The following is a 92,251-nucleotide window of genomic DNA, read 5'->3' on the forward strand; positions in this document are numbered from 1 at the left end:
CGTGCCGGCCGGGACGTACACCGTCCAGGTGATCGCCCAGGGCACGGCCCAGACGCAGACGCAGAACTACACGCTGACCGTGTCCCGGCCCGGTGACCCGGACGCGTTCTCCGTCCGGCTCGACCCGGAGGCGGGCACCGCGACGGCCGGGGGCACCGCGGCCACCACCGTGAACACGGCGACGACCGGCGGGCAGCCCCAGCAGGTCACGCTGTCGGCGGCCAAGCTGCCGAACGGCGTCACCGCGGCCTTCGACCCGGCCACGATCCAGTCGGGCCAGTCGTCCAGGCTGACCTTCACGGTGGCCGCGACGGCGAAGAACGGCACGTACCCGATCACCGTGACGGCCGCCGGCACGGCCCAGACGCAGACGGCGAGCTACGCGCTCACGGTCACCGGCGGCACGCCGGCGGGCGACTTCACCGTCGCCGCCGACCCGTCGTCGGCCACCGTCACGGCGGGCGCGACGGCGACCACCACGCTGAGCACGCAGGTCACCACCGGGCGGCCGATCCCGCTCACGCTGGCGGCCGACGGCGTGCCGCCGGGCGCGACCGTGACCTTCAGCCCGTCGTCCATCAGCTCGGGCGAGTCGTCCACGGTGACGGTGACCACGTCGTCGAGCACGCCGGCGCAGACGTACACGATCACCCTCAACGCGAACGGCTCCGCCAGCCACGGCACGTCGTTCTCGCTGACGGTGAACGGCGGCGGCGGCGGTGACACCTGGCAGGAATGGCACTCCTACAACGCCGGCGACGAGGTCACCTACCAGGGTGTCCGCTACCGCTGCGTGATCGCCCACACCTCGCAGCCGGACTGGACGCCCGACGTCGTCCCGGCTCTGTGGCAGCGGATCGGATGACGGTCCGCCCGGCGCCCCACGTACCCGGGGGGTGACTGAGGGCCGGAGCGGAGGGGGTCCCACCGGACCCCCTCCGTTCTGGTTTCCGGACGCTCCGGCACTGTTTGATCAAGTTCAGGCCCCTTCAGTAGGGTGGGCGCCCCGTTCCCCTGTTCCGGGTGGAGTGCCCGTGCGCCGCTACCGTTTCGGCCTGGTCGCGATGCCCCTCGCGGTGGCCTACGTGGTCCTCGTCGGCGGCCTCGGGGTCTTCGCGCTGGTCACCGGCGAGGTGTCCCTGCTCTGGTTCGCCGTCGCCGGCTGGTGGGGGCCGAGCCCGGACGTCTCCTCGTGGCTGGCGCCGCTGCTGGTGCTGGTCGGTTGATCGCCCTGCCGATCGTCCAGGGGGCGATGGTCTGGCTGTTCTCCCGGGCGGTGGGCGGCGCTCTTCCGGCCTGGGCGCGGTGGCTCATGCTCGCCCTGGGAGCGGCGGGCGTGCTCGCCGGCCTCGGTCTCACCCTCTCCCAGGCCCTGCTGTTCCAGCCTGGCATGATCTTCTTCGACGTCGCCCTGCTGCACGGCGTGCCGGGGATGGCGTGGCTGGCGCTGCTGCTGACGGCCCAGGCGCGGGATCCGCGCTGGAGCCGGACGACCGTGGCGTTGGGCGTCCTGTCGCTGGCCACGTCGTTCGTCCAGCCGGCGTCGTTCGCGTCCTCCGACGCCGTGCCGCTCGCGGTGCTGACCTTCTGGGGGCTCCGCGCGCTCGGCGTCGTCGGCCTGGCGTGGCAGGCGCGCTCGGCGCACGAGCTGGCCGGGTTGCCCGCGTCGCCGTTCGGGCCCCGGCGTCCGCCCGCGCGGATCCCGGCCCGGCCGTGGTGGCTGGTCGCACCGGCGGTGGTGCTGCCGCTGGTCCCGGCGGCCGTCAACCTCGCGGGCGGGATGCCGTTCTGGATCGGCCCCAGGGGCGCGGTCGAGCAGGTGGTCGCCGAGGGCGCCGTCAGCGTGCCGGCGGCGCTGGCGTGGCTGGGGTTCGACCTGCTCGCGGGGGTGGGCGGGGTCGCGCTGCTCGTGCTGGTGGCCGTCCTGCGCGGCACCGTCCGCCCGGTGCGGGCGACCGTGGCGGCGCTGACGGTGGTTCAGCGCCGCCTTCCTCGCCTCCGCCGTCGTCCTGACGCTGCTGGACGGACGAGTTGACGGCCGGGCGTAACTTTCACCGCGGTTCCTGCGTCGAACACCACATGAGACGCTTCACCACCGCCACGCTCGTGGCCGGGCTGCTGCTGGCGGGCGGGGCCGCGCCGGCGCTGGCCGGCGAGTCCGCCCCCGTCCGCCGCTGCTCGGCCGCCCAGCTCCAGGTGCGCCTGGGCGCGATCGACGCCGGCGCGGGCAACAGGAACGCGCCGCTGGTGTTCACCAACGGCTCACGCACTCCCTGCACCCTGTACGGCCACCCCGGTCTGATCATGATCGACAAGCAGGGCGACACCCTGCGCACCCGCGTCCGCCGCACCGCCGGCCCCAAGCACCGGGTGACGGTCAAGCCGGGCGGCAGCGCCCGCGCCACGCTGCACTGGACGGCCGTCGAGACCGGCGCCGAGACCGCCTGCCCGGCCCCCGCCCGCCTGCTGGTCATCCCGCCCGACGAACAGTCGTACCTGAACGTGCCCTTCGACGCCGGCCAGGTGTGCGACGCCGGACGGCTCGACGTCACCCCGCTGGCCTGACGCCCGCACGGGGGCCGGTCAGCGCAGCAGCCAGTTGACGACGACCGTGAGGACGGCCGACAGCAGCAGCGAGATCAGGATCATCGCCAGGCAGCCCGGCCAGCCGCCCAGCGGTCGCACTTCCCAGTTCCCGAACCTCATGCCCGGCCCCTACCCGGGGCGGCCGGGGTCGTACCGGGGCCTGGGCAGGGGTCAGAGGCCGGCGACGAAGTCGAGGGCGACCGTCCAGGCGCGCTCGGCGGCCGGGGCGTCGTAGTCGGGCAGGCCGGGGTCGGTGAACAGGTGGCCGACCCCCGGGTAGCGGAAGACCTCGACGTCGGCCCGCGCCCGGCGCATCTGGAGGTACCAGGCGTTGAGCCAGTCGACCGGCTCGTAGAAGTCGGGGTCGGCGACGTGCAGCTGCACCGGCAGGTCGTCGGCGGCGGCGCCCTCGGCCATGTCGGAGGTGCCGTGCATGAGCAGCAGCCCCTGGGCGCGCTCGTCGCCCAGCGCGAGGTTCTGCGCGATGGCCGCGCCGAGGGAGAAACCGGCGTAGACCAGGCCGTCGCCGGACAGCGGGGCCGCCGCCGTGATGGCCCGCTTCAGCAGCTCCTCGCTGCCGATCTCCTCCTTGATCGCGATGCCCTCCTCGGGCGTGTCGACGACGCGGCCGTCGTAGAGGTCGGGGACGTGCACCTCGTGCCCCGCCCCCCGGAGCCTGTCGGCGGCCTGGTGGACGGCGGGCCGCAGGCCGTACATCGAGTGCAGGAGGAGAATCCGCGCCATACGCGCAGCTTAGCGGCCCTGGGCGAGCAGGCCCGGCCCCGGTGGCGGCGGGTCAGCCGTGGTCGGCGGGCAGGTCGTGGGCGGTGAACATGTCGATCAGCAGGCGGACGGGCAGCCCGGCCTCGGTCGGGTAGCGGAACTGCCGGTCGAGGTCGAGGCTGTAGCGGTTGCGCCGGCCGATCCGCTCGCGGGTCAGGTAGCCGGCCTGGTAGAGGTCGGAGACGATGTTCTGGACCGTGCGTTCGGTGACGCCGATGCGGGCGGCGATGTCGCGCAGCCGGGCGTCGGGGTCACGGGCGATCTCCACCAGCACGCGGGCGTGATGGGTCAGGAACGTCCACGTCGCCGGATGGTCTTCAGGGTCGGGCACAGCCTCTGACGCTTTCTGCCTGGACGTCCCGGATCCGCGGGGCGGACGGAAATGCTTACCTGAAGATCTTATGACGAAAGCTCTTTCCTGCAACCCTCTTCGCCCCTAACCTTGGGTCGTGGGGCGGCTCCGACGCCGTCCCGACCGGCCAGGCCCACTTGGGGAACAACAGATGTCCGCCACCCAGACGTACCTCGCCGTCGCGCCGAGCGCCGCCACCAGGCCGCCATGTCAGTGCTCAGCATGAACTGCCGGCCGGTTCCGGCCGGCGCGCTGGTCACGGTTTCCGGTGAGCTCGACGCCACCAACGCCGAAAGCCTGGAGTCCGCCATCCGCGACGCCCATCGCCCCGGCCGGTCCGTGATCCTCGACCTGGGCGAGCTGACCTTCATGGACAGCAGCGGCCTGCACGTGCTGCTGCGGGCGCACGACGACGTCCACGACGCGGGCGGGAGCCTGCGCCTGGCCGCCGTACGCGACATCCCGGCCCGCATCCTGCAGATCACCGGGGTGTGGGACACGCTGCACATCCACGCCTGCGTGGAGGAGGCCGTCGGCGCGGCCGCGGACGCCCGGCCTGACCGGCTGCCGGATGATGTGGAGCGCTTGTGATGCACCTGGCCAGCAGCTACCTGCCGGGGATCACCGTGATCACGGTGGCCGGCGAGGTCGACGCCACCGCCTCCGGCCACCTGGAGACCTACCTCGACCAGGTGCGCCGCAGCCTGGACGAGCACCTGATCATCGACGCCCACCGGCTGACGTTCCTCGACAGCTCCGGCCTGTCCGTGCTGCTCGCCGCCGCCACGCTGGCCCGCGCGCACGGCGTCGACGTGCACCTGGCCGGCCTCCACCCCACGGTGTCCCGGCTGCTGGAGATCACCGGCACCGTCGAGCTCGTGACGATCCACGACCGCCTCTCCCAGGCCGTCACCGCGGTGGAGGCGCTCCGGGACGCGGGGCCCGGCGAGCCGGACGAGCCCGGCGAGCCCTCCGAGGCCGTCTGACCGTCGCGTGGCCGCCGGTCGTCATCGACGGCCGCCGAAGACGGGTGCTGCCCCACCACCTGCTCGACGACATTCGCCGTCGCTAGCAGGAAGTGCACTCGGTGTCCAGGCCCAGCCGGCCGTGCCCTCCCCTCCAGGTGGACGGCGGCTTCGTTCATGTGCATGAGTGCCGAAATCATCTCCGGTACGGAGTTTTTGCGCGCTGCGCCTCCCTAGCGTGGCGGTCATGAATCACGCACTTCTCCGACGGGGTCTGGCCGCCGCGGTGACGGTCGGCCTCCTGCTCACCGGACCCGCCGTACAGGCCAGGTCGAAGCCCGTCACCGTGACCCTGCCGCAGCCGACGGGCCCACGCGAGATCGGCACTGTCACACTGCACCTGCGTGACGGCTCCAGGGCCGACCCGTGGATCAAGGCCCATGACCGGCGTGAGCTGATGGTCAGCCTGTGGTACCCCACGCGCCGTCCGGACGGCCACCCCGCCGCACCCTGGCTGCCACCTCGCGCCGCCGAGGCCTTCTACCGCGGCAACGGCCTGTCGCCCGCGGCTGTCGGCCTGCCCCTGACCCATGGCCGCGAAGGGGCCCGCGTGGCCGGCCGGGGGCTGCCCGTCGTCCTGTTCTCGCCCGGCAACGGCGCCGACCGTTCCATGAACACCACCACGGTCGAGGAACTGGCCAGCTGGGGCTACATGGTGGTCACCATCGACCATCCGGGCGACGCCGGCGAGGTGGAGTTCCCCGACGGCACGGTCACCGGCCGCGCGCTGAAGCCGGTCCCGGTGAGCCGGCTGGCGGAGAAGGCAGAAGAGATCAAGGTGCGGGTGGCAGACGCGCGCTTCGTGCTGGACCGGCTCAGGGAGCTGAACAAGGGGCAGAACCCCGACGCTGAACGCCGGACGCTGCCGGAGGGGCTGCGGGGCGCGTTCGACCTGGGCAGGGTCGGGATGTTCGGCCATTCCGCCGGAGGAGCGACGGCCGCCGCGACGATGCTGGCGGACCGGCGGATCAAGGCGGTGCTGAACCTGGACGGACCCGCCCTCGGCAAGGTGGCCGCCAAGGGGTTGGCCAAGCCGTACATGCTCATGGAGGCCGAGATCTTCGACAAGCCCATCCGGGGGCAGAAGGCCTTCTGGTCCCGGCTGAAGGGCTGGCGGCTGCACGTGCGGACCAACGGCGCCAAGCACAATTCCTATACCGACCTGCCAGTGGTGTACGAGCAGGCGGCCGCGGCGATGGGCCTGTCGAAGGAGCAGTTGCGAGCGGTGAACGGGACGCTTTCTGCGGCGCGTTCCGTGGCCGTCACCCGCGCCTACACCAGGGCCTTCTTCGATCTGCATCTTCGACGCGAAGGCACCCTGCTCGGCAAGCCGTCCTCACGGTTCCCCGAGGTGCAGATGATCGCCCGCTGAGTTCCCTGGCCTGACCTCGTGACGTCCGAGCCGGCGCTGCCGCCGGCCGGAACCCCGCCATGAGCCCTGGGCACGGGCTTGACCCCGAGGAGCGGTCGGCATAGCTTGATCAAGCAAAAGTGATCGATCACTCTTGGCCCCTCTCCGCGCGGCGTCGTGGCGCGGCCGGCGGGAGACCGGGAGCGGCGGTCCGGCCACGCACCGGCCATGCACTTCCCCGGCGGCGGCCACGCTCCGCCCGCCGCCGCCCTCCGTCCCCAGCAGAAGGACCCGCCCATGCCCGACACCACGCTCGCCATCCGCGAAGAGGACGACGCCCTGGCCATCATCGCCGGAGCCGTGCGGATCGCCCGGTACGTCCACCAGCCGGACGCTCCCGACGCCGAGTCACCCAAGCCCTACCTCCACCCCATCCGCAGCCTGTCCGGCGCGCCCATGTCGGTCTACCGACCGCACGACCACCGCTGGCACAAGGGCCTGCAGATGACCTGGGCGCACCTGTCGGGGCAGAACTTCTGGGGCGGCCCGACCTTCTCGGCGGAGCGGGACTACCACTGGCAGGACAACCACGGCCACATCAACCACCTCGCCTTCACCGACGTCACCTCCGACGGCAAGCGGGTCGTGGTCGAGGAGAGCCTGCACTGGCTCTCGGCCCGGGGCGAGCACTGGATCACCGAGCGGCGCCGCCAGGTCTTCCACGGCGTGGACCGCGCGCGCGGCCTCTGGGCCCTGGACTTCACCACGTCGCTGCACAACGTCCGCGGCGCCACGCTCGACTTCGGCAGCCCCACCACGCACGGCCGGCCGATGGCCGGGTACGCGGGCTACTTCTGGCGCGGCCCCAGGTCCTGGACCGGTGGCACGATCATCGGGGCCGGTGGTCTGGGCGGCGAGGAGATGATGGGCGTCGAGGCGCCATGGCTGGCCGTGGTCGGGCAGCACGACGGGATCGACGGCGGCGGGACCGTGCTGGCCGTCGCCGGGCACTCCAGCGCGCCGGCGCCGATCAAGTGGTTCGTCCGCAGCGAGGCGTTCGCCGTGATCAGCCCCTCCCCCTCCTTCGACGAGGAGATCGCTCTGGCCGACGGCGACACCCTCGAACTCGCGCACCGTTACGTCTTCATCGACCACATGTGCGACCGGGCCGAGCTCGACGAACTCGGCACGGAGTTCGCGCTGTGACCCCGCTGTTCCCCGGCGGCACCTCGGTCAGTGATCTGGCGGTCTACGACTGGGAGTGCGCCGACGGTGTGCACGGCGGCACGCCGCACCTGCACACGGTCTCGACCGAGGCGTACGTCGTGACCGCCGGCCGCGGGGAGGTGCACACCCTCAGCGCCGCCGGCTTCGCCCGCGACCGGCTCGAAGCGGGCACGGTCCTGTGGTTCTCGCCCGGGACGATTCACCGCCTGGTCAACGAGGACGGGCTCCGGCTGCTGGTGATCATGCAGAACGCGGGCCTGCCCGAGGCCGGGGACGCCGTGCTCACCTTCCCCGCCGACGTCCTGCGCGACCGCGACGCCTATCTCGCCGCGGCGACGCTGCCGGTGGGTTGTTCGGAGGACGAACGGGCGGCGGCCGCGCGGGCCCGCAGGGACCTGGCGGTCACCGGGTTCCGGCGGCTGGTGGCGGACGCCGAGGAGCGCGGCGGGCAGGCGCTGGCGGACTTCCATCGGCTGGCGGCGGCGATCGTGCGTCCCCGGGTGGCGTCCTGGAAGGAGTTGTGGGACGAGACCGTCGCCGCCGAGACCGAGCGCACGGCGTCACAGCTCGACGCGATCGCTGGTGGTGATCCCGCCCATCTCGGGCAGGCCGCCGTGGTGCGGACCACGCCCGCGCCGGGCCCTCGCGCCTTCGGCATGTGCGGCCGGCTGCGCACGTGGGCGCCACTCCCCTGATCGGGCGGCCGGCGGGTCCTGCGGCTGGCTCGGCGCCGGCGTGCGGGCCGGTGCTCAGGCGGGCGCCGGACCGGCCGTCTCGCGGACGATGACCCGGTTGATCGACCGGTCGGGCGGAGGCGGCGCGGGCTCGCCGCGCACCGCCGCGATGAGCCGGGCCATCGCCTCCCGCCCCTGCACCTCCCTGTCCACCGCAACGGTGGACAGGGAGGGGGTGGCGAACCGTCCCAGTTCCTCGTCGTCCCAGCCGAACACGCTGACGTCGCCCGGGATCCGCCAGCCCCGTGACAGCGCCGCGCGTACGGCCCCCATCGCCACGTGGTCGTTCACGGCCACGATGGCGGTCACGCCACAGCCGTCGGGCAGACCGCGAACGGCGTCGTAGCCGGACCGGGAGCTCCAGTCACCGAGCGCGACGCCGTACGAGACGAGCCCGCGGCGCGCGATCGTCTGCTCGAAGACGAGCTTGCGGTTGCGGGCCGAGGCCCAGCTCTGCGCGCCCGCGATGTGGAAGAAGACCCGATGGCCGAGCGAGGCGAGATAGTCGATGATCTCCTCGACCGGGGAGGCGTCCGCCAGCTCGTTCGTCCCGCGCAGGTGGTCGTCGTAGTCGCCCGTGACGACGACGGGCACCGGCGAGGCGGCCGGGTCGATCTCCAGCGGCGTCAGCGACAGGACGCCCTCGACCTGCCCGGAGCCGGCCAGCTCCAGCACCCGCTCCGCCCTGGCCGACGGATCTCCCTCGACACTGAGCACCTCCAGCTGGAAGCCCTCGGCGTGCGCCGCGGCCGCGGCGGCGCGGAGCATGCGCGCCGGCCACAGGTAGTCGGAGGCGGGCAGGGTGACCGCCAGCCGGTTCGTGTGCCGCGTGCGCATGGAACGCGCGACGAGGTTCGGCCGGTAGTTGAGCTCCTGCACGACCAGCTCGATCCTGGCGCGGGTCGCCGGTCGCAGGGTCTCGTTCTTCCTGAAGTACCGGGAGACCGTCTGGTGCGACACGCCCGCGCGCCGGGCCACCTCGTGGATCGTGAGGCGCGGCGTCTCAGCCTCGTCCAAGGGCCCCCTCTCCTCGCGCTGCGCGTCACAGCCTAGCCGGTCGCCCGCGCGCCGCACGACGACGAAGTGATCGATCACCTCGCCGTCGCCCCGGCCCTCGTGGAGCCCTCAGGAGCCGGACGACCCCTGGAGGCCGCTGGTGAGTCGTACGGGGAAGTGCCGGCCGGTGTCCTTGCTGTGGCCGATGCCGGACGACCACTCCAGATAGCCCTTCCTGCCGGGGCCGTCGTCGTCGTTGACCAGCAGGGACAGCGCGAACACCCCGGCCGGAGGTCCGTTGAGCCCCAGGCTCTGCCAGGGCAGGACGACGTCGTAGGCGGTGGTGACGCCGGTCCTGGTCACCGCGAGCCGTTCCGTCGGGGTCGGGCCGGTGATCGCGATGCCGAAGGCGGCGAAGGTGTAGGCGGCCGGCCCGCCGGGCGTCAGCGCCAGGCCGATCTCGGTGCGTTCGGTGGAGGCGCCGGGGAGCGCGGGCGACAGGGAGAGCTGGATGGAGTCGCCGTTGTACAGGTTGCCCGCCGGGTTCTTCTGGGTGAACACGTCGTCCTGGACCATGGCCTGGAGGCGCAGCCCCGTCGCCGTCTGCGTGATCCGGACGGGGCCGCCGAGGTCGGCGGCACCGCCCCAGGCGGCGGTGTAGCGGAACCAGGTCGCGTCGGCCGCCAGGTCGATCGGCGCAACCGTGGTGGCCGTGTCGGGCTCGATCGGTCCCGCGCCGACGGACTGCCGCAGCTGGAGCGCCGGACGGCCGCGCAGCCTGACGGACACGTCGAGGTAGCCCTGCTCCCACACGCGCAGCGACGGGAGCGGGACGGCGTGCGAGACCTGCTTGCCGGGCTGCAGCGTGGTGGTGTCGTCGATCGTGCCCGACTCCTTGCCGAGCGTCCAGGTGATGCCGTCGAGCGTCACGGGGGTCCTGCGGGAGGTGTTGGACAGGGAGACGGACGCCTGCGCCCGGTAGCCGCCGTCGCGGACGAGGTCGACCCCGATGGCGGCGACCACGGGGGTGGTGACCCTGATCGTCGGCGTCGCGAGTCGTGCCACCTTCTCGTTCCCGGTCGTGGCCCAGCCGGTGACCCAGCTCGCCTTGCCGCCCGCGGGAGCGGGGAGGTCGAAGACGGTCTCGGCGGTGCCGCAGCCCTTGACCTTGACGTCGTGGCGCCGCCCGTCCAGGGTGATCGTCACCTTGGCGGGGACGGCGCGGCAGTTGCGGCCGGTGCGGTCGACGACCGCGCGCACCTCGATGCCCTCGCCGTCGGCGACGGTCGGCGACGTCTTCAGCGTGATCGCGGGCGCGGGGTCGAGGACGAGGGAGTCGACCTGGCCCCTGACGTAGACCGGGTGCTCGGTCAGGGTCACCTGGACGGCCCCGGCGTGCGGGCTCAGGCTGGCGGGCACGCCGTACTGGTCGGTGAGGGTGAGCGGCTGGGCGGTGCGCAGCGTCACGGTCCGCGGGCCGTCCGACGCCCACATGACGCGGACGAGGTCGCCCGCGGCGCTCCTGAAGGGGAAGGAGTACGTGGTCGCGTCCAGCGTGTCCCGCTCGGTGATCGTGCGTCCGGCGAGTTCGGCCGCCATCACCGCCTGCGCGACCGCGGCCGGCTTGGGCTCGGCGGCGTAGCGGGCCGTCGCGCGCCGGACCTCGAAGACGCCGAAGTTGTGCTCCTGGTTGTTCGGATCGGTTCCGTCGTCGCGGGCGTCGTACCAGTAGAGGCGGTCGGCGCCGCCGGCCAGGGAGAGCACCGCCGAGCGCACCAGGTAGTCGGCCTGCATGGCGTCGGTCGTGCCGCCCGCGGTGTGGGTCGGCCAGCCGTACTCGGTCAGCCACAGCGGGAGCGAGCGGCCGGCGGCGGCGTCGATGGCCTGGCTCAGCGACGCCATCTGCGTGTCCATGCCTTCGGGCGGCGTGGGGTGGCGGTAGGGGTGGACGGACACCGCGTCCAGCGCCTGCGCACCGCCCTGTTCGAGCACCTGGCGCACGTAGTCGGCCGAGGCGCCGGAGATCGCCGGGCCCACGAGCCGGGCTCCTTGCGGCTTGGCGTCGGCGGCGGCCTGGAGGAGCTGCGCGTAACAGGCGGGGGTCCGGCCGCACAGGCCGTCGTTGAAGTTGATGTTGAACTCGTTGTAGACCTCGGTCGCCCGGGTGTAGCTCGCGAAGTGCTGGTTGACGGCGGCCGTGAAGCGTCCGTAGGCGGCCAGTCCCTCGGGCGAGCTGGGCGTGCGGTTGCCGTCGTAGAGCGGGTTGCGGTAGGCCGAGATCGGCAGCGGCTCGATCCCGGCGGCGTGCAGGGCGGCGAATCCGGCGTCGTAGCGGTCGAAGGTGTAGACGCCCGCCTGCTTCTCGACCGCCGACCAGCCCACGTCGTTGCGTGAGTGGGTGTAGCCGATGCGCGCGATGCCGTCGATGAGCTCCTGCTCGTACCCGTGCAGGCCGACCCCGAACGGCGAGCCGGCCGCTTCGGCGGGCATCGGCGGCACGATGCCGAAGCTCGTGCTCAGCGTCCCGGAGGTGAAGGTGTAGAAGCCGTTGGGCAGCGAGGCCAGGTCCACGACGCTGTTCCCGCCGGTGAAGGCGGCCGTGCCGCTCGCGACCTGCGCCCCCCGGGCGTCCTGTACGGCCCAGGGGGCGGGGGCCGGGTTCTGGGCGTCGGTGAACAGTTCCAGGGCGGCCTTGCCGGGATCGAAGAGCAGGGAGTCGTTCATGACCCCGAAGTAGGTGGAGTGTTCCTCGAAGCCGGGGTTGGCCAGCAGGTTCCGGCCGCTGCCGTCCTCGGTCATGGTCAGGTCGTCCAGCCGTACGCCGGGGGTCACGTCCTGGGAGACGATGCGCAGGGAGAAGCTGGTCTGGGTGGCCGGGGTGGTGTAGGTCCAGGAGACCTGGCGCCAGTCGTAGGCGCCCATCGGGAAGTTGAAGCGCTGGGTGCTGTCCGGGCTCAGCACCGCCTGCAGCGCGGCCGCCTTCGACAGCCCTTCCGAGGCCACCCAGGCGGTGAACCGGTAGAGCGTGCCCGGCTTGACCGGCACGGTCTGGGCGAGCTGCCCGTAGGTGTTCGGGCTGCTCGGCGTCTGGTTGACGATGCGCACCGCCGACCCGGTGTGGCCCTGCGCGGTGGCGGTGAAGGCGACCTCGGCCGAGCCGCTCCTGCTGATGGCCCACGGGTCGAAGGTGTTGGAGTACGGGAGTTTCGGGGCGGCTAACGCGGTGGTGACGAGGAGGAGCGCTGACAGTGTTTTCATCGGGTCACCCCTTGACGGCGCCGGCGCGGCCGGCGCTTCGTAGGAACTGCTTCTGGAACAGCAGGAAGAAGACCAGCGGGAGGATCACGGCGATGAACATGGCGGCGATGAGCGTGCTGGTCTCCGCGGTGGCCGAGATCTTGTAGAGGACGACGGACAGCGGCTGCAGATCGGGCGAGGGCAGCACGAGGAGCGGCCACAGGAACTCCTTCCAGGCCGACACCAGCGTGAGCAGCGAGACGACGGCGATGATCGGCCGCGACATCGGCAGCACGATGCGCCGGAACACCTCGAAGGAGTTGGCGCCGTCGACCTTGGCCGCCTCGAAGACCTCCTTCGGCAGCTCGGCGAAGAAGTTCTTCACCAGCAGCACGTTGAAGGCGTGCGCGGCGGCGGGCAGCCACACGGCCCAGTAGCTGTCGATCAGGTTGGCCCCGACGCCCGGCACGTCGATCACGGTCAGGTACAGCGACACCAGGGAGACGACTCCCGGGATGAACAGGGTGGCCATCACCGCGGCCGAGACGACCCCGGCGTACCTCGGCCGCAGGATGGCGAGGGAGTAGCCACCGGTCAGAGCGACCAGCAGGCCGAAGAACCAGTTGCCGGCCGCGATCCAGACCGTGTTGGCCAGGGCCCGGCCGATGTCCATGCCGTTCCACGCCCTGGCCAGGTTGTCCCACCGGATGCCGCTCGGCCACCAGCCGAACGGGTCGCGCAGGATGTCCTGCGAGGTCGACACCGCCGACTTGGCCAGCCAGAGGATCGGCCCGGCCGCGACGATCGCGAGGCAGGCGAGCACGGCCACGATCAGCCCGGTGAACACCACGCGGGTCGCCGGCCTGCGCCGCTCGCCGCTGGACAGGATGCCACGCTCGTTCACGAGTGCTTCCACCCCCTCGTCGCGCGCAGGTACACCGCCGACAGGGCGGTGAGGAAGACGGCGAGCATCAGGCTCAGCGCCGTCGCCTTGCCGAAGTCGCCGGCGACGAAGGCGTACTTGAAGATCAGCATGAGCAGCGTGACCGTGCTGTTGTCCGGCCCGCCGCCGGTCATGACGTAGGGCTCGGTGAACACCTGGAAGGTGCCGATGACCTGGAGGATCAGCATGAGCAGGATGACCGGGCGCAGCTGGGGCAGCGTGATGTGCCACACCCGGCGCAGCACCCCGGCGCCGTCGAGCTCGGCCGCCTCGTAGAGCTCGGGCGGCACCGACATCAGCGCGGCGACGTAGATGATCGTCGTCGTGCCGAAGCCCGCCCAGGTCGCCTGGACGACGATGCTGGGCATCGCCGTCTCGGCGCTCTGCAGCCAGGGGAACGGTCCCAGCCCGGCCCAGCCTGCCACGGTGTTGAGCAGGCCGTGCTCGCTCGGGTCGTACAGCTGCTTCCACAGCAGCACCGCCACGACCGGCGGGATGATGATCGGCACGTAGACGAGCACGCTGGCGATCGTCCGCGTCCGGCGCAGCTCCCCGATGAACACGGCGAGCAGCACCGGCACAGGGAAGCCGACGACCAGGGCCAGCGCGGTGAACCAGACGGTGTTCCAGGCGGCGGTGGCGAGCAGCGGGTCGGCGAGCACCCTGCTGAAGTTGCGCAGCCCGACCCAGGTGGGGTCGGTGACCAGGTTGGTGCGCTGGAAGCTGAGGACCAGGCTGCGCAGGATCGGCCACCACGAGAACAGCCCGAACACGATGAGCATGGGCGCGGTGAACAGGAGTTTCCCGAGGCCGCCGCGCTGGGTCCACCTACTGAGCGGCGGCATCGATCAGCGCCTGCGCGTCCGTCCGGGCCTGGGTGAGCGCCGCAGGGATGTCGGCGTCCTGCTTGGTGAGGACCTGCTGGGTGACGGCGTCGAGGAGCGCGTAGGTCTCCTGCGCGGCCACGGGCGGCTCGCCGAGGATGGGCAGTCTGCCCAGGCTGTCGAAGTAGGCCCGGTAGTTGTCTCGCTTGACGTTGACGTAGCCGGAGACCCAGGTCAGGTAGCGGTCGTAGATCTCCGGCGAGAACAGCGGCACCTCGGGCGCGCCCACGGGCAGGCCGCCCGCCTTGGAGGTCTCGGCCCACTCGACGGCGGCCTGCTGGTCGAGGAAGCGGTTCAGGTACCGGAACTTCACCCACTCCAGGGCGGCGGCCGCCTCGCTCGGGGCGGCCTTGGGGCTGACGACGGCGATGTCGCCGCCGCCCAGCGTGCCGATGCCGGCGGCCGACTGCGGGAGCGGCGCGATGCCCAGGTCGTCGCCGGGCATGTCGCGGTTGCCGACGAGGTCGCGGTAGAGGTCGGCGCCGAGGACGGTCTGCCCGATCCGCCCGGCGGCGATGGAGTTGCGCATGTCGTCCTGGCTCAGCAGGAAGTTCTTGCCCGCGGCCTGGTCGGTCCACCGGACGTCGTGCAGGAACGTCAGCGCGTCCTGCACGCCGGCCGCGTCGATCGTGGACGTGACGGTGTCGCCCTGGCGCTGCTGGATCATGCTGCCGTTGGCGTAGGCCATCGTGGTGAGGATCCAGCCGCCGGAGTTGGTCGTCGTCGCGATCGTGAAGCCGGCCGCGTCGCTCGACCTGCTGATCGCCTTGGCGTTGGCGCGCACCTCGTCCCAGGTCTTCGGCGGGGTGTCGGGGTCGAGGCCCGCCTTCTCGTACAGCGCCCGGTTGTAGATGAAGGCCATCGTGTACGCGGCCGAGACGACGCCGAAGGTGTGGCCCTCCGCGTTCTGCGTCTGCTTGGCGACGGCCGGGTTGAGCCTGGAGAGCACCGCGTCGCCCTTGACCAGGTCGGTGATGTCGCGTACCTGGCCGTTGAGGGCGAGCTGCTGGATGTTGGTGTACGGCACCTGCATCGTGGTGGGCATCGAGCCGCCGGCGACGAGGGCGGCGAACGTCTGCGGGTCGAACTTGGTCTCCTCGCCCACCACCGTGATGTTCGGGTGGAGCTTCTGGAAGGCCGTGACCTGCTTGGTGAACAGAGCGAGATTGTCGGCGTTGTCCTTGGTGGGCATGTTGCCGACGTGGATCGTCACCTTGGCGTCCGGGTCCGTCCCGGCGTCGGGACGTCCGGACGAACACGCGGTGAGAGCTATGATTCCGGTCATCGCGATACCGGCGAGCCGCCAGTTTTTGTGATAAAGCATGACGAATCCCTCTTTGCGGGCATGGTGGCGATCGAGCTCGGCGGTGTCGTGACCGCTGGGGGCTCACGCGGGCAGCAGTGGCGTGCCGGCGGATTTGGTGGCGATGGTCAACCGGTTGACCATCGCCATGGTCGTGCTGATCCTGGTACTTTGTCAAGAGTCCGGAGAAACGTGGACGTCACCTGTTGTCACCGGGAGGACAGGAACTGATGGCGCGCAAGGCCGCTACCCTCGCGGACGTCGCCGCGGCCGCCGGCGTCTCGGTGTCGCTGGTGTCGAAGGTGCTCAACAACACCGGACGCGCCTCCGAGGAGACCCGCAGGCGCATCCACGACGCCGTGGAACGCCTCGACTTCCGGGCCAACGCCCTGGCCAAGTCCTTCGCCAGAGGGCGGAGCGAGCTGGTCGGGATCATCATCGAGGACGCCTCGGAGATCTTCAGCAGCATGGTGCTGCGCGGCGCGGAACGCAGGCTGGCCGCGGCCGGGCTGGCCACGCTCGTGTGCGACGCCGCCGAGAGCGACCAGCGGCGTGCCCAGTTCGTCCGGGCGCTCGAAGCCCGTCACGTCGACGCCGTGCTGGTCATCGGGTCGGGGCCGTCGGGCCTCTACCCGTCCGTCTCCGACCGGCTGTCATGCCCCGTCGCCTACGCCTTCTGCGAGTCCGACGACCCGGCCGACGTCTCGTTCCTGCCCGACGACCACGGCGCGGGGCGGATCGCCGCCGAGCACCTGCTGTCGCTCGGCAGGACGAAGATCGCGCACATCGGCGAGGGCAGCGAGCGGGGCGCCGAGCTGCGCACGCGCGGGTTCGTGGAGACCCTGGCCGCCGCCGGGCACGCGGTGGAGCCCATCGTCGGCGACTGGTCCAAGGCGTGGGGCCTGCAGGCCGTCAACCGGCTGATCGAGGCGGGCACCGAGGTCGACGCCATCTTCTGCGCCAACGACTTCATCGCCTACGGCGCCTACGTCGGCCTGCGCGCCCACGGCCTGCGGATCCCGGAGGACGTGGCGCTGGTCGGCCACGACCACTTCTCGATGGATCCGCCGCAGCGCAGGTCGGGGTTCCTGACGACCATCGACCCCAACCTGCCCGCGCTCGGCGACGCGGCGGCGCGGCACCTGATCGCGCCGGGCACGGCGGCCGACTTCGCGCCGAAGCTCGTCGTCGGCCGCACCACCGCGGGCGGTCAGGCCGCCGGCGACCTCGCCACCCTGCTGGAGTTCATCGACCAGCTGCTGTGAAGCGCAGCGTGACCAGCTGGAACGGGCGCAGCGTCAGCGACACGGCCCCCGGCTCGAACCGCGCGTCCGCGGGCGGCTCGACGTCGCGTTCGACCAGGTCCACGAAGCGGGCGTCCCCGACTCCCTCGACGCGCACGGGCGCCCTGGTCCCCTCCGACTCGTACAGGCGCACGATCACGTCGCCGCTGCGGTCCTCGGCGAGCTTGACCGCCTCCACGATCACGGCCGGGTGCGAGACCCGCACCAGCGGCTCGACCTCCCGCCCCCCGCGCACGGCACGCGCCGGCACGTTCGCGCGGTACCCCTCGGCGACGGCCTCGCGGATGCCGGCGTTCGGCCTGATCGAGTAGGCGATCGTGTGCCTGCCCAGGTCGGATCCGGGATCGGGGAACATCGGCCCGCGCAGCATGGACAGGCCGACGGTCGTGGTCGTGCCGCCGTCCTGGCGGGTGTCGCGCACCACGTCGTGGCCGTACGTCGACTCGTTGGCGATGGCCACGCCGTACCCGGGCTCGCCGACGTGGATCCAGCGGTGCGCGCACACCTCGAAGCGGGCGGCGTCCCAGGAGGTGTTGGTGTGCGTGGGCCGGTACACGTGTCCGAACTGGGTCTCGGCGGCGAACCTGTCGGCGTGCACGTCCAGCGGAAAGACGAGCTTGAGCAAGGCGTGGCGCTCGTGCCAGTCCACCTCGGCGACCAGGTCGAGCGCGGCCGATCCCGGGCGCAGCCGCAGCGTCTGCCTGATCGTCGAGTCGCCGAAGCGGCGGGTCACGACGACCTCCCCGTCGCCGGTCTCCAGGCTCTCGACCTCGTCGACGTCGCGGGCGACGCGCCGGTAGTGCTCGTCGATGTCCCAGGCGTCCCACTCGTTGGGGATGTCGCGGTGCAGCACCAGGCGATGGCCGGCCGCGCCCGGCGCGATCGCCTCGCGGCCGGTCCCGGCGTCGCGCAGCGACACCAGGTGACCCCGGCGGTCGATCACCGCCCGCACGAGCCCGTTGTCGAGCACGAACCCGGCGTCCTCCGCGGTGAGTGAGACCCCCGCCGGGTGCGTGGCGCGCTCGCGGATGCCGAGCCCGTCCGTGGCGAGCTCCAGGTCGCCGTCGCCGACGAGGGCGCGTACGCTTTCGTCGATCACCCGGTCCAGCCGCTCCAGCAGGTCGGCGTTGTTCTGCTCGACCTCGTCGTGCACCCAGGCGATCGAGGTGCCGGGCAGCACGTCGTGGAACTGCTGCAGCAGCACGGTGTGCCAGCTGTCGGTCAGCTCGTCGTAGGGGTAGGCGGCGCCCTCGCGGACGGCGGCGGTCGCGGCCCACAGCTCGGCCTCGCGCAGCAGGTGCTCGTTGCGGCGGTTGCCCTGCTTGGTCAGGTGCTGGCTGGTCAGGGTCCCGCGGTGCAGTTCGAGATAGAGCTCGCCCGACCACACCGGCGGGTTCTCGTACTCGGCCTCGGCGCGTTCGAAGAAGGCCTGGGGCGAGTCGATCGTCACCGCCGGCGAGCCTTCCAGTGACCTGAGCCGCTCGGCGGCGGCGAGCATCTCGCGGGTCGGGCCGCCGCCGCCGTCGCCCCAGCCGAACGGCACGAGCGAGGTCCCGGCCACGCCCTTCTCCTTGTAGCTGCGCGCGGCGTGGGCGAGCTCGGCGCCGGACAGCTCGGAGATGTAGGTGTCGGCGGGCGGGAAGTGGGTGAAGATCCGGGTGCCGTCGATGCCCTCCCACAGGAAGGTGCTGTGCGGGATCTGGTTGACCTGGTTCCAGGAGATCTTCTGGGTGAGGAACCAGCGGCTGCCCGAGGCGGCGATGATCTGCGGCAGCGCGGCCGAGTAGCCGAAGGTGTCCGGCACCCAGGCCTCCAGCGTGTCCACGCCGAACTCCTTCAGGAAGAACTGCTTGCCGTACAGGAACTGGCGGGCCAGCGACTCGCCGCCGGGCATGTTGATGTCGGGTTCGACCCACATGCCGCCGACCGGGATGAACTGCCCGGCGGCCACCTTCTTCCTGATGCGCTCGAACAGCGCCGGGTAGTGCTGCTTCACCCAGGCCAGCTGCTGGGCGGAGGAGCAGGCGAAGCGGTACTCGGGGTGCTCGTCCATGAGGGTCACCGCGCTGGCGAACGTGCGCGCGCACTTGCGGATCGTCTCGCGCACCGGCCACAGCCAGGCCGTGTCGATGTGGGCGTGCCCGACGGCGACGATCCGGTGGCTGCTGGCCGCGGCGGGGCTGGCCAGCACGTCGGCCAGCGCCGCGCGTCCCGCCGCCGCGGTCGCCGACACGGCGGCGGGGTCGACGGCGTCGAGCATCCGCTCCAGCGCCCGCAGGATCTCCCACCGGCGCGCCGAGTCGGGGCTCAGCTCGCGCATCAGCCCGTCCAGCGTCCAGATGTCCTGCGCCAGCTCCCACACCCCGATGTCCAGCAGCGCCACGTCGAACGCTCTGGCGGTGTACAACGGCCCGCCGCCCGCCGTCGCCCGGTCGCCCAGCGTCGTCGGCTCGTAGGTGTTCTCGCCGGCGAGCTCCGGGTTCGCCGCCGCCTCGACGTACAGGTCGACGTACGGCTCGGCCGGGTCCCACGGCAGGTGGGAGCTGCGCGGCGCCACGGCCTTGATGAGCGTGCCGTCGGGCAGGTAGCCGAGCCCTTCGGCCTGGAACCCGGGACGCGGCCCGGAGAAGCCCAGGTCGACGACGATCTCCAGCCGGGTGCCGGGGGGAATCTCCTCCGGCGTCCGGCCGGTCACGTGGAACCAGGTCGTGCCCCACGGGTCGCCCCACCGGTGCGGCAGCGTGACCGGCTGGTAGCCGGCCGCGAACGCCGCCTGGGCGGGCACCGGCTCGCCGGGCACGTTCCACGCCTCCACGGTGAGGGGCCGTCGTTCCCGGTAGAGGGCGCCGGGCAGGAACTGCTGGACGAAACGCGCCAGCCGTCCCTCGACGATCAAACGGTTGTCATGCACGATGCACTCTCTCCAAAGTCAGGTTTCGAAGACCCGCACGGCGACGATCATGGCTCGCTCGTCGCCGTTGGTCGCCGTGACGACGACCCGCAGGGCGCCCGCCCGCGTGGCGGGGTCAAGCACGTGGACCCGGCGGCGCATGCGGTTGCCGGTGACGGACACGGCCGTCTCCCAGCCGCCCGTACGCGCCACCTCGATCCGGTAGTCCTTCACCAGTTCCGGCATGACGAGGTACGGCGTGCGATGGTGATGCAGGTTGACCAGGTCCTCGTCGACGTCGTCGTTGAAGATCAGCTCCACCCGGCCGATCGCCCGCTCCCCGCTCCAGCGCAGCTCGACGTGCTGCTCGCCGCCGCCTTCGGAGACCCACAGGTTCGGCCCGTCGTAGGGCCTGGCGAGCCCGCCCGCGACCTGCTCGGGCCGGTAGGCCGCGGTCGCGGGCTCGACCTCGAACCGCGGCGTGCGCCTGCGCAGCTCGAAGGCCGACCACGCGTTGCTCTGCGGCTTGCCGGTGTCGAGCGCCGGTTCCCTGCTGAGCAGCCCGAGGACGCCGTACGGCGGGCGGTCCGCGCCGACCAGGACGGCGAGGTCGGCGTTCCGCCGGACGACCACGACCACCTCGCCCCCGTCGAAGGGCACGTCGTCGAAGCGGGCCTCCAGCCGGCCGCGCCCGGCCTCCACCCGGACCTCGCGCCGGGCGAGCGGTTCCACGGGGATGTGGTTCAGCCCGCCGCCCGTGCCCCACAGCTCGACCGTCGCGGTGGTGGCGCGGGCGGCGTCGACGCCGATCCGCACGACGTCGATCCGCGGGTCGGCGGGCAGCAGCAGCCCGAAGTCGGCCTCGCCGATCGGGAGCGGTTCCGGCTCGCCGCCTCCGTCGCCCGCCAGGCGGGTGAGCGTGGACGACGCCGTCACCGTGGCCTTGAGCGCCAGGTCGGACGGGTCCTGCCAGGGCACGCCCAGCAGGGAGGCGTCCTGCCGCAGGAGCATCGACTGCAACTCGCCCAGGTGCGAGGTCGCGATCTCGCGCGGCGTCACGCCCCTGCGCACGGCGAGCGCGGCCCCCGCGCCCGCGGCCTCCCCCACGACGGCGCAGGTGGCCATCACGCGGGTGCTGCCGAAGGCGACGTGGCTGGCCGAGATGTCGCGGCCCGCCAGCATCAGGTTGCGGACGTTGGCGGAGTACAGGCAGCGGAACGGGATGTCGTACAGGCCGGGGCCGAACAGGTGCTTGGAGGGGCTGTCGGCGGCGTAGATGCCGCCCGGCGGGTGCAGGTCGATGGACCAGCCGCCGAAGCCGACCGAGTCGGGGAAGCGGGTCTGGCCGACGATGTCCTGCTGGGTCAGGACGTGGTCGCCGAGGAAGCGGCGGTACTCGCGCTTGCCCGGCAGGCTGCCCACCCACTCCAGCGTCAGGTTGTCGGCGTCGAAGCGGCCGGAGTTCTTGATGTGGTGCCAGATGCCGAAGACGATGCCCCACAGCTCGTCGCGGATGCGCTCGTTGTCGGCGACCGCGTCGAGCTCGCCGCCCCACTCGATCCACCAGTAGTCGCAGCCGTTCATGCCGGGGTCGATGTGGCGGCGCAGCGGCAGGTCGAACGCCTCGACGTCCTTGGTGATGCCCGGCGGGACGAAACGGACCGGGCGGCCGGTGTCCTTGGTGTAGAAGAGGATCGTGCTGCCGAGCATGTTGTCGTCGGCGACGTCGGGGGCCCAATCCTCGCCGTACACGCTGCGGTCCTCCCGGCCGGTGGCGAACCTGGCGCCGGCGAGCAGGCCGACCAGGCCGTCCCCCGTGCAGTCGAGGAAGATCGGCGACTCGAACGTGATCAGCTTCTCCGAGCCGGACTGCCAGCCGGTGACCGAGCGGATCACCCGGTCCTCCTCCTCGCCGTCCGCCTCGACCTCGCGGACCTCGGTGTTGAGGAAGAGGGTGATGTTCGGCTCGGCGCGCACCAGGTCGAGGACGACGTGGTCCCACAGGATCGGGTTGCCCTCCGGGTTGCGCCACTGGTTCTCCGCGAACAGCTCGCCCATCAGGCCGGTCTCGCGGGCGAACTTCTGCGCGCCGTGCGCGGTGGCGCCCACCACCCACACCCGGATCTCGCTGCTGGAGTTGCCGCCCAGCACTCCCCTGTTGTTGATCAGGGCCACTTTCGCGCCGTTGCGGGCGGCGCTCACGGCGGCCGTGACACCGGCCAGGCCGCCGCCGACCACGGTGACATCGGCGGTGTGTGCGATCTGCATCATGATTGCCGACTTTCTTGGTCGAATCGAGCAACGCGGATCTACAATATTTCCGACGTCTTGAATAAGTCAACGACGGGTTGGCTAAGGTAGGCGCAGAGCGCGACGACGGCGAGGGGAACGGGGACCAGTGGCAGCAGCCAGGCGGGAGTCGACCACGGTCGGGAAGGCAGCCAGGCGCGAGGGCGGGCCGCCGGCCCGATCCTCGGGGCTCCGGCGCGGCTCCAATCTCGAACACGTCGCGGACTTCAACGACTCGGTCGTCCTCGACGCGATCAGGCGGGCGCGGACCGGGAGCTCGCGCGCGGAGCTGGTCGTCGAGACGGGCCTGGCCGCGCAGACCGTGTCGGACGTCTGCCAGCGGCTGCTCGACCAGGGGCTCATCGCGGAGACCGGCACGTCCACGACCGGGTTCGGCCGGCCGCGCCGCACCCTTGAGCTGGTGCCTGCCAGCCGCTACGCGCTCGGCGTGCACATCGACCCGGCCACGATCACGTACGTGCTGCTCGACCTCGGCGGCAACCTTGTGGCCCACTTCAGCAGGCAGACCGCCAGCCCCCAGGACGCCGACGCCATCATGACCGGCATGGCCGCGGCCCTCGACGTCCTGCTCGCCGGATCCGGCGTCGAGCGCGACCGGGTGCTCGGCCTCGGCATCGCGGCGCCCGGCCCCCTCGACATCGCGGGCGGGGCCATGGTCGACCCGCCGCACCTGCCCGGCTGGCACCGCGTCGAGCTCGTCGACCGGCTGCACCGGGCGACCGGGCTGCCCATCGTGCTCGACAAGGACGTCACCGCCGCCGCGGTGGCCGAGCGCTGGGCCGGCGGCGCGACGGGCAACAGCGACTTCGTCTTCCTCTACCTGGGCACCGGCGTCGGGGTGGGGCTGGTCAGCGGCGACATCGTGATACGCGGCCGGTCCAGCAACGCCGGCGACATCGGGCACCTGATCGTCGACGCCGACGGGCCGCCCTGCGAATGCGGGCAGCGCGGCTGCCTGGGCACCGCGTGCTCGCCGCTGTTCCTCATCCAGGAGGCCGTCGCGGCGGGCGTCCTGCCCGCCACGCCGGAGGACGGTCAGCTCGTCCAGGCGGTCAGGCGGCTCGGCGCGCTGTGCCGGGCGGCCGACGACGGCGACGCGCGGGCGGTGGAGATCCTGCGCCGGTCCGGGCGGCGGCTCGCCCGCGCGATCCTCACCATCGGCAACCTGCTCGACACCGAGCTCGTGGTGTGCGGCGGGCCCGCGTGGGCGCCGGCCGCACACCACTACCTGCCGCTGCTCAGGTCGGCGGTGACCGAGCGGTTCGTGATGCGGGAGATCCACGACCTCGGCGTCATGGGGACCGCGCTGGGCGCCGACGTGGCCGCGATCGGCGCCGCCTGCCTGATCCTCGACGAACGCTTCTCGGCCCGCCCCTAGGTCCGCTCGGGAAGCAGGCGGGCCACGAAGCCGCCGCCCGGGGGCATGGCGGGCACCCGGAACGCCTCGCCCGCCGCGACGTCGGAGACCGCCACCGCGTCGCGGTCCGCGCCGTCGCCGACCAGGCGCCAGGTGCCGCTCAGCGGCCCGAGGCGCCCGAGGCCGAGGGTGGCCGCCGGGCGCGCGACCGGGCCGTTGATGCCCGCCAGCCACCAGGTCCCTCCCGTACGGCGGGCCAGCACGACGTGGTCGCCCGGCTCTCCCGCCAGCCCGACCGTGTCGTCCCAGGCGGCCGGCACGGCCCGCAGCACCTCGCGCACCTCCGCCGGCTGCGCCCGGTAGGACTCGGGCGAGTCCGCGAAGTGCAGCAGCCCCGACTCGTAGACCACCGCGAGCGCCAGCTCGTGGGCTGCCGTGGTCCTGCGGGGCCGCAGCGCGTCGCCGAAGGTCACCGGCGTGTAGTCCATCGGGCCGATCACGTTGCGGGTGAACGGCAGCACGGTGTTGTGCCACACGGCCTCCTCCGCGAACGCCGGCCCGAACAGGTACCACTCGGCCCCGCGTACGGCCTCCAGCGTCATCAGGTGCGGCCACGTCCGCTCCCAGCCGCGCGGGATGGTGCTGCCGTGGAAGTTGACCATCAGCCCGGCCTCGGCCGCGTCCCGCAGGATGCCGAGGTAGTGCGCGATCCCGGCCTGCTTGTCGGAGTGGAAGAAGTCGACCTTGATCCCGGCGATCCCCCAGCCCGCGATCCTGGCCAGCTCCGCCCGCCGCGTCTCGGGCAGGTGCATGAGGTCGCGCGGCCCCTCGGTCGAGTCGTTGTTCGGCCCGGCGGAGTTGTACCAGAGGAACAGGCGCACGTCCCGTTCCGCGGCGTAGCGGACCAGGTCGCGGATCTCCTGCTCGGTGTGGACGGTCCAGTTCGCGTCGACGAGCGAGTACTCCCAGCCCATCTCGCCCGCCAGGTCCACGAAGCGCCGCAGCGCGGCCAGGTCGCGCGGGCTGGCGTTTTCCGACCACCAGCTCCACGACACGCGTCCCGGCCTGATCCACGAGGTGTCGGTGATCGCGGCGGGCTCGGCCAGGTGCCACACGGTCGTGGACCCGATCAGCCCGGCCGCGGTGTCCGCGATCGCGACGAACCGCCACGGGAGCGTCCACGGCAACGCCGAGGTGGCCAGGACGTCGCCGTGCCCGAGGCCCTCGTCCGGGTCGGGGCCCAGCACGCCGTACTCCCGGCCGGCCGGGACGGGGGCCAGCCGGGTGCCGTGGAAGGTCTCGTCCAGCCCGGCCTCGGAGACGAGCAGCCACTGCCCGTTCACCTCGAACGTGGCCGGCAGGTCGTAGGAGCGCGCGCCGGTCGGGGTGCCGATGGGCACGCCGTTGGTGTAGAGGTTCTCGTGGGCGGGTCCGCCGCCGTCGGAGGGCGAGGTCGGCTGCGCCCAGGCCCGCCCTTCCGCCGCGAACGCGAAGGTCGTCAGCTCCCTGGTGACCGTGGCCGTGCCGGAGCTCTCGGGGAAGCGGTAGCGGAACGCGACGGCGTCGTCCAGGACGCGGAGGTCGAGGTCGAGGCGCGCGCCGTTGCGTCCGCGCACCGACAGCGTCGCCGCCGTGGACCGCTCGCGCAGCACGGCGCGCTTGCCGTGCGCCGCGGCGTGACCGTCCTCCCGCACCTCGGCCACGGGTTCGGCGACCAGCGTGAGCCCGTCGTGGAACGACGCGTCCCGCCGCTCGACGCCGAGCCTGGACCGCCGCAGGAGTACGACGCCGCGCCGCCGCACGTCGTAGAAGAGCCGGCCCCGGTCGTCCAGTGAGACGTCGAGCTCGACCGCGCCCTCGGGCGACTTCACGGTCCACAACACGTTGGGTTTCCTTCAGTCCGATGGGTGGAATGAAAAGCGGCATTACCGCAGGGTCAGGAGGCGCGGCGTCAGCGGGGCCAGCTCCGTCCGCGACCGGTCGAGCCGTTCCCCGGTGAGCAGGTCCTGGAGCTCGCGCGGCCCGCGGCCGTGGAGCCTGATCGTCACCACTTCCGGCCGCTTGCCGTAGTTCGTCACGCCGACCAGCCAGCGCCTGCCGTCGTGCACCGGCCGCCACTCGACGTCGGCGGGCGTGCCGCCGGACGTCCGCTCCAGCGTCACCACGTCGAGCCGGAGCCGCCGTGCCAGGCCGAGGACGGCGGCCCCGATGCCGGCCGGGCCGTCGGCCTGCAGGAGGGTCGCCTTCCTGAGCACCTGCGCGCGCTCACCGGCCGGAAGGGCCTGGTTCCGCTCGTCGCGCGTCAGGGCGTCGGCGCCCGCGACGACGAGCCGGGACTTGCCGGCCAGGTCCCGCAGCCCTGGCAGGCAGGCGGACGGCAGATGCGTCACCCCGGGTGCGATCACCGTCCTCACCCCCTCGGCGGCCTGCCGCCCGGACAGGCCGGACTCGGTGACGAAGTGCACGGGGATCCCGTTCATGGTCAGGGCCTTGTACACCTCGCGCACCGCGGCCAGGTGCTGCGCGGAGTACACCGACGAGGTGCGCGAGTACAGGATGCCGACCCCGGCCCCGGCGCCCTGCAGCAGGGCCACCTCGGCGGCGAACCGGTTCAGGTCCAGGCTGGTCCGGCCCGCCGCGGCGATCACGTCCGGCCGGTGCAGCATGCTGCCCGCCAGCGTGGACGCCGCCTCGGTGGTCCGCGCCCACACCCAGAAGGCGGTGGCGGAACGGCCGTGCAGGGCGCCCTGCCACAGGTCCGCCGCGACGTGCGCCGCCTCCACCTTCGAGTACGACGTGCTGCGGTCGGGGATCACGTGGTCCTCGGAGTCGAACACCGGGGTCCGCGCGATGCCGGCCTGGAGGTCGTAGAACGCGAACTTGCCCAGGAAGCCGTCGGCGCCCTGTCCCGGGTAGTTCGACGCGTCGTTGCCCGACAGCTGGGAGAAGGTGGCCCACTGCTCGGGATCGGGGCCCCACAGCAGGTAGTTGCGGTCCTTCAGGGTGCTGCCCACCATCTTGGAGTGCACCGGGACGTCCGGGGCGATGTCGTGGACCACCTCGGCCATCCACGCGTGCCACGCGGCGAACGCCCTGGTGTTGAAGGTGATCCAGTCGTGACACCGCACGGTCGGCTCGACCGCCCGCACGCCGGGGGCGGGCACCTCTTCGAAGGTCCGGTGGACGGTGCCGTACACCTTGTTGAGCTCGGCGATGTCGCGGTACTCCGCGGTGAGGAAGCGCGCCCAGCCGAGCCTGGTCGACGGGCTCGCCGTGTCGACGTAGCGGGGCTCGTTGCTGAGGATCAGGCTGTGCAGCGCCGGCGACTTCGCGATCCTGGGGACGATCGCACGCAGGAACGCCTCGATCACCTCCCGCGCCAGCGGGTGGTGGACGTCGTATCCCTCGGCCAGCTTGAGCTCGGGGTGCCTGACCGTCAGGAAGGCCGGGAAGTACTGCGGCGCCAGCAGCAGGCTCAGGGCGACGTTCGCCTCGGCCGCCGCCGCGAGCCAGCGGACCGGGCCCCGGTCGATCTCGTACGGCGACACCGCGTACTCGCCGCTCGCCGCGACCGTCACCGCTTCGTCGAACCCGCCGTTGCCCGCGATGTTCTCCGGACCCGCCCCGTCGGCGCGCGTGATGGTCAGGTCGTCGATCCACAGCGCCCCGACCTGGCCCTCGCAGATGATCGAGAAGCGGTAGGACGACACGTTGCCGGGGGTGAGGGTGAACTCGACCTGCTGCCAGTCGTAGCTGCCCTCCGGCGGGTAGTAGCGGGTGGCCCAGGTGGCGGTGGGGATCGACACCGCGCGAAGGGTGACGTCCTGCCCCTTGATCCACGCGCGGACCCGGTAGGCGGCCCCCGGCTCCACGGTCAGCAGCTGGGAGAACTGGCGGTAGTTGTTCGGCCTTCTCGGACCGGCGAACGACACGCGCAGGGACGCGGCGGAGCCGTGGGAGACCGACGCGTCGCGGGCGAAGGTCACCGCGGCGTCGCCGACGCCCGTCGTGCCCCAGCCCGGGATCGCGTCCGGCGGGACGATCGCGCTCTGCGGCCCCATCTCCAGGGCGCAGGCGTTGAAGCCGAGATCGGCCAGCCTGGGGATGTCGGCGACCACCTCGGCCCATCCCATCGGGCCGCTGAACACGACCGGGCGGCCCTTCCTGGTCGTCGTGCCGTCGGAGACCGTGCCGGTGAACATCCAGTCGTCGCGGCCGATCGGCCCGGTGACGTAGCGCGGCACCCGCGTCCCCTGGTCCTTCCCGGCGGCCAGGGATCGCAGGCGGGTGAGAAGGTGGTCGGCCATCGCCGTCATGGTGACCGTGTTGTAGGTGGCGCGCCACCTCTGACCTGCCGTGACGTCGTCACGGGTGTAGCCGGTGAACTTCTCCAAGGTGGTCGCGTCGACGCGTTCGTAGGAGGTGGGGATACCCCGCTCCTCGCACTGTGCCAGCAGGTCCCCGGCCGTCCTGACGGATGCGGCGATCCCGGCGAGGTCCCGCGCGATCGCCTCCGCCGACATCGTGACCCGGCCGGTCGCCGCCAGATCGGTGGTCGCGCCGCCGGTCAGGTCCTGCACCGAGGCGGTGATCGCGAGCTCGCCCGCGGTCGTCGCGGTGATCGGGATCGTGAGCCGCAGGGTGGTGCGAGCCGGGATCGTCGCGGGGGTCGCGGCGCCGTCCGGGCCGGTCACCTCGACGCGGCGGTCGGCGTCGTCCCAGTTCAGGACGTAGATCGCCGCCTCGATCGTGGACCCCGCCTCGACCTCGTCCTCGTCGAGGGTGATCCAGGCCTGGCACGCGCCCGACTCGGGCAGGGCCGACAGCCGCACGAACTCCTGCGCGGACTTGCCGGTGGCGATGCCGGGACGCCACTGGATCCAGCCCCGCCGGTGCACGCCGTCGTTGTCGTTGACGATCGCGTTGAACAGCACCGAGCCGCCGGGAGCCGGGGCGTCGACGCCGGTCGAGGCCCACGGGAACGCCGCCAGGTAGTGCGTCTTCGTCCCCTCGCGCCGGGCGGTCAGGGTGACGTCGCCGACCGGCGAGGTGACCGGGCCGTCGCTGAACCGGTAGACCTCGGGGCCGCCGTCGAGCAGCGCGAGGCCGTACTCCGGGCCGTATCCGCCGCCGCTGTCGCCGAAGGCGATCTGGAGCCCGTCGCCCTGCCACTGGTTGGTGCCGCCGATCGGGTGGTGGACGTCGTCGGTCACCGTCGCGGCGACGTACAGCCGTTCGGCGTCGTAGCCGAGCGCGAGGTCGGCCGACAGATCGTCCGCGCCGGCCCATCCCGTGATGGACACCTGGTCGTCGCGGCTCGGCAGGCGGGCGCCGAACGCGCCGCCGAGGTCCCCCGCCGCGGCGAGCCTCACGAGCGGGAGGTGCGCGCCCCGTCCGAGCAGCGCCGTCAGCTGTTCGCGGGTCAGCAGGGCGGAGCGCGGGTCGGCGGCCGCCCACTGGGCGGTGACGGCGGGGAGCACGGCGGCGGTGGCGGAGACGCCGACGCCGCGCAGGAATGTACGGCGGGAGATTGTCACAAGGAGACCTCGAGATAGCAGGTGCGGATGCTGGAAGCGGCGTTGCAGGAGGCGGCGGCCGACCCCGGCGCGTCGGCCAGCGGCACGGTGACCGTGTCGCCGGTGAGGGTCAGTGGCGTGCGCTGACCGGTCAGGTCCACGCGGGCCGCGACGGCCGTGGGCGGCGGCGAGGCCAGGGTGAAGGTCACGTGCGTGCCCGCCCAACCGGCCGGGGTGTGGACGGCGATCACGATCCTGCTGCCGCCGACCAGGAACCCTTCGACGGAACCGGAGGCCCAGTCCCGGGCCGTCGTGAGCCCGGCGTCGTTGGTGTGGGTGTCGTAGGTCTCGGGCACCACGCCGTCGAAGAGGTCGGCGACGGTGCCGAGGCAGACGCCGTGGGAGGTCGGCGTCCCGTCGGCCTTGCGCAGGTAGCGGCCGGCGTCGGCGGCGGACGCCGAGGCGGGCGCCTGCCAGGCGTACCAGAGCAGCTTGAAGCCGTCCGGCCGCTGCGCGAGGCCGCGCGTGATCGCCCAGTGCAGCAGTCCCGGGTATACCAGGGCGGCCGCCGCGGGGCTGGCCGAGTAGCCGATCTCGGTCTGCCAGATCGGCAGCGACGTCCCCAGCGCGGCGACGCACGCGACCCGCAGCGACTCCAGGTCGGACGGCTTGTAGTAGTGCACGTCGAGCACGTCGATGCTGGACCAGGCGCCTGTCTCGGTCAGCAGGGCGGTGAAGCGGGCGATCGCCGCCACCGACGGCCAGCCGCCGTAGACGACCTTGCCGCCGTGGCCGCGGATCACCGCCGAAGCGGGCTTGTGGATCTGGTCGACGTACTCGTACGGGCTGCCGTACCAGAACCCCGCCGACCAGTACGCCTCGTTCCACACCTGGAAGTACTCGACCCCGTAGGTGCCGCGCAGGATCCCCACGACATGGTCGACGAACGCGCTCCACCTCGCCGGGTCCGCCGGCGGCGTCCTGTCCTTGGGCAGCACGACGACCTCGTCCTGGAGGATTTCGCCGGTGCTGATCCGGGTCCTGGTCACCCGGCGTGACCAGCCCGAGCCGGTGTTCGCCTGGGCGGCTCCGACCTCGTACCGCACGTCCCAGTGCGTCCAGCCGTACGCCGTCGTCCGGGCGGCCCACGGGGCGGAGTAGGCCAGGACCGGGAGCAGGGTGACGCCGTTCAGCGCGGCGGCGGCGAACCGGGCGCCGAAGGCGTGGACGGCGGTGTCGTCGTACGTCCCCTGGGCCGGTTCGACGGCGGCCCACAGGACGTCGGCGCGATCCCACGACATCCCGGCCAGGGCGCCGATGCCGGGACCGGCCCCGGCGGCGTGGTTGGTGCCGAGCAGCGCCCCCAGCGGCACTGGCGTCGCGGCGGCGTTCGCCGGCCCGGGGAGCCCGAGCACGGCGGCGGCCGTGCCGAGACCCGCGCCCGCGAGGACGGCACGGCGGGAGAGGGCACGAGGAACGTCGGGCGGATCGGCTGCGGTCACGGGTTCTCCTTCGCGAACGGCGACTAAATCCATACCCCGGATTAAGTGGAGACTAGAGATCCGGACCACCTCCCGTCAACGGACGCGTACGAGTGACGTGTACGCCTTCAAGTTGACGCGTTAACACGTTAGGATCACCGCCATGAGCGGCATCCTGCTGATGACCTTCGACGACTTCTTCGTCCCCGAATGGAGCGCGGTGCGCGGCCTGTTCAGGGAGTACGGCGCGCGGGTGACGTTCTTCGTCAGCGAGCCGTACAGGATCGACGACGACGGCTGGAAACGGCTGCGCGAGCTGGCGGACGACGGGCACACCGTGGGGGCGCACGGCTACCGGCACCTGTGGGCGCCCGACCGGATCGCGGCCCTCGGCGGCGACGGCTACCTGGCCGAGGACGTCACCCCGTGCCTGGCGGCGCTGCGCGCGCACGGGTTCGAGGCCGCCTGCTTCGCCTATCCGGTGAGCCGCCGCGACGAACGATCGGACGCGGTGCTGGGCGGGGTGTTCCCCCGGTTGCGCGGCGGCGCCCGGCATCCGGCCGAGGGCGGCCTGGACACCGTGGACGAGATCTTCACCCCGGTCGCCGAGCTCGCCGGGCGCCGCGTGCTGATCGGGGCCGGGATCGACACGGGCAAGCTGTTCAAGCCCGCCGGGGTCGACGACGCCTCGGTGCGTTCGGCCCTGGTGCGCGCGGCCGGGCGGCAGGAGGCGGTGACGTTCTACGCGCACGCGGTCGCCGACTCGCACGAGTGCAACCACGTGTCACCGGCGCGGCTGGAGACGGTGCTGGCCCAGGCCGCCGAGCTGGGACTCGACGTCCTGGGCTTCGACGACCTGGACCGGTCCGCTCAGACGAGCTGGGCGGAGCGGAACAGCGCTGGGTTCTTCGGCGCGCTGCCGACGCCGCTCCCCCATTCGAGGTAACCGTCGCGGGCGTCGCCGCCCGTTCCGCCGTCGGCGTCGTTGACGAGGAACGAGATCCCGATCACGCCGGTCGGCGGCTTGGCGTAGCCGAGCGACGCCCACGGCACGGCCAGCCGGTACGTGGTGGTCTTGGCCGTCTCGTCCCTGGTGATGGCGACGTCGGCGCCCGGGGTCGGCCCGGCCGGGCCGGTCCAGGTGTAGGCGGCGGGCCCCGACGGCAGCAGGGCCGCGCCGATCTCGACGCGGTCGCCGGTGAGCTCGCCCGGGAAGGCCGAGTACAGGCTGAACTGCACGGAGTCGACCTGCCAGGTCAGCGACGGGTCGGTGCGGGCGGCGTTGTGCACGTCGTCCTTGATGACCGCGTCCAGGATCAGCGCGTCCGGGCTGTGCGTGAACCGGATGGTCCCGGACAGGTCGTCGGGGCCGGTCCGGGTGCCGCCGCGCAGGCCCACCCAGCGGCCGAGGCCGTTCAGGTCGATCGGGTCCAGGGTGGTCGCCCCGGCCTTCTCGATCGGGCTGAAGCTGAGCGACCCGGTGTCGCTCGCGTTCCCGGCCGTGACCGCGTAGCTGTAGTTCACGTACGGCAGGGCGTCCGGCACCGGCACCTCCACCGAGGCCGAGCCCAGCGCGGGCACCTCGGCCGGATCGGCGACCACCCCGCGCCACGAGCCCACCTGCCAGCCGACTGAGCGCAGCTTGACCGGCGTGGACGGGCTGTTGTTGGTCACGGTGACCCGGAGCTTCCTCCCGTCGACGACCGGCCGCCCGTTGACCGTGTACGGCCTGACCACCTGGGTTCCCGAGCGCAGCCGGGCGATGGGGCCGAAGTCGTCGGCGGCCGTCACGGTGACCGGCCTGCGGCCGGTCACCGGAGTGGCGGGCAGCTCCAGCGTGACCGACGTCTTCCTGCCCTTGCGGGTGACCAGGTCGGCCTTGACGCCGCCGGCGGCCACGGCCAGCCTGCCCGGCAGCTTCGCGCCGCCGGTGCGGTCGGCGGTGACGGTCACGGCCAGCTTCTCGCCGGTGACCGACTGCCCGGGGGCGCTGACCGACAGCGGCGAGGCGCCGGCCTTGACCGAGGAGACGGGGCCGGAGACGAAGACGGGGCTGCCGTCCAGGTCGAGCCGCACCTTGCCGGCCTGCGGCCGGAGCGTGCTGACCGCGCCGAACTGGTCGGTCAGCGTGACGTCGCCGAGCGCGGAGAGCGTGACCGAGCGGGGCTGGACGGCCCACAGCAGCCGGGTGCCGCCGCTGATCGGGTAGGAGTGGACGTCGGCGTCGCCGGTGTCCTGGCGGGCGCCGAGCGTACGGCCGGCGAGCTTGCGGATCAGCACGGCCTGCGAGATCGCGGCCGGCTTGGGCGAGGGGGCGGCGACGCCGGAGACCGGGCGGCGGAACAGGCCGAAGCGGTGCTCGCGCTCGCCGGCGTTGTCGCCGTCGTCGATGAGGTCGTACCAGAAGTACTTGTCCGCGCCCGCGCTCCTGGCCAGCGTCTGCGCCCTGATCAGGTAGTCGGCCTGCTGGGCCTCGGTGGAGCCGGCGGTGTGGGTGGGCCAGCCGTTCTCGCTGATCCAGATCGGCATGTTCTTCCTGGCCTTGACCTTCGCCACGAGCTGCGGGAACTCGGTCGTCATCACGGTCCGCTCGGGCGGCGTGCCGGCCCCGGCGTCGGCGTAGCCGTAGAAGTTGACGCTCAGCGTGTCGAGGTAGTCCAGGCCGCCGAGGGCGAGGAACTGGTCGTGCCAGGCGAGCTGGGTGCCGGCCGAGGTCGGGCCGACCACGTTGGCCGCGGGCACCGCCTGGTGGATGGCCGGGTAGAGGGCCTTGACGACGTCGAGGTAGCACTGCGGGGTGATGCCGCAGGCGCCGTCGTTGAAGCCGGTGGAGTTGTACTCGTTGTAGACCGAGACGTCCTTGGTGAAGGAGGCGTAGTTGGCCGTCACGGCCGCGCCGAAGCGGCCGAACGCGGCCAGGCCGGCGGGGGTGCTGGGCGTCTTGCCGCCGTCGTACAGCGGGTTGCGGTAGCCGAGGATGGGCATCGTGGTGATGCCGTTCTCATGCGCCTTGCGCAGGCCGGTGTCGAGGGCGCCGGTGAAGTCGTAGACGCCCGCCTGCTTCTCGATGCCCGACCAGTTGGCGTCGGAGCGCACCTCGGTCCACCCGATCTGCGCGGCCGTCCTGAGCAGCTGTTCCTCGATGCCCGGCTGCCAGCCGTAGTGGATGGCGGCGGCGAAGTACGGATCCTTCGTGGCGAACGGGGTGACGACCCCGAACGAGGTGGAACGGGTGGTGACCCCGGTCGAGACGGTCAGCCGGTAGTAACCCGGGCCGAGATCGGAAATGTCGATCTTCGTGGTGCCCCCGGTCACCGCCCGCGTGCCCGACCGCAGCGGGACGCCGCTCGGGTCGCCGATCGTCCACTCGACCTGGTCGGCCGCCGCGGCGACGTCGATCGTGTTCGTCCCCTGGGTGAAGACCAGCGACGGGTTGGTGATCGTGAGCTGCGACGGGTCGGTGAAGTGCACCTCGACCCTGCTGAAGCAGACGGCGGGCATCGAGGCGGCGTCGGCCTTGACGTTGAGCCGGAAGTCGGCGCCGTTGGCCCGGTTCTTGAAGTTGATGTCGCTGAGCCCGATGACCGAGCTCTTCCACGTGCCGGCGCCGGTCAGCGCCACGTTGGCGCTGCCGGTGAAGGCGCCGGCCTTGCCGTCGTAGTGCACGTCGAGGCCGACCGGTCCGGCGTCGAAGTAGCGGACCACGACCCAGGCGCGGGTCGCCCCGGCGGGGATCGCGGCGTCGGCCACGTCCACGTAGACGTAGCGGTTGTACGGCGTGCCGGACATCTGCCAGCACGACTCGCCGCCGCGCTCGCTGACGGCGTGGGCCGGGTCCTTGTCGCCGTCGCCCGGCCACGCCTTGACGACGCCGGTGTAGACGGGGTCGGCGCCGAGCACGGCCGTGGCCGCCGCCGCGGCGCTCGCGCTCTGCGCGGGCAGGGCCGTGAGCAGGGCCGTCAGCAGCCCAGACGCCAGGGTGGCCGCGCAGGCGGCGGCCACCCTCCTTGAGGTGATCTTCATCAGCGGGATTCTCCTTGCCGTCCGTAGCGCTCTCCGGCCGCGCGGGCGAAGTCCTCGCCCGCCGCGCCGAGGTCGGCGATCACCTGCTCGTGGGAGCGGCCCGCCGCCTGCGCGGCGGGGATGACGGTGCCGCACTCGTTGGCGTCCATGAAGGCCGCCGCTTCCAGCAGCCCGTCCTCGTCCTCGGCCGGGATCGCCAGGAACCCGTGCTGGTCGGCGTGCACGAGCTGCCCCGGCTCGACGACCTGCCCGAACACCTCGACCGGCACGCCCCAGCGCACCGGGCGGACATGGGCGTGCCCGACGCACAGCCGCCTGGCGAGGGCCTTGAACCCGGCGCCGGTCATCTCGTCCAGGTCACGGATCGCGCCGTCGGTGATGGTGCCGACGCAGCCCAGCGCGCGGTGCGCGCCGCTGTTGACCTCGCCCCAGAACGAGCCGACGGTCCTGGGCTTGTCGAGGTCCTGGACGACGACGATCTTCGGCCCGTCGACCGAGGCCACGTAGCGCCGGTAGTCGTCCCACACGTCAGCGGGGTGCTCCGGGTTGCCCGGCTCGATGACGACGGTGACCGCCCGGCCGACCATGGGGCCCATCTGGGGCATGAAGTCGCGCGATTCCTCCTGGTGGAAGGCGATGTCGCGCTGGGTGATCTGTTCCCAGCCGTTGTAGACGGTGGGGGTGTTCCAGCGTTTCAGCCGATGCATGCCACTCCTAGGTGACGCTCGTGATCGGGCCCCGCGCGAAGACCGGTGCGGGTCCCGGCGGGCAGGGTGAGGTGCGGGGCAAGGGGGTTTCGGCTACTGCCCGATGAAGCGGGCGGGGCGGAAGAGGGCGGGGTTCTTCGTCCCGGCGATGCCGGAACCCCATTCGATCCAGCCCTCGCGGCCGGTCCCGTCGTTGTCGTTGGCGACGACGGACAGGCTGAACAGGCCGTCCTGCGGGGTGAGGGGGGCGAGTGCCGCCCAGGGCAGCGACAACTCGTAGACGGTCTCCTCGGCCGTCTCGTCCCGGGTGACGGCGACCTTGGCCTCGGGTTCCGGTCCGTCGCCGAGCCAGCGGTGGAACTGCGGGCCGTGGGCGGTCAGCGCGAGGCCGAGCTCGGACCAGGTGCGCGTCTCGCCGGGCAGTCCGGCGGCGACGGCGAACTGCAGGCAGTCGCCCTGCCAGATGTCGGCTCCGGTGCTGGTCTGGGTGTGGACGTCGTCGTGGATCCTGGCGCTGAGGTAGAAGCGGTCGGCGTCCCAGGTGACGTGGAGGGTGCCGCTGAGGTCGTCCGGCCCGCCGTACGAGGGGATCTTGACGGTGCCGTCGGCGAGGTCGACGGCCGGGCGGCCGGTCAGGTCGTCGGGCACGCCGTCGACGGTGATCGTGGCGCGGCCGGCCCGGTTGAGCGCGCCGTCGGCGACGCGGGCCACCCGGCCGGTGACGCCGACGCCCGCGACGGCGTCCAGCCGCAGCTCGTACGGCCCGGCGGGCAGGTCGGCCAGCGGAAGGCGCTCGGTGCGCGAGCCGCCCGCGGGCACGGTCCCGGCGATCGGCAGCGTGCCGGTGCGAGCGCCGAAGGTCCAGCCCAGGTCGCCGGGGGCGAGTTCCCTGGCCGACAGGTTGCGCACGGTGATCGCCAGGTCGTCCGGCAGCACGTGCCTGGCGCTGATCGCGAACGGCTGCGTCACCTCGACCCGCGAGCCGAGCCTGGCGACCGGCCTCCCGTGGATCTTCAGGCGGCCGACCAGGTCGAGCGGGCCGGTGCGGGTCACTGCGGGCAGCGACACCGGGATCTCGGCCCTGCGCCCGCCGCGCACCGACACCGGCACCTCGACGTCGCCGACGGCGAAGCTGCCGCGTACGGCGGGGCCGCGCGTGGCGTCCACGGCCAGCTTCAGCTCGATCCCCTCGCCGACCACGGCGCCGCCGCCGGTGACCGTGTAGCGGGCGGCGTCCTCCAGCACGGCGTCACCGCGCACGTAGATCGGGTCGCTAGACAGCGAGAGCGTGACGCGGCCGGCGAGCGGGCGCAGCACCTCGCTCGCGCCGGCCAGGTCTGTGACGGTGAGCGGGGCGTCGGTGCGCAGCGAGACGGTCGCGGGCTTGGCCGACCACAGGACGCGCAGGTCGTGGCCGTCCTTACGGAAGAGCTGGCGGCCCTCGGCCTCCTGCCTGACATGGGCGGCCCCGGTGAGCTGCCTGGTCATGGCGGCGTAGGCGACGTAGCCGGGTTTGGGCGTCCACCGGCCGGAGGCGTCGGCGGTGTTGCGCACCAGGCCGAAGTTGTCCTCGTTGAGCGCCGGGTCGGTGCCGTCGTTCATGAAGTCGTACCAGAAGAACCGCTGCACGCCCTTGGCCAGCGCCGTCACGTGGGCGCGGACCACGTAGGCGGCCTGGACGGCCTCGGTGACGCCGCGCGCGTCGGTGTGGGTGGGCCAGCCCTGCTCGGTGATCCAGATGGGCTTGGACCGGCCGTTGTTGTACTTCCTGACCAGCGCGTCGAGGTCGTCGATGCTCTTGGCGGCCGACTCGGGCGTGCCCGGATAGACGTAGGGGTGGATGGAGACGGCATCGAGGTACTTCAGGGCGCCGAGCTTGAACAGCTCCTCCAGCCAGGCGAGCGGCACGCCGGCGGAGGCCGGGCCGACGACCGTGACCTGCGGGTGGTCGGCCTTGACCTTTTCGTAGGTGGCCTTCAGCAGCGGGAAGTAGTAGTCGGCGCGCGAGTCGGCCGGGCCGTTGCCGCGGTCGCCGAAGCCGATGTTGAACTCGTTGTAGACCTCGATCCACGGCAGGTCGTACCTGCCGATCAACGCCGAGGCGTACGCGGCGTAGGCGGCGCGGCCCGCGTCGGTGTACGGCGTGGCGTTCCCGTCGTGGTGGGGGTTGGTGTAGGCGGCGATCGGCAGCCAGCGCATGCCCTCGGCGTCGAGCGTGGCGTGCAGCGGGTCGTAGCGCCCGTACTCGTAGACGCCCTCGGTCTTCTCGATCGACTCCCAGAACGCGTCGTCGCGCACGGTGCGCACCCCGGCCTTGGCGCCCAGTTCCAGCAGGTCGCCGCCGGGAGCGCCCCAGTCTGCCCGGGTGAAGTGCCCGGCCACGCCGAACGGGGAGTCGCCCGTCGCGGTGAAGGGCGTGAGCACGGCGAACGCGGTCTCCTTGGTGGCGATCGCCGTCCCGGCCGCGGTCGCGGTCACGCTGAGCCGGTAGTGCCCCGGCCTGGCGACCGGTACGGCCAGCGTCCCGGGAGTTCCGCCGCCCGCGGCCACCTGGACGCCGGACAGGTCGCGTACGGTCCAGGTCAGCGCGTCGCCCCGGCTCGTCACGTCGAACGAGGGCTGGGTGGGCTGCACGAACACGTTGCCCACGGCCCGCTGCCCCAGGGCGAGGTCGGGGGCGGGCGCGGTGATCGTGACCCCGTCGAGCCTGAGCTGCCCGGTGCGCTCGACGAGGAACGCCACCCGCTTGGCCGGCCCGTGCCAGACGCCGTCGCCGGCCCCGCCGAAGTGCTGGTAGGACTGCCCGGCGGTGAAGGAGGTGACGGTGAGCCGCTGCCAGCCGCCGCCCGCGGCCAGCGGCAGCCGCTGCTGGTGGGTCTGCCCGGTGCTGTCCACCAGGCGGAGCGTCACCGTGGGCAGTGCGGGCGAGCGCGCCCAGAGCGACAGCGCATTGAGGTCGGCGGCCGTGGCGTACCCGGCCTCGACGTACTTGCCGCCGGCGGTGAGGTCGGCGGTCAGCAGGGCCGAGCGCGCTCCGGTCCTCGCGTCGGCCGCGTCGCTGGTGAGGGCGCCCTTGGCGCCGGGGAACTCCGGGCCGAGCCCCAGGGCCCAGCCCTGCGTGCCGTACTCGAAGTCGCCGACGACCTGGTCGATGTCGGTGGCCGCGTGGGACGGCACGGCCAGGAACGGGACGATCAGCAGGGAGGTGATGACGCTACGTAACCAGAGATGGATGCGGGATCTCATGGGGGGTGGATCCTCTCCGTTCGTCAGAACCGGTACAGGTGCTCCGCCTCGAAGCCGAGGACTCGGCGGGCCTTGGTCACGTCGATCGGCACGGCCCGGCCGGGCAGGGCCGCGCGCAGCGGGGAGCGGGGCAGGAAGTGATGGACGAGTTCCTCGGTGGGCAGCGGGACGATGGTGTCGGGGGCGGCCACGAACAGCACGTGGGAGCCGTCGATCGGCCGGGTGACGCCGAGCCAGCAGGCGGTGGCCGCGTCCCGGGAGTCCAGGTAGGCCCACAGGTCGGCGACTCCCCTGGCCGGCTCGGCGGCGAACTCGGCGGCCCGCTCGGGCAGCCGGTCCTCGGGGCCGCCGACGAACGGGAAGCGCAGCGCCACCACCGTCATGCCGTGCAGCCGGTGGATCATGCGCGCGGTGGACTCGTCGGCCTCCTTCGACAGCGCGTACGGGTCGGCGGCCAGCAGCGGGTGCGCCTCGTCGACGGGCAGGTAGGCCGGTTCCAGGCGGTGCGGGGAGAACGGCATGCCGAGCACGCTGAGGCTGCTGGCGATGACCGCGCGGCGCACCCCGGCCCGGCCCGCCTCGTCGAGCACCGCGAACGTGGCGCCGGTGTTGTTGAGGTAGACCTCCTGCGGGGGGTTGTCGTTGGGGCTGGGGATGGCCGCCAGATGGATCACGGCGTCGACGCCGTCCAGCGCCCGCCGTACGACCTCGGGGTCGCCCGCGTCGCCCACGACGACGCGGTCGGCCTTGAGGTCGCCCGGATCCTCCAGGACCAGCGCGGTCACCGGCACGTCCTCGGCCGCGCAGCGCGCGAGGACGGCCCGGCCGATCAGCCCGGCGGCGCCGGTGACGAGCACTCTGCTGAGCATCAACCCTTGACCCCCGTGAACCCCACGCCGCGCACGATGTACTTCTGGAAGACGATGAAGACGAGCACGGGCGGCATCAACGCCATGAACATGCCGGCGATGACCATGTTCTCCTCGGCGAACTCCGCCAGCCTGGGCAGCGCCACCGAGATCGGGTGCAGCTCGCCGTCGGAGATGGCCACCATGGGCCACAGGAAGTCCTTCCAGGCGCCCATGATCGTCAGCAGGGACGTCACGGCCAGGATGGGCTTCGACATGGGCAGCACGATGTACCAGAACATCCGCCACGGTCCGGCGCCGTCGACCTGGGCCGCGCCGAACAGCTCGCGCGGGATCCCGTCGAAGAAACGTTTCATCAGCAGGACGGTGAAGGCGTGCGCGGCGTGCGGCAGCCACACCGCCCACGTGGTGTCGGCGATGCCCACGTCGAGCACCGTCAGGTAGAGCGCGACGAGCGACACGCTGCCCGGCAGGAACAGCGTCGCCAGGATCGCGCCGTAGACGTACTTGCCGTAGCGCGGCCGGAGCACCGACAGCGCGTACGCGCCCATGACCGACACGACGATCTGCGCCAGCCACGACCCTCCGGCCAGGACGACCGTGTTGAGCATGAAGTGGCCGATGCGCAGCCTGCTCCAGGCCTCGGCGAGCAGCGACCAGTCGGGGGCGGCCGGGTAGAGGCGCAGCGGGTCGGTGAGCAGTTCCCGCGTCGGGGAGATCGCCCCCTTGACCGTCCACAGGATCGGGCCGAGCCCGGCGACGAGCACGCCGAGGAAGACGGCGAACTGGGTCGAGCCGAGCACCGCGCGTACGCCGCGCTTCTTGCGGTCGGAATCGGAGATGAGTCCGCTCATGTCGTGCTCCAAGCCTTCGTCATGCGCAGGTACACCGCCGACAGCAGGCCGAGCACGACCGCCAGCAGCACCGACAGAGCGCCGGCCATGCCGTAGTCGCCGTAGACGAAGGCGTACCGGTAGATGAGCAGCAGGACGGTCACCGTCGCGTCCTCGGGGCCGCCGTCGGTCATGACGAACGGCTCGGTGAAGACCTGGAAGGTGCCGATGACCTGCAGCAGCAGCATGAGCAGCAGCACGCCGCGCAACTGGGGCAGCGTGATGTGCCACACGCGCCGCCGGATCGACGCGCCGTCGCTCTCGGCCGCCTCGTACAGCTCCCTGGGGACGCTGGTCAGCGCCGCGATGTAGATCAGCACGGTGCCGCCCGCGCCCGCCCAGGTGGCCTCCAGCACCAGCGAGGGCATCGCCCACTGCGTGTCCTGCAGCCACGGGAACGGGCCCAGGCCGACGAGTCCGAGAAGGCCGTTGAGCAGGCCGTAGTCGCTGTTGTAGAAGAACTTCCACATCATGATCGCCACGACCGGCGGCACCGCCACCGGCAGGTAGACCAGCACGCGGAACAGGCCGCCGCCCTTGCGCAGCTCCGACATGACCACCGCGAGGAAGACCGGCACGGGAAAGCCGAGGATCAGGGCGAGGACGGTGAACCAGAGCGTGTTCAGCGCTGCCTTGCCGAGCAGCGGATCGGCGAACAGGTTGGCGAAGTTCTGCCAGCCGACCCAGCTCGCCGCCTCGACCAGGTTGGTGCGCTGGAAGGCGAGCATGGCGCTCTGCAGGATCGGCCACCAGGAGAACACCGCGAACACGAGCACCAGCGGCGCGAGGAACAACACCGAGGCCACCGCGTAGGGGTGCCGGGCCCGGCGCCGCCGGGGCGGGCGCGGCGTGGTGACCGCCGCGTCCGCCTGCTCGGCCAGCGCCGTCACTGCTGCGACCTGTCCAGGATCGGCTTCACCTTCTCGACGGCCTTGGTGATCTCTGCCGCCGGGTCGGCGTCCTGGCGGGTCAGCACCGCCTGGACGACCGTGTCGAGCGCGGCGTAGAGCTCCTGGCCGGCGACGGGCGGCTCGGAGATGAACTCCTGCGCCTTCACGCCCTCGTTGTAGGTGGCGAAGTGCTCCCAGTCGACGTTGGAGACGGCCTTCTCCGCGGCCATCACCGGGTCGGAGACCGCGGGGGCGAAGAACGGCAGCTGCGGCACGGCGGCCACGAGACCGTCGGCCTTCTTCTTCTCGGCCCGCTCGGTGGCCAGGGCCGGGTCGTACTTGGGCCGCAGGTAGACGGCGTCGATCCACTTGACCGCCGCCCGGCGCTGCTCGGGAGTGGCCTTCGGGCTGACGACGGCGACCGTGCCGCCCAGCAGCGTGCCCTTGCCCGACCCGGACGGCAGCGTGGTCTGGCCGTACACCTCGGGCTTGCCGTTGAACTTGGCGACGTAACTGCCGTAGAGGTTGGGCGCGCCCATCATCATCGCGACCTTGCCGGCGGCGAAGTCACGCAGCAGGTCGTCCTGGTCGCGCAGGTGCTGGGTGCCCATCGAGCGGTCGTCCCAGCGCATCGCCTTGAGGAGGGCGAGGGCCTGCCTGGTGGGGGCGTCGTCGAAGGCGGGGACGACCTTGCCGCCCTCCTCCCTCTCCATCCGGCCGCCGTAGGAGTAGGTCATGGTCGTGAGCATCCAGCCGCCGGTGTTGGCGGTGGCGTGCATGCCGAAGCCGGGCACCCCGGTCCTGTCGCTGATCGTCTTGGCGGCGGCCCGCACCTCGTCCCAGGTGGCCGGGGGCTTGTCGGGATCGAGCCCGGCCTTGGTGAACAGTTCACGGTTGTAGACGAGGCCGGCGGCGTACGCCTCGGTGGGCAGGCCGTAGATCTTGCCGTCCGGGGTGCTGCTCGGGGCCAGGATGCGCTTGTCGAAGTCGGACTTGGCGAGCAGCTTCAGGTCCGCGGTGAGGTCGGCGACCTGGCCGCGCCTGATCATGGCCTGCGGGTCGGTCAGCGGGACGCGGAAGACCGTCTCCAGCCGGCCCGCGGCCAGGCGCGCCGCGAACGTCTTGACGTCGTACTGCGTCTCGGTCGGCTTGACCTTGATGGTCGGGTTGGCCTTCTCGAACTCGGCGACCTGGGCCAGGAAGTTCTTCTGGCTCTCCGGCTGGGTGCTGGGCGGCATGCCGGAGACGGTGATCTCGGTCTTGCCGCCGGACGTGCCGTCCTGCCCGCCGCCGCACGCCGCGACCGCGGCCAGGAGCAGCAGACCCGCGGCTCCTCTAGCCATGTACGTGTTCATCGGGACTCCAAGTTCATGCCGGGGGGCGAGTCGAGTCGAACGCTATATATGACGCGTTAACGTGTAAAGCACGGGATGGTAACGCGCGCGAAATGCAACGAGTTAACGCGTCAACTAGGGTGCCTCTATGCCGCCGTCGGGGCGGCGGACCCGCGCGGCCCACCGCTCGTGCAGGTGCGTGACCGGCGGGTACGCGGCGGCCAGCTTCTCGTCCAGCTCGATGCCCCAGCCGGGCAGGTCGGCGGGACGCAGGTGACCTCGGACGGGATTGAGCGTGCCGGGGAACACCTCGCACACGCTGTCGGGGTAGACGTGCCCCTCCTGGATGCCGAACGCGGGCGTGGTGACGTCGAGCGCCAGGTTCGCCGCCACGCCGACGGGCGAGACGTCGCCCGGGGAGTGCCAGGCCGTGCGCACCCCGGTCAGCTCGCAGAGCGCGGCCAGCTTGCGCGCCGGGGTCAGCCCGCCGATGGCCGAGACGTGGCAGCGCAGCAGGTCGACGCCGCCGCCCAGGATGAGCCTGGCCGCGTCGGGCACCGAGACGAGCAGCTCGCCGACCGCGATGGGCGCGGGCGAGGCCGCCCGCACCTCGGGCAGCCGGTCGTAGTGCTCGGGCGCGACCACGTCCTCCAGGAAGAACAGCCGGTACGGCTCCAGCGACCTGGCCAGCAGGATCGCCTCCTTCGGGGTGAGCCGGCTGTGCACGTCGTGCAGCAGCTCGACGTCCTCGCCCAGGACCTCGCGGGCCCGGTCGAACAGGGCGGGGGTGGTGCGCAGGTAGTGCCTGACGTCCCAGCCGTCGGGATGCGGCGCGTCCGGGTAGGCGTTCGCCCTGCCGGGCGCGCCGTAGCCGCCCAGCCCCGGTTGCCCGGTCTGCAGCCTGACGTGGCGATATCCGGCGGCCATGAGCCGCTGGGCGTGCTCCAGCGTGCCCTCGACGGTGGCGCCCTCGGCGTGCAGGTAGACGGGCGCCGCCGCGCGCACCCGGCCGCCGAGCAGCTCGTACACGGGCATGCCGGCGCGCTTGCCCGCGATGTCCCACAGCGCCATGTCGACGCCGGACAGCGCGTTGTTCAGCACCGGTCCGCCGCGCCAGTAGGACGACAGGTGGATCATGCGGGTGATGTCCTCGATGTCGGCCGGATGGCGGCCGATCAGCATCGGGCCCACGTGCTCGTCCACGGTCGCGGCGACGGCGTGGAAGCGCTGGGTGAAGGTGGCGCAGCCGAGGCCGTGCAGGCCGTCGTCGGAGGTGTCGATCCTGACCACGACCAGCGGGATGCCCTCGGGCGCCGTGACGACGGCACGCACGCGCGTGATCGTCAGCCCGTCCCTGGACGTCCAGGGGGCCTGGGTTTCCTGCATGCGGGGACGCGCCTTTCAGAAGCGGGTGGGACGGGCGGGCACGGCGACCTCCAGGCCGCCCCACGACCAGCGGACCTCCTCCTCCCCCACGGCGCTGAGCAGCGCCTGCGCGGCGGGTTCCGCGCCTTCCGCGAGCAGTTCCACGGCGAACCCGGCGCGCAGGACCGCGTGGTGGAAGTCGACCGGCCGGCGCGGCCCGCTGTAGAGCACCGCCTCGACGGCGACCTCGTCCTCGCCGGTCGTCAGGGCCCAGGTGGCGGGCTCGCCGAGGAAGGCGGCCGCGCCCGTGTGCACGACCGCCCGGCGCCTTCCGGCGGCGAGCTCGAAGACGCCGTCGCCCAGCTCGCGGCCCCGCACGCCCCGGCCGCGCAGCGTGACGCGCAGCCGCAGGTCGCCCACGTCGAAGACGCTGCCTTCTGGCTTGTCCAGGTTCGGATGGAAGTCGCCGGAGTCGTAGGTGAGCCACCATCCGGCCAGCGCCCTGGGCCCGTCCTGCGCCTGACGGCACCACGCGGCGGTCAGGTCGTGGCCGTTGTGCATGATCCGGGCGCGCAGCACCACGGCCGGGTCCTCGGGCGTGCGCCAGTAGCCGAGCAGCGGCCTGCGCTGCACCGGCGAACTCCTCGTTGACCGTGCCCAGCGTGGCGTCCTCGCTGAGCCAGGTGGTGCCGGTGGTCTGGCCGTCGAAGACGGTCCTGACCTGCACCTCGGGCTCGGGCAGCCGGGCGAAGCGCCCGGCCAGACGCGGCGGGCAGGGCAGCGTGGGCACCAAGCGCGGGGTGTCGTCACGGATCCCGACGCCGGGGCGCGGCTCGATCGGCGCTCCCGTCTGTGCGGCGAGATAACACGTCAACTCCTCGCTGAGCCAGTCGGTGTACGCGCGGGCGTGCGGCCCGGCGAGCTGCCCGGTGCCCGGATGGAAGCGCTCGGCGAGCGCCGCCCAGACGCGTTCCCGCATGACCTCGATCTGCTCCAGGAACCCCTGGTCGCGGACCACCACGTGGGCGCGTTCGCAGATCTCCAGCAGGAATGGGCTGTAGGCGGGCGAGTTGTACTCGGCGAAGGCGTCGCGTTCCAGCATCGCGGCGAGCTTGCGCCTGCCGTAGGCGAGGAACTCGGGCGTGCCGAGCAGCTCGCCGGCGCTCGCGCAGGTGACGGAGCCGAGCAGGGCGATGTTGGTGTAGCGCGGGCCGACGTTGCGCCGGAAGATGGACAGGGCCGCGTGGCGCAGCGCCTCGGCGATCCGGCCGTCGAGGACGTCCCCGTGCGCGGCCAGCACCTGGGCCAGCCGTACGCCGATGAAGTCGGCCCAGTTCCAGTCGGCGGGCGCCATGGCCTGGGGCGGCTCCTCCATGAAGTAGCCCCAGATGCCGTAGTGGTCGTCGAGCGGGTCGCGCTCCTGCAGGCCGACGATCGCGCCGAGCACGTCCTTGGCCCGGTCGAGGCGGCCTGCCTGCAACAACGCGATCGCGTAGTCGGTGGAGGCGCGGGTGTCGTGCACGCGGGTGCCGGCCGGGATCGTCGTGTGGTATCCGTTGCTGCGTGACAGCTGCCACGGCAGCCGGTGTTCGGGGTCGTAGCGCTCGTCCTGAACCTTCAGGAACTCCTCGGGTGTCACCGCTGGGTGTCCTTTCGCCGAATGCGGCCCGACGTTAGTCTTAGCGTGTTAACGTGTCAACGATCACGAATGGGACGGATGGGGGCAGGATGAACGAATCGTCCGACAGCCAGGAGCCGCTCTACCAGCAGGTCAAGCGGGATCTGGTCGCGGCGATCTCGCGCGGTGAGTACGTGCAGGACGAGCCGTTCATCAGCCAGCGCGAGGTCTGCGAACGGTTCGGAGTGAGCACCACCACTGCGGTGCGCGCGCTCAACGAGCTGGTCACCGAGGGCTACCTGGTACGCCGGCGCGGACGCGGCACGTTCGTGGCCGACCGGCCCGTCCCGGCCGAGTCGACGCGGGAGCGCTCCATCGCCTACATCATGCACGGGCACGGGCCGCACAACTCCGACGTGATCGACGGCATCGAGTCGGTCTGCGCCGAACTCGGCTACCGGATGTTCCTGTCCAACACCAAGGGCTCGCCGGCCGCCCAGGAGAAGGCGCTGCGTCAGGCGCTCGACACCCAGGCCAGCGGCGTCGCGCTGTACTCGGTCGACGCCCACCACGACTCCCCCGCCCTGGCCGAGCTGAGACGGCGGCGTGTCCCGCTGGTCATGGTCGACCGCTACCACCCCGAGTCCCCGACCGACGCGGTGCTCTTCGACAACTTCGCCATCGGCTACCGGCTGACCGAGTACCTCATCGGGCAGGGGCACCGGCGCATCACCGCGCTCTGGGACGCCACCGAGTGCACCTCCGTGCAGGAGCGCCTCACCGGGCACGTGCAGTCGCTGCGCGAGCACGGGCTGCCGGTCTCGCCGGAGCTGACCGCGCTCAAGACCTATCTGCGGCTGCCGGAGGACCGGCGGCGGGAGATGCTGGCCGGGCTGCTCGACCGGCGCGAGCCGCCGACGGTGCTGCTGTGCGCCAACGGGTTCGTGCTGGCGCACGCGGCCTCCGACCTCACCGCGATGGGCGTCGAGGTGCCCGGCCAGGTCGAACTGGCCGGCATGGACGACGCGGGGCCGTTCGACCTGCTGCCGCTGACGGTCGCCGCCGCCCGCCTGCCGTCGCGGGAGATGGGCGAGCGGGCGATGCGGCTGCTGGCCGAGCGCATCGACCATCCCGAGGCGGCGTCGGAGGTCGAGCACGTGGTGCTGCCGATCGAGATCCGCACCCGCGAGTCGGCTTCCGCCTATCTGCGCGTGGTCTCCGCCCAAACCGCCTGAACCTCCCGAGGTCCCCCCATGCCTTCCCCTCTTCGCGTCGTCCTGGTGGGCGGCGGTCAGATCGCCGACTCCACCCACATGCCGGCTTTTCGCGAAATGTCGGCCGATATCGAGGTTGTCGCGGTCGTCGACGCCACCGTCGAGGCGGCCAGGTCGTTCGCCGACCGGTGGGCCGTGCCGTACGCCTCGGACGACCTCACCGCGACGCTGCGGGACCTGCGCCCCGACCTCGTCGACATCGCCAGCCCGCCCGCGCTCCACCGCGACCAGGTGGTCGCCGCGCTGCGCGCGGGCGCGTGGGCGTGGTGCGAGAAGCCGCCGTGCCTGTCGCTGGCGGAGTACGACGAGATCACCGCGGCCGAGCGGGCCGGCGGCCCGTACGCCGCGGTCATCTACCAGCAGCGTTTCGGCTCGGCCGCGCAGCACGCCCGCGCGCTGATCTCCGGCGGCGCACTCGGCCGGCCGTACGTCGCGCACTGCCAGACCACCTGGTTCCGCGACCCCGGCTACTACGCGGTCCCGTGGCGCGGCCGGTGGGAGACCGAGGGCGGCGGCCCCGCCATGGGCCTCGGCATCCACCAGATCGACCTCATGCTCGAACTGCTCGGCGACTGGAGCGAGGTGCGCGGCATGGCCGCCAGGCTCGCCCGCGACGTGCGGACCGACGACGTGACGACGGCGCTGGTCCGCTTCGACTCCGGCGCGCTGGCCACGGTCGTCAGCACGTCGCTGGCGCCGCGCCAGGTCAGCCACCTGCGCGTCGACCTCGCCGCCGCCACCCTGGAGCTCACCCACCTGTACGGCTACGCCAACGAGAACTGGACGATCACCCCCGCCCCCGGCGTGGCCGGTCTCGACTGGCCGCCGCCCGACGACGTGCCCAGCTCCCACCTGGCCCAGCTCCGGGGCCTGATCGCCGACCTGCGGGCCGGACGGCGGCCACGCGGCAGCGGCCAGGACGGCCGCAGGGCGCTGGAGCTGATCACTGCGATGTACAAGTCGGCGCTCACCGGGCAGCCGGTGCGTTCCGGCGAGATCGGTCCGGGCGACCCGTTCCACCGGAACCTGCACGGCGACAACCCCGAGGTGTTCCGGTGAAGATCATCGGCTTCGAGCTCTTCGTCGTCACCCCGCGCTGGATGTTCCTGCGCGTCGACACCGACGAGGGCGTCAGCGGCTGGGGCGAGCCCATCGTCGAGGGCCGCGCCGAGACGGTCGCCGCCTGCGTGAACACGCTGATGGAGGCGCTGGCAGGCGCCGACCCCGGCCGCATCGAGGACCACTGGCAGGTGATGTCGAAGGGCGGCTTCTACCGGGGCGGCCCGATACTGTCCAGCGCGGTCGCCGGGATCGACCAGGCGTTGTGGGACATCAAGGGCAAGGCTCTCGGCGTGCCGGTCCACGACCTGCTCGGCGGCCCGGTGCGCGATCAGGCCAAGGTCTACACGTGGGCGCACGGCGACACGGACGCGGAACTGGCCGAGAACGCCGTGGCCCGGGTGGAGGCGGGCTTCGACACGCTGAAGTTCGCCGCCTGGGAGGGCCGGCTGCCGCCGATCCCGTCACCGGCCCTCACCAGCCGGATCGTGGCCCGCTTCGCGGCGGTGCGCGACGCGGTGGGCGACGGCGTCGACCTGGCCGTCGACCTGCACGGCCGCTTCACGTCGGCGGCCGCGCGCAAGGTGCTGCCGCTGCTTGAGCCGCTGTCCCCCTTGTTCGCCGAAGAGCCGGTGCTCCCTGAGTTCTCCCGCGACCTGCGACGAGTGGTGGAGTCCACATCAATTCCCATCGCGACCGGCGAGCGCCTGTTCTCCCGCTGGGACTTCCGCGACGTGCTCCCGACGGGCGTGGCGGTGATCCAGCCGGACCTGTCGCACGCCGGGGGCATCTCCGAGGTCCGGCGGATCGCCGCGATGGCGGAGACCTGGGACGTCACCCTCGCTCCCCACTGCCCCCTCGGCCCGATCGCTCTGGCCGCCTGCCTGCAGATCGACTTCGCGACCCCGAACTTCCTCATCCAGGAGCAGTCGCTGGGCATCGGCTACCACGACGGCAGCGAACTCCTCGACTACCTGGTGGACCGTTCGGTCTTCACCTTCACCGACGGCCACCTCGACCGCCCGACGGCCTCCGGCCTGGGCATCGAGGTCGACGAGAAGGCGGTGCGCCAGGCGTCGTCGCACGCCTGGCGCAACCCGGTCTGGCGGCACCGGGACGGCTCGTTCGCCGAGTGGTAGCCGTCCATGGAGCGCGCGGCCGATCGTACGGCCGCGCCCGAGGGCAATCGTCACGCCGATCATCGTCATGGGCGCCAGCTGGGGTTCCCCGGCCTCGCCCTGCCCGCCCTGACCGTCGCGTGGCCGCAGGCCGTCACCGACGGCCGCCGAACTGCCAGTCGTGCACCTCGATCCCGGCGTAGCGGTCGGCGGTGAGGACGGCGCGGGCCGCGTCCGCGTCCGGCGCCCGGACCAGCAGCGCGGTGCCGACCCAGGTGGCGCCGTCGTCGGACAGCAGCGGCCCGTACGCGATCAGCTCGTCGCCGTCGGCCGGCGGGACGAGGTCGGCGGGCTGCCCTGAGCCGAGGCCCAGCACCAGGTACCGGTTGCCGCCCTCCCGGCCGCCGGGGAACTCCCACATGGTGCGCCCCAGCACGTTGCGCCAGCGGCGCAGCAGCACGTCGCGGTAGACCCCGGCCTGGTAGTTGGGCTCGTCGAAGGCGAACGCCCGCGCGGCGGCGGGGCCGGGCAGGTCGACGATGTGCACGCTGCCGGTGGCCGCGCCGGTCTCGCGGTCGAGGGTCGGGCCGCGGGCGATCAGCTCCGCTTCGTACCGGTCCATGTAGGACCAGTGCGCTTCCCCCAGCTCCTTGCGCAGGGGGCCCGATCCGGGACGGTCACGGTGGTGGCAGAAGAACTCCATGCCGGAAGTACCTACCACGTGATCTCCTCCCGGTCACCACCGTCGCGCGGCCCGGCGGCTCAGCCGAGCATCTGCTCGACGAGGTCGGCGGCGCGGGTGGTGCCGCCCTCGGCCCGCGCCTCGGCCTTCAGCCGCGTCAGGCGGCGGGCCACGTCGGGGTCGGCGGTCAGCTCGACGAGCGCGGCGCGCAGGGCCTCGGCCGTGGCGTCGGCGGTGTCGATGCGGCGGGCCACACCCAGCTCCACGAGCCGGTCGGCGTTGGCGAACTGCTCGGCGCCCTGCGGGACGGCGATCATCGGCACGCCCGCCAGCAGCCCTTCGCAGCAGCCGCCCATGCCCGCGTGGGTGACGAACGCGTCGGCCTGGTCGAGGATCGCCCGCTGCGGCACCCACGGGTGCACCTCGACGTTGGACGGGATCTCGCCCAGCTCCGCCGCATCGGTGTACTTGCCGATCTGCAGCACGACGTGCCAGCCGGGCAGGCCGCCGAAGGCCGCCAGGCACCGGCGGTAGAACTCCGGCTGACGGGTGTAGGCCGACCCCAGGGAGATCAGCAGGACGTTCGCGGCGTCGCCCGGACGGGTCCAGCCGCCCTGCCCGCGCAGCTCGTGGCAGGGGCCGACGAAGGTCACGGTGGCGGTGTCGACCTGATCGGCGTGCGGCTGCATGGCCCGCGGGATCAGGGCCAGCGCGCGGGGCGGACGGCCGGAGAAGGCGTCGACGTCGGTGGTGGTCGCGCCGGATCCGGCGAGCCACCCGGCGAACCTGGCCCGGTAGGCGTCGGCCCCCGGCAGCCGCCAGAGCTGCGCGGCCACCTCCTCCTCGTAGCCCTTCCAGGCCACGAACGTCGGCGACAGCTGCAGCAGCGGACGGCCCTGCGCCTCGGCCAGGGCCCGCGCGGCGTAGGCGCCGATGTCGTACAGGTAGAGGTCGGCGGGGTCGTGGTCGTAGGCGGCGCGCAGCTGCGGGAGCGCCTGGACGGCGTCGTCCAGGAAGAGGCTCATCGCCGCGATGGGGTCGTCGGGCCAGTCGTTGTCGGCGACCGGCAGCGTCGAGGTGCACGGGACCAGCTCGGCGCCGGTGCCGGTGACCAGGTCGGCGACCGCCGGGGCGTTGGCGTACGTCACCCGGTGGCCGCGGGCCACCAGCTCGCGGACGATCTCCAGGCTGGGCAGGATGTGGCTGACGGCCGGGATGCCGACCATGGCGATGTGGGCGCGGCGGCGAGACATGGGCGAATCACTCATTCCGGGTTCTGCGCGGCGGGACAGGTGAGGGACGGCGGTCAGGCGCGACGCGCGCCCGGCGCGGCGGCCTCCAGGTCGGCGACGCTGCCCGACATGATCGTGCGCACGTGCTCGGTGATGTGCTCGGCGGGCCAGTCCCACCAGGCCACCGCGAGCAGGCGGGCGACGTCGCCGGCCGGGTAGCGGGTGCGGATGAGGCGGGCCGGGTTGCCGCCGACGATCCCGTAGTCGGGCACGTCGGAGGTGACCACGGAGCCGGCGCCGATGATCGCGCCGTGCCCGATGCGCACGCCGGGCAGCACCGTCGCGCCGTGGCCGAACCAGACGTCGTTGCCGACGACGGTGTCACCCCGGTTCGGCAGGCCGGTGAGCAGGTCGAAGTGGTCGGACCACGAGCCGCCCATGGTGGGGAAGGGGAAGGTCGAGGGGCCGTCCATGCGGTGGTTGGCGCCGTTCATGATGAAGCGCACGCCGGTGCCCAGGGCGCAGAACCTGCCGATGACCAGCTTCTCCGGGCCGTAGTGGTAAAGCACGTTGCGGGTCTCGAACGCGGTCGGGTCGTCGGGGTCGTCGTAGTAGGAGAACTCCCCCACCTCGATCAGCGGGGACTTGACCAGCGGCCGCAGCAGCACCACCCGTGGCTGGGCGGGCATCGGGTGCAGGACGGCGGGGTCGGCGGGGACGCGGGCGTTCATGGATCTCTTCCTTCCGCCGCTGCTAATGCGACAACTTGTACATTAAGATGGTGGCATGCCGACGTCCGCCTCGCAAACGGGAAAGGGAGCGTTGACGCCCGAGAGCCCGTCGTCCGAGAGCCCGTCGTCCGGGCCGCGCCGCCGTCCGGGTGGCCGTACCGGTCGCATCCGCGCGCAGGTGCTCGACGCGGTCCGCGCCGAGCTCGGGGAACGCGGCTTCGACGGGCTGACCCTCGACGCCGTCGCGGGCCGCGCGGGCGTGCACCGCGCGACGGTCTACCGGCGCTGGCGGGACGTCGGCGGCCTGCTCGCCGACGTCCTGGAGGCGACCGGCGACGACGACTGGCAGCCCCGGGACACCGGCTCCCTGCTGGGCGACCTGACGGCGCTCAACCGCGAGAACCAGGCGGCCATGACCGCGCAGCCGTCGATCGCCGCGGCCCTGATCGCGGCGTCGTTCCGCTCGGAGGAGGCCGCCCGCGGCCTGCGGCGGCTGTGGGAGGACCGGTACACCCGCTGCGAGGTCGTCGTCAGGCGGGCGGTCGAGCGGGGCGAGCTGCCGGCCGGCACCGACGCGCGGCGGCTGCTCGTCGCCGCCACCGCGCCGCTCTACCACCACCTGGTGCTCCTCCGCACGCCTCCCGATCCCGACCTGCCGGAGCAGGCGGCGCGGACGGCCGTGCTCGCCGCCACGGCCGGCGCCTTCACCCCTCCGCCGGGGCGGTGAGGCCGGTGCGCGCTCAGGAGGAGACGGCGACGGGCAGGCGGTACGTGCTCGGGTCGCCGAGGTGATCGACGATGAAGGCGGCCAGGTCGGCGCGGGACGTACGGGCGCCCAGGCGTTCGGTCGCGCCGATCGAGACGCGGGGGCGGCCGGTGCCGGGCCGGTCGGTCAGGCCGGTGGGGCGGACGGCCGTCCAGGTCAGCTCCGTCCGGGCGAGCGCCTGTTCCATGAGCGCCATGTCGGCGTACGGATGGCGCATGGCGTGGCGCAGGACGCGGCCGAGCAACCGGGTGACGGGCCCCGCACCGGCCGGGACGGACAGCCCGGCCGAGGAGATCACGACGAGCCGGGCGGACGGCGGCAGCGCCGCGACGATCGCCGCGGTCCCCTGCGAGTAGACCGTGGTGGGGCCGCGGCCGCCGGGGCCGAGGGCGGAGATCACGGTGTCGTGGCCGGTCAGGGCGTCGCGCAGGCTCGCGGGGTCGGTCACGTCAGCGGCGCGGCGGACGAGCCGCGGGTGGGCCAGGTCGAGGTCGCCGGGGCGGCGGGCGACGGCGGTGACGGTGTGCCCGGCCGCCAGGGCGCGTTCGACGACGAGGCGGCCGGTGCGGCCCGTGGCGGCGACGACGGCGAGGGAGGTCATGAGCGGACGATCTTCCGTGGCGAGGGGCCGAGGGGTCAGGCGTGGGCGGCGGGCTTGCTGGCGGGCTGGAACTTGAAGGAGATGGCCTCCATGAGGGCCTGGTGCTTGGTGTTCTGGAAGGCGGCGATCTTCCACTCGCCGTCCGGCTGCCGGACCATCGTGTAGGTCTGGATCTTGTGCAGCTTGCCGGGCCTGCCCTTGTAGGTGTCGCCGCGGGTGACGACGAGGGCGGTGTCGGGGCCGGTGAGACGGATGCCGACGGTCTCGCTGGCCAGCCTGGTGCCCTTGACGAAGCTGTCGAACAGCGCCTGGTGGGCGTCGCCGATCTCGCGGGCGCCGGTGTAGAGGGTGCCGACGTAGGTGATGTAGGTGGCGTCCTCGGTGAACAGGTCGCCGTACGCGCCGCCGTCGGCCCGGTTCCAGGCGTCGGCGAGACGGTCGAGCACGGAGGTGATGGCGGCGGCGTCGGCGGCGGTGAGGGTGCTGCTCATGGTCGTTGCCCTTCCTCAGGTGACTTCGCGGAAGCATTTGCTTCTTTGAAGATTTATCTTCTCTGAAGAAGAGATTAGAAGAGGGGTCGGCCAGTGTCAACACGGGGCGCCGCCAATCGCCGCGCCGCCTGCCGGGGCATGATCCAGGACGGCGGGCTCACGTATGCTTGCGGTCCCATGAGCGAGCAGTTGACGATCGGCGAGCTGGCTGGACTCACCGGGGTCGCCACCTCCGCGCTGCGCTACTGGGAGGAGCTCGGGCTGATCCCGGCGCCCGAGCGGGTCTCGGGGCAGCGGCGCTATCCGCCGTCGGCGGCCGAGCTGGTCGCGGTGATCCTGTTGCTGCGCGAGGTCGGCCTCACGTTGCGCGAGGTCAGGACGTTCATCGCAGCCCGGTCCGAGCCCGGCGACGGGTGGCGGGAGCTGTACCGGCGCAAAGTCGCCGAGCTGGACGAGCGCATCGCCCGCGCCCAGGTGGCCCGCACCGCCATCGCGCACGGCATGGCCTGCCCGCACGAGAACGTCCTCGAGTGCCCCGCCTTCACCGGAGCGGTCAGGGCGCGGCTGGCGGGGGCATCCCTGGAAGAGGCGCACCAGCACTGAACCACGGCCCTGCGGGCGCGGACGCCGTGACCGCCGCATGCACCGAAGGGGTGCTCGCGGCGGCCGAGGCCCGCGTCAGGCGGCAGGGGGTAAGGGGGCGGACCGTCAGGGGGTCGGGTCGGGGGTGCGGCGGGGCAGGGTGAGGGTGACCAGGAGGCCGGCGATCATCACCGCCGCGGTGAGCAGGACGACCAGGAACTCGCCGTCCGCCGTGGCGGCGCGCAGGGCCTGGCCGGTCCTGCCCGCGGTCCCGAGGTCGGCGATGACGGTGAAGACGGCCAGGCCGATGGCGTTGCCGATGTTGAGCGCGGTGGAGGCGATGCCGTTGGCGACGCCCTGCTCGTGGGCGGGGGTGCCGGTGGCGGCGGCGATCCACATGGCGGTCCAGACGACGCCCTGCCCCAGGCCGGAGACGACGAGACCGGGGATCAGCAGGCCGTACCCGGCGTCGGCGTCGAAGCCGAGGGCCAGGACGGCGGTCCCGGCGACGCCGACGGCGAAGCCGATCAGCAGCGTGGCCCGGGTGCCGATCCGGGTGGCCAGGCGTTCGCCGCCCTGGGTGCCGGCGGCGATGGCCAGCGACGGGACGAGGAAGGCCAGCCCGCTCTGCAGGGCGCTGTAGCCGTGGACGCTCTGCAGCAGCACGGTGAGGAAGTACGGCAGGACTCCGAACGTGGCCATGTAGACGAAGGTGACCAGCATGCCGACGGTCAGGCTGCGGTTGCGGAACAGCCGGAACGGCATGAGCGGATCCGCGCTGCGGGCCTCGACCAGCGCGAAGATCACCAGCAGCACGGCGGCCACCGCGAAGGCGCCCGCGACCAGGGGGCTGCCCCAGCCCAGCTCGGGCCCCTCGACCAGGGCGAAGACCAGCAGCGTGGACCCGCCTGTCACGGTGAGCGCCCCCGGCATGTCGAATCTGCGCCGTTCTCGCCTGGCCGGGTCACGCGGGACGACGGCCAGGGCGGCCAGCGCGACCAGCCCGGCCAGGGGGACGTTGACGAAGAAGACGGCGGGCCAGCCGAAGTTCTCGGTGAGGACGCCGCCGAGCAACGCGCCGATCGTCAGCCCGCTGGCGCCCGCGCCGCCCCAGACGGCCAGCGCCCGGTTGCGCTGCCGCCCCTCGGCGAACAGGCTGTTGAGCAGCGCCAGCGTCGAGGGCAGCAGCAGCGCCCCGCCGACGCCCTGCACCGCGCGGGCGGCGATGATGACGACGGGGCCCGCGGCCAGCCCGCCCGCGAGCGAGGACAGCGCGTACAGGGCCAGGGCCAGCACGAAGACGCGGCGGCGGCCGAGCAGGTCGGCCGCCCGTCCGCCGAACAGCAGGAAGCCGCCGGCGAAGACGACGTACGCGCTGACCACGAGCTGCTGGGTCTGGCCGGGGAAGCCCAGGTCGGCGCCGATCCGCGGGAGCGCGACGAAGACGATGTTGAGGTCGAGCGCGTAGATGAGCTGGGCCAGGGCGAGCAGCGCCAGGGTCCAGCCGAGCCTGGGCTTGACGCCGTCCGCGACGGACGCGGGCAGCGTGGATGGTGTGGACATGGAACGCCCTTCGGAGGGAGCCGGTGAGCGGGCACGCGGAAGCCCGCCGCACGAAACGATCGTACGATGATTTACGTACGGTCGTACTATGCCAGACCGGAAGGGGATTGTTCGACAGTCGCGGTACAGTTGGACCATGGCTTTCCGTCATCCCGACCCTGATCAGATCCGGGTCGAAGACGTGCTGTCGGCGCTGGGGAACGGCGTGCGGCTGTCCGTCGTCCGCATCCTCGACGCCGGGGGTGAGCACAACTGCACCAGCGTGCTGAACACGCTGGGGATCACCGCGAAGTCGACCATGACCCACCATTGGCGGGTGTTGCGCGACAGCGGGGTGATCTGGCAGCAGCCGTCGGGCCGGGAGAACCTGCTCGTCCTGCGGCGCGAGGACCTGGACGCCCGCTACCCCGGCCTGCTCGACGCCATCCTGTCCGGCGCCCGCACCGACGCCGCCGCCCAGCAGCACGACGACACCGCCCCGGCCACCTGACCTACCGACCCTGCCCGCGCGTTCCCACCGGCCGGGCCGCCGGAGGCGTCACCGCGGCCGGTGGACGCGCGATTGCGGCACAGCCCCACCGGTGGAGCAGCCCTACCGGAGGAGCAGTCCTCCAGGAGGGGCGGCTCAACCGGGTTCAGGCGCGTACATTGCTGTCATGTCGCTGCGCGCCGGCCGGGTCGTCGTGGGCGTGGTCGCGCTGGCGCTGGCGGCTTCCGCCGCCTTTCCGCTGGACGCCCGGGGCCCGCGGCTCGGGGCCGGCGGCTGCCCGGTCTCGTCCGGCGGCGGGTGGGAGGGCGGTGACCGGCCCGGGGAGCTGGTGCCCGCCGACGGCGCGGTGTCGGTGACGATGTGCGAGCTGCCCCTGCCGTACGCGTCAGGGCAGGTGACGGCGCGGATCAGGAGGCTCACCGCCGGGGCCGGCGCGATGGTCTCCGAGCTCAACGGCCTGCCCACGCGCGACGCGCTGGAAGCCGAGCTGCGCCGGAGGGAGTCGGCCAAGGGGCGCGTCCTGGGCGACGACCTCCGCCTCGGCGAGATCTGCAACGTGGTCGGCCACGGCACGAGCCTGTCCTTCGTCGTGCACTACGGGGACCTGCGCCGGCCCGCCGTCGTCCTGGTCGATCGCAACTGCGGCACCGCCCGGTACGCGGGCCGGACCCGGTTCGGCGATCCGAGCGATTCCTTCCTCCGCCGTTACCGGGCGCAGCTTGAGGCGCACCCGGCACCCGCGCCGCTTCCCGGCTGCGCGGCCGGGCTGCCGGCCGCCGACGTCGACCTGACCCGCCCACGCGGTTGGCCGCGCGACGACGTCGCGGCCAACCGCGGCCTCCGGTGGCGCGCCCTGCTGCCCAGCCCGCTGTCGGCCGCCGCCGCCTGCCGGTACCGGCTCGACGGGGACGTGCTGCGCCTGCGGAGCCAGGCCCGCGTCCCAGATGGTCTTGAATCCGTGCGGTCGCTGCTCAACGTCGTGACGGCCGTGGACCCGGTGACCGGCCCGGGCGGAACGGAGAGCGTCACCGACTGCGGGTTCGGCAGGTTCACCCGCCCGGCCGCCCTCGACGTGGTGTGGGTGGGCGATGTCACCGGCGCCGTCGCCGAGGTGCGGGTCTGGCGCGCGCCCTGCCGGGCCGTGCACGCCGGGACGACCGGCGGCAGGAACCCCACCGCGGAGCTGCTGTCCCGCCTGGACGCCTGGCTGGGCCGCTGAGCGACCTCCGGCGGGCGGTCAGGCGGACCTGACGGCGGAGACGTCGAATTCCAGGGCGATCCGGTCGGAGATCATCACGCCCCCGGTCTCCAGCGCGGCGTTGTACGTCATGCCGAAGTCCTTGCGGTTGATCGCCGTGCCGCCCTCGAAGCCGACCCGGGTCACGCCCTGGGCGTCGACGGCGGTGCCGGTGTAGTCGAGCGGGACGGTGACCTGCCGGGTGACCCCGCGGATCGTCAGGTCGCCGGTGACCTCGAAGGCGTCACCGCCCACGTGCTTGACGGACGTGGAGGCGAAGACGATGTGCGGGTGGGCGGCGGCGTCGAGGAAGTCGCCGGTGCGCAGGTGGCCGTCGCGCATCTGGTTGCCGGTCTGGATGCCGGCCACGTCGAGCACCACGCGGACGGCCGAGGCCGCCGGGTTCGCCGCGTCCAGGCGGGCGGTGGCCTCCTGGACGGGGATGCTGCCGCGCACCTTGGTCACCATGGCGTGGCGGGCGACGAACCCGAACCGGCTGTGGGCCGGGTCGAAGGTGTAGTCGCCGCTCAGCTCGCTGGGAAACATGCCGCACTCCAATTAGTTCAGTACTGGAATATTGGGCACGACAGTACATAGATTTATTTCAGCACGCAACCTTCCAGTACGATGAGAGGCATGACCCGCTGGCTCGACGACGACGAACAGCAGGCGTGGCGCAGGTTCGGGCTGGCCACCCGCCTGCTGACCGACCGCCTGGAACGCGACCTGATGGCGGCCGCCGGCATGCCGCCCACCTACTACGAGCTGCTCGTCCTGCTGTCGGAGGCCCCCGGGCGCACGATGCGCATGAGCGAGCTGGCGCAGTGGACCAACTCCAAGCCGAGCCGCATCTCGCATGCGGTCAACAAGCTGGAGCAGAAGGGGTGGGTGCGCCGGGAGCACTACGCCGGCGACCGGCGCGGGTGGCTGGCCGTGCTCACCGACGACGGGCACGCCGCGCTCCGGGCGGCCGCCCCGAAGCACGTGGCCGGCGTCCGTGAGCACCTGGTCGACCTGCTCACCGCGGAACAGCTGCGGCAGCTCGCCGACATCAGCCAGGTCCTGCTCGACCACCTCACCGAGCAGGAGTGAGGCCGTCCGGCCGGCTCAGCGGGCGGGGGTGACGCGGACCGGCGGGTCGGTGGTGAAGGCCGCCAGGGCGTCCGGGTCCGGTGTGACGCCGACGCCGGGGCCGTCGGGCACCGTGATGGAGTCGCCGGTCAGCTCGATCGGCGCGGTGATGTCACGCTCGTAGTAGCGGGCGGTCGCCGAGATGTCGCCCGGCAGCGTGAAACCGGGCAGGCTGGCCAGCGCCAGGTTCGCCGTCCGGCCGAGCCCGGTCTCCAGCATCCCGCCGCACCACACCGGCACGTCCGCGGCCAGGGCCAGGTCGTGGATCCGGCGGGCCTCCAGGTAGCCGCCGACCCGGCCGGGCTTGATGTTGATGATCGAGCAGGCGCGCGCCCTGATCGCGGCCGTCGCGGCGCGGGCCGAGGTGATCGACTCGTCCAGGCAGATCGGGGTGTCCATGCGGGCGGCCAGGCGGGCGTGGCCGTCCAGGTCGTCCGGGGCGAAGGGCTGCTCCAGCAGGGTCAGGCCGTAGGCGTCCAGGCGGGCCAGGTGGCGGGCGTCGGCGGGGGTGTAGGCGGTGTTGGCGTCGGCGGTGAGCATCAGGCCGGGGCCGAACGTCTCGCGCACCAGCCGCACCGGCTCCAGGTCCCAGCCGGGCTCGATCTTGAGCTTGATCCGGGCGTACCCGGCGCCGACGTGCCGGTCCACGATGTCGAGCAGGTCGTCGAGGGTGGCCGCGATGCCGACGGACACGCCGACGCGCACGCTGGACCGCACCCCGCCCAGGTGGGCGGCCAGCGACAGGCCGCGCGCCCTGAGCACGGCGTCCAGGACGGCCGTCTCGACGGCGGCCTTGGCCATCGGATGCCCGCGCAGGTGCGCCAGCGCCGGCGCGACGCCGGACGGGTCGAGGCGCGGCACCGCGAACAGGGCGGGCAGCAGGAACCGGCGGATGAGGTCGGCCGCGCCCTCCAGGTACTCGGGGCTGTAGGTGGGCTCGTCCTCGGCCACGCACTCGCTCCAGCCCTCCTCCCCCTCGGCGCCGCGCACCCGCAGCAGCAGCGCCCGGCGCACGGTCTGCGTGCCGAGCGAGGTGCGGAACGGGGTGATCAGCGGCAGGGCCACCGTGCGCAGCTCGGCTTCGGCGATCCTCATGCCGCGCGCTCCAGCACGTACCAGCCGTCCCTGGTGAAGGCGGCGATGCGGTAGCCGCGGTCGAGCGCGCCTCCCAGCGCGGCCCGCTGGGCGGCCCGCCACCGCGCGGCCTCGCCGGGCTGCTCGCGCCGCAGCCGCTCGGCGTCGGCGGGCGTGGCGCAGCGCAGCACGGCCGCGCCGCCCGGCTCGCGCGGCGCCCCGGTCTCGTCGAGGATCACCTCGCCCTTACGCGGCCCGTCCGGGGCGGACGGCTCCGGCTCCGGGTGCACGGGCCAGTGGGCGAACAGGCGGTCGGTGACGTCTCCGCCGTTGATGCCGTCGTTCATCGGCCCGTAGAAGTCGGGCACGTACCGCTCGGCCCGCGCGCCGAGCCGGGCGAGGTTGAAGAAGGCGTTGCGGCGCACGAGCGGGTCGAAGGTCCAGGAGATGGAGTTCAGGCCGCGTTCGGCGGCCCACTCGCGCTGATGCGCCTTGATCGCCTGGCCGATCCCCCGGCCCCGCGCCTCGGCGGCCACGCCCACGACGTGGGAGTGCAGGCTGGCCCCCTCGGCGAGGAACCCGGAGGCGGCGGCGACGAGCACGCCGTCGAGGAAGGCGCCGCCGACGTACCCGCCGGTGTGCTCAAGGGCGCACATGAGGTCGACGGCCACCGGCGGGTCGTCGCCCACCCTGGTGTTCCAGACGCGGCGCAGCAGCCGGTCGGCGGCCTGGAACTCGGAGGTCCCGTGGAGGATGCGGATTTCGAGCATGGCACCAGCATTCCGCCGGACCGCCGCCGGATCGTTGGCGCGCAAGCCCAACTTCAGCCGCCGCCGTTTGTGCCGGACGCCGGGCCGCGACCGCCGCCCGCGCCGGACGCCCCGATCTCGGCCAGCCGGAGCTGAAGGCCCAGCACGAGCCGGACGTCGGGCTCGTCGAGCGCGATCAGCTCGCCGATGCGGCGCAGCCGGTACCTGAGCGTGTTGGGGTGCAGCGACAGCGCCTCGGCCGCCCTCGGCACGTCGTAGTGGGCGGCCAGCCAGGCCCGCAGGCTGCGGACGTAGTCGGTGCCGTGCCCGGCGTCGTGCTCGGCCACCAGGGACAGCGGCTCGCCCGCCGGCGTCGTGCCGGACCGCATCGAGGCGGCCGCGTCCAGCAGGAACAGCGCGGCGGCCAGTTCCTCGTGCAGGCCCACCTCGCCGCCCGCGAACGGGCCGCCCATCGCGCGCAGGGCCTCCTCGGCCTGCCGGGCGGCGGCGGGGACCTGGGCGAGCGAGCCCGCGACCCGTCCGACGCCCGCCCGCCAGTGGCCGCCGAGCCGGTCGGTGATCCGGCCGAGGGTCTCGGCGGTGACGCGGCGCAGCAGCGCGGTCCCGGAACCGGCCGCCACGATCGCGTACGCCCGGCCGTCCACGGCGCCGACGGCGGCCCTGATCCGGTAGACGGCGTAGGCGGTGCGCAGCAGGTCGGCGGCGTGCGTGGCGGCGAAGACGTCGGTCCGCCCGGCCGGGTCCCCGGCGGCCACGACCCGGACCGGCTCGTCCGGGCGCAGGCCGAAGGAGGCGGCCAGCTCGCCGGCCGGGCCGCCGCCGCGCAGCAGCCGGCCCACCCATTCGTCCCTGGTCCGGCGGGCCTCGTCGGCGGCCAGGCTGAGGCGGGCCAGGTGCGGGGCGGCGGTCCTGGCGGCCTCGGCGAGCACGGCGGCGGCGTCGGGCGCGAGCGGCTCGTCCGCCTGGATGGCCCAGATCGTGCCGAGCGCCTCGCCCCTGGCGCGGACCGCGATGGCCAGCCGGGGCAGGTACTCGCGCGGCTCGTGGCTCCACACGGCCTCCTCGCAGCGCAGGACGGCGGCGTACTCCTCGGCGTTCGTCGGGTGCTCGGGCACGCGCCGGCCGAGGATGCCCTCCCTGCGCAGGTCGTCGATCGGCTGGCCGATCGTGGAGTAGGCCAGGACGCGCATGGCCAGGTCCTCGATGGCCACCGCGCCCCCGACGCGGGCGGCGACCTGGTTGGCCAGCGCGAACAGGTCGCCCGCCTGGCCGCCGCCCAGGTCCGCGGCCGGGGCGACGAGCGCGAGCAGGGCGTCCACCAGGGCGTAGAGCTGGCCCCAGGCCAGGCCGGGCGCGGCGGCCAGCAGCGCCACGCCCGCGGCGCGGGCCGCCTCGGTCAGCGCGCCGGCCTCGCCGAGCCCGGCCCGGACGACGACCGCGCTCACGCCCGCCCCGGCCGCGCTCTCCAGCAGGGACGGCTCCGGCCGGCCGGTGGCCAGCAGCAGCGCCCCTGCGTAGGCGGCCATCGGCTCGTCGGAGCCGTGGATGACCGGCGCGCCCACCATGGCCTGGCGGCCGGAGGGCAGGCACAGCGCGCTCACCGTCTCCGCGCCGAGGCTGTCGAGCAGCACGCCGAGCGTCACCCGGCCCTGGCCGCTCACGCCCGGCCCCCGCGCAGGAGGCGTCCGTGCCGGCCGCCGGTGAACTCGCCGTCGTCGATCACCATGCGGCCGCCCAGGAGCACGTGGGTGACCCCGGCCGGGCGGATGGCGGGCTCGTCGTAGGTGCCGTCGTGGCGGATGGCGGCGGGGTCGAACACGCACACGTCGGCGACCGCTCCCCTGCCCAGCCAGCCCCGGTCGGCCAGGCCGAACTGGGCCGCGGTGGCCGAGCTTGCCTTCCTGATCGCCTCGGCCATCGGCACGAGCCCGCGGTCGCGCACGTACGCGCCGAGGAAGGTGGGGAAGGTGCCGTACGTGCGGGGATGGGTCGGCCCGGTGGGCGGCCCGCCGTCGGAGCCGATCGACACGAGGGGGTGCCGCATGATCCGGGTGACGTCGTCGTCGTGCATGGTGTGGAAGACGCCGTCGGCGTGCGGGTCGGCCATGAGCAGGTCGCACAGCGCGTCCCAGGGCTCGCGGCCGTCCAGCAGGTCGGCCAGCGAGCGGCCGGTGACGCCCACGGAGGCGTGCCGCAGCAGCCGCACGTCCTCGGGGTGCGTCTCGCGCCACAGGCCGACGCCGGTCGTGCGCTCCGGGTCCTCGGCCAGCGCGCGCAGCGCCCGCCGTTCCGCCGGGTCGGCCAGCCTTCTGAGCAGCTCCGGCTCGCCGCCTTCGCACGCCGCGGGCGGCAGCAGCGCGACCAGCCCGGTGCAGAACGCCCGGTACGGGTAGACGTCGGCCCGCACGTCCACGCCGTTGACCCGGGCGGCCGTCAGCTTGTCCAGCAGCATGGCCGACGAGCCGTGCACGGCCCGGCCCGACGCCTTGCAGTGGGAGACCTGGAGCCGCACCCCGGCCGCCGCCGCGACCTCGACGGCCTCGTCCAGCGCGTCGGCCAGCCCCTCGCTCTCGCTGCGCAGGTGGGTGGCGTAGACCAGGTTCCGGCGCCGGGCCGCGCGGGCCAGCGCGATCAGCTCGCCGGTGCCGGCGTAGGCGCCCGGCACGTACTCCAGGCCGCTGGACAGCCCGCACGCGCCCGCGGCGAACGCCTCCTCGGCCAGCCCGGTCATCCGGTCGAGCGCGCCCGGCGGCGGCGCGGCGTCCATGCCGCAGACGGCCGCGCGCAGCGTGTTGTGGCCGACGAGCGCGGCCAGGTTGTTGGTCGTGCCCTCCCGCTCGACGGCGTCGAGGTAGCCGCCGAAGGTGGCGAAGGCGTGCTCGCCGAAGATCCCGGGGGTGAAACCGGCCGCCTCCGGGGTGGCCGGCCCGCAGGAGAAGCCGCAGTTCCCGACGATCTCGGTGGTGACGCCCTGCCACAGCTTGAACGGCTGCGCCCCGGCCATGAACGGCACGGTGTCGGAATGGCTGTGCGGGTCGATGAATCCGGGCGCGACGACCATGCCGTCCACGTCCACCACGCGGGCGGCCCGGCCGAGGTCGCGGCCGGTCGCGGTGACGCGTCCGCCGCCGATGGCCACGTCCGCGGTGCGGCCGGGCGAGCCGAACCCGTCGTGCAGGGTGCCGCCGCGCAGGATGAGGTCGTGCATGCAGGTGTGCCTTTCCCGGTACGAGATTCGTCGGTCATGTCAGGGGACGGCCGCCACCAGGCGCCTGGTGTAGTCGTGGGCGGGGGCGTCCAGGACGGCCGAGGTCGTCCCCTCCTCCACGACCGCGCCCTTCAGCAGCACCACGGTCCTGGCGGCGACCTGGCGGACGACCGCCAGGTCGTGGGTGATGAACAGCATCCCGGTGCCCAGCTCCCGGCCGATGCCGCGCAGCAGTTCGAGCACGTGCGCCTGGACCGACACGTCCAGGGAGGCGACCGGTTCGTCGCAGATCAGCAGCGCGGGACGGACGGCCAGGGCGCGGGCGATGGCGACGCGCTGGCGTTCGCCGCCGGACAGCGCCTTGGGCCGGCGGGCGGCGTACGCGGCGGGCAGGCCGGCCAGCTCCAGCAGCTCGCCCACGCCGATCCGGTCGGCGGGCGCGGCCCTGGAGATCGCCTCGGCCAGCGTCGCGCCGACGGTCATGGCGGGGTTGAGGGAGGTGGAGGGGTCCTGGAAGACGCACTGGACGAGCCGGTGCACGCGGGCGCGCTCGCGCGGGTCCAGGGCGGCGCGGTCGGTGACGTCGAGGCCGGCGAGGCGGATGCGGCCGCCGTCGGGGGTGATCAGGCCGAGCACCGACCGGGCCAGCGTGGTCTTCCCCGAGCCCGACTCCCCCACCAGGCCGACGGTCTCGCCGGGGTTCACGTGCAGGCTGACGCCGCCCAGGGCGGTGTGGGCGCCGTACCGTTTGCGCAGGCCCTCGATGTGCAGCAGCGGTTCGCCGGCGGCCGGGGCGGCGGGGAGCGCGGCCTCGCGCAGCGCCGGGCGGGCGGCTCCGGCGGTGTCGTGCACGCAGGCGGTCAGCCTGCCGCGGCCGATCGGGCGCAGCGGCGGCCTGGCCGCGGTGCAGGCGTCGGCGACCCGGTCGCAGCGGGTCGCAAAGGCGCAGACGCCGGCCACCGCGTCCGCCCGCGGCACCGCGCCCGGGATGCCCACCAGGCGCTCCAGCGTGCGCTCGGCCGACGGCAGCGCGCCCAGCAGCCCCGCGGTGTACGGGTGCGCGGGCTCGGCGGCCAGCGCAGGGCCCGGCCCCTGCTCGACGACGCGCCCGGCGTACATCACGGCGACCCGGTCGCAGACGGCGAACGCCACGCGCAGGTCGTGGGTGATGAGCAGCACGCCCATGCCGCGCGCCTCCTGGACCCGGCGCAGCAGCGCCAGGATCTCGTGCTGGGTGGTGGCGTCCAGCGCGGTGGTGGGCTCGTCGGCGACGAGCAGCTCGGGGTCGCCGGCCAGCGCGGCGGCCAGGGCGACGCGCTGCCGCATGCCGCCCGAGAGCTGGAACGGGTAGCGCCCGGCCACGGCGGGGTCGTCGATGCCGACCTCGGCCAGCCTGCGCGCGATCTCCTGCCGGGACGTGCGCCCGGGCAGGGTCTCGGCGATGTGCGCGCCGGCCGTGCGCAGCGGGTTGAGCATGGCGAAGGGGTCCTGCATGAGCAGCGAGATCCGCCGTCCGCGCACGCCGCGCAGCAGCCGCTCGGACGCGCCGACGAGCTGCGCGCCGCCGACCTCGACCGACCCCTCGGCGCGCAGGCCGCGCGGGAGCAGGCCGACGAGGGCGCGGGCGGTCAGGGACTTGCCGCTGCCGGACTCGCCGACCAGCCCGACGGTCTCGCCCGCGGCGACCGTCAGGTCCACGCCGTCCACGAGCACCCGGTCGCCGACGACCCGCAGGCCGCGTGTCTCAAGCATCGGAGAGCCTCTCGAAGAGCTGGTCGCCCAGCAGGGTGGCGGCGGTGGCGGCGACGGTGACCAGCGCGGCGGGCACCACCGCGGCCCACGGGTTGAGGTCGAGCAGGCCGCGGTTCTCCTCGATCATCAGCCCCCAGTCGGGCGTGCCGGCGGGCAGGCCGATGCCCAGGAAGGACAGGCCGGACAGCGCGACCAGCGCGGCGACGAAGCTGAGCAGCGCGCCGGCCACGACCGTGGGCGCGATGTTGGGCAGCAGGTGCCGGAACATGATCCGGCCGCGGCCGAGCCCGAGCGTGCGGGCCGCCTCGGCGTAGGCCAGCTCGCGCTGCGCCATGGTCAGGCTGCGCACCACCCGGATGTCGCCGGGCGTGAACAGCACCGCCATCGCCAGCACCGCCCAGCCGATGCCGCCGCCCAGCACGCCCACCAGGACGATCAGCATGAGCAGCCCCGGCATCGCGATGAGCAGGTCGACCACCCGCATCATGACGGCGTCGATCCAGCCGCGGCGGTAGCCGGCCAGCAGCCCGAGCGAGGTGCTCATCGCGCACGTGGCCAGCGCGACGACGAGCGGCCACAGCAGCGCCGAGCGGGCTCCGGCCAGGCAGCGCGACAACACGTCCCGGCCCAGCTCGTCGGTGCCCGCCCAGTGGGCCCAGCTCGGCATCGTCGCGCCGAGCCCGAGGTCCTGGGCGGCCGGGTCGTAGGGCGCGAGCCACGTCCCGGACAGGGCGGCGAAGGCCATCAGGGCGAGGATCCCGCCCGACAGCAGCGTCAGCGGCCCCGGCCGGGCCCGGCGCAGCCGCCGCGCCCGTCCGCCGAGGCGCACGGTCCCCGTCACGACGCTCACGCGGCCACCGCCCCGTGCCGCACCCGCGGGTCCACCGCGAGGTAGGCCAGGTCGATCAGCAGGTTGACGGCGACCACCACGGCGCCTCCCATCAGGACGAGCGCCTGGACGACGGGCAGGTCCTTCTGCCCGACGGCGCTGACGAGCAGCTCGCCGACGCCGTGCAGCCCGAAGGCCCGTTCGACGAACAGCGCGCCGGTGAGGTTGGCGGCCAGCAGCAGGCCGCCGACCGTGAGGACGGGCAGCGCGGTGTTGCGCAGCGCGTACCCGATCCAGTAGCGGGCGCGGCCGACCCCGCGCGCCCGGGCGAAGGTCATGAAGTCCTGCCCGGCCAGGTCGAGCGCGGCCGCCCGCATCTGCCTGACGACGACCGCCGCCTGCCCGGTGGCCAGCGCGATCGCGGGCAGCGTCAGGTGCGCGACCCGCTCGGCGAACGTCTCGCCCGCGCCGAAGACGGGGAACCAGCCGAGGGTGACGGCGAAGCCGTACAGCAGCAGGATGCTCATCGCGAACGGCGGGATCGCCAGGCCGACCAGCGCGGAGAGCGTGATCCCCCGGTCGAGCGGGCCGCCCCTGCGCATGGCGGCGGCCAGCCCGGCGGGCAGGCCGACGGCGAGGGTCAGGATGATCGCGTAGCCGGCCAGCCCGGCGGTGACGGGCAGCCGGTCGGCGATGACGCTGGTGACGGGTTCGCGGCTGTAGAGGGAGGCGCCGAAGTCCCCGCGCACGGCGTCGCCGAGCCAGGTGGCGTAGCGGACGGGCAGCGGGTCGTCGAGGTGGTACTGCGCGCGGACGGCGGCGCGCGACTCGGCGGTGGAGGGCCGCGGCCCGAGCAGGACCTGCTCCGGGTCCCCCGGGGCGAGCGCCAGCAGCGCGTAGGTGAGCACGGACAGCACGCCGAGCAGGAGGAGCGCGGCGGCCAGGCGGCGGGCGACGAAGGCCATCAGGCACCGGCCGCCGGGCGGATGGCGCTGAAGACGTTCATGGTCCAGGTGCCGAACTGGCCGGTGAACCGCTTGCGCAGCGCGACGGCGGCCTCCTTGGTGTAGAGCGGCACGTACGGCACCTGGTCGGCGATCTCGGCCAGCACCTCGGTGACGGCGGCGGCACGGTCCGCTCCCTCGAGCTTGCCCAGGTCGTCGAGCCGGGCGTCCGTCTCGGGCGAGCCGTAGCCGCTGAAGTTGAAGCCCTGGGGCCCGGCCGAGGCGCGGCTGACCAGGTCGGGCAGCACCTCGCCCGGGTCGGGGGTGCCGTAGAGCAGGTCGACCAGCTGCAGCGGGGTGTCCTGGTGGCTGAACATGCGCTGCCGGTACTGCTCGGTGGGCAGCGGCTGGAGGTCGAGCTTGATGCCGATCACCGCCAGGTCGGCGACGATGGCCTGGAGGGCTTTGACGTCGTCGCTGCCGCTGTCGTACGGCGCGGCCAGGGTGAAGCCCTGAGGGTGGGCCGACTTGGCCAGCTCGGCCTTGGCGGCGTTCACGTCGTGGGGGTGGGCGGGCAGCTCGGGCAGCTTGCCGCCGTACAGGGCGGCGAGCTGCGGCTTGGGCAGCATCAGGTCGGCGATGCCGCCGTGGCCGCTGGTCATGAGCGTGGCCAGCGCCTCCCGGTCGAGGGCGTGGGCGATGGCGCGGCGGACGTGCACGTCCTTGAGCGGCCCCTCGCGCACGCCGAGCGACAGGTAGGCGATGTTGTTGGCCGGGTAGAAGGAGGTCGTGACGCCGGGCAGGGCGCTCCACTTGCGCGTCTCGCTGACCTGGATGTCGTTGGTGCCGTCCACCTCGCCGGAGGAGACGGCCAGGCGCAGCGTCTCGGGGTCGCCGATCGCCTTGATCTCGATCCTGCGCAGCTCCGGCTTGGGGCCCCAGTACAGCTCGTTGCGTTCCAGCGTCACCCCGGAGGTGAGCGAGAACTTCGTGACCTTGAAGGGGCCGGAGCCGAGCGTGCCGACCTCGGGCGAGCCGAGGTCCTTCGGGTGCGCGGCGGCCAGCCTCTTCGGGACGATCTGCCAGGCCAGCGCGGCGGTGGCCAGGAAGCTGGCGCTGGGCTTGCTCAGGGTGACCTTCACCGTGCGCGGGCCGGTGGCCTCGACCTTCTTGACCTGCGTGACGTAGCTGGCGGCCTGGGAGGTCACGGCGGGGTCGAGGTGGCGGGTCAGGGAGTAGGCGGCGTCCTCGGCGGTGACGGGCGTGCCGTCGCTGAACCTCGGGCCCTCGCGCAGGGTGAAGACGTACGTGCGCGGGTCGGGGTGGGTCCAGGAGGCGGCGATGCTCGGGATGACCCTGCCGTCCGCGCCGAGGGTCACCATCGTGTCCAGGACGGCGAACTGCACGGTCGTGGAGGCGTCGTTGAAGCCGTGGGCGATGTCGAGGCTGTTGGGGGCGAGCCCCATCGCCCAGCGGAGGGTGTCGGGGGCCGCGCCGGAGCCCGGGGCGCCGGCGCAGCCCGCCGCCAGCAGGAGCAGGGCGCCCGTGGCGAGCCTGGCGAGTGCGGTTGCGGATGTCATGGAACCACCTCGGGGAGTGAGCGGGGGGAATAGTCGGACGCTAGAAGCCCGGCCTCCCTCGTTCACTGACCCGGCAGCCAAACTCTGCGCGCCCCGGCTCGTGCTGCAGGCCAACACGGCCCTAGACCAGACCAGGGGGGATGCCGACGGGCGCGGTGCCCTCGGGCTGGGCGGCGAAGCGCAGTCCGAGCAGGCCGAAGCCGCTGAGCAGCAGGTCGCCGTCCCCGTCGAGGCGGAGGGTGAAGGGGCCCGCCCGCCACGTCCCAGCGGGTGCGGGGACGACGGGGGCCTGGAAGGTCAGGCCGACGCGCAGCGTCCCCTCGTCGATGACGGCGAGCACGCCCGTCTCGTCGTTGAGCCAGGCGCCCCGCGGGGCGGGCTCCTCACCCGGCGGGTCGCACGGCTGGTACACGTGCGGCCAGCGGATCGACCCGTCGTGGCCGAACAGCAGCCGCCCGTCCTCGGGCATGAGCCAGATCCGGCCGGCCGGCACCTGCGCGTACCAGCGGCCGTCGTCGTCGAGGGCGAGCTCCAGGTCGGTGGCGCCGGTCAAGGAGATGCCGCCGTCGCCGGCGGGTTCGAGCGTGAGCGTGGCGTCGGTCTCCTGGTCGTGCCAGTGCCCGAGCAGGGCGGGCCGGGCCGCCTCGGCGTCCTCCCGGCGGGCGGGGGCGGGACGGGGGGCCGGGTCCTGGCCGGTCAGGACGCGGGCCAGGCCGAGGCTGAGGCCGACGGGGTCCAGGCCGCTGTGGTTGGTCAGCACGGCCACGCCGAGGCCGGGCTCCGGCAGGTGGAGCAGGTTGCCGACGTAGCCGTGCATGCCGCCGGCGTGGCCGTACCCGGCCAGGTCGCCGACGGTCAGGTGGCAGATGCCGCGGGCGTACCGCAGGACGGCGCCGTCGGCGAGCGTGGTGCGCTCCAGCAGCGCGGTCCGCACGTCGGCGCCCAGCACCCGGCCGTCGGCCAGGAAGCCGAACCAGGGGGCGAGGTCGTCGACGCCGGTCACCAGGCCGCCGTCGCCGACCGCGCTCTCCTGCGTGTCGGCCCGCGCGCCGGCGCCGTCGTAGCCGTAGGCCATCCGCGGCAGCGGGACGGAGGCGTCGTCGCGGAAGACGGTGTCGCCCATGCCGAGCGGTTCGAAGAGCCGTTCGCGGGCGAAGTCGGCCAGCGAGCGGCCGGTGAGCCGCCGGACCACGACGGCGGCCAGGACGTAGCCGGTGTTGGAGTAGGAGAAGCGGGTGCCGGGCTCGAAGGTGGTCCGGCGCATGCCCGCCACGATCTTCATCAGCCGTTCCTCGTCCATCAGGGTGAACGGGACGCCGGTGACGGCCTGCAGGCCGTACCACTCCGGCAGGCCACCGGTGTGCCGCAGGCACTGGTCGAGCGTGACGGGCACGCCGAGCCGCAGCTCGGGGACGTGCTCGCGGACGTCGTCCGACAGGCTCAGCCTGCCGTCGCGGGCCAGCAGCAGCACGCACGCGGCGGTGAACTGCTTGCTGATGGAGGCGATGTCGAAGCGGGTACGGGAGTCGATCGGGACGCCGAACTCGACGGAGGCCATGCCCCTCGCCGCGGTGTGCAGCACCTTGCCGTCGGCGTAGACCCCGACCGCCAGACCCGGCCCGCCGGGGCGGAGGCCGGGAAGGGCGTCGAGCGCGCGTTCTACCTGCTCAAAATCCATCGTTCAAGTATCTGGATGTCCGGGTGGGAAACGCTTGTCCGGAGCGGCAAACCTGGGGGCTACCTGGTTGGTCTGCCGTACAGGGCCATCCTGGCGATCATGGCGTCCGCGGCCAGGTGGTAGCAGGTCGTCACGCATCCGAGCACCTCCCTCGGGGTGGTGAAGGTGGCCGCGAGCGTCTTGTCGGCGATCCGGCGCACGCCCGGCACCAGCTCGCCCAGCTCGGCGGCGGGCGTGGTGGGCATGTCGATCTCCAGCTCCAGCACGGCGGGCAGCTCGACCGGCCGCAGCTCCCCGGCCGAGCGCACGGTCTCCGCGGCCGCCTCCTTGATCAGCCGCCGCGCCTCGGACGGCGAGAGGCTGTCGGCCGAGGTGTGCCCGTGCGCGATCTTGACGGCGACCGTGCGCACCCCGGGGAACGCCTTGCCGGCGACGTCGCAGATGACGTCGTCGCCGGTGAGCAGCCCCACCGGCACGCCGACGGCGGCCGCCTGCAGGGCGTTGACCTCGGCCTCCGAGACGATCGCGCCGTTGAGCCGTACCTGGTGGAAGTGCGAGGAGTAGGTGTGGGCGAGCACGCCCGGCGAGCCGGCCGCGGCGTGGTAGCCGAGGAACATGGCCACGTCGTGCTCGGCCGAGATGCCCTCGGCCATGCAGTCGAGCTTGGGCGTGCCGAAGATCAGCCGGGCGCGCGGGTCGAGCTCCTCGTGCAGCAGGTTGTCCATGGTGCCGTGGCTGTCGTTGACCAGCACGCTGGCGGCCCCGGCCGCGAACGCGCCCTCGATGGCGGCGTTGGCCTCCGCGGTCATCAGCCGCTGCGCCCGCGGGTAGCCGTGGCCGGCGCGGGAGACCTGGTCCATGGTGGCGATGCCCGCCACGCCTTCCATGTCGATGGAGATGTAGACGTTCGTCATCGTCACAGGCTTTCACCGGGACGGACGGACGGCTTCGTCGCCAGGACAGAAACCGCCTGCCCTCCTTGCGCCTTCCGCACAGTGGCGGGGATCACGAAGGCGGCGGCGACGGCCAGCAGCCCCAGCGCCGCCGACAGCAGGTACGTCTCGACGAAGCCCTGCTCGGCGGGCACCCCGGCGACGGCCCCGGAGGCCAGCACCATGGCCCCGAACTGCGCCCCGAACGTGCCGCCGATGCTCTTGGCGACGAACACCACGCCGCTGACCCCGGCCGCGCGCTCGCCGGGCACGTCGGCGGCCACGGCGTTGAGCCCGGCGGTGAGGCCGATGGAGGCGCCCAGCCCGATGACCGTCACCGCGACCATGATCTGCCAGGCGGCGGCGTGCCACAGGGCCAGCCCGCCGGTCCCGCCGCAGACGAGCACGCTGCCCAGCAGCAGCACCGCGCGCCGGCCGAGCAGCCTGGTCATCGGCCCGACCAGCGGCGCGATCACGGTGCCCGCGACGCCCATGGGGAACATGTAGATGCCGATCCACAGGGTGTCGGCGCCCTGGCCGTACCCGGTGCCGGCGGGGGCGGCCAGCATCATCGGCAGGGCGACGACGAGGCCGAAGGAGGCGAAGCCGAGCAGCACCCCCATGGCGGTCACCCCGGCCGGGGTGCGTCCGGCCAGCAGCCGCAGGTCCACGAGCGGGTCGGCGACGCGCAGCTCGACGACCGCCCACGGGCCCAGCGTCAGCACGGCGGCGGCGAACAGCGCGAGCGTGGCCGGGGCCGTCCAGCCCCAGCTGGGGACGGCGGTCAGGCCCAGCATGACCAGGGCCACGCCGCCGCCGAGCAGCAGCCCGCCCGCCCAGTCGACGCGGCCGCCGGCCGCGCGCGGGGTGGACGGCACGGTGAACCAGGCCAGCAGGGCGGCCGCCGCCACGCCGGCCACGGCCAGCAGGAACAGCGACCGGTAGCCGAAGGCCGAGCTGATCGGCCCGGCCAGGATGAGGCCGAGCGCGCTGGCCAGCGCGGCGACGCCGACGACCAGGCCGTTGCCGGTGGCGGCGCGCTCGGGGGTGAGGGTGTCGCGGAACAGCCCCACGGTCAGGGGCAGCACGCCCAGCCAGACGCCCTCGACCGCCATGCCGGTGATCAGCAGGGTGATGTTCGGCGCCAGGGCGGCGAGCAGGACCCCGGCGCCGCTGATCGCCATCAGCGCGAGCAGCACGCGCCGCTTGTCGTACATGTCGGCCAGGCGGCCGACGATGGGGGTGCTGATGGCCGAGCTGATCAGCGAGCCGGTGAAGATCCACGCGAGCGCGCCGGGCGAGGCCCCCAGGTCCTGCTGGACGAGCGGGAGCGCGGGCGAGAGCGTCATCTCCATGGTCTGGAGGACGCCGATGAACAACACCGGCGCGCCGATGACGCCGAAGCCGGATCTGGACATGGTTCTGCCTTTCGGGGTGGGGTGACGTGCGGCCGTGAGGTCCCCCCGAACCCCGGCCGTGATCTAGGCCGGTCCGAGCACCTTCGGCGTGATCAGCGCCAGGGCGGTCTCGACGAAGTACTCCTCGTCGGCCTCGCAGGCGCCGAGCACGACGTTCTGGCCGAGCCCGGACAGCAGGGCCTTCAGCGCGCGGGCCAGGCGCAGCGCCTGGTCAGCGGTGACGGCGGCGCCGCCGTGCTCGCGGCCGGTGAACAGCGCGGCGAGCTCGATCTCGGTCGACCTGATCGAGGCGGTGAGCCTGCGGCGCAGGTCGGGGTCGTTGAGCACGAGGTCGAGCACGCGGGTCTCGAACAACAGCCGGCCGGCCGCCTGCGGGTCGGCCGACATGCGCAGGAAGCGGCGGGCGATCTCGGCCACGACCTCCGCCAGCCGCGGGCCGTACCCCCCGGCCTCGGGCGTGCGCAGGTCGAGGGGGCCGACGTAGTCGTCGACCATGGCTGCCATCAGCCCGTTCTTGCCGCCGAACAGGGAGTAGACCGCGCCCGTGGTCAGGCCGGCCAGCTCGGTGATGTCCTCCAGCTTGGCCTTCGAGCCGTCCCTGCCGACGATCTCGCGGGCGGCCTCGATCAGCGCGCGCCTGTTGGCGGCCTTGCTTTCCGCTCTGTTCAGCCGCATGACATCTCCTGCATGCCGTAAAGATAATCTGATTTACTAGAATAATCCAGATTATCAGGAGGCCCGAAATGGACGTCGCCCCCCACCTGAGCCGCGTGCCCGACTTCACCGCGTTCCCGACGGTTGACGAGATGCACGCCGAGCTCGACGACCTCGCCGCCGCCCACCCCGGCCTGGTGCGCCTGCGCCGCATCGGCACCTCCCGCCTCGGCGAGCCGCTGCGCGTGGCCACCATCGGCGCGGGCCCCCATGACGCCGTGATCATCGGCGGTCCCCACCCCAACGAGCCCATCGGCGCCCTCACCGTCAGCACGCTGCTGCGGCAGCTCGTCGAGGACGCCGGGCTGCGGGAGGACTTCGGCTTCCGCTGGCACCTCATCCCCTGCGTCGACCCCGACGGCGCCCGGCTCAACGAGGGCTGGTACGCCCGGCCGAGCGACCGCCGCGCCTACGCCGAGCACTTCTACCGCCCGGCCGAGGCCGACCAGGTCGAATGGACCTTCCCGCTGACCGGCGAGGACTACTTCTTCGACCGCACGCTGCCGGAGACCGAGGCGCTGATGCGGCTGATGGACGAGGTCCGGCCCGCCCTGGTCTACTCCCTGCACAACGGCGAGCTCCAGGGCGCCTTCTACTACCTCAGCCGGAACGACCCCGCGCTCGCCGCCCGCCTGACCGCCGTCGCCACGGCCGAGGGCCTGCCCCTGCACATGGGGCCGCCGGAGCTGCCGGGCGCCGTCCAGATCGCGCCGGCGGCCTACCTGACCCCGCGCGGCGCCGACATCGGCGCGACGTACGGCATCGGCGGCGGCAGCGTCGACTACGCCGACCGCTTCGGCGCCCTGCACCTGGTCACCGAGCTGCCCTACTGGGCCGACCCCCGCGTCGCCGACCAGACCCCGACCGGGCAGAAGTACCACGAGACGATCCGCGACTGCCTGGCCGGGCAGCGCGAGCTGATCGGCGAGCTGGCCGCCTCCCTGGCCCGCGCCAAGGGCGACCTGACCGTGCGCTCGCCCTTCCGCCGGGCGCTGGAGGACTTCGTCGCCGGCCACGACGAGTTCATCGGCGAGTGGGAGGACCTGCCCGGCACCGACCGCCCGGCCACGGTGGCCGAGGTGGTCGGCGGCCGGCAGCTCGTGCACTCCATGCGGCTGCGGTACTGCGGCACCTACCTGCGCATGCTGGACGCCGAGCTGGCCGCGGGCAACGCGACGCCCGCCGTCCGGGCCGAGCGCGCCCGGCTCGGCGCGCGCTTCGAGGAGTGGTTCACCGAGGCCGGGGCCGACGCGCAGGGCACGCCGATCCCGCTGCGCTCGCTGGTCGCGGTCCAGCTCGGCGCGGCGCTGCTCGCGGCCGACGCCGTCAGGCGGGCAGGAGGGCGGTCAGCTCACGCCTGACCAGCGGCCAGGTACGGCTCTCCGGGTCGATGAGCACGAAGTGGCCCGCCCCCGGGACGCGCACCAGCGACGTCCCCGGGTGGGCCGCCAGGTAGGACTCCGAGACCTGGACGGGGACCCGCTCGTCCGCCGTGCCGTGCACGATCACCAGCGGGCCCGTCCGGTCCGGCAGCCGGGCCGGGTCCAGGCCGGGATGGTCGTCCGGCGATCCGCCGAGGAAGTCGGCCACCGCGCCGTCGTCGAGGTCCAGCCGCGCGGCCAGCCGCAGGTCGGCGACCGGGGCCAGGGCGAGGACGGCGGTGCCGTCCGGCGCGGCGCACATGGCGAGATGACCGCCGGCCGAGTGGCCGACGACCACCGAGGGACGCAGCAGGCCGATCGCGGCCCGCAGGTCCGCGACCGCCGCCGCCGGATCCCCCGGCCTGCGGCGGTACTCGACGGCGGCCACGCTGCACCCCGCCCGGTGCAGCGCGTTGGCCATGGGCCGCAGGTGCGTCCGGTCGTACTCCGGGCGCCAGAAGCCGCCGTGGACCAGTGCCACCACGGGTCCCTCGGCCGGCCAGAGGTCGATCACCTGGTCGGCGTCGGCCCCGTACCGCAGGGCGCGGAGCGGGCCGGGCGCCGGGCGGGTCAGGACGGCACGGTTCTCCACCCTCACCTCCGGCCGGACCGGCGGGAGCCGAGCCGGGCGAGCCCGGCCGCGCCCGCCGCCAGCAGCGCGGCGCCGAGCCCGGCGGCGGCCCCGGCCAGCAGCAGGTGCTGCCGCCGTACCCGCCGCCTGACCTGCGCGTACGGCACCGTGGAGAAGGACACCAGCTCGTACCGCGACACGTAGCGGCCGGGCAGCGCGCGTTCCAGCCGGTGCTCCACGCTCTTGGTCAGCCGGTGCACCGGGGAGGCGACCTTGTCGCGCATCTCGACGAAGTTGGCCAGCGCCATCTCGGCGATCGCGTCGGTGTCGTCCCTGCGCCGCAGCTCGAACAGCGGCAGCGCGCGGGACCAGTCGCCGCCGGTCTCCGTCAGGCATCGGTCGAGCACGGTCACGTCCTCGAAACCGCAGTTGGCGCCCTGGCCGTAGAAGGGCACGATGGCGTGCGCCGCGTCACCGATCAGGCCGACCCGGCCGTCCGTCTGCCACGGCGCGCAGCGGACGGTGCCGAGCCGGCCGACCGGGTTCTCCAGGTACTCCCGCACCAGACCGGGCGCGAGGGGGGGCACGTCCGGGTAGTGGGTGCGGAAGTGGCGTTCGATCGCGGCAGGGTCGCTCAGCGAGGCGAAGCTCGACGTGCCCTCGCTCGGCCAGAACATCGTGCAGGTGAAGGAGCGGTCGGGGTTGGGCAGCGCGATCATCATCGAGGTGCCGCGCGGCCAGATGTGCAGGGCGCCGGGGTCGAAGGCGAACTCGCCGGCCACGGGCGGGATCGTCAGCTCCTTGTAGCCGTGGCCGAGGAAGTCCAGGCTCTCCCGGACGCCCCGGTGGGCCACCAGCTCGGCCCGTACGGCCGAGCCGGCCCCGTCGGCGCCGAGCACCACGCCGGCCGTCGCGCGCACCGGGCCGGCCGCGGTGTCGAACTCCATCGCGCCGGTCGCCGGGTCCAGGCCGGTCAGCCGGTGCCCGAAGAAGATCTTCACGCCGGGTGCGGACTCCGCGGCGTCCAGCAGCGTGTCGTTGAGCGCGCCGCGGCTGATGGAGTTGATCGAGCGCACCCCGTCGTGGCTGTACGGCTGGAAGTTCAGCGGCCCGTCCACCGGGTGGATCATCCGGCCGCGCATCGGCAGCGCGCCGGCCATGACCTTCTCCTCCAGGCCGATCCGGCGCAGCGCGTCCAGCCCGCGTTCGGAGATGGCCAGGTTGATCGACCGGCCGCGCTCGGCGAGCCCGGCGCGCGGGTCGGGCCGCCGTTCGTAGACGGTCACGTCGAGGCCGCGCCGGGCCAGGTAGCAGGCGAGCAGGCAGCCGGTCAGGCCGGCGCCGACCACGGTGACGTTCATCGGTCCTCCTCGACGCACTCGGCCAGCGCGACGGCGGCGCGCCAGCAGTCGTGGTAGGTCGAGTACAGGGGCGTCGGCGCCAGGCGGACGACGTCCGGCTCGCGGGCGTCGGCGATCACCCCGTGCTCCTGGCGCAGCCGCCGGGTCAGCTCGGCCGCGCCGCCGCGCCCCACGCGCAGGGAGAGCTGGCAGCCCCGGCGGGCGGGGTCGCGCGGCGTGATCACCGTGAGCGGCCTGGTGGGGGTGACCCGGTCGAGCAGGCTCTCCAGGTACGCGGTGAGCCGTACGCTGCGGGCCCGCAGGGCGGTCATGCCGATCCGGTCGAAGACGCCGAGCGAGGTGCGCACCGGGCCCATCGCGTAGATCGGCGGGTTGGAGACCTGCCAGGCGTCGGCGCTGGCCGGCGGCCGGGAGACCGGCGCCATCTCGAACCGGGTCGCCTGCTCGGTGCTCCACCAGCCCTCCAGCCGCTGCAACGCCGGGTCGCCCAGGTGCCGCTGGTGGACGAACACGCCGCCGAGGGCGCCGGGCCCGGAGTTGAGGTACTTGTAGGAGCACCAGGCGGCGAAGTCCGGCCCCCACGCGTGCAGCTCCAGCGGCACGTTCCCGGCGGCGTGCGCCAGGTCCCAGCCGACGGCCGCGCCGCTCGCCCGGCCGGCCGCCGTGATCGCCGGGATGTCCATGAGCTCGCCGGTCAGGTAGTTGACGCCGCCCAGCAGGACCAGCGCGACAGTGTCGCCCTCGCGGTCCAGGAAGTCCAGCACCTCCCGGCCGTCGCGCAGCCGGACCACCGTCTCGTCCGGGTCGAGGCCGTGCAGGCGGGCCTGGCTGCGCACGGCGTAGCTGTCGCTGGGGAAGGCGGTGTCCTCGATGAGGATCCGGGTCCGCCTGCCTTGCGGCCGGTAGAACGAGACCATCAGCAGGTGCAGGTTGACCGTCAGCGAGTTCATCACCACGGTCTCCTCCGGCAGCGCGCCGACCAGCCGGGCGGCCGGGCCGGTGAGCCGCTCGTGGTAGGGCAGCCACGGCCGGGCCCCCTCCAGATGTCCCTCCACCCCGAGCCGGGCCCATGCCTCCAGGTCCTCGGCCAGTTCCGCCGCGGTCGCCCGGGGCTGGAGGCCCAGGGAGTTGCCGGCGAAGTAGGCGCACTCGGGGTGGCCGCCGCCGTCGGCGGGCGGGATCAGGAAGAGCTCGCGGTGGCCCGGGTCGTCGCGGTCGCGGCGGAGGGCGTCCTGCTCGGCGGGCTTCCAGTCGTCGGTCACGTGTCGTCCGTCCTTCACATGTGGGTCCGGGCGGACCACAGCTCGGGGAAGACCACCCGCGCCATGCTCCGTTCCAGCCAGGCCAGGCCGTTGGAGCCGCCGCTGCCGGGCTTGGCGCCCATCGACCGGCGGACCGCCGTCACATGCTGGTAGCGCCAGTCGCCGAACTGCTCGGCCACGTCGGTCAGCGCCTCGCCGAGCAGCCGCGGCGCGTTGCCGGGGCCGGTGTCGCGGTACACCTCGACCCAGGCCCGCTCGACGGCCGGGTGCGGCTCGTGCTCGACGGCGAAATCGCGTTCCAGCAGCTCGCGGGGCAGGTCGTGGCCGAGCCTGGCCAGCAGGGCGATGGCGTCGTCCCACAGGCTCGGCGACTCCAGGGTGGTGAGCAGGTCGCGGTGGGTGCGGTCCTGGCGTCTGAACGGGCGCAGCAGGGCGGGGTTCTTCAGCCCCAGCAGGAACTCCACGTGCCGGTACATCGCCGACTGCAGGCCGCTGGCCTCGCCGAGCTCGTCCCGGAAGCGGTTGAAGTCGGCGGGGGTCATCCAGCGTAGGCCGCGCCAGCTCGCGTTCAGGCCCTCCAGGTGCAGCGCGGTACGGCGGAGCGGGTCCAGCGCGGCCCACACGTCGTCGGCCCGCAGCTGCTCCTGCGCGTTGCGCAGCTCGAAGGCGATGAGCTTGAAGTACAGCTCCATCACCTGAGTGATCATCAGGAACGACATCTCGCCCGCGTCGTCGCTCATCGGGTGCTGCAGCTCGTGCAGCACGTCGGTGCGGACGTAGGCGTCGTAGGGGGTGCGGGTCTCGAAGTCCAGGGTGGGGGCTCCGCCCGTCGCCCTGGCTCTTGCGGCGCGTTCCTCCGCCGTGGTCGGCCGCACTGCCGATAACTGTCGCGTCGCGTCCACGCGCTTGCCCTTCTCTTAGCCTTGCTGTCCCCATGATGGCGTCGGAATGAAGGAGAAGGAATGCCATATGTAAGGCTATATCGCCATATAGGCTTATCTTTCGGTATAAATCGTGATTTGGGGCTTACGAACGGAAGGCGAGATCGTGGACGAGACCGACTGGGAGTTGCTGCGCGAGCTCCAGGACAACGCCCGGCTCTCCCTCAAGGAGTTGTCGCGCCGGATCCACCTGTCCGCGCCCGCCGTGGCCGACCGCGTCCGCAAGCTGGAGGAGTCGGGGGTGATCACCGGCTACCACGCGACGGTGGACCCGGTGCGGGCCGGCTGGCCGGTCTCGGCCTTCATCCGCATGTCCTGCTACGGCACCCGCTGCGTGCTGCGCGACCCCGAGGTGGCCGGCTGGCCGGAGGTCCGCGAGATCCACCGGGTCACCGGCGACGTGTGCAGCATCCTGCGGATCGTGGCGGTCTCCATGGTCGCCTTCGAGGACCTGATCGACCGCCTGGCGGTCTACGGGCCGCCGTCCAGCACCATGATCCTGTCCACCCCGCTCCCCGGCCATCCCCTCACCACCCCCGACGGCCCGTGATCCCGTCACGTCAGGCCCCGTCCACGAAGCCGTCGGTCCACGCGTCCGCGTCGAGCTCGACCTCGCCGTACCAGAAGCAGTCGGGCTCGTCCCGGAAGCCGGGCAGCGCCCGCGCCTCCGCTACGCGCCGCCGGGCCCGTTCCTCGCTGGAGTAGACGCCCAGCAGCTTGACGTCGTCCCCCTGGTCCTCCTGGGCCGAGAAGTCCCCGTCGCGGAAATGGACGACGTGCCCGTGCTCGTCCCGTGCGACATGGTGGACGTGCCAGAGGATGTAGACGCGCGGAGCGGGCATTTCGGAACCTCCGTCATTGAGCGTACCTACGACGACGAGGCGGGCCACGGGATCGTGCCGTCGTGGCAGAAGCGGGCGAAGGCGGTGGTCATCGTGTGGGCCAGGGCGTCCACCTGGGGGCCCGTGCCGGTCAGCGGGGTTCCGTGGGTGCCGAGGTAGAGGGGCACGTCTGCCAGGTGGCAGGCGCCCAGGGCGATGCCGCCGTGGCTCATCGGCGAGCGGTGCCCGCAGACGTGGTGCCAGGCGGGGCCGTGATGGGCGTCGGCGAGCTCCTGGGCGGGCCCGGCGAAGAGGTCGCCGGTGTCCAGGCCGTCCTGGCCGATCGCGGTGAACAGGCGGGTCTCCTCGGCCGTCGTCGTCACCAGCAGCGGGACGCGCGCGGCGGCGCCCGTCCTGACGGCCTCCACCGGGTGGACGGCCAGCAGGTCGCCGTCCACGACGGGCGCGGCGGGCAGCAGCCCAGCGGCCGGGGCGCAGGCGCGTACGGCGGCCTCCTCGGCGGCCATGAGCCCGGCCAGAGGCACGGCGTACGGGTCGCCGCCGAGCGCCGAACGTGCCGCCGAGGTCCAGGCGGCGGCCTCGGCGGGCGTGCGGAACCCGTACGGGACGGGGCTCATCGCCGCCGCCCTGGCGAACAGGCCGGGCGCGCACGTCATCAGGGCCAGCACGCAGGTGCCGCCCGCCGAGTGCCCGGCCAGGGTGACGTTCGCCGGGTCGCCGCCGAAGGCCGCGATGTTGGCGCGCACCCACTCCAGGGCGGCGATCTGGTCGCGCAGCGCCAGATTGGCCGGCACGCCGTCGCCGTGCCAGAAGCCCGGCAGGCCGAGCCGGTAGTTCACGGTCACCACGACCAGGCCGTGGTCGCGGGCCAGCGCGGTGCCGTCGTACATCGCCTGGGCCCCGGAGCCGAAGACGAACGCGCCGCCGTGCAGGAACACCAGCACGGGGCGGCGTCCCTCGGCGGAGGGCGTCCAGACGTTGAGGAACAGGCAGTCCTCGGCCGACGTGGCCGGGTCGATCTCCAGGCCCGGCACCCAGGCCATGCGGCCGGGCCGCTGCGGGGCGGGCGCGCCGGGGGTGCGGGCGTCGGCGACGCCCCGCCAGGGGCGCGCGGGCTCCGGCGCGGCCAGGCGGCGGGCGGGCGCGGCGTAGCGCACCCCCTTGAACGCGCGCACACCGTCGAGCCGGACGCCGCGCAACGCCCCGAGCGGCGTCTCGGCGACCGTCATCCCCCGAGCCCCAGGAAGGCGGCGGCGTTGCCGCCCAGGACGGCGGCGCGGCCCTCCTCGTCCAGCTCGGCGCAGGCGCGCACGACCGCGCCCGGCTCCTGCTCCCCCAGCGGGAACGGGAAGTCGGTGCCGAGCATGACGCGCTCGGCCCCCATCACCTCGACCAGCAGCCGCAGCGCGCGCGGGTCGAACACCGCCGAGTCCACGTAGAAGCGGTCGGTGTAGGCCGACGGCGGCCTCGGCGAGTGCTCGCGGACGATGTCGCGCTGGTGCCAGGCGTTGTCGGCCCGGCCCAGCAGGTAGGCGAAGCTGCCGCCGCCGTGGCAGAAGCACAGCCGCAGCGAGCCCGGCAGCCGCTCGAACGCCCCGGACAACATCAGCGACAGGATGCCGAGGTGGGTCTCGGCCGCCATGCCGACCAGCCACGGCATCATGTGGCCGCGCATGCGGTCGGCGCCGAGCATGTCCCAGGGGTGGACGAGCACCGGCATGTCCAGCTCGGCGCAGTGCGCGAGGAAGGCGACGATGTCGGGGTCGTCCAGGTTGCGCGGGCCGACGTGGTTGCCGATGTGCACGCCGCGGTGACCGGCGGCCTTGGCCTCGCTGACGGTCCGGGCCGCCAGGGCGGCGTCCTGCAACGGCACCTGGCACAGCGGCAGCAGCCGGTCGGGGGCCTGCGCGCAGTGGTCGAGCACGCGGTCGTTGACCATGGCGCACCACTCGGCGGCGCGGGCCGGGTCGGCCGCGTAGCCGAACAGCAGCGGGGTCGAGGAGACCGCCTGCACGGCCACGCCGGTGCGGTCCATGGCGGCCACCCGGGCACCGGGGTCCCACAGCTCCGGCGTGACCGGGCGGTAGTCGTCCTCGCCGCTCATCATCATGCCGTCGCGCAGCCACGGCTCACCGGCCCCGGCGAGCGTCCTGGCCTCCTCGCGGGAGATCCGCGGGAAGACGTGCGCGTGCACGTCGATCATGGTCACCGGACCACCGGCCGCAGGTGGTCCGGCCAGTCCTTGCCGGGGTGCTCGGCGCCGCAGTGGGGGCAGGTGCGGTCGCCCTCGTGGAAGGCGCGGAAGACCGGCGGCAGGTCGTCGACGATCGACTGGAGCTGCACCTCGGCGCGGTGGACCAGGCGGTGGCAGTTGACGCAGTACCACTCGAAGGCGTCCAGCGCGCCCTGCGGGCGGGCGAACTCCACGACCAGGCCGATCGAGCCGGGCACCGGCCGCTGCGGCGAGTGCCGCACGTGCGGCGGCAGCAGGAAGACGTCGCCCTCCCCGATCTGCACGTCCACCGGCGGCTTGCCCTCCTCCTCCATGACCCGCAGCACCATGCCGCCCCTGAGCTGGTAGAAGAACTCCTCGATCGGGTCGTCGTGGAAGTCGGTGCGCTGGTTGGGCCCGCCCACGATCGTCACCATGAGGTCGGCGTCCTTCCAGATCTGCGCGTTGCCGACTGGCGGCTTGAGCAGGTCCTGGTGCTCGTCGATCCACTTGTTCAGGTTGAAGGGGGGGATCATGCCTGGCTCCTTTGCGGGACGAGGGCGATGCAGGAGATCTCGATCAGCAGGTGCGGGTGCGGGAGCTGGTGGACGGCGACCGTGGTGCGGGCGGGGCCGCTCTCGTCGAAGTACTCGCCGTAGACCTCGTTGTAGCCGCCGAAGTCGTTCATGCTGACCAGGTACGCGGTCACGTTCACCACGTCGTCCAGGCCGCCTCCGGCGGCGGCGAGCAGGTCGGCGATGTTGTCGATCACCGCCCTGGTCTGCTCGCGGATGTCCAGGCTGGTGGTGCCCAGCTCGTCGGCGCTCGCCCCGGCGAAGGAGCCGTCGGGGCGGCGCGAGCTGGTGCCCGACACGAACACGAAGTCGCCGGCCCGCTTGACGTGCGGGAACCGGCCGCGGGGCCGGGCCTTGCCCTCGACCAGCAGCGCGTCGCTCATCGGGTGGTCACCTCCACGTGTCCGAGCCCGGCGGCGCCGACGCGTACGTGCGCCCCGGCGGGCAGCGGCACCGCCGCCGTGGCCGCGCCGGCCAGGACGATCCAGCCGGCCTCCATCTCGATCCCGGCCGCCCTGGTCAGCCGGGCGGCCGCGGTCAGCGCGCGCAGCGGGTGGCCGAGGATGGCCGCCGACGAGCCGCCGGCGACCTGGCGGCCGTCGATCTCCATGACCAGGCCGAGGTTGCCGAGGTCGCCGGCGTCCTGCGGGCGGCGCCAGGGGCCGACGCCGAAGCCGCTGGCCGAGGCGTTGTCGGCGATGACGTCGGGCAGGGTGAAGCTGAAGCCCTCGTAGCGGGAGTCGAGCACCTCGTAACCGACCGCGACGCCGCTGACGGCCGAGGCCACGTCGGCCGTGCCGCGCACCGGGCGGTCGAGCAGGAACGCGATCTCCGGCTCGATCCGCGGGTGGATCAGCCCGGCGGTGTCGAGCCGGGACTCCACCAGCATGGCGTCGGTGAGCAGGCCCCAGATGACGTCGTCCACGCCCATCTGGGCCATCTTGGCGCGGCTGGTGAAGCCCATCTTGACGCCGATCAGCCGCTCGCCGCGGGCCAGCCGCCGTTCGATCAGGGCGCGCTGCACCTCGTACGCGGCGGGCACGTCGAGGTCGGCCGTGTCCGTCAGGCGGGGGATGGCGCGGCCGGTCAGGGTGGCCTCGTCCAGGCGTTCGGCGAGCGCGTTCACCGCTCCTCCTTCTCGTCGTCGGCGGCGAAGGCGGCGCGGACGTCGCCCAGCCCGTCGATGCGGGCCTCCAGCACGTCGCCCGGACCCACCGGGACGACCGGGCCGAGCGCCCCGGTCAGCACGGTGTCGCCGGCCTGAAGCGGGCGGCCGAGCGCGGCCAGCGTGTCGGCCAGCCAGACCGCGGCGTGCAGCGGGTGGCCCAGGCAGGCCGCGCCGACGCCGGTCGAGACCTGCTCGCCGCGCCGTTCGATGACCATCCCGGCCAGCCGCAGGTCCACGTCGCGCAGCGGCACCGGGCGGTTGCCGAGGACGTACAGGCCGGAGGAGGCGTTGTCGGCGACGGTGTCGGCCAGGGTGATGTCCCAGTCGCGGATGCGGCTGCCGACGACCTCGATCGCGGGCAGCGCGAACGCCGTCGCGGCGATCACGTCGGCGACCGTGTGGCGCTCGTGCGGCAGGTCGCGGTCGAGCACGAGCGCGACCTCGGCCTCGGCGCGCGGCTGGAGCACCGCGCCGGCCGGGATCTCCTCGCCGTCGGGCACCGCCATGTCGGCGAACAGCACGCCGAAGTCGGGCGAGCCGACGCCGAGCTGCCGCTGCACGGCCTTGCTGGTCAGCCCGACCTTGCGGCCGGTGATCCGCCTGCCCTCGCCGAGCCAGTGCTCGGTGAGCAGGCTCTGCACCGCGTAGGCCGCCTCCAGGCCGTCGACCAGGTCGCGGACCGGCTCGCACGGGCGGCCGGACGCGTACGCCTCCAGCAGCCGCGCGGCGGCGGCGCGATGGTTGTCTGTCACTTCTGTCCTCATATCTTGACGCACACGTTGACCGGCTCGGAGAAGAAGTCGAGCGAGTACTCGCCGCCCTCCCGCCCGATGCCGGAGGCCTTCACGCCGCCGAACGGGGTGCGCAGGTCGCGCAGGTTCCAGCAGTTGACCCAGACGATGCCGGCCTGGATCCGGGGCGCCACGCGGTGGGCGCGCGACAGGTCGGTGGTCCACACCGTGGCGGCCAGGCCGTACGGGCTGTCGTTGGCCAGCCGGACGGCCTCGTCCTCGTCGTCGAAGGGGGCGACGTGGCAGATGGGGCCGAAGACCTCCTCGCGGACGGTCCTGGCGTGCGGCGGCAGGCCGGTGATCACGGTCGGCTCGACGTGGAAGCCGCCGTCGCGGGCGTCGCCGAACTCCGGCACGCCTCCTCCGGCCAGCACCGTCGCGCCCTCCTCGACGGCCAGGCGGTAGTAGGACAGCACCTTGTCGCGGTGCTCGGCCGAGATCATCGGCCCGTAGCCGCGCAGGCCCCTGGCCCGCTCGGCCAGCGCCCGGGTGAACGCCTCGAAGATCGGGCGCTGGACGTAGACGCGCTCGGTGCACAGGCAGATCTGGCCGGAGTGGGTGAAGCTGGAGCGGATCGTGCCCTCGACGGCCTCCTCCAGGTCGGCGTCGGCGAAGACCAGGGCCGGGTTCTTGCCGCCGAGCTCGAAGGAGACCGGGGTGACGTGCGCGGCGGCGTTGCGCATGATGGCGCTGCCGGTGGCCGAGGCGCCGGTGAAGGCGATGGCGTCCACGCCGGGGTGCGCGGTCAGGTGCTCGCCGGCCGCCCCCGCGCCGTGGCCGTGGACCAGGTTGAACGCGCCGGCCGGCAGGCCCGCCGCGTCGATCACCTCGGCCAGCAGGGTGGCGGTGGAGGGGGTCTCCTCCGACGGCTTGGCGACGACGGCGTTGCCCGCGGCCAGGGCGGGCGCGACCTTCCAGGTGAGCAGCAGCAGCGGCAGGTTCCACGGCGAGATGACGGCGACCACGCCGAGCGGGCGGCGCACGGTGTAGTTGAGCGCCTCCCCGCTGCCGCTCCAGGCCGGGACGCTGGTGGAGTAGGCCCGCTCGGGACGGCCGTAGGCCAGGTCGGCGTAGGCGCGGAAGTTGCCGGCGGCGCGCGGGATGTCCACCGTCGCGGCCAGCTCGCGCGGCTTGCCGGTGTCGGCGGCCTCGGCCTCGACGAACTCCTCGAACCTGGCCTCGATCCCGTCGGCGATCCGGCGCAGGTACGCGCACCGCTCCTCGGTGGAGGCGGCTCCCCAGGGGCCGTCGAGGGCGGCGCGGGCGGCCCGGACCGCCTCGTCGACGGTCTCGCGGGACGCCTCGGGGACGGCTCCGACGGTGCGGCCGTCGACGGGCGAGATGAGGGGGAAGTCCGTCCCCGCCGTCGTGAAGACGCCGTTGACGTAGTGCGCGGGCTTCATGGTCGACATTCTGCTTATGGCTCGACATAACAGTCCAATACCGAAATGTCGCCTGACTATCCTTATTTCGTTATATGTCGGTTCTGCTATGCCTGCCGACCGAATCGGTATTCGTTCTGGCATACCACCAGCGTGCATCCTCTTCCGTACCCTCATTCGGAAGGCACAGAGAGATGGACACAGATCGCCGCCTGGCCGCCCGCCGCGTCTCGCGGGCCGCCTTCATCGGCACCGCCATCGAGTGGTACGACTTCTTCCTCTACGGCACCGCCGCGGCCCTCGTCTTCAACAAGCAGTTCTTCCCCGCCATGGACCCGGTCGCCGGCTCCATCGCCTCCTTCGGCACCATGACCGTGGGCTTCCTCGCCCGCCCGCTCGGCGGCATCGTCTTCGGCCACTTCGGCGACCGGATCGGGCGGCGCAACACGCTCGTCGTCTCGCTGCTCATCATGGGGATCGGCACCACGCTGATCGGCGTGCTGCCGACGTACGACAGCCTGGGCGTGTGGGCGGCGGTGCTGCTCGTGGTGATGCGCATCGCCCAGGGCATCGGCCTGGGCGGCGAGCTCGGCGGCGCGGTGGTCCTGACTATGGAGCACGCGCCGAAGGGCCGGCGCGGCCTGTTCGGGGCGTTCCCGATGATGGGCACCCCGGCGGGCATGTTGTGCGCCAACGCCGTCTTCCTCGGCACGTCCTCGCTGCTGGGCGAGGAGAGCTTCATGGCCTGGGGCTGGCGGGTGCCGTTCCTGCTCAGCATCGTGCTGGTGGCGGTCGGCCTGTACCTGCGGCTGCGCATCGAGGAGAGCCCCGACTACGCCGACCTGGTCGAGCGGCGCAAGCCGGTCAAGCTGCCGATCGCGGTGGTGCTGCGCGACCACTGGCGCGAGGTGGTGCACACGATCGGCGTGATCATCGGCAACAGCGCGCTGGCCTACATCTTCATGGTCTACATCCTCGGCTACGGCGAGGCCGCGGCCGGTCTGTCGCGGACGTTCCTGCTGAGCTGCGTGATCGGCGGCGCCGCCGTGTGGCTGGTGACCGCGCCGCTGTGGGCCCACCTCGGCGACCGGCACGGGCTGCGTTCCGTCTTCGCCTGGGGCTCGGTGGTGCTGCTGGCCGGCGCCCTGGCGATCCTGCCGGTCGTCAACACCGGCAACAAGCCCCTCATCGTGCTGTTCATGCTGGTGATGGGCGCGGTCCTGGCCATGACGCACGCACCGCAGGGCACGCTGACCGCCAGCTTCTTCCCGGTCGCCATCCGGTACTCCGGCACGTCGGTGGCCTACCAGCTCGCCTCGCTGCTGGGCGGCGGGATCACGCCGCTGGTGGCCGCCTCGCTGTTCGCCTCGACCGGGACCTCGGTGTCGATCACCGTCTACCTGGCCGTGGTGACGGTCATCAGCCTGGTCGCCGCCCTGCTGATCCCCCGCAACGACGCCGAACGCCTGGGCGACCAGCCGGTTCCCGCCGACATAGCGAAATAGGGCAGGTTCTCCCTGGTCATATGATGATTTCGTGGTATCTCGTCCGCTGGACCTGCTGAGCGGCCGGCTCAAGCTGCGGCATCTCGTGCTCGTGACCACCATCGCCGAGCAGGGCGGCGTCCTGCGCGCCGCCGAGCACCTCCACCTGGCCCAGCCCGCCGTGACCCGGGGGCTGCGGGAGGTGGAGCAGATCCTCGGGGTGGAGCTGTTCACCCGCGGATCGCGCGGCGTCACCCCCACCCTCTTCGGCGAGGCGTTCATCGACCACGCCCGCGCCGTGCAGGCCGAGCTGCGCCGCGCCGGCGAGCGCATCGCCGGCCTGGCCGACGGCACGGCCGGCACGGTCACCGTCGGCACCCTGCTGGCCGCCACGAACGTGCTGCTGCCCCGCTCGATCGCGGCGCTCAAGGCCGAGCGGCCGGGCATCACCGTGATCGTCAAGGAGGGCACGTTCGACTCGCTGGTCCCCCAGCTCACCGGCGGCGACCTCGACCTGATCCTGGGCCGGCTCAATCCGATCGAGGACCGCCCGGACCTGCGCCAGATCCCCCTCTACAACGAGCCCGTGCTGCTGGTCGCCCGCGCCGGGCACCCGGCCGCGCACGCCCGCGCGCTGGCCGGCCTGCTGGACTACCCGTGGATCCTGCCGCTGGAGCAGACCTCGCTGCGGCGGGAGCTGGAGCAGGTGTTCCACCGCAACGGGCTGCCGCTGCCGCCCGACCGCACCGAATGCACCTCCATCCTGACGATCCGCTCCCTGCTGCTCGGCACGGACATGATCGCCGCGCTGCCCGCGCTCTTCGTCAGGACCGACCCCCAGCTCCTCGAACTCCAGGTGCCGCTGCCGTCGGTGCGCCGCTCGGTGGGGGCCACCCTGCCCGGGGCCCGCGCCCTGACGCCCGCGGGCAAGGTCATGCTCGCCCACCTCCAGCAGCAGGCGCGACGCCTCGACACCGGCCAGGACGCCGGGGACACCGAGGACACGGGAGGCGCCGGAGGCCCGTCCGGCGCGGCGCCGGTGGGAGACTGAAGGGCATGGTGGCAGGAGCCGGGTTCGAGCCCGAGTCCGTACGCGTCATCCGGCGGCTGCGCGACGACATCCTCGACGGCGTCCGCCCGCCGGGCAGCAAGCTCGTCGAGCGCGACCTGGCCACCGAGCTCGGCGTGAGCCGGGTGCCGGTGCGCGACGCCCTGGCCACCCTGGCCGCCGAGGGGCTGGTGACGTTGCGGCCCCGCACCTGGGCCGTGGTGCGCGAGTTCACCGCCCGCGACGTCGCCGACCTGGTGGAGGTGCGTTCGGCGTTCGAGGCCGTCACCTTCCAGCTCGCCGCCCGGCGGCACGACGCGCAGGGCCTGCGGCGGCTGCGCGCCGACCTCGACGCGGAGCTGCGGGCGGCGCGCGCCGGCGACGCGGTCCGCGCCCGGCGGGCCGCCGCCGACTTCCACGAGACGGCCACCGCCATCGCGGGCAACGACCTGCTGGTCGAGGTGGGGCAGGTGCTGCGCAGCCGGATGCGCTGGCTGCTCGGCCGGCACGACGACCTCCAGGTGGTCGCCGACGAGCACCGCGAGCTCTACGAGGCGATCGCCGCCCGCGACGTGGCCCGCGTCGGCGAGCTGGTCGCCCGGCACGTGGCGACCAGCGGCCGGCTCATCGGCGAGCACGTCGACCGCCGCCGGCCCACGGGCCCCTGACCCGCGCGGGCGTCCAGAAGGCCGCCGTCGCGGTCAGGCGTCCAGGAGCACGGCGCGGGCGTCAGGCGTCCAGGAGCACCTCACCGTCGCGGGTGACCACCCGGCCGCCGGCGACCACGAGTGCCCGCGGCGGCACCCGCACGAGCGCGTCCGGCACGTTCTCGGCGTCGACGAGCACGACGTCGGCCCGCGCGCCCGCGACGAGGTCGTGCCGGTCACGGTGCACGAACGGCGCCGCCTTGGTCGTGGCCAGCTCCACGGCGGCGGTGAGGTCGTCGTCGGAGCGCAGGCCGTACAGCCGGGCGAAGCCGAGGGCGATGCGCAGCAGGTCGCCGTCGCCGAACGGCGACCACAGGTCCCTGATCCCGTCGGTGCCCAGGCCGAGGCCGATGCCGCGCTCGGCCATGCCCCGCCACGGGAGGGGCGCGGTGCGCACCGGCGCGACCGTCGTCCAGGAGATGCCCGCCGCGGCCAGGTCGTCGAGCAGACCGCGCTGCCGTTCGGGGGCCAGGTCGCCGAGGGCGAAGCCGTGGGAGACGGTGACCTTGCCCTGCAGGCCGGTCCTGAGCGTGCGGTCGATGATCAGCTCGTACTGGAACGCGCCCAGCTCGCCGCCGTCGTGCAGGTGGATGTCCAGGCCGACGCCGCGCCGCTCGGCGATCTCGAACAGGCCGTCGAGCTGGGCGACCGGGTCCCGGTCGATGGTGGCGGGGTCGATGCCGCCGATGCTGGTGGCGCCCGCCCGCGCGGCCTGGTCGAGCAGGTCGAGCACGCCGGGCCGGCGGACGACGCCGTCCTGCGGGAAGGCCACGATCTCGACCTCGATCGCCCCGTCGAGCCGTGCCACGGCCTCGCGCACGGCCTCGATGCCGCGCAGCCCGACGCCGAGGTCGACGTCGACGTGGGTGCGGGTGGCCGTGGTGCCGTGCCGCAGGAACTCGCGCAGCACCGCCACCGTGCCGTCGACGCCCGGGATGCCGTGCTTGTCGCGTTCGGCGCGCTCGTGCTCGATGCGGCCCTGCGTGGTCGCCACCCCGCCGTACGACACCCAGGGCCGGCCCCACCAGCTCTTGTCGACGTGGGCGTGGGCGTTGACGAATCCGGGCAGGGCCAGCAGGCCGCGGCCGTCGATGCGCTCGCCAGCGGGCGGGGCGGTCCCGGCCGGGAGCACGGCGGCGATCCGGGTACCGTCGATAATCAGGTCCACGGGGGCGCCGCCCCAGGGGCGCACGTTGGAGATCGTCCAGGAAGTCACCCGAAAAATGGTATACCAAAAACGGATCGTCCCTGGCGGAGGGCCCTGTCACGCCGTCGTCCAGTCGTTGTCGTAGCCGTTTGGGAAAATCGGCACGGGCCGCGACAGGCGCGGCCCCATCGCCCGGAGAGAGGTGGTCCGATGGGCCCAGAGGTCTTCGACAGCCGTGACATCGGCCAGACGGAGGAGTTCCTCAGCAAGGCATACGCCAAGATGCGCATCGGCTCCGACGTGAAGAACCCCCGCACCCAGATCTCCCGCCAGGTCATGGGCTCGGTGAGCATCGACCGGCTCAATCTCGAATACGCGATGAGCTTCGACGTCAACCCGCTCGGCAAGGTGTGCCTGTGCACGGTCGAGACGGGCACCATCGCCCAGCAGGTCGCCGGCGGGCCCGACGAGCTCTTCGGCCCCGGCGACACCGTGCTGTTCGCCCCGCACGACCTGCCCTACACCGGCGAGATCCGCCGCTCGCGCTACGACATCATCATGTTCGACCCCGCGCTGCTGCAGCAGGTGGCCGGCACGCTGCCCGGCCGCCGGGCCGAGCCGATCCGGCTGGTGGGGCACCGCCCGGTCTCCGCCGCCGCCGGCCGCCACCTGCGGCGCACGCTCGACTACCTGCGCGACGACGTCCTGGCCGCCCCCGAGCTGGCCGCCGAGCCGCTGGTCGTCTCCACCGCCGGGCAACTCCTGGCCGCGAGCGTGCTCACCGCCCTGCCCACCAACGCCGGCCAGGCCGCCGCCCCCGGCCCGGCCCGGCCCGAGGCGCTGCGCCGGGCGACGGCCTTCATCGACGACCACGCCGACCTGCCCATCGGCATCGACGAGATCGCCACCGCCGCCCGGGTCAGCGCCCGCGCCCTCCAGTACGCCTTCCGCCGGCACCTCGGCACCACCCCGCTGGCCTACCTCCGCCAGGCCCGGCTGGCCCGCGCCCACGCCGAGCTGAAGGCCGGCTCTCCCGCCACCACGGTGACCGCCGTCGCCGCCCGCTGGGGCTTCTTCCACCCCGGGCGCTTCGCCCAGCTCTACCGGGCCGCCTTCGGCTGCTCGCCCGGCGACACCCTCCGCTCCGCGGCCGGGCCCCGCCGCGACTGATCCGCCGATGCCCCGTTTCGTTCTGTGGACAGGAGTCAGCCGAATTCTTCGTCCCGTGTGCTGACCCGCCACCGCCGAAGGCTCAAGGGTTGGAGGCGAGCACCGATCGCCGCGGCACGGAGGAGATGATCGCGATTGAGTTCCGGCCGTAGCGGCGACATGGCGCGTCCACGGCGAGGCCGTAGCCGCAGGCCAGGCGATCGAGAGGCCGCCCGGTCGGGGCGGCCGGGCCCTCCGGGTGAGCGCGTCGGTCACGTGATCGAGCCGATCCCGCCGCCGGCCTGTGATGCCTGACCTCGTTCGTCCGCCGTCGCACCCGTCCGCCCTGCCCTCCGGCCGGACGGGCTTTCGTGCTGCCCGGCCTCTGGTGACGGCGTGACCCCTCTGAGCCTGAGCTGCCGCGACCTGCCCGGCGGCGTGCTGGTGACCGTGCTCGGCGAGCTCGACGCCTCCAACTCGCCGCGGCTGGAGTCCTTCACCGAGCGGCACCTGCGGCCCGGGGCGGGCATGGTGCTCGACCTGGGCGGGCTGAGCTTCATGGACAGCCGCGGCCTGCACGTGCTGTTACGGCTCAACGCCGCGGTGCTCGAACAGGGAGGCGTCCTGCGCCTGGCCGGCGTGCAGGAGCTGCCCGCGCGCGTCCTGCGGGTCACCGGCGTGTGGTCCTCGCTGAGCGTCCACGCCGACGTGGGCGACGCCGTGGCCGCGATGGGCGCGCAGCGTCCCGACGGTCTCCGCGAGTCGTCGTGAGCGGCTGCCGCCGCACCTCGGCGTTCGGGGCTGAAGATCATGAGTACCGGCTCTAGAATCCGGATGACCAACAAACACGATTGTTCCGTCAATGACCTCGATCACGGCCTCCTGATTGGGGCCGTCCGCGAGGTCACCAGCAGGACAGTCCTGACAACGTCGTAGGACACGAGGGTGACATGAGCGAAGCGATGACCGGTGGCTCCCGTTCCGCGTCCGGGGGCGCCGAGGTCGGCGAGCTTCGGCTGCGTCAGCTGCTCGGCGGGCTGACGGCGGTCCGGGACGGCGACTTCCGCACCCGTCTGCCCGAGGACGCCGACGGGTTGCTGGGCGAGATCG

General features: G+C 73.2%; 82 protein-coding genes (1 of these 82 cut by a window edge). 28 read left to right on the top strand and 54 right to left on the bottom strand.

Annotated elements, in window-relative coordinates; all coding sequences use genetic code 11:
• The 4 genes from ACIBQ8_RS43375 to ACIBQ8_RS43390 all read left to right on the top strand — a co-directional run.
• Positions 1 to 865 carry the 3' end of a M4 family metallopeptidase gene (locus ACIBQ8_RS43375; protein ID WP_397195049.1) on the top strand. It extends 2,141 nt beyond the left edge of the window, so only the last 865 of its 3,006 coding nucleotides appear in the window; the start codon falls outside the window, past its left edge; it ends in the stop codon at positions 863 to 865.
• Between the two features lie 169 nt (positions 866 to 1,034).
• Complete coding sequence (locus ACIBQ8_RS43380; RefSeq protein ID WP_397195050.1) at positions 1,035 to 1,226, top strand: hypothetical protein; 192 nt, start codon at positions 1,035 to 1,037, stop codon at positions 1,224 to 1,226.
• A complete protein-coding gene (locus ACIBQ8_RS43385; RefSeq protein ID WP_397195051.1) occupies positions 1,223 to 2,035 on the top strand; it encodes a hypothetical protein in 813 nt (270 codons plus the stop codon). The genes ACIBQ8_RS43380 and ACIBQ8_RS43385 overlap by 4 nt, the downstream gene beginning before the upstream one ends.
• 44 nt (positions 2,036 to 2,079) lie before the next feature.
• The gene (locus ACIBQ8_RS43390) at positions 2,080 to 2,565 is read left to right on the top strand and encodes a DUF4232 domain-containing protein (RefSeq protein ID WP_397174375.1); all 486 of its coding nucleotides are present in this window, start codon (positions 2,080 to 2,082) and stop codon (positions 2,563 to 2,565) included.
• Between the two features lie 18 nt (positions 2,566 to 2,583).
• On the opposite strand, the gene ACIBQ8_RS43395 is transcribed toward ACIBQ8_RS43390, so the two are convergent.
• Genes ACIBQ8_RS43395 through ACIBQ8_RS43405 form a run of 3 tightly spaced genes read right to left on the bottom strand, consistent with a single transcriptional unit; the run spans position 2,584 to position 3,700 of the window.
• Positions 2,584 to 2,706 (bottom strand): hypothetical protein, encoded by a 123-nt coding sequence (locus tag ACIBQ8_RS43395; protein WP_358299463.1) that lies wholly within the window; start codon positions 2,704 to 2,706, stop codon positions 2,584 to 2,586.
• Positions 2,707 to 2,757: 51 nt separating this feature from the next.
• On the bottom strand, positions 2,758 to 3,330 hold the full coding sequence (locus ACIBQ8_RS43400) for a dienelactone hydrolase family protein (RefSeq protein WP_397195052.1): 573 nt from the start codon (positions 3,328 to 3,330) through the stop codon (positions 2,758 to 2,760).
• A 52-nt stretch (positions 3,331 to 3,382) separates the two neighbouring features.
• Entirely contained in the window at positions 3,383 to 3,700 is a 318-nt protein-coding gene (locus ACIBQ8_RS43405; protein ID WP_397174372.1) for a helix-turn-helix transcriptional regulator, read from the bottom strand.
• Between the two features lie 228 nt (positions 3,701 to 3,928).
• Between ACIBQ8_RS43405 and ACIBQ8_RS43410 the strand changes: the two genes are divergently transcribed.
• The 5 genes from ACIBQ8_RS43410 to ACIBQ8_RS43430 all read left to right on the top strand — a co-directional run bounded on the left by ACIBQ8_RS43410 (position 3,929) and on the right by ACIBQ8_RS43430 (position 8,019).
• Positions 3,929 to 4,312 carry an STAS domain-containing protein gene (locus tag ACIBQ8_RS43410; protein WP_397174370.1) on the top strand — a complete coding sequence of 128 codons (384 nt, stop codon included), beginning with the start codon at positions 3,929 to 3,931 and terminating at the stop codon, positions 4,310 to 4,312.
• The gene (locus tag ACIBQ8_RS43415; protein WP_397195053.1) at positions 4,312 to 4,707 is read left to right on the top strand and encodes an STAS domain-containing protein; all 396 of its coding nucleotides are present in this window, start codon (positions 4,312 to 4,314) and stop codon (positions 4,705 to 4,707) included. The genes ACIBQ8_RS43410 and ACIBQ8_RS43415 overlap by 1 nt, the downstream gene beginning before the upstream one ends.
• A 226-nt stretch (positions 4,708 to 4,933) precedes the next feature.
• Positions 4,934 to 6,118 carry an alpha/beta hydrolase family protein gene (locus ACIBQ8_RS43420; RefSeq protein WP_397195054.1) on the top strand — a complete coding sequence of 395 codons (1,185 nt, stop codon included), beginning with the start codon at positions 4,934 to 4,936 and terminating at the stop codon, positions 6,116 to 6,118.
• A gap of 276 nt (positions 6,119 to 6,394) precedes the next feature.
• Positions 6,395 to 7,303 carry a PmoA family protein gene (locus ACIBQ8_RS43425; protein WP_397195055.1) on the top strand — a complete coding sequence of 303 codons (909 nt, stop codon included), beginning with the start codon at positions 6,395 to 6,397 and terminating at the stop codon, positions 7,301 to 7,303.
• Positions 7,300 to 8,019 (top strand): cupin domain-containing protein, encoded by a 720-nt coding sequence (locus tag ACIBQ8_RS43430; protein WP_397174364.1) that lies wholly within the window; start codon positions 7,300 to 7,302, stop codon positions 8,017 to 8,019. Before ACIBQ8_RS43425 ends, ACIBQ8_RS43430 begins: the two co-directional genes overlap by 4 nt.
• A 54-nt stretch (positions 8,020 to 8,073) precedes the next feature.
• On the opposite strand, the gene ACIBQ8_RS43435 is transcribed toward ACIBQ8_RS43430, so the two are convergent.
• The 5 genes from ACIBQ8_RS43435 to ACIBQ8_RS43455 all read right to left on the bottom strand — a co-directional run bounded on the left by ACIBQ8_RS43435 (position 8,074) and on the right by ACIBQ8_RS43455 (position 15,403).
• Positions 8,074 to 9,075: a LacI family DNA-binding transcriptional regulator gene (locus ACIBQ8_RS43435; RefSeq protein ID WP_397174362.1), complete on the bottom strand. Its 1,002-nt coding sequence runs from the start codon at positions 9,073 to 9,075 to the stop codon at positions 8,074 to 8,076.
• Positions 9,076 to 9,183: 108 nt separating this feature from the next.
• A complete protein-coding gene (locus tag ACIBQ8_RS43440; protein ID WP_397195056.1) occupies positions 9,184 to 12,312 on the bottom strand; it encodes a glycosyl hydrolase in 3,129 nt (1,042 codons plus the stop codon).
• Positions 12,313 to 12,316: 4 nt separating this feature from the next.
• Positions 12,317 to 13,195, bottom strand: coding sequence for a carbohydrate ABC transporter permease (locus ACIBQ8_RS43445; protein ID WP_358299433.1), 879 nt, complete (start codon positions 13,193 to 13,195; stop codon positions 12,317 to 12,319).
• Entirely contained in the window at positions 13,192 to 14,079 is an 888-nt protein-coding gene (locus ACIBQ8_RS43450) for a carbohydrate ABC transporter permease (RefSeq protein WP_397158481.1), read from the bottom strand. The genes ACIBQ8_RS43445 and ACIBQ8_RS43450 overlap by 4 nt, the downstream gene beginning before the upstream one ends.
• Complete coding sequence (locus ACIBQ8_RS43455) at positions 14,063 to 15,403, bottom strand: extracellular solute-binding protein (protein ID WP_397174359.1); 1,341 nt, start codon at positions 15,401 to 15,403, stop codon at positions 14,063 to 14,065. The genes ACIBQ8_RS43450 and ACIBQ8_RS43455 overlap by 17 nt, the downstream gene beginning before the upstream one ends.
• Positions 15,404 to 15,651: 248 nt before the next feature.
• Here ACIBQ8_RS43455 and ACIBQ8_RS43460 point away from each other — a divergent pair, with 248 nt between their 5' ends.
• On the top strand, positions 15,652 to 16,686 hold the full coding sequence (locus tag ACIBQ8_RS43460; protein WP_397195057.1) for a LacI family DNA-binding transcriptional regulator: 1,035 nt from the start codon (positions 15,652 to 15,654) through the stop codon (positions 16,684 to 16,686).
• On the opposite strand, the gene ACIBQ8_RS43465 is transcribed toward ACIBQ8_RS43460, so the two are convergent.
• Both ACIBQ8_RS43465 and ACIBQ8_RS43470 read right to left on the bottom strand, forming a co-directional pair.
• On the bottom strand, positions 16,667 to 19,636 hold the full coding sequence (locus tag ACIBQ8_RS43465; RefSeq protein WP_397195058.1) for an alpha-mannosidase: 2,970 nt from the start codon (positions 19,634 to 19,636) through the stop codon (positions 16,667 to 16,669). The genes ACIBQ8_RS43460 and ACIBQ8_RS43465 overlap by 20 nt on opposite strands.
• Before the next feature lie 18 nt (positions 19,637 to 19,654).
• Positions 19,655 to 21,886, bottom strand: coding sequence for an FAD-dependent oxidoreductase (locus ACIBQ8_RS43470; protein WP_397195059.1), 2,232 nt, complete (start codon positions 21,884 to 21,886; stop codon positions 19,655 to 19,657).
• Between the two features lie 127 nt (positions 21,887 to 22,013).
• Between ACIBQ8_RS43470 and ACIBQ8_RS43475 the strand changes: the two genes are divergently transcribed.
• Complete coding sequence (locus ACIBQ8_RS43475; protein ID WP_397174353.1) at positions 22,014 to 23,303, top strand: ROK family transcriptional regulator; 1,290 nt, start codon at positions 22,014 to 22,016, stop codon at positions 23,301 to 23,303.
• On the opposite strand, the gene ACIBQ8_RS43480 is transcribed toward ACIBQ8_RS43475, so the two are convergent.
• Genes ACIBQ8_RS43480 through ACIBQ8_RS43490 form a run of 3 tightly spaced genes read right to left on the bottom strand, consistent with a single transcriptional unit; the run spans position 23,300 to position 30,300 of the window.
• Positions 23,300 to 25,165, bottom strand: coding sequence for a glycoside hydrolase family 97 catalytic domain-containing protein (locus ACIBQ8_RS43480; protein WP_397174352.1), 1,866 nt, complete (start codon positions 25,163 to 25,165; stop codon positions 23,300 to 23,302). The genes ACIBQ8_RS43475 and ACIBQ8_RS43480 overlap by 4 nt on opposite strands.
• Before the next feature lie 42 nt (positions 25,166 to 25,207).
• Positions 25,208 to 28,819, bottom strand: coding sequence for a beta-galactosidase (locus ACIBQ8_RS43485; protein WP_397195060.1), 3,612 nt, complete (start codon positions 28,817 to 28,819; stop codon positions 25,208 to 25,210).
• Positions 28,816 to 30,300, bottom strand: coding sequence for a twin-arginine translocation signal domain-containing protein (locus tag ACIBQ8_RS43490; protein WP_397174349.1), 1,485 nt, complete (start codon positions 30,298 to 30,300; stop codon positions 28,816 to 28,818). Before ACIBQ8_RS43490 ends, ACIBQ8_RS43485 begins: the two co-directional genes overlap by 4 nt.
• A 142-nt stretch (positions 30,301 to 30,442) precedes the next feature.
• Between ACIBQ8_RS43490 and ACIBQ8_RS43495 the strand changes: the two genes are divergently transcribed.
• Complete coding sequence (locus ACIBQ8_RS43495; protein ID WP_397174348.1) at positions 30,443 to 31,225, top strand: polysaccharide deacetylase family protein; 783 nt, start codon at positions 30,443 to 30,445, stop codon at positions 31,223 to 31,225.
• On the opposite strand, the gene ACIBQ8_RS43500 is transcribed toward ACIBQ8_RS43495, so the two are convergent.
• The 9 genes from ACIBQ8_RS43500 to ACIBQ8_RS43540 form a co-directional block, all read right to left on the bottom strand.
• Positions 31,150 to 34,302, bottom strand: coding sequence for a hypothetical protein (locus ACIBQ8_RS43500; RefSeq protein ID WP_397195061.1), 3,153 nt, complete (start codon positions 34,300 to 34,302; stop codon positions 31,150 to 31,152). The genes ACIBQ8_RS43495 and ACIBQ8_RS43500 overlap by 76 nt on opposite strands.
• Positions 34,302 to 35,009: an RraA family protein gene (locus ACIBQ8_RS43505; RefSeq protein WP_397174345.1), complete on the bottom strand. Its 708-nt coding sequence runs from the start codon at positions 35,007 to 35,009 to the stop codon at positions 34,302 to 34,304. The genes ACIBQ8_RS43500 and ACIBQ8_RS43505 overlap by 1 nt, the downstream gene beginning before the upstream one ends.
• A gap of 93 nt (positions 35,010 to 35,102) precedes the next feature.
• Positions 35,103 to 38,255 (bottom strand): sugar-binding protein, encoded by a 3,153-nt coding sequence (locus ACIBQ8_RS43510; protein ID WP_397195062.1) that lies wholly within the window; start codon positions 38,253 to 38,255, stop codon positions 35,103 to 35,105.
• Positions 38,256 to 38,278: 23 nt separating this feature from the next.
• Positions 38,279 to 39,124 (bottom strand): NAD-dependent epimerase/dehydratase family protein, encoded by an 846-nt coding sequence (locus ACIBQ8_RS43515; protein ID WP_397195063.1) that lies wholly within the window; start codon positions 39,122 to 39,124, stop codon positions 38,279 to 38,281.
• Positions 39,124 to 39,978 carry a carbohydrate ABC transporter permease gene (locus tag ACIBQ8_RS43520; RefSeq protein WP_364338760.1) on the bottom strand — a complete coding sequence of 285 codons (855 nt, stop codon included), beginning with the start codon at positions 39,976 to 39,978 and terminating at the stop codon, positions 39,124 to 39,126. The genes ACIBQ8_RS43515 and ACIBQ8_RS43520 overlap by 1 nt, the downstream gene beginning before the upstream one ends.
• Positions 39,975 to 40,907 (bottom strand): sugar ABC transporter permease, encoded by a 933-nt coding sequence (locus ACIBQ8_RS43525; RefSeq protein WP_358299386.1) that lies wholly within the window; start codon positions 40,905 to 40,907, stop codon positions 39,975 to 39,977. Before ACIBQ8_RS43525 ends, ACIBQ8_RS43520 begins: the two co-directional genes overlap by 4 nt.
• Positions 40,904 to 42,262 carry an extracellular solute-binding protein gene (locus tag ACIBQ8_RS43530; RefSeq protein ID WP_397174338.1) on the bottom strand — a complete coding sequence of 453 codons (1,359 nt, stop codon included), beginning with the start codon at positions 42,260 to 42,262 and terminating at the stop codon, positions 40,904 to 40,906. Before ACIBQ8_RS43530 ends, ACIBQ8_RS43525 begins: the two co-directional genes overlap by 4 nt.
• 114 nt (positions 42,263 to 42,376) lie before the next feature.
• Positions 42,377 to 43,627, bottom strand: coding sequence for an enolase C-terminal domain-like protein (locus ACIBQ8_RS43535; RefSeq protein ID WP_397195064.1), 1,251 nt, complete (start codon positions 43,625 to 43,627; stop codon positions 42,377 to 42,379).
• A gap of 15 nt (positions 43,628 to 43,642) precedes the next feature.
• A complete protein-coding gene (locus ACIBQ8_RS43540; RefSeq protein WP_397195065.1) occupies positions 43,643 to 44,239 on the bottom strand; it encodes a hypothetical protein in 597 nt (198 codons plus the stop codon).
• A 304-nt stretch (positions 44,240 to 44,543) separates the two neighbouring features.
• Here ACIBQ8_RS43540 and ACIBQ8_RS43545 point away from each other — a divergent pair, with 304 nt between their 5' ends.
• The 4 genes from ACIBQ8_RS43545 to dgoD all read left to right on the top strand — a co-directional run bounded on the left by ACIBQ8_RS43545 (position 44,544) and on the right by dgoD (position 48,696).
• Positions 44,544 to 45,173: a hypothetical protein gene (locus ACIBQ8_RS43545; RefSeq protein WP_397195066.1), complete on the top strand. Its 630-nt coding sequence runs from the start codon at positions 44,544 to 44,546 to the stop codon at positions 45,171 to 45,173.
• A gap of 161 nt (positions 45,174 to 45,334) precedes the next feature.
• Positions 45,335 to 46,459, top strand: coding sequence for a LacI family DNA-binding transcriptional regulator (locus ACIBQ8_RS43550; RefSeq protein WP_397195067.1), 1,125 nt, complete (start codon positions 45,335 to 45,337; stop codon positions 46,457 to 46,459).
• Between the two features lie 18 nt (positions 46,460 to 46,477).
• Positions 46,478 to 47,557, top strand: coding sequence for a Gfo/Idh/MocA family protein (locus ACIBQ8_RS43555; RefSeq protein WP_397174333.1), 1,080 nt, complete (start codon positions 46,478 to 46,480; stop codon positions 47,555 to 47,557).
• A complete protein-coding gene (dgoD, locus tag ACIBQ8_RS43560) occupies positions 47,554 to 48,696 on the top strand; it encodes a galactonate dehydratase (RefSeq protein ID WP_397195068.1) in 1,143 nt (380 codons plus the stop codon). The genes ACIBQ8_RS43555 and dgoD overlap by 4 nt, the downstream gene beginning before the upstream one ends.
• A 133-nt stretch (positions 48,697 to 48,829) precedes the next feature.
• Here the strand turns inward: dgoD and ACIBQ8_RS43565 are convergent, their stop codons facing one another.
• From ACIBQ8_RS43565 to ACIBQ8_RS43575, 3 genes are read right to left on the bottom strand one after another with little or no spacing between them, the layout of a single operon-like run.
• Positions 48,830 to 49,396 (bottom strand): YciI family protein, encoded by a 567-nt coding sequence (locus ACIBQ8_RS43565; protein ID WP_397174330.1) that lies wholly within the window; start codon positions 49,394 to 49,396, stop codon positions 48,830 to 48,832.
• A gap of 41 nt (positions 49,397 to 49,437) precedes the next feature.
• Positions 49,438 to 50,610 (bottom strand): macrolide family glycosyltransferase, encoded by a 1,173-nt coding sequence (locus ACIBQ8_RS43570; protein WP_397195069.1) that lies wholly within the window; start codon positions 50,608 to 50,610, stop codon positions 49,438 to 49,440.
• A 53-nt stretch (positions 50,611 to 50,663) separates the two neighbouring features.
• Positions 50,664 to 51,320 (bottom strand): CatB-related O-acetyltransferase, encoded by a 657-nt coding sequence (locus tag ACIBQ8_RS43575; protein ID WP_397195070.1) that lies wholly within the window; start codon positions 51,318 to 51,320, stop codon positions 50,664 to 50,666.
• Between the two features lie 91 nt (positions 51,321 to 51,411).
• Here ACIBQ8_RS43575 and ACIBQ8_RS43580 point away from each other — a divergent pair, with 91 nt between their 5' ends.
• Positions 51,412 to 52,047 (top strand): TetR/AcrR family transcriptional regulator, encoded by a 636-nt coding sequence (locus tag ACIBQ8_RS43580; RefSeq protein WP_397174324.1) that lies wholly within the window; start codon positions 51,412 to 51,414, stop codon positions 52,045 to 52,047.
• A 13-nt stretch (positions 52,048 to 52,060) separates the two neighbouring features.
• Here ACIBQ8_RS43580 and ACIBQ8_RS43585 read toward each other — a convergent pair whose 3' ends face one another.
• Together ACIBQ8_RS43585 and ACIBQ8_RS43590 are read right to left on the bottom strand one after the other, a co-directional pair.
• Positions 52,061 to 52,687, bottom strand: coding sequence for an NAD(P)-dependent oxidoreductase (locus tag ACIBQ8_RS43585; protein WP_397174322.1), 627 nt, complete (start codon positions 52,685 to 52,687; stop codon positions 52,061 to 52,063).
• Between the two features lie 35 nt (positions 52,688 to 52,722).
• Complete coding sequence (locus ACIBQ8_RS43590) at positions 52,723 to 53,178, bottom strand: SgcJ/EcaC family oxidoreductase (RefSeq protein WP_397174321.1); 456 nt, start codon at positions 53,176 to 53,178, stop codon at positions 52,723 to 52,725.
• Between the two features lie 177 nt (positions 53,179 to 53,355).
• Between ACIBQ8_RS43590 and ACIBQ8_RS43595 the strand changes: the two genes are divergently transcribed.
• Positions 53,356 to 53,781 carry a MerR family transcriptional regulator gene (locus tag ACIBQ8_RS43595; RefSeq protein ID WP_397195071.1) on the top strand — a complete coding sequence of 142 codons (426 nt, stop codon included), beginning with the start codon at positions 53,356 to 53,358 and terminating at the stop codon, positions 53,779 to 53,781.
• Between the two features lie 105 nt (positions 53,782 to 53,886).
• On the opposite strand, the gene ACIBQ8_RS43600 is transcribed toward ACIBQ8_RS43595, so the two are convergent.
• Positions 53,887 to 55,323 (bottom strand): MFS transporter, encoded by a 1,437-nt coding sequence (locus ACIBQ8_RS43600; protein WP_397174318.1) that lies wholly within the window; start codon positions 55,321 to 55,323, stop codon positions 53,887 to 53,889.
• A 136-nt stretch (positions 55,324 to 55,459) separates the two neighbouring features.
• Between ACIBQ8_RS43600 and ACIBQ8_RS43605 the strand changes: the two genes are divergently transcribed.
• Both ACIBQ8_RS43605 and ACIBQ8_RS43610 read left to right on the top strand, forming a co-directional pair.
• The gene (locus ACIBQ8_RS43605) at positions 55,460 to 55,813 is read left to right on the top strand and encodes an ArsR/SmtB family transcription factor (protein ID WP_397174316.1); all 354 of its coding nucleotides are present in this window, start codon (positions 55,460 to 55,462) and stop codon (positions 55,811 to 55,813) included.
• A 166-nt stretch (positions 55,814 to 55,979) separates the two neighbouring features.
• Positions 55,980 to 57,032 (top strand): hypothetical protein, encoded by a 1,053-nt coding sequence (locus ACIBQ8_RS43610; protein ID WP_397195072.1) that lies wholly within the window; start codon positions 55,980 to 55,982, stop codon positions 57,030 to 57,032.
• An 18-nt stretch (positions 57,033 to 57,050) separates the two neighbouring features.
• On the opposite strand, the gene ACIBQ8_RS43615 is transcribed toward ACIBQ8_RS43610, so the two are convergent.
• A complete protein-coding gene (locus tag ACIBQ8_RS43615; RefSeq protein ID WP_397195073.1) occupies positions 57,051 to 57,596 on the bottom strand; it encodes a YceI family protein in 546 nt (181 codons plus the stop codon).
• Positions 57,597 to 57,686: 90 nt separating this feature from the next.
• On the opposite strand from ACIBQ8_RS43615, the gene ACIBQ8_RS43620 reads away from it, so the two are divergent.
• Positions 57,687 to 58,142, top strand: a complete 456-nt coding sequence (locus ACIBQ8_RS43620; protein WP_397195074.1) for a MarR family winged helix-turn-helix transcriptional regulator — start codon at positions 57,687 to 57,689, stop codon at positions 58,140 to 58,142.
• A gap of 15 nt (positions 58,143 to 58,157) precedes the next feature.
• Here the strand turns inward: ACIBQ8_RS43620 and menC are convergent, their stop codons facing one another.
• The 12 genes from menC to ACIBQ8_RS43680 form a co-directional block, all read right to left on the bottom strand.
• Positions 58,158 to 59,276, bottom strand: a complete 1,119-nt coding sequence (gene menC, locus ACIBQ8_RS43625) for an o-succinylbenzoate synthase (protein WP_397195075.1) — start codon at positions 59,274 to 59,276, stop codon at positions 58,158 to 58,160.
• Positions 59,273 to 60,025 (bottom strand): GNAT family N-acetyltransferase, encoded by a 753-nt coding sequence (locus ACIBQ8_RS43630; RefSeq protein ID WP_397195076.1) that lies wholly within the window; start codon positions 60,023 to 60,025, stop codon positions 59,273 to 59,275. Before ACIBQ8_RS43630 ends, menC begins: the two co-directional genes overlap by 4 nt.
• Positions 60,026 to 60,078: 53 nt before the next feature.
• Complete coding sequence (locus ACIBQ8_RS43635) at positions 60,079 to 61,686, bottom strand: PucR family transcriptional regulator (RefSeq protein ID WP_397195077.1); 1,608 nt, start codon at positions 61,684 to 61,686, stop codon at positions 60,079 to 60,081.
• Entirely contained in the window at positions 61,683 to 63,233 is a 1,551-nt protein-coding gene (locus tag ACIBQ8_RS43640; RefSeq protein ID WP_397195078.1) for an amidohydrolase family protein, read from the bottom strand. Before ACIBQ8_RS43640 ends, ACIBQ8_RS43635 begins: the two co-directional genes overlap by 4 nt.
• A 39-nt stretch (positions 63,234 to 63,272) precedes the next feature.
• On the bottom strand, positions 63,273 to 64,985 hold the full coding sequence (locus ACIBQ8_RS43645) for an oligopeptide/dipeptide ABC transporter ATP-binding protein (protein ID WP_397174304.1): 1,713 nt from the start codon (positions 64,983 to 64,985) through the stop codon (positions 63,273 to 63,275).
• Positions 64,978 to 65,835: an ABC transporter permease gene (locus tag ACIBQ8_RS43650; protein WP_397174303.1), complete on the bottom strand. Its 858-nt coding sequence runs from the start codon at positions 65,833 to 65,835 to the stop codon at positions 64,978 to 64,980. The genes ACIBQ8_RS43645 and ACIBQ8_RS43650 overlap by 8 nt, the downstream gene beginning before the upstream one ends.
• Complete coding sequence (locus tag ACIBQ8_RS43655) at positions 65,832 to 66,779, bottom strand: ABC transporter permease (RefSeq protein ID WP_397174302.1); 948 nt, start codon at positions 66,777 to 66,779, stop codon at positions 65,832 to 65,834. The genes ACIBQ8_RS43650 and ACIBQ8_RS43655 overlap by 4 nt, the downstream gene beginning before the upstream one ends.
• Positions 66,779 to 68,338: an ABC transporter substrate-binding protein gene (locus tag ACIBQ8_RS43660; RefSeq protein WP_397195079.1), complete on the bottom strand. Its 1,560-nt coding sequence runs from the start codon at positions 68,336 to 68,338 to the stop codon at positions 66,779 to 66,781. The genes ACIBQ8_RS43655 and ACIBQ8_RS43660 overlap by 1 nt, the downstream gene beginning before the upstream one ends.
• Before the next feature lie 121 nt (positions 68,339 to 68,459).
• On the bottom strand, positions 68,460 to 70,016 hold the full coding sequence (locus ACIBQ8_RS43665) for a serine hydrolase domain-containing protein (protein WP_397195080.1): 1,557 nt from the start codon (positions 70,014 to 70,016) through the stop codon (positions 68,460 to 68,462).
• 59 nt (positions 70,017 to 70,075) lie between these two features.
• The gene (locus ACIBQ8_RS43670) at positions 70,076 to 70,930 is read right to left on the bottom strand and encodes a M55 family metallopeptidase (protein WP_397174297.1); all 855 of its coding nucleotides are present in this window, start codon (positions 70,928 to 70,930) and stop codon (positions 70,076 to 70,078) included.
• Between the two features lie 2 nt (positions 70,931 to 70,932).
• Entirely contained in the window at positions 70,933 to 72,366 is a 1,434-nt protein-coding gene (locus tag ACIBQ8_RS43675) for an MFS transporter (RefSeq protein WP_397195081.1), read from the bottom strand.
• 63 nt (positions 72,367 to 72,429) lie between these two features.
• Positions 72,430 to 73,041 carry a TetR/AcrR family transcriptional regulator gene (locus tag ACIBQ8_RS43680; RefSeq protein WP_397174294.1) on the bottom strand — a complete coding sequence of 204 codons (612 nt, stop codon included), beginning with the start codon at positions 73,039 to 73,041 and terminating at the stop codon, positions 72,430 to 72,432.
• 68 nt (positions 73,042 to 73,109) lie between these two features.
• Between ACIBQ8_RS43680 and ACIBQ8_RS43685 the strand changes: the two genes are divergently transcribed.
• On the top strand, positions 73,110 to 74,441 hold the full coding sequence (locus ACIBQ8_RS43685) for a M14 family zinc carboxypeptidase (protein WP_397195082.1): 1,332 nt from the start codon (positions 73,110 to 73,112) through the stop codon (positions 74,439 to 74,441).
• Here ACIBQ8_RS43685 and ACIBQ8_RS43690 read toward each other — a convergent pair.
• The 4 genes from ACIBQ8_RS43690 to ACIBQ8_RS43705 are packed head-to-tail and all read right to left on the bottom strand — an operon-like array spanning position 74,407 to position 78,570.
• On the bottom strand, positions 74,407 to 75,093 hold the full coding sequence (locus ACIBQ8_RS43690) for an alpha/beta hydrolase family protein (RefSeq protein WP_397195083.1): 687 nt from the start codon (positions 75,091 to 75,093) through the stop codon (positions 74,407 to 74,409). The genes ACIBQ8_RS43685 and ACIBQ8_RS43690 overlap by 35 nt on opposite strands.
• Before the next feature lie 2 nt (positions 75,094 to 75,095).
• Entirely contained in the window at positions 75,096 to 76,433 is a 1,338-nt protein-coding gene (locus ACIBQ8_RS43695) for an FAD-dependent oxidoreductase (RefSeq protein ID WP_397174288.1), read from the bottom strand.
• Positions 76,430 to 77,695, bottom strand: coding sequence for a kynureninase (gene kynU, locus ACIBQ8_RS43700; protein WP_397195084.1), 1,266 nt, complete (start codon positions 77,693 to 77,695; stop codon positions 76,430 to 76,432). Before kynU ends, ACIBQ8_RS43695 begins: the two co-directional genes overlap by 4 nt.
• A 14-nt stretch (positions 77,696 to 77,709) precedes the next feature.
• Positions 77,710 to 78,570 carry a tryptophan 2,3-dioxygenase gene (locus ACIBQ8_RS43705; RefSeq protein WP_397195085.1) on the bottom strand — a complete coding sequence of 287 codons (861 nt, stop codon included), beginning with the start codon at positions 78,568 to 78,570 and terminating at the stop codon, positions 77,710 to 77,712.
• Between the two features lie 172 nt (positions 78,571 to 78,742).
• Between ACIBQ8_RS43705 and ACIBQ8_RS43710 the strand changes: the two genes are divergently transcribed.
• Positions 78,743 to 79,186 carry an Lrp/AsnC family transcriptional regulator gene (locus ACIBQ8_RS43710; RefSeq protein ID WP_352325099.1) on the top strand — a complete coding sequence of 148 codons (444 nt, stop codon included), beginning with the start codon at positions 78,743 to 78,745 and terminating at the stop codon, positions 79,184 to 79,186.
• 10 nt (positions 79,187 to 79,196) lie between these two features.
• On the opposite strand, the gene ACIBQ8_RS43715 is transcribed toward ACIBQ8_RS43710, so the two are convergent.
• From ACIBQ8_RS43715 to ACIBQ8_RS43750, 8 genes are read right to left on the bottom strand one after another with little or no spacing between them, the layout of a single operon-like run.
• Positions 79,197 to 79,478, bottom strand: coding sequence for a hypothetical protein (locus ACIBQ8_RS43715; RefSeq protein WP_397195086.1), 282 nt, complete (start codon positions 79,476 to 79,478; stop codon positions 79,197 to 79,199).
• Positions 79,479 to 79,504: 26 nt separating this feature from the next.
• A complete protein-coding gene (locus ACIBQ8_RS43720; RefSeq protein ID WP_397195087.1) occupies positions 79,505 to 80,707 on the bottom strand; it encodes an alpha/beta fold hydrolase in 1,203 nt (400 codons plus the stop codon).
• Positions 80,704 to 81,681: an amidohydrolase family protein gene (locus ACIBQ8_RS43725; RefSeq protein ID WP_397195093.1), complete on the bottom strand. Its 978-nt coding sequence runs from the start codon at positions 81,679 to 81,681 to the stop codon at positions 80,704 to 80,706. The genes ACIBQ8_RS43720 and ACIBQ8_RS43725 overlap by 4 nt, the downstream gene beginning before the upstream one ends.
• 2 nt (positions 81,682 to 81,683) lie before the next feature.
• Positions 81,684 to 82,226 carry a 3-hydroxyanthranilate 3,4-dioxygenase gene (locus ACIBQ8_RS43730; protein ID WP_357981713.1) on the bottom strand — a complete coding sequence of 181 codons (543 nt, stop codon included), beginning with the start codon at positions 82,224 to 82,226 and terminating at the stop codon, positions 81,684 to 81,686.
• Positions 82,223 to 82,648, bottom strand: coding sequence for a RidA family protein (locus ACIBQ8_RS43735; RefSeq protein WP_397174284.1), 426 nt, complete (start codon positions 82,646 to 82,648; stop codon positions 82,223 to 82,225). The genes ACIBQ8_RS43730 and ACIBQ8_RS43735 overlap by 4 nt, the downstream gene beginning before the upstream one ends.
• Positions 82,645 to 83,391, bottom strand: coding sequence for a 2-keto-4-pentenoate hydratase (locus ACIBQ8_RS43740; protein WP_397195088.1), 747 nt, complete (start codon positions 83,389 to 83,391; stop codon positions 82,645 to 82,647). Before ACIBQ8_RS43740 ends, ACIBQ8_RS43735 begins: the two co-directional genes overlap by 4 nt.
• Entirely contained in the window at positions 83,388 to 84,185 is a 798-nt protein-coding gene (locus ACIBQ8_RS43745; protein ID WP_397174281.1) for a 2-keto-4-pentenoate hydratase, read from the bottom strand. The genes ACIBQ8_RS43740 and ACIBQ8_RS43745 overlap by 4 nt, the downstream gene beginning before the upstream one ends.
• 8 nt (positions 84,186 to 84,193) lie before the next feature.
• Complete coding sequence (locus tag ACIBQ8_RS43750) at positions 84,194 to 85,627, bottom strand: 2-hydroxymuconic semialdehyde dehydrogenase (RefSeq protein ID WP_397195089.1); 1,434 nt, start codon at positions 85,625 to 85,627, stop codon at positions 84,194 to 84,196.
• 173 nt (positions 85,628 to 85,800) lie between these two features.
• Here ACIBQ8_RS43750 and ACIBQ8_RS43755 point away from each other — a divergent pair, with 173 nt between their 5' ends.
• Genes ACIBQ8_RS43755 through ACIBQ8_RS43765 form a run of 3 tightly spaced genes read left to right on the top strand, consistent with a single transcriptional unit; the run spans position 85,801 to position 88,806 of the window.
• Positions 85,801 to 87,111, top strand: coding sequence for an MFS transporter (locus ACIBQ8_RS43755; protein ID WP_397174277.1), 1,311 nt, complete (start codon positions 85,801 to 85,803; stop codon positions 87,109 to 87,111).
• Positions 87,112 to 87,142: 31 nt separating this feature from the next.
• On the top strand, positions 87,143 to 88,141 hold the full coding sequence (locus ACIBQ8_RS43760) for a LysR substrate-binding domain-containing protein (RefSeq protein WP_397195090.1): 999 nt from the start codon (positions 87,143 to 87,145) through the stop codon (positions 88,139 to 88,141).
• Positions 88,142 to 88,146: 5 nt separating this feature from the next.
• Entirely contained in the window at positions 88,147 to 88,806 is a 660-nt protein-coding gene (locus tag ACIBQ8_RS43765) for a GntR family transcriptional regulator (protein ID WP_397195091.1), read from the top strand.
• A 61-nt stretch (positions 88,807 to 88,867) separates the two neighbouring features.
• Here the strand turns inward: ACIBQ8_RS43765 and ACIBQ8_RS43770 are convergent, their stop codons facing one another.
• Complete coding sequence (locus ACIBQ8_RS43770; protein ID WP_397195092.1) at positions 88,868 to 90,061, bottom strand: amidohydrolase; 1,194 nt, start codon at positions 90,059 to 90,061, stop codon at positions 88,868 to 88,870.
• A 141-nt stretch (positions 90,062 to 90,202) separates the two neighbouring features.
• Between ACIBQ8_RS43770 and ACIBQ8_RS43775 the strand changes: the two genes are divergently transcribed.
• Positions 90,203 to 91,162 carry a helix-turn-helix transcriptional regulator gene (locus ACIBQ8_RS43775; protein ID WP_397174270.1) on the top strand — a complete coding sequence of 320 codons (960 nt, stop codon included), beginning with the start codon at positions 90,203 to 90,205 and terminating at the stop codon, positions 91,160 to 91,162.
• Positions 91,163 to 91,537: 375 nt separating this feature from the next.
• Positions 91,538 to 91,912, top strand: a complete 375-nt coding sequence (locus tag ACIBQ8_RS43780) for an STAS domain-containing protein (protein WP_397174268.1) — start codon at positions 91,538 to 91,540, stop codon at positions 91,910 to 91,912.
• The last annotated feature ends 339 nt before the right edge of the window (positions 91,913 to 92,251 follow it).

It is taken from the genome of Nonomuraea sp. NPDC049646 (assembly GCF_044465525.1).
In the GTDB taxonomy this organism is placed as follows: domain Bacteria; phylum Actinomycetota; class Actinomycetes; order Streptosporangiales; family Streptosporangiaceae; genus Nonomuraea.

What these genes read in the sequence shown, in the direction of transcription:
- ACIBQ8_RS43425 (WP_397195055.1), top strand. Translation starts at nt 6,395, where the DNA reads ATGCCCGACACCACGCTCGCCATCCGCGAAGAGGACGACGCCCTGGCC.
- ACIBQ8_RS43715 (WP_397195086.1), bottom strand. Translation starts at nt 79,478, where the DNA reads ATGCCCGCTCCGCGCGTCTACATCCTCTGGCACGTCCACCATGTCGCA.
- ACIBQ8_RS43685 (WP_397195082.1), top strand. Translation starts at nt 73,110, where the DNA reads ATGGACGTCGCCCCCCACCTGAGCCGCGTGCCCGACTTCACCGCGTTC.
- ACIBQ8_RS43395 (WP_358299463.1), bottom strand. Translation starts at nt 2,706, where the DNA reads ATGAGGTTCGGGAACTGGGAAGTGCGACCGCTGGGCGGCTGGCCGGGC.
- ACIBQ8_RS43610 (WP_397195072.1), top strand. Translation starts at nt 55,980, where the DNA reads ATGTCGCTGCGCGCCGGCCGGGTCGTCGTGGGCGTGGTCGCGCTGGCG.
- ACIBQ8_RS43695 (WP_397174288.1), bottom strand. Translation starts at nt 76,433, where the DNA reads ATGAACGTCACCGTGGTCGGCGCCGGCCTGACCGGCTGCCTGCTCGCC.
- ACIBQ8_RS43535 (WP_397195064.1), bottom strand. Translation starts at nt 43,627, where the DNA reads ATGCAGGAAACCCAGGCCCCCTGGACGTCCAGGGACGGGCTGACGATC.
- ACIBQ8_RS43750 (WP_397195089.1), bottom strand. Translation starts at nt 85,627, where the DNA reads ATGAAGCCCGCGCACTACGTCAACGGCGTCTTCACGACGGCGGGGACG.
- ACIBQ8_RS43450 (WP_397158481.1), bottom strand. Translation starts at nt 14,079, where the DNA reads ATGCCGCCGCTCAGTAGGTGGACCCAGCGCGGCGGCCTCGGGAAACTC.
- ACIBQ8_RS43655 (WP_397174302.1), bottom strand. Translation starts at nt 66,779, where the DNA reads ATGGCCTTCGTCGCCCGCCGCCTGGCCGCCGCGCTCCTCCTGCTCGGC.
- ACIBQ8_RS43570 (WP_397195069.1), bottom strand. Translation starts at nt 50,610, where the DNA reads ATGTCTCGCCGCCGCGCCCACATCGCCATGGTCGGCATCCCGGCCGTC.
- ACIBQ8_RS43440 (WP_397195056.1), bottom strand. Translation starts at nt 12,312, where the DNA reads ATGAAAACACTGTCAGCGCTCCTCCTCGTCACCACCGCGTTAGCCGCC.
- ACIBQ8_RS43640 (WP_397195078.1), bottom strand. Translation starts at nt 63,233, where the DNA reads ATGCACGACCTCATCCTGCGCGGCGGCACCCTGCACGACGGGTTCGGC.
- ACIBQ8_RS43755 (WP_397174277.1), top strand. Translation starts at nt 85,801, where the DNA reads ATGGACACAGATCGCCGCCTGGCCGCCCGCCGCGTCTCGCGGGCCGCC.
- ACIBQ8_RS43515 (WP_397195063.1), bottom strand. Translation starts at nt 39,124, where the DNA reads ATGCTCAGCAGAGTGCTCGTCACCGGCGCCGCCGGGCTGATCGGCCGG.
- ACIBQ8_RS43735 (WP_397174284.1), bottom strand. Translation starts at nt 82,648, where the DNA reads ATGAGCGACGCGCTGCTGGTCGAGGGCAAGGCCCGGCCCCGCGGCCGG.
- ACIBQ8_RS43555 (WP_397174333.1), top strand. Translation starts at nt 46,478, where the DNA reads ATGCCTTCCCCTCTTCGCGTCGTCCTGGTGGGCGGCGGTCAGATCGCC.
- ACIBQ8_RS43620 (WP_397195074.1), top strand. Translation starts at nt 57,687, where the DNA reads ATGACCCGCTGGCTCGACGACGACGAACAGCAGGCGTGGCGCAGGTTC.
- ACIBQ8_RS43725 (WP_397195093.1), bottom strand. Translation starts at nt 81,681, where the DNA reads ATGATCGACGTGCACGCGCACGTCTTCCCGCGGATCTCCCGCGAGGAG.
- ACIBQ8_RS43600 (WP_397174318.1), bottom strand. Translation starts at nt 55,323, where the DNA reads ATGTCCACACCATCCACGCTGCCCGCGTCCGTCGCGGACGGCGTCAAG.
- ACIBQ8_RS43680 (WP_397174294.1), bottom strand. Translation starts at nt 73,041, where the DNA reads ATGCGGCTGAACAGAGCGGAAAGCAAGGCCGCCAACAGGCGCGCGCTG.
- ACIBQ8_RS43585 (WP_397174322.1), bottom strand. Translation starts at nt 52,687, where the DNA reads ATGACCTCCCTCGCCGTCGTCGCCGCCACGGGCCGCACCGGCCGCCTC.
- ACIBQ8_RS43775 (WP_397174270.1), top strand. Translation starts at nt 90,203, where the DNA reads ATGGGCCCAGAGGTCTTCGACAGCCGTGACATCGGCCAGACGGAGGAG.
- ACIBQ8_RS43665 (WP_397195080.1), bottom strand. Translation starts at nt 70,016, where the DNA reads ATGGATTTTGAGCAGGTAGAACGCGCGCTCGACGCCCTTCCCGGCCTC.
- ACIBQ8_RS43415 (WP_397195053.1), top strand. Translation starts at nt 4,312, where the DNA reads ATGCACCTGGCCAGCAGCTACCTGCCGGGGATCACCGTGATCACGGTG.
- ACIBQ8_RS43455 (WP_397174359.1), bottom strand. Translation starts at nt 15,403, where the DNA reads ATGACCGGAATCATAGCTCTCACCGCGTGTTCGTCCGGACGTCCCGAC.
- ACIBQ8_RS43575 (WP_397195070.1), bottom strand. Translation starts at nt 51,320, where the DNA reads ATGAACGCCCGCGTCCCCGCCGACCCCGCCGTCCTGCACCCGATGCCC.
- ACIBQ8_RS43400 (WP_397195052.1), bottom strand. Translation starts at nt 3,330, where the DNA reads ATGGCGCGGATTCTCCTCCTGCACTCGATGTACGGCCTGCGGCCCGCC.
- ACIBQ8_RS43500 (WP_397195061.1), bottom strand. Translation starts at nt 34,302, where the DNA reads ATGAAGATCACCTCAAGGAGGGTGGCCGCCGCCTGCGCGGCCACCCTG.
- ACIBQ8_RS43660 (WP_397195079.1), bottom strand. Translation starts at nt 68,338, where the DNA reads ATGACATCCGCAACCGCACTCGCCAGGCTCGCCACGGGCGCCCTGCTC.
- ACIBQ8_RS43720 (WP_397195087.1), bottom strand. Translation starts at nt 80,707, where the DNA reads ATGACGGTCGCCGAGACGCCGCTCGGGGCGTTGCGCGGCGTCCGGCTC.
- ACIBQ8_RS43645 (WP_397174304.1), bottom strand. Translation starts at nt 64,985, where the DNA reads ATGCTTGAGACACGCGGCCTGCGGGTCGTCGGCGACCGGGTGCTCGTG.
- ACIBQ8_RS43545 (WP_397195066.1), top strand. Translation starts at nt 44,544, where the DNA reads ATGGAAGCGCTCGGCGAGCGCCGCCCAGACGCGTTCCCGCATGACCTC.
- ACIBQ8_RS43615 (WP_397195073.1), bottom strand. Translation starts at nt 57,596, where the DNA reads ATGTTTCCCAGCGAGCTGAGCGGCGACTACACCTTCGACCCGGCCCAC.
- menC (WP_397195075.1), bottom strand. Translation starts at nt 59,276, where the DNA reads ATGAGGATCGCCGAAGCCGAGCTGCGCACGGTGGCCCTGCCGCTGATC.
- ACIBQ8_RS43730 (WP_357981713.1), bottom strand. Translation starts at nt 82,226, where the DNA reads ATGATCCCCCCCTTCAACCTGAACAAGTGGATCGACGAGCACCAGGAC.
- ACIBQ8_RS43520 (WP_364338760.1), bottom strand. Translation starts at nt 39,978, where the DNA reads ATGAGCGGACTCATCTCCGATTCCGACCGCAAGAAGCGCGGCGTACGC.
- ACIBQ8_RS43590 (WP_397174321.1), bottom strand. Translation starts at nt 53,178, where the DNA reads ATGAGCAGCACCCTCACCGCCGCCGACGCCGCCGCCATCACCTCCGTG.
- ACIBQ8_RS43410 (WP_397174370.1), top strand. Translation starts at nt 3,929, where the DNA reads ATGTCAGTGCTCAGCATGAACTGCCGGCCGGTTCCGGCCGGCGCGCTG.
- ACIBQ8_RS43550 (WP_397195067.1), top strand. Translation starts at nt 45,335, where the DNA reads ATGAACGAATCGTCCGACAGCCAGGAGCCGCTCTACCAGCAGGTCAAG.
- ACIBQ8_RS43420 (WP_397195054.1), top strand. Translation starts at nt 4,934, where the DNA reads ATGAATCACGCACTTCTCCGACGGGGTCTGGCCGCCGCGGTGACGGTC.
- ACIBQ8_RS43630 (WP_397195076.1), bottom strand. Translation starts at nt 60,025, where the DNA reads ATGCTCGAAATCCGCATCCTCCACGGGACCTCCGAGTTCCAGGCCGCC.
- ACIBQ8_RS43530 (WP_397174338.1), bottom strand. Translation starts at nt 42,262, where the DNA reads ATGAACACGTACATGGCTAGAGGAGCCGCGGGTCTGCTGCTCCTGGCC.
- ACIBQ8_RS43390 (WP_397174375.1), top strand. Translation starts at nt 2,080, where the DNA reads ATGAGACGCTTCACCACCGCCACGCTCGTGGCCGGGCTGCTGCTGGCG.
- ACIBQ8_RS43495 (WP_397174348.1), top strand. Translation starts at nt 30,443, where the DNA reads ATGAGCGGCATCCTGCTGATGACCTTCGACGACTTCTTCGTCCCCGAA.
- ACIBQ8_RS43765 (WP_397195091.1), top strand. Translation starts at nt 88,147, where the DNA reads ATGGTGGCAGGAGCCGGGTTCGAGCCCGAGTCCGTACGCGTCATCCGG.
- ACIBQ8_RS43675 (WP_397195081.1), bottom strand. Translation starts at nt 72,366, where the DNA reads ATGTCCAGATCCGGCTTCGGCGTCATCGGCGCGCCGGTGTTGTTCATC.
- ACIBQ8_RS43605 (WP_397174316.1), top strand. Translation starts at nt 55,460, where the DNA reads ATGGCTTTCCGTCATCCCGACCCTGATCAGATCCGGGTCGAAGACGTG.
- ACIBQ8_RS43470 (WP_397195059.1), bottom strand. Translation starts at nt 21,886, where the DNA reads ATGATGCAGATCGCACACACCGCCGATGTCACCGTGGTCGGCGGCGGC.
- ACIBQ8_RS43595 (WP_397195071.1), top strand. Translation starts at nt 53,356, where the DNA reads ATGAGCGAGCAGTTGACGATCGGCGAGCTGGCTGGACTCACCGGGGTC.
- ACIBQ8_RS43505 (WP_397174345.1), bottom strand. Translation starts at nt 35,009, where the DNA reads ATGCATCGGCTGAAACGCTGGAACACCCCCACCGTCTACAACGGCTGG.
- ACIBQ8_RS43460 (WP_397195057.1), top strand. Translation starts at nt 15,652, where the DNA reads ATGGCGCGCAAGGCCGCTACCCTCGCGGACGTCGCCGCGGCCGCCGGC.
- ACIBQ8_RS43670 (WP_397174297.1), bottom strand. Translation starts at nt 70,930, where the DNA reads ATGACGAACGTCTACATCTCCATCGACATGGAAGGCGTGGCGGGCATC.
- ACIBQ8_RS43510 (WP_397195062.1), bottom strand. Translation starts at nt 38,255, where the DNA reads ATGAGATCCCGCATCCATCTCTGGTTACGTAGCGTCATCACCTCCCTG.